The 115,343-nt window shown below is 70.1% G+C and carries 88 protein-coding genes and 5 pseudogenes (1 of these 93 running past the window's edge); 55 read left to right on the top strand and 38 right to left on the bottom strand.

Features of this window, described 5'->3' with window-relative positions; all coding sequences use genetic code 11:
* Positions 1-505 carry the end of a hypothetical protein gene (locus tag ACZ4N5_RS34235; protein WP_467760919.1) on the top strand. Its footprint begins 1,895 nt before the window's first position, so the window shows 505 of its 2,400 coding nt (coding positions 1,896-2,400); its start codon lies off the left edge, out of view; it ends in the stop codon at positions 503-505.
* Here ACZ4N5_RS34235 and ACZ4N5_RS34230 read toward each other — a convergent pair.
* The 4 genes from ACZ4N5_RS34230 to ACZ4N5_RS34215 all read right to left on the bottom strand — a co-directional run bounded on the left by ACZ4N5_RS34230 (position 475) and on the right by ACZ4N5_RS34215 (position 5,157).
* Positions 475-2,904: a right-handed parallel beta-helix repeat-containing protein gene (locus ACZ4N5_RS34230; protein ID WP_467760918.1), complete on the bottom strand. Its 2,430-nt coding sequence runs from the start codon at positions 2,902-2,904 to the stop codon at positions 475-477. The genes ACZ4N5_RS34235 and ACZ4N5_RS34230 overlap by 31 nt on opposite strands.
* Before the next feature lie 172 nt (positions 2,905-3,076).
* A complete protein-coding gene (locus tag ACZ4N5_RS34225; protein ID WP_467760917.1) occupies positions 3,077-3,682 on the bottom strand; it encodes an Rv1733c family protein in 606 nt (201 codons plus the stop codon).
* 185 nt (positions 3,683-3,867) lie between these two features.
* Positions 3,868-4,692: an MOSC domain-containing protein gene (locus ACZ4N5_RS34220; protein ID WP_467760916.1), complete on the bottom strand. Its 825-nt coding sequence runs from the start codon at positions 4,690-4,692 to the stop codon at positions 3,868-3,870.
* 45 nt (positions 4,693-4,737) lie between these two features.
* A complete protein-coding gene (locus ACZ4N5_RS34215) occupies positions 4,738-5,157 on the bottom strand; it encodes a DUF6643 family protein (protein ID WP_467760915.1) in 420 nt (139 codons plus the stop codon).
* Positions 5,158-5,448: 291 nt separating this feature from the next.
* Between ACZ4N5_RS34215 and ACZ4N5_RS34210 the strand changes: the two genes are divergently transcribed.
* Positions 5,449-6,795, top strand: a complete 1,347-nt coding sequence (locus ACZ4N5_RS34210) for a TerD family protein (RefSeq protein ID WP_467760914.1) — start codon at positions 5,449-5,451, stop codon at positions 6,793-6,795.
* Between the two features lie 16 nt (positions 6,796-6,811).
* Here ACZ4N5_RS34210 and ACZ4N5_RS34205 read toward each other — a convergent pair whose 3' ends face one another.
* A complete protein-coding gene (locus ACZ4N5_RS34205; protein WP_467760913.1) occupies positions 6,812-7,987 on the bottom strand; it encodes a glycosyltransferase in 1,176 nt (391 codons plus the stop codon).
* Positions 7,988-8,045: 58 nt separating this feature from the next.
* On the opposite strand from ACZ4N5_RS34205, the gene ACZ4N5_RS34200 reads away from it, so the two are divergent.
* Both ACZ4N5_RS34200 and ACZ4N5_RS34195 read left to right on the top strand, forming a co-directional pair.
* Positions 8,046-8,831 (top strand): glutamate racemase, encoded by a 786-nt coding sequence (locus ACZ4N5_RS34200; RefSeq protein ID WP_467760912.1) that lies wholly within the window; start codon positions 8,046-8,048, stop codon positions 8,829-8,831.
* A 209-nt stretch (positions 8,832-9,040) separates the two neighbouring features.
* Positions 9,041-9,586 (top strand): hypothetical protein, encoded by a 546-nt coding sequence (locus tag ACZ4N5_RS34195; protein ID WP_467760911.1) that lies wholly within the window; start codon positions 9,041-9,043, stop codon positions 9,584-9,586.
* Between the two features lie 45 nt (positions 9,587-9,631).
* Here ACZ4N5_RS34195 and ACZ4N5_RS34190 read toward each other — a convergent pair whose 3' ends face one another.
* Positions 9,632-10,690, bottom strand: coding sequence for an O-antigen ligase family protein (locus ACZ4N5_RS34190; RefSeq protein WP_467760910.1), 1,059 nt, complete (start codon positions 10,688-10,690; stop codon positions 9,632-9,634).
* Between the two features lie 237 nt (positions 10,691-10,927).
* On the opposite strand from ACZ4N5_RS34190, the gene lnt reads away from it, so the two are divergent.
* From lnt to ACZ4N5_RS34170, 4 genes are all read left to right on the top strand, one after another.
* Positions 10,928-12,541, top strand: a complete 1,614-nt coding sequence (lnt, locus tag ACZ4N5_RS34185) for an apolipoprotein N-acyltransferase (protein ID WP_467760909.1) — start codon at positions 10,928-10,930, stop codon at positions 12,539-12,541.
* Positions 12,542-12,593: 52 nt separating this feature from the next.
* On the top strand, positions 12,594-13,067 hold the full coding sequence (locus ACZ4N5_RS34180) for an NUDIX hydrolase (RefSeq protein WP_467760908.1): 474 nt from the start codon (positions 12,594-12,596) through the stop codon (positions 13,065-13,067).
* 60 nt (positions 13,068-13,127) lie between these two features.
* Positions 13,128-13,928 carry a 3-hydroxybutyrate dehydrogenase gene (locus ACZ4N5_RS34175; protein ID WP_467760907.1) on the top strand — a complete coding sequence of 267 codons (801 nt, stop codon included), beginning with the start codon at positions 13,128-13,130 and terminating at the stop codon, positions 13,926-13,928.
* Positions 13,929-14,327: 399 nt separating this feature from the next.
* Positions 14,328-16,253, top strand: a complete 1,926-nt coding sequence (locus tag ACZ4N5_RS34170) for a helix-turn-helix domain-containing protein (RefSeq protein WP_467760906.1) — start codon at positions 14,328-14,330, stop codon at positions 16,251-16,253.
* A 52-nt stretch (positions 16,254-16,305) separates the two neighbouring features.
* On the opposite strand, the gene ACZ4N5_RS34165 is transcribed toward ACZ4N5_RS34170, so the two are convergent.
* Positions 16,306-17,691 carry an MFS transporter gene (locus tag ACZ4N5_RS34165; protein ID WP_467760905.1) on the bottom strand — a complete coding sequence of 462 codons (1,386 nt, stop codon included), beginning with the start codon at positions 17,689-17,691 and terminating at the stop codon, positions 16,306-16,308.
* A gap of 477 nt (positions 17,692-18,168) precedes the next feature.
* On the opposite strand from ACZ4N5_RS34165, the pseudogene ACZ4N5_RS34160 reads away from it, so the two are divergent.
* The 3 genes and pseudogenes from ACZ4N5_RS34160 to ACZ4N5_RS34150 form a co-directional block, all read left to right on the top strand.
* Positions 18,169-18,650, top strand: a pseudogene (locus ACZ4N5_RS34160) (helix-turn-helix domain-containing protein); the annotation flags it as partial.
* A gap of 752 nt (positions 18,651-19,402) precedes the next feature.
* Positions 19,403-20,104 carry an SCO2400 family protein gene (locus ACZ4N5_RS34155; RefSeq protein WP_467760904.1) on the top strand — a complete coding sequence of 234 codons (702 nt, stop codon included), beginning with the start codon at positions 19,403-19,405 and terminating at the stop codon, positions 20,102-20,104.
* Between the two features lie 29 nt (positions 20,105-20,133).
* A complete protein-coding gene (locus ACZ4N5_RS34150) occupies positions 20,134-20,373 on the top strand; it encodes a hypothetical protein (RefSeq protein ID WP_467760948.1) in 240 nt (79 codons plus the stop codon).
* A gap of 168 nt (positions 20,374-20,541) precedes the next feature.
* Here the strand turns inward: ACZ4N5_RS34150 and ACZ4N5_RS34145 are convergent.
* Positions 20,542-20,759, bottom strand: a pseudogene (locus ACZ4N5_RS34145) (IS701 family transposase); the annotation flags it as partial.
* Between the two features lie 201 nt (positions 20,760-20,960).
* On the opposite strand from ACZ4N5_RS34145, the gene ACZ4N5_RS34140 reads away from it, so the two are divergent.
* Positions 20,961-22,073, top strand: a complete 1,113-nt coding sequence (locus ACZ4N5_RS34140) for a catalase family protein (RefSeq protein WP_467760903.1) — start codon at positions 20,961-20,963, stop codon at positions 22,071-22,073.
* Between the two features lie 515 nt (positions 22,074-22,588).
* Positions 22,589-22,870: pseudogene (locus ACZ4N5_RS34135) on the top strand (SpoIIE family protein phosphatase); the annotation flags it as partial.
* Between the two features lie 12 nt (positions 22,871-22,882).
* Here the strand turns inward: ACZ4N5_RS34135 and ACZ4N5_RS34130 are convergent.
* Positions 22,883-23,262: pseudogene (locus tag ACZ4N5_RS34130) on the bottom strand (NAD-dependent epimerase); the annotation flags it as partial.
* A 464-nt stretch (positions 23,263-23,726) separates the two neighbouring features.
* Here ACZ4N5_RS34130 and ACZ4N5_RS34125 point away from each other — a divergent pair.
* From ACZ4N5_RS34125 to ACZ4N5_RS34105, 5 genes are all read left to right on the top strand, one after another.
* Entirely contained in the window at positions 23,727-24,926 is a 1,200-nt protein-coding gene (locus tag ACZ4N5_RS34125; RefSeq protein WP_467760902.1) for an acetyl-CoA C-acyltransferase, read from the top strand.
* A 118-nt stretch (positions 24,927-25,044) separates the two neighbouring features.
* Positions 25,045-25,644, top strand: a complete 600-nt coding sequence (locus tag ACZ4N5_RS34120) for an HAD family hydrolase (protein ID WP_467760901.1) — start codon at positions 25,045-25,047, stop codon at positions 25,642-25,644.
* A gap of 191 nt (positions 25,645-25,835) precedes the next feature.
* A complete protein-coding gene (locus ACZ4N5_RS34115; protein WP_467760900.1) occupies positions 25,836-26,528 on the top strand; it encodes a TetR/AcrR family transcriptional regulator in 693 nt (230 codons plus the stop codon).
* Between the two features lie 232 nt (positions 26,529-26,760).
* Complete coding sequence (locus tag ACZ4N5_RS34110; RefSeq protein WP_467760899.1) at positions 26,761-28,029, top strand: acyl-CoA dehydrogenase family protein; 1,269 nt, start codon at positions 26,761-26,763, stop codon at positions 28,027-28,029.
* Position 28,030: 1 nt separating this feature from the next.
* Complete coding sequence (locus tag ACZ4N5_RS34105; protein ID WP_467760898.1) at positions 28,031-28,813, top strand: SDR family oxidoreductase; 783 nt, start codon at positions 28,031-28,033, stop codon at positions 28,811-28,813.
* A gap of 279 nt (positions 28,814-29,092) precedes the next feature.
* On the opposite strand, the gene ACZ4N5_RS34100 is transcribed toward ACZ4N5_RS34105, so the two are convergent.
* Positions 29,093-29,758, bottom strand: a complete 666-nt coding sequence (locus ACZ4N5_RS34100; protein ID WP_467760897.1) for a TetR/AcrR family transcriptional regulator — start codon at positions 29,756-29,758, stop codon at positions 29,093-29,095.
* Complete coding sequence (locus ACZ4N5_RS34095; protein WP_467760896.1) at positions 29,755-31,050, bottom strand: PucR family transcriptional regulator; 1,296 nt, start codon at positions 31,048-31,050, stop codon at positions 29,755-29,757. The genes ACZ4N5_RS34100 and ACZ4N5_RS34095 overlap by 4 nt, the downstream gene beginning before the upstream one ends.
* Before the next feature lie 188 nt (positions 31,051-31,238).
* On the opposite strand from ACZ4N5_RS34095, the gene ACZ4N5_RS34090 reads away from it, so the two are divergent.
* The 6 genes from ACZ4N5_RS34090 (at position 31,239) to ACZ4N5_RS34065 (ending at position 38,849) form a co-directional block, all read left to right on the top strand.
* Complete coding sequence (locus ACZ4N5_RS34090) at positions 31,239-31,997, top strand: ABC transporter ATP-binding protein (protein ID WP_467760895.1); 759 nt, start codon at positions 31,239-31,241, stop codon at positions 31,995-31,997.
* Complete coding sequence (locus tag ACZ4N5_RS34085) at positions 31,994-32,797, top strand: ABC transporter ATP-binding protein (RefSeq protein WP_467760894.1); 804 nt, start codon at positions 31,994-31,996, stop codon at positions 32,795-32,797. The genes ACZ4N5_RS34090 and ACZ4N5_RS34085 overlap by 4 nt, the downstream gene beginning before the upstream one ends.
* Positions 32,794-33,684, top strand: a complete 891-nt coding sequence (locus tag ACZ4N5_RS34080) for a branched-chain amino acid ABC transporter permease (protein WP_356750111.1) — start codon at positions 32,794-32,796, stop codon at positions 33,682-33,684. The genes ACZ4N5_RS34085 and ACZ4N5_RS34080 overlap by 4 nt, the downstream gene beginning before the upstream one ends.
* Complete coding sequence (locus tag ACZ4N5_RS34075; protein ID WP_467760893.1) at positions 33,681-34,829, top strand: branched-chain amino acid ABC transporter permease; 1,149 nt, start codon at positions 33,681-33,683, stop codon at positions 34,827-34,829. Before ACZ4N5_RS34080 ends, ACZ4N5_RS34075 begins: the two co-directional genes overlap by 4 nt.
* A 5-nt stretch (positions 34,830-34,834) precedes the next feature.
* Positions 34,835-36,112, top strand: coding sequence for an ABC transporter substrate-binding protein (locus tag ACZ4N5_RS34070; RefSeq protein WP_467760892.1), 1,278 nt, complete (start codon positions 34,835-34,837; stop codon positions 36,110-36,112).
* Positions 36,113-36,428: 316 nt separating this feature from the next.
* Positions 36,429-38,849, top strand: coding sequence for a SpoIIE family protein phosphatase (locus ACZ4N5_RS34065; RefSeq protein ID WP_467760891.1), 2,421 nt, complete (start codon positions 36,429-36,431; stop codon positions 38,847-38,849).
* Positions 38,850-38,988: 139 nt separating this feature from the next.
* Here ACZ4N5_RS34065 and ACZ4N5_RS34060 read toward each other — a convergent pair whose 3' ends face one another.
* Together ACZ4N5_RS34060 and ACZ4N5_RS34055 are read right to left on the bottom strand one after the other, a co-directional pair.
* Positions 38,989-40,605, bottom strand: a complete 1,617-nt coding sequence (locus ACZ4N5_RS34060) for a sodium/solute symporter (protein WP_467760890.1) — start codon at positions 40,603-40,605, stop codon at positions 38,989-38,991.
* Positions 40,602-41,099 (bottom strand): DUF485 domain-containing protein, encoded by a 498-nt coding sequence (locus ACZ4N5_RS34055; RefSeq protein ID WP_467760889.1) that lies wholly within the window; start codon positions 41,097-41,099, stop codon positions 40,602-40,604. Before ACZ4N5_RS34055 ends, ACZ4N5_RS34060 begins: the two co-directional genes overlap by 4 nt.
* A gap of 260 nt (positions 41,100-41,359) precedes the next feature.
* Here ACZ4N5_RS34055 and ACZ4N5_RS34050 point away from each other — a divergent pair, with 260 nt between their 5' ends.
* A complete protein-coding gene (locus tag ACZ4N5_RS34050; protein ID WP_467760888.1) occupies positions 41,360-42,367 on the top strand; it encodes an NADP-dependent oxidoreductase in 1,008 nt (335 codons plus the stop codon).
* Between the two features lie 228 nt (positions 42,368-42,595).
* Here the strand turns inward: ACZ4N5_RS34050 and ACZ4N5_RS34045 are convergent, their stop codons facing one another.
* Both ACZ4N5_RS34045 and ACZ4N5_RS34040 read right to left on the bottom strand, forming a co-directional pair.
* Positions 42,596-43,438, bottom strand: coding sequence for a hypothetical protein (locus ACZ4N5_RS34045; RefSeq protein ID WP_467760887.1), 843 nt, complete (start codon positions 43,436-43,438; stop codon positions 42,596-42,598).
* A gap of 86 nt (positions 43,439-43,524) precedes the next feature.
* The gene (locus ACZ4N5_RS34040; protein WP_467760886.1) at positions 43,525-43,926 is read right to left on the bottom strand and encodes a hypothetical protein; all 402 of its coding nucleotides are present in this window, start codon (positions 43,924-43,926) and stop codon (positions 43,525-43,527) included.
* A gap of 382 nt (positions 43,927-44,308) precedes the next feature.
* Here ACZ4N5_RS34040 and ACZ4N5_RS34035 point away from each other — a divergent pair, with 382 nt between their 5' ends.
* The gene (locus tag ACZ4N5_RS34035) at positions 44,309-47,245 is read left to right on the top strand and encodes an AfsR/SARP family transcriptional regulator (protein WP_467760885.1); all 2,937 of its coding nucleotides are present in this window, start codon (positions 44,309-44,311) and stop codon (positions 47,243-47,245) included.
* 333 nt (positions 47,246-47,578) lie between these two features.
* On the opposite strand, the gene ACZ4N5_RS34030 is transcribed toward ACZ4N5_RS34035, so the two are convergent.
* The 3 genes from ACZ4N5_RS34030 to ACZ4N5_RS34020 form a co-directional block, all read right to left on the bottom strand.
* Positions 47,579-47,806 carry a hypothetical protein gene (locus ACZ4N5_RS34030; RefSeq protein ID WP_467760884.1) on the bottom strand — a complete coding sequence of 76 codons (228 nt, stop codon included), beginning with the start codon at positions 47,804-47,806 and terminating at the stop codon, positions 47,579-47,581.
* The gene (locus ACZ4N5_RS34025) at positions 47,803-48,141 is read right to left on the bottom strand and encodes a hypothetical protein (protein ID WP_467760883.1); all 339 of its coding nucleotides are present in this window, start codon (positions 48,139-48,141) and stop codon (positions 47,803-47,805) included. The genes ACZ4N5_RS34030 and ACZ4N5_RS34025 overlap by 4 nt, the downstream gene beginning before the upstream one ends.
* 210 nt (positions 48,142-48,351) lie before the next feature.
* Entirely contained in the window at positions 48,352-50,481 is a 2,130-nt protein-coding gene (locus tag ACZ4N5_RS34020) for a glycoside hydrolase family 6 protein (RefSeq protein WP_467760882.1), read from the bottom strand.
* 752 nt (positions 50,482-51,233) lie between these two features.
* Here ACZ4N5_RS34020 and ACZ4N5_RS34015 point away from each other — a divergent pair.
* The 3 genes from ACZ4N5_RS34015 to ACZ4N5_RS34005 all read left to right on the top strand — a co-directional run bounded on the left by ACZ4N5_RS34015 (position 51,234) and on the right by ACZ4N5_RS34005 (position 57,441).
* Entirely contained in the window at positions 51,234-53,054 is a 1,821-nt protein-coding gene (locus ACZ4N5_RS34015; RefSeq protein ID WP_467760881.1) for a cellulase family glycosylhydrolase, read from the top strand.
* Positions 53,055-53,536: 482 nt separating this feature from the next.
* Positions 53,537-56,584: an AfsR/SARP family transcriptional regulator gene (locus ACZ4N5_RS34010; RefSeq protein ID WP_467760880.1), complete on the top strand. Its 3,048-nt coding sequence runs from the start codon at positions 53,537-53,539 to the stop codon at positions 56,582-56,584.
* Between the two features lie 161 nt (positions 56,585-56,745).
* On the top strand, positions 56,746-57,441 hold the full coding sequence (locus tag ACZ4N5_RS34005) for a DUF4232 domain-containing protein (protein ID WP_467760879.1): 696 nt from the start codon (positions 56,746-56,748) through the stop codon (positions 57,439-57,441).
* 214 nt (positions 57,442-57,655) lie between these two features.
* Here the strand turns inward: ACZ4N5_RS34005 and ACZ4N5_RS34000 are convergent, their stop codons facing one another.
* Positions 57,656-59,314, bottom strand: a complete 1,659-nt coding sequence (locus tag ACZ4N5_RS34000; RefSeq protein ID WP_467760878.1) for a ricin-type beta-trefoil lectin domain protein — start codon at positions 59,312-59,314, stop codon at positions 57,656-57,658.
* Positions 59,315-60,212: 898 nt separating this feature from the next.
* Here ACZ4N5_RS34000 and ACZ4N5_RS33995 point away from each other — a divergent pair.
* Entirely contained in the window at positions 60,213-61,397 is a 1,185-nt protein-coding gene (locus ACZ4N5_RS33995; protein ID WP_467760877.1) for a type III polyketide synthase, read from the top strand.
* A gap of 164 nt (positions 61,398-61,561) precedes the next feature.
* Here ACZ4N5_RS33995 and ACZ4N5_RS33990 read toward each other — a convergent pair whose 3' ends face one another.
* From ACZ4N5_RS33990 to ACZ4N5_RS33975, 4 genes are all read right to left on the bottom strand, one after another.
* A complete protein-coding gene (locus tag ACZ4N5_RS33990) occupies positions 61,562-63,730 on the bottom strand; it encodes an ATP-binding SpoIIE family protein phosphatase (protein WP_467760876.1) in 2,169 nt (722 codons plus the stop codon).
* 377 nt (positions 63,731-64,107) lie between these two features.
* The gene (locus tag ACZ4N5_RS33985) at positions 64,108-64,896 is read right to left on the bottom strand and encodes a leucyl/phenylalanyl-tRNA--protein transferase (RefSeq protein ID WP_467760875.1); all 789 of its coding nucleotides are present in this window, start codon (positions 64,894-64,896) and stop codon (positions 64,108-64,110) included.
* The gene (locus tag ACZ4N5_RS33980; protein ID WP_467760874.1) at positions 64,893-68,168 is read right to left on the bottom strand and encodes an amino acid adenylation domain-containing protein; all 3,276 of its coding nucleotides are present in this window, start codon (positions 68,166-68,168) and stop codon (positions 64,893-64,895) included. The genes ACZ4N5_RS33985 and ACZ4N5_RS33980 overlap by 4 nt, the downstream gene beginning before the upstream one ends.
* A 72-nt stretch (positions 68,169-68,240) precedes the next feature.
* Entirely contained in the window at positions 68,241-71,417 is a 3,177-nt protein-coding gene (locus tag ACZ4N5_RS33975) for a putative bifunctional diguanylate cyclase/phosphodiesterase (protein ID WP_467760873.1), read from the bottom strand.
* Between the two features lie 393 nt (positions 71,418-71,810).
* On the opposite strand from ACZ4N5_RS33975, the gene ACZ4N5_RS33970 reads away from it, so the two are divergent.
* Positions 71,811-72,236, top strand: coding sequence for a hypothetical protein (locus ACZ4N5_RS33970; protein WP_467760872.1), 426 nt, complete (start codon positions 71,811-71,813; stop codon positions 72,234-72,236).
* Between the two features lie 100 nt (positions 72,237-72,336).
* On the opposite strand, the gene ACZ4N5_RS33965 is transcribed toward ACZ4N5_RS33970, so the two are convergent.
* Both ACZ4N5_RS33965 and ACZ4N5_RS33960 read right to left on the bottom strand, forming a co-directional pair.
* Positions 72,337-73,449, bottom strand: coding sequence for an aminotransferase class V-fold PLP-dependent enzyme (locus tag ACZ4N5_RS33965; protein ID WP_467760871.1), 1,113 nt, complete (start codon positions 73,447-73,449; stop codon positions 72,337-72,339).
* Between the two features lie 282 nt (positions 73,450-73,731).
* The gene (locus tag ACZ4N5_RS33960; RefSeq protein WP_467760870.1) at positions 73,732-75,444 is read right to left on the bottom strand and encodes an MFS transporter; all 1,713 of its coding nucleotides are present in this window, start codon (positions 75,442-75,444) and stop codon (positions 73,732-73,734) included.
* Positions 75,445-75,720: 276 nt separating this feature from the next.
* On the opposite strand from ACZ4N5_RS33960, the gene ACZ4N5_RS33955 reads away from it, so the two are divergent.
* Positions 75,721-76,494 carry a TetR/AcrR family transcriptional regulator gene (locus tag ACZ4N5_RS33955; RefSeq protein ID WP_467760869.1) on the top strand — a complete coding sequence of 258 codons (774 nt, stop codon included), beginning with the start codon at positions 75,721-75,723 and terminating at the stop codon, positions 76,492-76,494.
* Positions 76,495-76,633: 139 nt separating this feature from the next.
* Here the strand turns inward: ACZ4N5_RS33955 and ACZ4N5_RS33950 are convergent, their stop codons facing one another.
* A complete protein-coding gene (locus tag ACZ4N5_RS33950) occupies positions 76,634-77,524 on the bottom strand; it encodes a TIGR03943 family putative permease subunit (protein WP_467760868.1) in 891 nt (296 codons plus the stop codon).
* Complete coding sequence (locus ACZ4N5_RS33945; protein ID WP_467760867.1) at positions 77,521-78,540, bottom strand: permease; 1,020 nt, start codon at positions 78,538-78,540, stop codon at positions 77,521-77,523. Before ACZ4N5_RS33945 ends, ACZ4N5_RS33950 begins: the two co-directional genes overlap by 4 nt.
* Before the next feature lie 398 nt (positions 78,541-78,938).
* Between ACZ4N5_RS33945 and ACZ4N5_RS33940 the strand changes: the two genes are divergently transcribed.
* From ACZ4N5_RS33940 to pqqB, 3 genes are all read left to right on the top strand, one after another.
* Positions 78,939-81,908, top strand: coding sequence for a carbohydrate binding domain-containing protein (locus ACZ4N5_RS33940; protein ID WP_467760866.1), 2,970 nt, complete (start codon positions 78,939-78,941; stop codon positions 81,906-81,908).
* A gap of 203 nt (positions 81,909-82,111) precedes the next feature.
* Entirely contained in the window at positions 82,112-82,528 is a 417-nt protein-coding gene (locus tag ACZ4N5_RS33935) for an SseB family protein (RefSeq protein WP_467760865.1), read from the top strand.
* A gap of 165 nt (positions 82,529-82,693) precedes the next feature.
* Complete coding sequence (gene pqqB, locus ACZ4N5_RS33930; RefSeq protein WP_467760864.1) at positions 82,694-83,590, top strand: pyrroloquinoline quinone biosynthesis protein PqqB; 897 nt, start codon at positions 82,694-82,696, stop codon at positions 83,588-83,590.
* 45 nt (positions 83,591-83,635) lie between these two features.
* Here the strand turns inward: pqqB and ACZ4N5_RS33925 are convergent, their stop codons facing one another.
* The 6 genes from ACZ4N5_RS33925 to ACZ4N5_RS33900 form a co-directional block, all read right to left on the bottom strand.
* Positions 83,636-84,028 (bottom strand): MarR family winged helix-turn-helix transcriptional regulator, encoded by a 393-nt coding sequence (locus ACZ4N5_RS33925; protein ID WP_467760863.1) that lies wholly within the window; start codon positions 84,026-84,028, stop codon positions 83,636-83,638.
* A gap of 137 nt (positions 84,029-84,165) precedes the next feature.
* Positions 84,166-84,516, bottom strand: a complete 351-nt coding sequence (locus ACZ4N5_RS33920) for a VOC family protein (RefSeq protein ID WP_467760862.1) — start codon at positions 84,514-84,516, stop codon at positions 84,166-84,168.
* 247 nt (positions 84,517-84,763) lie between these two features.
* Positions 84,764-85,795 (bottom strand): LacI family DNA-binding transcriptional regulator, encoded by a 1,032-nt coding sequence (locus ACZ4N5_RS33915; protein ID WP_467760861.1) that lies wholly within the window; start codon positions 85,793-85,795, stop codon positions 84,764-84,766.
* Positions 85,792-86,697: a carbohydrate ABC transporter permease gene (locus ACZ4N5_RS33910; RefSeq protein WP_467760860.1), complete on the bottom strand. Its 906-nt coding sequence runs from the start codon at positions 86,695-86,697 to the stop codon at positions 85,792-85,794. Before ACZ4N5_RS33910 ends, ACZ4N5_RS33915 begins: the two co-directional genes overlap by 4 nt.
* Positions 86,694-87,617 carry a carbohydrate ABC transporter permease gene (locus tag ACZ4N5_RS33905; RefSeq protein ID WP_467760859.1) on the bottom strand — a complete coding sequence of 308 codons (924 nt, stop codon included), beginning with the start codon at positions 87,615-87,617 and terminating at the stop codon, positions 86,694-86,696. The genes ACZ4N5_RS33910 and ACZ4N5_RS33905 overlap by 4 nt, the downstream gene beginning before the upstream one ends.
* Entirely contained in the window at positions 87,614-88,936 is a 1,323-nt protein-coding gene (locus tag ACZ4N5_RS33900) for an ABC transporter substrate-binding protein (RefSeq protein ID WP_467760858.1), read from the bottom strand. The genes ACZ4N5_RS33905 and ACZ4N5_RS33900 overlap by 4 nt, the downstream gene beginning before the upstream one ends.
* A 310-nt stretch (positions 88,937-89,246) precedes the next feature.
* Here ACZ4N5_RS33900 and ACZ4N5_RS33895 point away from each other — a divergent pair, with 310 nt between their 5' ends.
* The 13 genes from ACZ4N5_RS33895 (at position 89,247) to ACZ4N5_RS33835 (ending at position 103,448) form a co-directional block, all read left to right on the top strand.
* Positions 89,247-91,268 (top strand): beta-galactosidase, encoded by a 2,022-nt coding sequence (locus ACZ4N5_RS33895; protein ID WP_467760857.1) that lies wholly within the window; start codon positions 89,247-89,249, stop codon positions 91,266-91,268.
* Between the two features lie 523 nt (positions 91,269-91,791).
* A complete protein-coding gene (locus ACZ4N5_RS33890) occupies positions 91,792-93,351 on the top strand; it encodes a glycoside hydrolase family 53 protein (protein WP_467760946.1) in 1,560 nt (519 codons plus the stop codon).
* A 144-nt stretch (positions 93,352-93,495) separates the two neighbouring features.
* Entirely contained in the window at positions 93,496-93,783 is a 288-nt protein-coding gene (locus ACZ4N5_RS33885; RefSeq protein ID WP_467760856.1) for an ArsR/SmtB family transcription factor, read from the top strand.
* A gap of 4 nt (positions 93,784-93,787) precedes the next feature.
* Positions 93,788-94,768, top strand: coding sequence for an SMP-30/gluconolactonase/LRE family protein (locus ACZ4N5_RS33880; RefSeq protein WP_467760855.1), 981 nt, complete (start codon positions 93,788-93,790; stop codon positions 94,766-94,768).
* Between the two features lie 203 nt (positions 94,769-94,971).
* Positions 94,972-95,448 (top strand): fluoride efflux transporter CrcB, encoded by a 477-nt coding sequence (gene crcB / locus ACZ4N5_RS33875; protein WP_467760854.1) that lies wholly within the window; start codon positions 94,972-94,974, stop codon positions 95,446-95,448.
* Positions 95,445-95,849, top strand: a complete 405-nt coding sequence (locus ACZ4N5_RS33870) for a DUF190 domain-containing protein (protein ID WP_467760853.1) — start codon at positions 95,445-95,447, stop codon at positions 95,847-95,849. The genes crcB (ACZ4N5_RS33875) and ACZ4N5_RS33870 overlap by 4 nt, the downstream gene beginning before the upstream one ends.
* On the top strand, positions 95,846-96,220 hold the full coding sequence (crcB, locus tag ACZ4N5_RS33865; RefSeq protein ID WP_467760852.1) for a fluoride efflux transporter CrcB: 375 nt from the start codon (positions 95,846-95,848) through the stop codon (positions 96,218-96,220). The genes ACZ4N5_RS33870 and crcB (ACZ4N5_RS33865) overlap by 4 nt, the downstream gene beginning before the upstream one ends.
* An 83-nt stretch (positions 96,221-96,303) precedes the next feature.
* The gene (locus ACZ4N5_RS33860; protein ID WP_261706428.1) at positions 96,304-97,140 is read left to right on the top strand and encodes an undecaprenyl-diphosphate phosphatase; all 837 of its coding nucleotides are present in this window, start codon (positions 96,304-96,306) and stop codon (positions 97,138-97,140) included.
* 232 nt (positions 97,141-97,372) lie between these two features.
* Positions 97,373-98,050: a FadR/GntR family transcriptional regulator gene (locus ACZ4N5_RS33855; protein WP_467760945.1), complete on the top strand. Its 678-nt coding sequence runs from the start codon at positions 97,373-97,375 to the stop codon at positions 98,048-98,050.
* Positions 98,047-99,081 carry an asparaginase gene (locus ACZ4N5_RS33850; protein ID WP_467760851.1) on the top strand — a complete coding sequence of 345 codons (1,035 nt, stop codon included), beginning with the start codon at positions 98,047-98,049 and terminating at the stop codon, positions 99,079-99,081. Before ACZ4N5_RS33855 ends, ACZ4N5_RS33850 begins: the two co-directional genes overlap by 4 nt.
* A gap of 213 nt (positions 99,082-99,294) precedes the next feature.
* Positions 99,295-100,245 (top strand): glutaminase, encoded by a 951-nt coding sequence (locus tag ACZ4N5_RS33845; protein WP_467760850.1) that lies wholly within the window; start codon positions 99,295-99,297, stop codon positions 100,243-100,245.
* 171 nt (positions 100,246-100,416) lie between these two features.
* Complete coding sequence (gene mptB / locus ACZ4N5_RS33840; protein ID WP_467760849.1) at positions 100,417-101,823, top strand: polyprenol phosphomannose-dependent alpha 1,6 mannosyltransferase MptB; 1,407 nt, start codon at positions 100,417-100,419, stop codon at positions 101,821-101,823.
* 173 nt (positions 101,824-101,996) lie between these two features.
* Positions 101,997-103,448, top strand: coding sequence for a glycosyltransferase 87 family protein (locus ACZ4N5_RS33835; RefSeq protein ID WP_467760944.1), 1,452 nt, complete (start codon positions 101,997-101,999; stop codon positions 103,446-103,448).
* Positions 103,449-103,459: 11 nt separating this feature from the next.
* Here ACZ4N5_RS33835 and ACZ4N5_RS33830 read toward each other — a convergent pair.
* Positions 103,460-104,368: pseudogene (locus ACZ4N5_RS33830) on the bottom strand (D-alanyl-D-alanine carboxypeptidase family protein); the annotation flags it as partial.
* A gap of 89 nt (positions 104,369-104,457) precedes the next feature.
* On the bottom strand, positions 104,458-105,633 hold the full coding sequence (rho, locus tag ACZ4N5_RS33825) for a transcription termination factor Rho (protein WP_467760848.1): 1,176 nt from the start codon (positions 105,631-105,633) through the stop codon (positions 104,458-104,460).
* A 747-nt stretch (positions 105,634-106,380) separates the two neighbouring features.
* On the opposite strand from rho, the gene ACZ4N5_RS33820 reads away from it, so the two are divergent.
* The 5 genes from ACZ4N5_RS33820 to ACZ4N5_RS33800 all read left to right on the top strand — a co-directional run bounded on the left by ACZ4N5_RS33820 (position 106,381) and on the right by ACZ4N5_RS33800 (position 111,055).
* Positions 106,381-107,046 (top strand): SDR family NAD(P)-dependent oxidoreductase, encoded by a 666-nt coding sequence (locus ACZ4N5_RS33820; protein WP_467760847.1) that lies wholly within the window; start codon positions 106,381-106,383, stop codon positions 107,044-107,046.
* Positions 107,047-107,227: 181 nt separating this feature from the next.
* Positions 107,228-108,481, top strand: a complete 1,254-nt coding sequence (locus ACZ4N5_RS33815; protein ID WP_467760846.1) for a cytochrome P450 family protein — start codon at positions 107,228-107,230, stop codon at positions 108,479-108,481.
* Positions 108,482-108,678: 197 nt separating this feature from the next.
* On the top strand, positions 108,679-109,425 hold the full coding sequence (locus tag ACZ4N5_RS33810) for a nuclear transport factor 2 family protein (protein WP_467760845.1): 747 nt from the start codon (positions 108,679-108,681) through the stop codon (positions 109,423-109,425).
* Positions 109,422-109,763 carry a YciI family protein gene (locus ACZ4N5_RS33805; RefSeq protein WP_467760844.1) on the top strand — a complete coding sequence of 114 codons (342 nt, stop codon included), beginning with the start codon at positions 109,422-109,424 and terminating at the stop codon, positions 109,761-109,763. The genes ACZ4N5_RS33810 and ACZ4N5_RS33805 overlap by 4 nt, the downstream gene beginning before the upstream one ends.
* Entirely contained in the window at positions 109,760-111,055 is a 1,296-nt protein-coding gene (locus tag ACZ4N5_RS33800; protein WP_467760843.1) for an RNA polymerase sigma factor, read from the top strand. Before ACZ4N5_RS33805 ends, ACZ4N5_RS33800 begins: the two co-directional genes overlap by 4 nt.
* Before the next feature lie 438 nt (positions 111,056-111,493).
* On the opposite strand, the gene ACZ4N5_RS33795 is transcribed toward ACZ4N5_RS33800, so the two are convergent.
* Both ACZ4N5_RS33795 and ACZ4N5_RS33790 read right to left on the bottom strand, forming a co-directional pair.
* The gene (locus ACZ4N5_RS33795) at positions 111,494-111,958 is read right to left on the bottom strand and encodes an ester cyclase (RefSeq protein ID WP_467760842.1); all 465 of its coding nucleotides are present in this window, start codon (positions 111,956-111,958) and stop codon (positions 111,494-111,496) included.
* A 312-nt stretch (positions 111,959-112,270) separates the two neighbouring features.
* The gene (locus tag ACZ4N5_RS33790) at positions 112,271-112,678 is read right to left on the bottom strand and encodes a hypothetical protein (RefSeq protein ID WP_467760841.1); all 408 of its coding nucleotides are present in this window, start codon (positions 112,676-112,678) and stop codon (positions 112,271-112,273) included.
* Positions 112,679-112,975: 297 nt separating this feature from the next.
* Between ACZ4N5_RS33790 and ACZ4N5_RS33785 the strand changes: the two genes are divergently transcribed.
* On the top strand, positions 112,976-114,130 hold the full coding sequence (locus ACZ4N5_RS33785; protein WP_467760840.1) for a GAP family protein: 1,155 nt from the start codon (positions 112,976-112,978) through the stop codon (positions 114,128-114,130).
* Positions 114,131-114,430: 300 nt separating this feature from the next.
* Positions 114,431-114,802, top strand: coding sequence for a hypothetical protein (locus ACZ4N5_RS33780; RefSeq protein WP_381265374.1), 372 nt, complete (start codon positions 114,431-114,433; stop codon positions 114,800-114,802).
* Positions 114,803-114,838: 36 nt separating this feature from the next.
* On the opposite strand, the gene ACZ4N5_RS33775 is transcribed toward ACZ4N5_RS33780, so the two are convergent.
* The gene (locus tag ACZ4N5_RS33775) at positions 114,839-115,003 is read right to left on the bottom strand and encodes a hypothetical protein (RefSeq protein ID WP_467760839.1); all 165 of its coding nucleotides are present in this window, start codon (positions 115,001-115,003) and stop codon (positions 114,839-114,841) included.
* Positions 115,004-115,343 lie beyond the last annotated feature (340 nt).

The following is a 115,343-nucleotide window of genomic DNA, read 5'->3' as shown; positions in this document are numbered from 1 at the left end:
CATGGCCGCCTGGACCCGTGCGACCGGCGGACGGCTCGTGCTCTCCGGGCACTCCCAGGGCAGTGTGCTGGCGGCCGCAGCGGCCTGGCAGCTCAAGCCCTCGGTACGCAAGAGGGTCGCGCTGCTCACTTACGGCTCACCGCTGGAACGCCTGTACGGACGATGGTTCCCGGCCCACTTCGGCCCCGCCGCCCTGGCCTCGCTGCACCGCGAGGTCGCCTGCTGGCGGAATCTGTACCGTCGCACCGACCCGATCGGCGGACCCGTCCGGCTGCCCGGCGACTGCGGTCCCGAGGTCGACCACGAGCCCTTGAAGGACCCGCTCGCCTACGGCCGCACCGAGCGGCAGCCGCTGCCCGCGCCGGTTCTCGGCCACTCCGACTACCAGGCGGACCCGGTCTTCGCCGAGGAGCGGGAACTGCTGCTGGCGCGGCTGCTGCCCGAGGTGCCGGGCCAGCGTCCCCGCGAGGACGCTCAGGGCAGCTCCGGCAGGTCCTCCGAGTAGAGCAGGGTCAGGTCGTCCGTGTTCGGCTCGTCCAGCTGGGCGACCCGGCCCGCGTGCCGCTCCACCATGGCCTCGAACGTCTGACGGGCCGTACGGCCGTTGCCGAACGCCGGCCCCTTCGGGATCGCCGTGAAGTACTTCAGGAGCGCCTCGGCCGCGCCCGGCCCCAGCCGGTACTCGTGCTCCTCGGCCTGCTGCTCCACGATCCGCAGCAGCTCGTCGGGGAGGTAGTCGTTGAAGGTGATGGTCCGTGAGAAGCGGGACGCCACTCCCGGGTTGACCGACAGGAACCGCTCCATCTCGGCGGTGTAGCCGGCGACGATCACCACCACCGCCTCCCGGTGGTCCTCCATCAGCTTCACCAGCGTGTCGATCGCCTCGCGCCCGAAGTCGCGGCCCGAGTCCTCCGGCGACAGCGCGTACGCCTCGTCGATGAAGAGCACGCCGCCGCGCGCCCGGTCGAACGCCTCCTGGGTGCGGATCGCGGTCGACCCGATGTGCTCGCCGACCAGGTCCACCCGGGACACCTCGACCAGATGGCCCTTCTCCAGCACACCCAGTGAGGCCAGGATCTCGCCGTACAGCCGGGCGACGGTCGTCTTGCCGGTGCCGGGGGAGCCGGTGAAGACGAGATGACGGCGGGCGGACGCCGCCTTGAGGCCCGCCTGCTGCCTGCGGCGGCCCACTTCGATCATGTCGGTGAGGGCACGCACCTCGCGCTTGACGTTCTCCAGGCCCACCAGTGTGTCGAGTTCACCGAGGACGATCTTCGACCCGCGGGCCGGCTGCGCGGGCTCCACGCCGGTGACGAGCGGTTCCCGCTCGGTGTTGCGCTGACCGGGGATGGCCCCCAGCAGACTCGCGGACGAACCCGATGTCTCGACCGCCGTCTCGTGCGCCGGGGTGCGCAGTCCGGTGCTCTCGTCGCTCGCGCAGTCCTCGACGACGGGACCCGCGCCGGCCGCCGAGCCCGCGTCTGCGAACTCGTAACCCCCGCGCGCGCAGCGCTCCGTGCGGCATTTGCGCAGGGTCGCCCGGCAGCCGTCGATCACATGGAAGCCGTAGCCCCCGCTGTCCACCACCCGGCAGTTCAGGAAGCTGCCCCGGCCGTCCGCCGAGACATAGAAGCCCGCCTCGGCGGGTGAGGTGACCGTGCAGCGCTCGATGGTCGGATCGGCGCCCTTGGTGACGATCACGCCGGTCTGTGTGCCGTCCACGATGCAGCCGGACAGGTTGCCGCCGCTGCCGTGGTCGCGGAACCAGGCACCCGTCGCGGCGTCGCGGATGCGGCAGTCGTCGAGCTGCGCGGTGGCACCGTCGCTCACCGACACGGCGGTGTTGCGCACCTGCGAGATGTCGCAGTCGACGACATCCGCGCGCGAACCCCGGTCGAGGACGAACAGCGCGTCCGGCACGTCGTGCACGCGGCACGACTCCAGTACGGCGGTCGCGCCGTCGCTCACCCACACCGCGGGGTAGTCGCCCGTACTGTCGAAGATCTCGCACTGGTTGGCGTCCACGCGGGTGCCCGGGTCCCAGACCGAAAGGCCGTTGCGCCCGAACTGCCGCACGGTCGTACGGGTCAGTGTGAGCACCGAGCGCGAGCGCAGATCGACCGCGTTCTCCGGGATGTCGTGGATGCGGCAGTCGGCGAGTGTGAGCACCGCGTCCGTGTCGAGGGTGACGCCGTCCGCGGTCGTACGGTGCACATCGCAGTCGGTGAGATGAGCCGTGGCCCGGCCGGTGATCTGCACCCCGGATCCCTTGACCTCGTACACCTCGCAACCCACGGCTTCCAGCGACGAGTTCTCGCCGGTCGCCGACAGGCCCGCACCGGAAGTGTGGTGCACCCGGCAGCGCTCGAGGCGCGGATGCGCGCCCCCGCGGACCACGACCCCCGACTGGCCGGCCGCGACGACCTCGCACTCCTCGAACACACCACCGCCGCCGTCCAGTACGGCGATACCGACGCCCGCGGGGTTGTCGACCGTGCAACGGCGCACGGTCGGGCGGGCGCCACCGCGCACCTCGATCCCGGCGGCGGAGCGCGTGACGATCCGTATGTCCAGCAGTTCCGGTGTGCCCTCTTCGACGAGCAGCGCGGGCGAGGCCGAGTCCTGGCCCTCCACATGCAGGTCCTGGACCACGGCGGAGGCGCGCACCGTCAACGCCACGCCGTCGATCGGTGCGATGCGCACGGAGCCGGGGGAACCCTCGGGGCCGCGCAGTGTCACCGCGCGCTCCACCACCAGGTTCTCCAGGTAGGTGCCGGGAGCGACGGTCAGCACGTCACCGTCGGCCGCGGCCTCCAGGGCGGCGGCCAGCGATGCGTACTCACCCGTGCGGCGCCGCCACCGCGAGGTTCCGGTGTGCGTCACCTGGACCGTGCCCTGTGCCATGGCGCTGTTGTGCCCCCACCTCGTCGTACGCGGGTCCTGCGAGGTCGTGCTGATGCCCCGTCGGTCGGGATCCCGGTCCCTGCCGGACAGCCTCTCACGACGGTGCCGAACAGTTCGGCCGGTCCACCGTAGCGTGCGCGGGGACGCCCGGTTGACCGGAGCGGGAAGGCCGTCAGCTGCCGGTGTCTGCCTTGCCCCAGTCGGGACCCGCCTTGTCCCATGCCCGGTCCCATCGGGCGTAACGCCGACGGATCATGTGCCACAGGATCAACCGTCTGCCGCCCTCCAGGAGTCCCGCCGACAGCACGGCCGCGCCGAAACCCGCCAGAACGGCGTGCGTGGTCGCGGTGGCACCGTCCAGCGGGCGGCCCACTATTCGGCCGTTCCGGTCGGTCCAGATCGACAAATGGTCTCCTGGGCGGGGGGACTTGAGGGCGGCGACCACCGTGCCGCGCTGCGGGGTGCCGTCCGGCGCCGTCCAGTCGGCCAGGACGCGGCTGTGCGCGTCCCGTCCCGACGGCGTCTCGGGGTCGGGCGACAGCGGGCCCCGGGACAGCTTCCTGACGACGACGGCCGCCACCTGGTGACGGTCCTTGCGCTGGTCCCGCACGGCGTTTTGCAGTGTGTCCTGGACCGAGGCACCCACGGCCGCTCCGACGAGGGGCGCTGCGACGAGGACGAGCAGGAGGGCGGCCAGAGCCAGCCAGGCCTCCACGAGATCTGTCGTACGGCGCAGCGGATTGTGCCGCCAGCGCCAGAGACCGATGATCGCGCCCACCGACCCCCACCCCCTTCCGCGTCCCTCATAACCCGCAGCGGAGCCGTTCACGCGCGAGGCCGGGGAAGAGAGAGCGACATCACCCTCCCTCAGGGCCCTTCATGAACATCTCACGCCGACTCAACGATCCCGCCCGGCGCCGGGGTTCCCGGGGTCCGGTCTCTGGCGGGATGTGATCGCGCGGGCTACGCGAGGACCGTGACGGGGTCGCCGACCCGCAGCGAGCCGCGGGACTCGGGCACCAGGTTCTGTCCGAAGATCAGCTTGCCGGCGAAGCGACGGTGCCGGGCGAGCGTGCGCAGGGGCTCCTTGCCGCGCCGGGCGCTGTCCTGGTCGGTCGTGGTGACGACGCAGCGGCCGCACATCTTGGTGACGCGGAAGGTGACCTCGCCGATGGCGATCCGCGACCAGCCGTCCTCGGCCCAGGCATCGGTGCCGGAGACGACGACGTTCGGCCGGAACCGGTTCATCGGCAACGGGCCCTCCTCGGCGTGGTCGCCCTGCGCGATCAAGGAGTTGAGCGCGTCCAGCGATCCGAGTGTGGTGACGAGCAGCGGATAGCCGTCGGCGAAGCTGACGGTCTCGTCCGGCAGCGCGAAGTCCGGGTCGACGGGCCGGCGGACGGCCGGATCGTCCATGTGGACGAGGCGTACGTCGGTGCCCAGGTACCCGCTGCACCAGTCGTGTGCGGCCGGGTCGGCGAGGACCGCTTCCACCTTGTCGCCGAAGATCTCCACCGTCGTCGTGCCGATCGGCGCGGGCACGGGAACACTCACCGGCTCGCGGTTCTCGGCGGACAGACGAAGGCCGCCGCCCGAGAGTGTCTCGGCGGCGGCCAGCGCCAGACGCGGCTGCTCGCGTTGCGTGACGACCTTTCCCCCGTCGTCGATCAGGACCCAGCGTCGGTCTCCGGCCAGCCCCCAGGGCTCCACCTCGGCCTCCCGGAGTGACTGGCCCCGGAATGCCTTGACCGGATGGACGTGAATCGAGTGCAGTACCGCGTTCCCCATGACCGCCATGGTGCCAGGAAGCACCGACAATCCGGTTCGGAGGTGTCAGTACCCGCGGTACTGCTGATTGTTGTACGGGTCCTGGTAGGGAGCCGGGGCAGGCCGGGGAGCCGCGGGGCGCATCGCCTCGTAGCCCGTGCCCGCCATTGGGCGCGGCTGCTGCGGCTGGGGGCTGGGATAGCCCCGAGGCGCGCCGGCCTGCTGCGGGATGTACGGCGCGGGGGCCTGCTGCAGCGGCGAGGGCTGCTGGGCCTGCTGGTAGCCGTAGGAGGAGGGACCGGCCGGCAGCGCGGGGAGCGCGGACGGCAGCGCCGGGAGGTTGTTGCTGCCCGGGTCGTAGGCGGAAGGGACCCGGATCGGGGCGATCTGAGGGGTACCCCGCTCAGCGACGAGGGAGTCGTAGATCGGGGTGTCCTGGAAGGCGGAGTAGTAACCGCCGCCATAGGTGGAGCGGGGGGAGGTCATGGCACATAAGTTAAGCCCACGATGTGCTGGTTGGGGAGACCGATAAGAGGGTTGTTTTCCGTGTCGGCGGTGACGCGGGATCCCCAATGCGAGCGAACTCGGCAAAAAAGGACGTCAAAGATGGTTGAGATCGTGTAAAGGCCGAGCTTCGGACGGGTTACCGGCGGTTGACCAGGATCTTCTGGTGTGAGCCATGGGAGTCGGCGGACCTGGGGATTAGGTTTGGCGAGAGCGGAGCCGGCGGTCCGTTCGGGACTCGTACCGGCGCGGAGACACGTGATGGGGGCGTACATGTCAATGCCTAAGGGATCGAATGTTCCTGTCCCGACGACCGGACTCCGGGTGGAATTGGGGTGGCGTTCAGGACCGGGGGTGCCCGACGTCGATGCCTCCGCCCTTCTGCTGGTGGCCGGAAAGGTTCGTTCGGACGGGGACTTCGTCTTCTACAACCAGCCGGCACACTCCTCGGGCGCCGTGCGCCACGACGGCAAGCGGAACGACGGCGGCCAGGTGACCGACGTGCTGCTCGTCGATCTCACGCGCGCGGAACCCGTCGTCGAGACCGTGGTCCTGGCCGCCTCCGCGGACGGCGGCTCCTTCGGACGCGTTCCCGGCCTGTACATCCGGGTGCTCGACGCACAGCACGGCACGGAGGTCGCCCGCTTCGACAGCACCGACGCGACCGTGGAGACCGCCTTCGTGCTGGGCGAGTTCTACCGACGTCAGGGCGCCTGGAAGTTCCGTGCCGTCGGACAGGGTTACGGAAGCGGTCTCGAAGGGCTGGCCACCGACTACGGGATCACGGTGGACGAACCGCAGCGTGCGGCGCCCCCGGCCGCGCCCTCGTCTCCCGTCACCCTCGTGCAGGGAGCGCCCCCCGTGGCTCCGCCGGTCACCATGCCGCCGCCGGTCGCCCCGCCCGTGACCATGCCGCCGCCGATGGCCCCGCCCATGACTCCGCCCATGACTCCGCGGCCGCCCGCGGCCCCTCCGGCGCCGGTCCGCCTGTCCAAGGTGACGCTCACCAAGGAGGCTCCCTCCGTCTCGCTCAGCAAACAGGGCGGCACGGCCGGTGCCATGCGCGTGAACCTCAACTGGGAGGTGCGCAAGCAGTTCTCGGGGTGGGGCAGCAAACGCGGCCGGGCCGTCGCCATGCACGCCGACCTCGACCTCGACCTCTGCGCGCTGTACGAGCTGTCCGACGGCCGAAAGGGAGTCGTCCAGGCGCTCGGCAACGCCTTCGGGGCGCTGCACCAGCCGCCGTACATACATCTCGACGGGGACGACCGCACCGGCGCCGTGGCCGGCGGCGAGAACCTCTCCATCAACCTCGATCACAAGCAGAGCTTCCGGCGCATCCTCATCTTCGTGACCATCTACGAAGGCGCGCGGTCCTTCGCCGACCTGCATGCCACGGTCACCCTCCAGCCGCTGAACGGCGCGCCGATCGACTTCTCGCTCGACGAGTGCACGGTCCCCTCCACGGTCTGCGCGCTCGCTCTCATCACCAGCAGCGGCGCCGACCTGGTCGTCCAGCGCGAGGCCCGGTACCTGATCCCCGCGCGCGGGGTGAGTCCGCAGCGCACCGTCGACCACGCCTACGGCTGGGGCATGAACTGGACGCCCGGCAGGAAATGACCGGCCGCCCCGTCCCTCAGTTCTCGTCGAGGGCGGTGTCGGGGCGGGCGTAGGTGCGGCCTTTCCAGGCCGCGCCGCGCCCCCTGTAGTGCTGCACCGCGGAGTCGACGGTCATGAGGAGATAGAGGAACGCGGTGACCGGCAGCAGGGGAGCGAGCGACAGGGGCTGCCGGTAGTAGCGGAGCATCGGCGTGTACGTCGCCGTCATCACCAGCCAGGCGAGCCCTCCGGCCGCCGCCGCCCACGCGTTGCCCGCGGCGAGGCCCACCAGGAGGGCGACCGGCGGCACCAGATACACCACGGCGAGCCCGGCGACCGTTCCGGCGAGCAGCAGCGGGCTGTGCCGCAGTTGGGCGTACGCGCTGCGCGAGACCATGCGCCAGAGATCGCGCAGCCGCGGATACGGACGCACGCTGTCGACCCGCTCGGCCAGGCCCAGCCAGATGTGGCCACCGCCCCGCTTGACGGCACGGGCGAGCGCCACGTCGTCGATGACGGCATGCCGGATCGCGTCCGGGATCCGCGCACGCTCGGCGGTGTCCGCGCGCAGCAGGACGCATCCACCCGCCGCGGCCGCCGTCCGTGAGCCCTTCACGGCGATCCGGCGGAAGGGGTAGAGCTGCGCGAAGAAGTAGACGAACGCCGGCACGACGAGCCGCTCCCACAGGCTCTCCACCCGCAGCCGCGCCATCAGCGAGACAAGGTCGAAGCCACCCGTGCGCGCCGCCGCCACCAACAGGCGCAGACTGTCGGGCGCGTGTGCGATGTCCGCGTCGGTCAGCAGCAGATATTCGGGCTCCCGCGCGCGGGCGAGGCCGATGCCGTGCCGTACCGCCCACAGCTTGCCCGTCCAGCCCGCAGGCGGTTCTCCCGGTGAGCCGACGGTGAGGGGCAGCCCGCCGTGCCGACGCGCCAGCTCGCGCGCCAGCTCTCCCGTACCGTCCGAACTGCCGTCGTCGACGAGGAAGATCTCGGCCCGCCCCGGATAGTCCTGGGCGAGAAGTGAAGGCAGGCTCTCGGGCAGGACGGCGGCCTCGTCCCGGGCAGGCACCACGACGCAGACGAAAGGCCAGTCCGACGGCTCGCGGCGGGCGGGCAACCGTACGTCCGTACGCCAGAAGAAGCCCTGGCCGAGCAGCAGCCACAGCCACGCGGCCAGTGATCCGACAGCGATCCACACCAGGGTGCTCACCTGCCGCAGTCTGCCCCACCGCGGTCGCCCGTAAAGACGGATCGTCTATGGTGACCGGGTGAAGATCGCGCTCATGGACTCCGGAATCGGACTGCTCGCTGCTGCCGCCGCGGTACGTCGACTGCGGCCCGACGCCGATCTCGTCCTCTCCTCGGACCCCGGCAGCATGCCCTGGGGACCCCGCACACCGGAAGACGTCACCGCGCGTGCCCTCGCCGTCGCCGAGGCCGCCGCACTGCACCGGCCCGACGCCCTGATCGTCGCCTGCAACACCGCCTCCGTACGTGCCCTGCCCGCCCTGCGTGCCCGCCTGGAGCCGGCGGTGCCCGTCATCGGCACCGTCCCGGCGATCAAGCCGGCCGCCGCGGGCGGCGGACCCGTGGCGATCTGGGCCACGCCCGCCACCACCGGCAGCCCGTACCAGCGGGGGCTGATCGAGGAGTTCGCCGGCGGAGTGGAGGTCACCGAGGTGGCCTGTCCCGGACTCGCGGACGCCGTGGAGTACGCGGACCAGGCGGCCATCGACGCCGCGATCGCCGCGGCCGCCGCGCGCACCCCCGAGGATGCAAGGGTCGTCGTCCTGGGCTGCACCCATTACGAGTTGGTCGCCGAGCGCATCCGCGCGGCCGTGCAGCGCCCCGGCCGTCCGCCGCTCGTCCTGCACGGTTCCGCCGGGGCGGTCGCCGCCCAGGCGCTGCGCCGGATCGGTCAGCTCCCGGACCCCGCGGCCCCCGCCGATTCGACGGTCACGGTGCTTCTGGGCGGGCGCGAGGGCGTACTGCCCGCGACCGCGCTCACCTATGAGGAAGGCCGCATTCTCTCGGCGGTCAGCCCCGCACGCTGAGCGACGAAGCCCTCCCCCTCGTCACGCCCTGCCTGCCGCTGAAGACGTCCGGCCCGGGACGGCCGGTGGTGAACTTATGCGGACACCCGCCGCCCCTAAGGCACGGTCGGTCACCGTCCGGACGCCCTCGGTGGGACGCTCGTCCACCCGGCCGAGTGACGCTCCGCGACCCGGTGCCCGCGCAACGGAACCTGAGTAGTCTCATGGGTATGAGGGACCACCCCCACGGCGAAACCTCCCCGCATCCGGACGTCTGGACGGGACGCGCGAGGAACCGTGTTCAGTGGCTGCCCGCCATAGGCGGCGTGGCCTGTCTGGCTCTCGGGATCCAGCTGGCCGTCAGTTCCGGCTGGACGTCGGGTACGGCGCCGCTGGTCATGTCCGTCGTCGGATGCATCGCGGCCGGCCTGCTCATCCTCTTCGGCACGCTCGCGTTCGTGCACGTCGCCGTGAGGGTGGACGAGGACTGCCTGGAGGTGCGCTGCGGCCACATAGGGCTGCCGCGGCGCCGCATCCCTCTCTCGACGGTCGTCGGTGCCGACTTCGCGCCCCTGGTCAACCCTCGCCAGTGGGGCGGCTGGGGGTACCGCTGGCGGCCCGAGCAGGGAACGGCCGTCATCGTCCGGCGGGGCGAGGGTGTGGTACTGCGCCTGGGCGACGGTCACACGTTCACGATCACCGTGGACAACGCCGAGGCGGCGGTACGGATCATCCGCGGCCGTCTGCGTCCGGACACGACCGGCGTGGTGCACTGACGACCGGCGTGGGCGTCGCTCACGACTTGAGGTGACCTGTGACCCTCACGACTTCAGGTGACCGTCGGAACGCCGGGCCGGTGACCAGGCGTCGTCCGGTTCCCCCGTGGTCAGTGGTCGTGCGGTCGCGAGCCCGGCGAGCAGTCCCGCACCCGCGGTCACCGTCATGAAGCTCAGCGCGTTGCCGATCGACGCGATGGCCGCCACCGCCGTCAGGGCCGCGCCCGTCGTCAGCGCGATCGGCGTGGTGCGCGGCGACCGCAACAGCGCGTACAGGATCCAGCAGAACGCCGCCGCGAGCAGGGCCACGCCGGTCAGACCCTGTTCGGCGGCCTGCTGCAGCGGCGCGGAGTGCGGTTTGCCGTCGGGCAGCAGTGACTGGGCGACCGTGGGACTGAGCTCCCCGAAACGTCCGGGTCCGGCCCCCAGCTCGGGATTCGCACGGGCCATGCGCAGGGCGTCGTGCCAGAGCAGGATGCGGTGCTCGGTGAGCTGGCCCTCCAGGGACTCGGTCAGTCCGCCCGGCAGCGCGTCCTCGCCGATCGCCCAGGTCGCCCCGGTCACCAGCGCCGCGGCGGCCGCGAGCCCCGTCAGGCCGAGGCCCCGGCGTCGCACACGGGCGGCGGCGAGCGAACACAGGAGAACCCCGGTGCAGGTGACGAATCCGGTGGTGGACCCGAGGAGCGCCGCCGTGACCGCGGTGCCGGCGGCCAGCAGCCGCAGCGCGAGCCGCAGTGCGGGCGGGCGCGCGGCCCAGGCCGCGCAGCACGCGGCGCCGCAGGAGAGGGTCAGCAGGGCGGCCGTGGCACCGGTGTGGCCGAGCTGCAGGCTGATCTGCGGGCCGGGCGTGGCGATCGCGAGACCGAGTCCGGCGAACGCTCCGGCGCAGAGGGCGGCCACCGGCAGGAGTGCCCCGAGGATGCGCCCCGAGGCGTAGCCCGCCGCCACGGCGAGCACCGCCAGCAGCATGCCCTCGGGCCGGCCGTCGTGCGCGGCCGCCGTGATCAGTGACCAGGCGGCACAGGCCGCGAGCACGATCATGCCGGCGACATCAGAGGCGCTGCGTCTTTCGCCCGTGGCCGCCGCGTCAGCCGTGGACGCCATCCCCGTGGAACCCACCCCCGTCGCCCCCCGACTCTGCCGGACCCCGGGCGCCGTCACCGGATCAGGCCGCACGTCAGAGGTTCGGGCACACCGTAACGGGTGGTGCGCCGGTTTGGGGACCCGTTGTGCAGGAACGTTGCGGCAGATCCGCGCGAAGGGGCCTGCCGAGAGGTGTTCCGCCCGGGACCGAGGAGGCCGAGCTGTCGGCGCCCAGCTCAAGCGCCGTACACTCCCCAAGTGACCGCCACCGCAACCACCGTAGACGAGCCGGAACAGCTCGAACCCCAGGCCGTGCCCGCACCGCGCGGGGCTGCCCTGGTGCGTCGCCTCGTTCCGGCCGCCGCCGCGGCGCTCTCCGGAGTGCTGCTGTACGTCAGTTTCCCGCCGCGGACCCTCTGGTGGCTCGCCCTGCCGGCCTTCGCGGTCTTCGCCTGGACCCTGCGCGGTCGCTCCTGGAAGGCCGGTCTCGGCCTCGGTTATCTGTTCGGCCTCGGGTTCCTGCTGCCGCTGCTGGTGTGGACCGGTGTCGAGGTCGGCTCCGGTCCCTGGCTCGCGCTCGTCGCGGTGGAGGCGATCTACGTCGCGCTCGTCGGCGCGGGGATCACGTTCGTCTCCCGGCTGCCCGGGTGGCCGCTCTGGGCCGCGGCCCTCTGGATCGCCGGAGAGGCGGCACGCGCGCGTGCGCCCTTCGGTGGCTTTCCCTGGGGGAAGATCGCGTTCGGACAGGCCGACGGCGTCTTCCTGCCGCTCGCCGCGGTCGGCGGTACTCCGGTGCTCGGCTTCGCGGTCGTGCTGTCCGGCTTCGGGCTGTACGAGATCGAGCGCCTGGCCGTCGAGCGGCGCGGTACCGGCGTCCTGCGCCGCGGCGCGGCCGTGGTGGCGCTGCTCAGTGTCGTCGTCCCGGTCGTCGGAGCGCTCGCCGCGCGGATGCTCGTCAGCGACAAGGCCGAGAAGGGCACGGCGACCGTCGCGCTCATCCAGGGCAACGTCCCGCGCGCGGGACTCGACTTCAACTCCCAGCGGCGCGCCGTCCTCGACCACCATGTGCTGGAGACCGAGCGACTGGCCGCCGAGGTCAAGGCGGGCAAGGCCGCAAAGCCCGACCTGGTGCTGTGGCCGGAGAACTCTTCCGACATCGACCCGTTCGCCAACGCCGACGCGCGCTTCGTGATCGACGAGGCGGCCAAGGCGATCGGTGCCCCCGTCTCGGTCGGCGCGGTCGTCAAGCGGCACGGCAAGCTCTACAACGAGCAGATCCTGTGGGACCCGGAAAAGGGCCCGGTGGACACGTACGACAAGCGCCAGGTCCAGCCGTTCGGCGAGTACCTTCCGCTGCGCCCGTTGCTCGGGGCCATCAACAAGAACTGGACGAGCATGGTGCGCCAGGACTTCAGCCGCGGCACCGAGCCGGGCGTGTTCACCATGAACGGCACCGGGGTCGGCCTCGTCACCTGCTACGAGGCGGCGTTCGACTGGGCAGTGCGCAGCACCGTCACCGATGGCGCCCAGATCATCTCGGTGCCCAGCAACAACGCGACCTTCGACCGCAGCGAGATGACCTACCAGCAGCTCGCCATGTCCCGCATCCGCGCTGTCGAGCACAGCCGCACCGTCACGGTGCCCGTGACGAGCGGTGTCAGCGCCGTGATCATGCCGGACGGGAGGATCACCCAGAAGACCGGGATGTTCGTCGCCGACTCGCTGGTCCAGAAGGTGCCGCTGCGCTCCTCCGAGACCCCGGCCACGAAGCTCGGCGTCATCCCGGAGTTGATCCTGGTGCTGGTCGCGGCGGGTGGCCTCGGCTGGGCGGCGGCGACGGCGGTCCGCTCGCGACGGAACACCGCCGCCTAGGACAGGGTTGGCCCGCGCGGGGTGGCGGAGTCGCGCCGATAGGGTCGGGGGCATGGCTACCCCCGACTTCATCCGCGCGATCCGGGCCTCCGCGGGCCACCAACTCCTCTGGCTTCCCGGGGTGAGTGCCGTGGTCTTCGACGACGAGGGCAGGATTCTGCTCGGGCAGCGTTCGGACAACCACAAGTGGGCGCTCATCTCCGGCATCCCGGAGCCGGGGGAGCAGCCCGCGGCCTGCGCGGTGCGCGAGGTGTACGAGGAGACGGCCGTGCACGTCGAGGTCGAGCGCGTCGTCATGGTCCGGGCCGGGGAACAGGTGACCTTCGCCAACGGCGACATCTGCCAGTTCATGGACACCACGCTGCGATGCCGTGCCGTCGGTGGCGAGGCCCGTGTCAATGACGACGAGTCGCTCCAGGTCGGCTGGTTCGAGGTGGACGCCCTGCCGAAGCTGAACGAGTACGCCCTCGTCCGGATCAAGCAGGCGCTGGTTGACGCACCGACATGGTTCGAGCCTATGACCTGAGTGCGAAGTGTGTGTGCTGACCACATCGGTTGGGGCGTGAGTGCTGCCTAAGGTCGAGGCATGACCGCGCCCAGCGCCCTCCCGGGCTCCCACGCTTCCGCACTCGACCTCGGCGGCCGCACCGCCCTCGTCACCGGCGCCGCGAGCGGCATCGGCCGCTCCTGCGCGCTGCGGCTCGCCGCCGCCGGAGCCAAGGTGAGAGCGGTCGACCGGGATGCCGAAGGCCTGGAAACACTGGCCGAGCAGAGACACGGCCTGGCCGGGACCATCGAGCCGCACGTCCTCGACCTCACCGACCTCGACGCGGCGGAGCAGGCCGCGGCCGGCACCGATGTCCTCGTGAACAACGCGGGGCTGCAAATGGTCCGCCCCATCGAGGAATTCCCGCCCGACGTCTTCCACACGGTGCTGACCGTGATGCTGGAGGCACCGTTCCGGCTCATTCGCGGCGCTTTGCCTCATATGTACGGACAGGGTTGGGGCCGCATCGTGAACATCTCCTCGGTGCACGGGCTGAGAGCCTCGGCGTTCAAGTCGGCGTACGTCGCCGCGAAGCACGGACTCGAGGGCCTCTCGAAGACCGCGGCCCTCGAAGGCGCGCCCCACGGCGTCACCTCGAACTGTGTGAACCCCGCCTATGTGCGTACCGCACTGGTCGAGAAACAACTGGCCGATCAGGCGCGGACACACGGGATTCCGCGAGAGCGCGTTCTGACGGAGATCCTGCTGCGGGACAGCGCGGTCAAGCGGCTCATCGAGCCGGAGGAGGTCGCCGAGGCGGTGGCCTATCTCTGCGGTCCGCAGGCGGCCTTCATGACGGGAACGTCGCTGGCGCTGGACGGGGGTTGGACCGCGCACTGAGCGGAGCTGGAGCTGGACCTGGACCTTGGGCCAGGGCCGGAGCCTGGGCCCAGGCCCACCCGCCTCGCCCCGGGCCCTCGGAGCCGGTCCTCGCCTCCAGCCTTGTCGGAGCCGGCCCCCATCACGAGCCACAACGGAACTGGTCCTTGCCCCGATCCCCGTCGCGCCGAGCCGGCCCCGTCATGAGCCGGCTCGGCGCCAGCACCTGCCCGAGCCGTACCGGACCGACCACGAGCCGTAGTGGACCAGGCCTCGAGCCGTACTGGACCCGAGCCCGAGCCGTACCGGACCCGACCCTGAGCGGTACCGGACCCGGCCCCACCCCAAGTCGTACCGGAGTCGGTCGTGAGTTATCCACAGGGCCGGGGCGCCGCCCAGCGGATGCGCGATCCTGTTGCCATGTCCCGCGATCACCTGCCATCAGCCGAGCGCTCCGCCGACAGCGCGGAGGCGCCGTTCCTGGAACTTCTGGCCAGAGGAGCGACCGCCGACGCCTACGAGCAGCCGGTGCTGCTCGCCCGCGCCGAGGGCCTGCCCGCCGAGCGCGTCGCCGCGCTCGAACAGGCCAAGCTGCTCGCCCTGCGCGTGCGCGCGGAGATAGAAGGACGGCGCCGCCGCGAGGCCGAACTCTCCGCGCTCTTCGAGACCGCGCACGACCTCGCGGGCCTGCGCGACCTCGACGCCGTGCTCCAGGCGATCGTGCAGCGGGCCCGGTCGCTGCTGGGCACCGACATCGCGTATCTCAGCCTGAACGACGCGTCCAAGGGCGACACCTATATGCGTGTCACCGAGGGCTCGGTCGCCGCGCGCTTCCAGCAGCTGCGGCTCGGCATGGGGGAGGGCCTGGGCGGACTCGTCGCACAGACCGCCCGCCCGTACGTCACCGACGACTACTTCAAGGACGCACGTTTCCAGCACACCCGGACCATCGACGCGGGCGTGGAGGACGAGGGGCTCGTCGCGATTCTCGGCGTGCCGTTGATGATCGGGCCCCAGGTCATCGGCGTGCTGTTCGCGGCGGACCGCAGGGCGAGGGTCTTCGAGCGGGAACAGATCGCGCTGCTCGGCTCCTTCGCGGCCCTGGCCGCGGCCGCCATCGACACGGCGAACTCGCTGGCGGAGACCCGCTCCGCCCTGGACCGCCTGGGCCGGGCCAACGAGATCATCCGGGACCGAAGCGGAGTGATCGAGCGCGCCTCGGACGTGCACGACCGGCTGGCCGAACTCGTGCTGCGGGGCGGGGGAGTCCACGACGTGGCCGCCGCGGTGTCCGAAGTCCTGGACGGCACGGTCGAGTTCGCGGAGCCCGGCGGCACACCGGCCACGGCCGTAAAGGCGGCCCGCGCCGACGGCCACGCCGTGCGGCACGGGGACGACTGGATCGCCGCGGTGGCGGCGGGAGGCGAGCTGCTCGGCGCGCTGGTGCTGCGGGGGCATCCGGGCCTCGACCCCGTCGACCAGCGCACACTGGAGCGCGCCGCGATGGTCACGTCGTTGCTCCTGCTCGCCAGACGCTCGGCCTCCGAGGCCGAACAGCGGGTCCGCGGCGAGCTGTTGGACGACCTGCTGGACGCGCGGGACCGTGATCCGAGGCTGCTGAGGGAGCGGGCCGCGCGACTGCACGCCGATCTCGACGGCCCGCATGTGGTGCTGGCGGCCCGACTCGACGTCACCGCCGCCAACGCCGACCAGGAGGCAGGCGCCCGCAGACGGCTGTGGTCGGCGGCGTCGCATCTCGCCACCACCCGCCATGGACTGGCGGCCGCCCGCGACGGCGGCACCGTCCTGCTGCTCCCGCTCGGGCCCGGCGACACAGCGACGGCGCTGGCCCGCCGTACGGCCAAGGAACTCGGCACCGCCGTTCACGAGGCGGTCACGGTCGGCGCCTCCGCATCGGTCGACCGGCTGGCGGCGCACCCCGAAGCGGTGGCCTCGGCATACACCGAGGGGCAGCGCTGCCTGGAAGCGCTGCGCCTGCTCGGCCGGGCCGGCGACGGAGCGGCAGCGGAGGACTTCGGGTTCCTGGGACTGCTGCTCGCCGGGGACCGGGACATCGCCGGGTTCGTCGGACGCACGATCGGCGGAGTCGTCGCCTATGACGAACGGCGCGGCACCGACCTGCTGCGCACCCTCGACGCGTACTTCGCGAGCGGTATGAGCCCGGCGCGCACGAAGGACGCCCTGCATGTGCATGTGAACACCGTGGCGCAGCGGTTGGAGCGGGTGGGCCGCCTGCTCGGGGACGACTGGCAGAGCCCGACGCGCACCCTGGAGATCCAACTCGCCCTGAGACTGCACCGGTTGTCGTCGGACGGGCCGACCTGATCCCCGCACGCGGCATCACCACGGACGGGGATCGGGGAGCGCGGAGCCGTGGTCAGACGGTACGTGCGTCCGCCGGCGCGGCGGGAACGGGCCGCTCGTCGGCCGTGGCCTCGACGTCGGTCAGGTCGCGGTCGCGGGTCTCCTTCGCGAAGCCCACGGCGATCAGGGTGAGGACGACCGCCCCGATCACATAGAGGGAAATGGGAGTTGAGCTGTTGTAGGAGGAGAGCAGTGCCGTCGCGATGAGCGGTGCGGGCGCGCCCGCCGCGACGGAGGCGAACTGGGCGCCGATGGAGGCACCCGAGTAGCGCATCCGGGTCGCGAACATCTCGGAGAAGAAGGCGGCTTGGGGTGCGTACATGGCGCCGTGCAGGATCAGGCCGACGGTGACGGCGACGACCAGGTTCCCGAAGCCGCCGGTGTCGATCAGGGAGAAGAACGGGAACATCCAGAGGCCGATGCCCGCGGCACCGAACAGATAGACGGGGCGGCGGCCGATGCGGTCGGAGAGCGCGCCCCAGGCCGGGATGACGGCGAAGTGCACGGCTGAGGCGATGAGGACGGCGTTGAGCGCGGTCTGCTTGGAGACGCCGGCGGAGGTGGTGGCGTACACGAGGATGAAGGCGGTGATCACGTAGTAGCTGATGTTCTCGGCCATACGGGCGCCCATCGCGACGAGCACGTCACGCCAGTGGTGGCGCAGCACGGAGACCAGCGGAAGCTTCTCCGGCGCGTCGGTCCCGGTCGTCCTGCGGGCCTCCGCCTGCGCCAACGCCTGCTTGAACACGGGCGATTCATCGACAGACAGACGTATCCACAAACCGATGACGACCAGCACCCCGGAGAGCAGGAACGGGATGCGCCAGCCCCAGGAGAGGAACGCGTCGTCCGACTGAGTGGCGGTGAGCAGCGACAGGACTCCGGTCGCCAGGAGTTGGCCCGCGGGTGCTCCGGTCTGCGGCCAAGAGGCCCAGAACCCACGCCGCTTCGCATCGCCGTGCTCGGACACGAGCAGGACGGCGCCGCCCCATTCGCCGCCCAGCGCGAAGCCCTGCACCAGGCGCAGCGTGGTCAGCAGGACGGGGGCCGCCGCGCCGACGGTCGCGTGCGTGGGCAGCAGACCGATCGCGAACGTCGCCCCGCCCATCAGCAGCAGGCTCAGCACCAGCAGCTTCTTGCGGCCGAGCCGGTCTCCGTAGTGCCCGAAGACGAGCGCGCCCAACGGCCGGGCCGCGAACCCGACGGCGTACGTCAGGAAGGACAGCAGCGTGCCGACGAGCGGGTCGGAGTCGGGAAAGAACAGCTTGTTGAAGACCAGGGCGGCGGCCGAGCCGTAGAGGAAGAAGTCGTACCACTCGATGGTGGTGCCGATGAGACTGGCGGCGACGATGCGCTTGAGGTTGGTGGGGGGTGGGGGAGCGGTGGTTCCGGAGGCCATGTGCGCCACTTCCTCGTGTGCGGTGGGGACGGGTACGTGTCGGCACACCGTAGAAACATGCAGGTCAGGAGCACATGTGGCGGGGCAACATAGTTCGAGGCTTGCTTATGCGTGCGGCCACCATGCCGGTTCGCGGACGGGCGGTTCAGGGGCTCGAAGGTGGTCGAAGCAAGTGCTGTCCGAGACGCGTAGCTCGGGGTGATTTGACGGTGCGGTACTGACTCCCGTACTGGTTTGGTGCTGACCAAAAGCCCATGTCATCACCCGTCTTCACCTGTCCCGTGCTGACTTGGTGATGACTACGCTCCGTTGAACTCGGGCATCTGGGGTTGCTCGGCTCAGAGTCGTTGCGTGCCAGGTGTTCTGTCTCGGGAGGTTGTGGACGGGTGAGCCAGGTCTCGGCTGAGGGATCTTGAACAGGTGAGGGCCTCCCGACTCGGTGTGGATTGCGACGTCTACACCAACAGAAAGGCCCGCGTGCCCCACCGCAATGCACCTCTGACCGAGACCGGCCGTCTGCGTCTGGCCCGCTGCGTGGTCGAGGACGGCCGGACCCTGTGCAGGGCCGCCGAACGCTTCCAGGTCTCGCCGACCAGGGCCCAGCGATGGGCGGACCGCTACCGCAAGCTCGGCGCGGCGGGCATGAGCGACCGCTCGTCCAGACCGCATCGCAGCCCGAGCCGGACCCCGACCCGCACCGAGCGGCGGATCATCAAGGTCCGTGTCCTGCGCCGCTGGGGACGGCCCGCATCGCCTACCTGCTGCGATTGAGCCCGTCCACCGTGCACCGGGTCCTGGCCCGCTACAAGCTGGCCCGTCTCACTCATGTCGACCGCGCCACCGGACGGGTGATCCGACGCTACGAACGGTCCGCGCCGGGCGAGTTGGTGCACGTGGACATCGAGAAGCTCGGCAACATCCCCGACGGCGGCGGCCACAAGGCCCTGGGCCGCCAGGCCAGCCGCGTCCCCAACCTCACAGGGCAATCAACCAGGGCGGCCGACGGCGGGGCGACCGAAGCCGAAGGAGCGCCTCTGGCCGGCCAAGCCGCTGGGGCGGGCGACGGCGGGGCTACAGGGCGGCGATGACGTCGGCAGAGGCCATCGGCAGCGAGAACATCGAGAAGTTGTAGGCGATGGCGTTGTCCTGCTCCTCCTACGAGGTGGCGGCGACGCAGTCGGTCAGAGTGATCACCCGGAAGCCGTGCTCGTAAATTCTGGTTGCCCTCCCGCGGTCTGGCAGGTCTCGACGGTGGGAGCAGACTCGGCGGCCGCCGAGACGACCGGCTGTGGTCGCAGTGCGGTTGCTGCTGCCCGTGGGACTCTCCTCAGCCTGACCACCTTGCCCCAGGACATCGCAGAAGCGAAGAAATTGCGCCCAGGGACTTCGAGCCGTGGGAAGTGAGCAGCACTCGGCCCGGATCGAGCCGCAACCGTTCGGCTCGTAGGCCGAGGCTGCCGCGCCGTCCCGGTCATCAACGTCCCTTCCAGCAGAGTTACATACCCCACTTTTCAGCCTGCGGGTGAGCACTCATTCGATGCGCCCCGTTGAACCCAGTAACCGGTGACCCACCTATAGACCGGTAAGTGAGGTTCGTACATGTCAAAGATCGGTCCGAAACAAACCAAGTGGCGTCTCCCCGCCGCTGACTGCTGCCCGGGTTGGGTGCACCTTTGCTCCCGTCAACTCAAGGATTGAGGACGGTCGCTTCATGGACTACTGCATCCCGTGCAGCCGCACGCTCAACGGCGCCGTTACCTGCCCGGAGTGTGGGGCATACGACCCCGGCATGGCACAGCCGAGCGATCGGAGAGGCGGTGCTCCGGCCGTCGAGGCCGCGATGCCGGAGGTCCGCTCGAGTCGGGGACCGAGCTACTCCGGGTCGCCCCTTCCCGGGTCACCGACTGCCTCGCAAGACCTGTCGGCTGACCGGTACGACCGTCCGGCGCGGCTGAAGAAGTATGCCGTCCGGTCTCTTGCCGCAGCCGCCTTCACCCTCCTCGGAGGCCTGGCCACCGCATCGGTGCTTCCCCAGCCGTCGGCCCCACGAGCAGCCTCGATCCCGGAACAGCCGTCCCCCGAAGAGCCCGGGGTCCGCGTTCCCGATTCACAGGCTTCACCGGAGCGTGTGACCACGCACCCGGCCCGAAAGGGCGTCCGGGACCGAAACGGTGACGGGATCCGGCGTCCTCTGCCAACGGCGACTCGCAGCACGTCACCGGTCTCTCGGCCTCCCGCCACCACCAGTGCGCCGCCACCAGTGAAGGCGAAGCCGACCCCTCGAGCCTCCAGCGGCCGTCGCCCCAGCTCGCCCTCGCAGACGGCAACCCCTTCCGCGAGGCCCTCCGCCAGTTCCTCCGCCAGTCCTTCCGTCAGTCCTTCCGGCAGCATCAGCGCCTCTTCTGCCAGTTAGTGGCTCACCGAGCAGCAAAGGGGAAGCCGGTGGCTGAAACACTGGCAGGGCTCCCCAGCACAGAAACCTCCACCTGGTCCGCGCACGGCATCCGCCTGATCGCAGCGGGCTCGCCAGCGCCAACAGAGGCCACAACCACGCACCCGTCTGCCGTCAACGACGTGCGCCACGTGGACCGTGGCCAGGAGTTCAACGGTGGCGATGGCGTCACCCTTACCGGCCCGGGCGTCGGCGACGAGGACGCGAACATCGGCAATTCTGAACGGTGATCGGTTGCCCCAGTGCGCCGTGAAGAGGTGGGTCTCGCGCTTCCAGTGGTCACGGGGTTGCGGCGGCCGCCCAGCGCGCGGCACCAGGTTGGCAGGGCGGCTTGGTGGCAGGGCTTGGTGGCAGGGCTTGGTGGCAGGTGGTGCAGACACCGGTCCAGCACCTCGGAACGTCCCGGAGGGTGTCGAGGACTTGGTAGAGGGTGAGACCGGTCCGGGTGCTTTTGGGGCGAGGCGCTGTTCGGTGAGGAAGACGTGGGCGGCGGTCACGAGGGTGACGTGGTGGTGCCGGCCGGCCAGGATCGGCTCGAAGTGGTCCGGGCCCAGGCCGTGTTGAGTTCGCGGTAGTCGTGCTCGATGCGCCGGCGGACCTTGGCTGGACAGACCAGGTAGTGACTGGACTGCTTGGGGGAGCCGTTCATTTCTGTCCGTCGTCCCTCTGAGCCGCATCCCACGCACTGGGCACCGACGAGTAGCCGGCACCGATGATTCGGTGCTGGGAACGTGCGATCGCCCACAGTTATGTTGTGCGCAATTAAATTGCGTACTAGCGTCTGTGCGCAGTACACACACGAGAGGGGAGCGGCACAATGAATCCTGTTCGCTACGAGGACTACCGGCCCATCGAACGCCCTTCCTACCAGGAGGAGATGGAAGCAGTCATCGCCCAGGTGGCGCGTCGTACTCGCGCCTCGGTCGAGCGCGAGAGCGTCGGCCGTGCTGTCCGCACGGCCCACGGCAAGACCTACGGCCTCCTCAAGGCCACGGTCACGGTTGGTGACAATCCTGGCTGCTACCGGCAGGGAATCTTCGCACGGCCGACCGCGTACGACGCCGTCGTCCGCTACTCGAACGGTTTGGGCCACGACCGCCCCGACCACCAGCTGGGCGCGGCTTGCGGAATGGGCATCAAGCTGTTCGGAGTTGCCGGCCCCTCGCTGCTGGACGACGAACGAGACAGCGGCACCTTCGACCTCAACCTGATCAACAACGATGTCTTCTTCGCGAACACGGCCTACGACTACATGGTGATCGAGGATTTGTTCGCCGAATTGCCCGAGGCCCTCGTGGACCCAGCCCGCCGCAAGACCTGGATGGCGGAGTTCCTGACCCGTAGGCTGACGCTCACCGATCCCGACAGCTGGCTGTGGGACGAACTGCTCGCCATGCTGTCGTTCACCGGTGTCCCGCGCAGGAACCTGCTGTCGTACAGCTACAACAGCATGGGCGCCTTCCGGTACGGCGAACACATCGCCAAGATCCGTACCGTGCCGACCGCCGCGTCCCTGGCCTCCATCACGCAGCAGATCGTGGACGTGCGCGCGGACAATGAGGCATTCCGCCGCACCCTGGTGGCCGAGGCCGCGGAGCGAGACCACTCCTTCGAGCTCCAGGTCCAGCTCAACACCGATCTGGCCCGTATGCAGGTGGACAACACGTCCGTCAAGTGGCCCGAGGACCTGTCCCCCTGGGTGACGGTCGCCCGGGTGGATCTCCCGCGCCAGGCTATCGGCGGGGACGACAACCTGGCGGCCGCCGACGCCACGTCGATCACGCCGTGGCGTTCACGCGAGGAGCACCGGCCCATCGGCGAGATTCAGCGGGTGCGGCAGGAGGTGTACCGGCGCTCGTCCATCGAACGGCACCGCATCAACGGGCAAGAACGGCGCGAACCGGCCGGCAGCGCTGAGCTGCTGGGCTGAGCTGCCTCGGTCGCGCCCGCCGTCGCGCAGGTCAAGTGGGCACGGCACCGCCGTCCACCGCCCGCTGGACACCCAGGGGCGCGGCAGCCAGGTGGTGGCTGGCGGATTGGATGGCCAACAGGTGTGTGGTGCCCCGGAGGCCGGCGGCGACTCCCGTGGCTCGGACCGGTTGAACCCGTGCACGAACCGCTCGTGCCCAGCATCCAGTTCACTCGCCCACAACCTGACGTCAGCAAGGTCCTCATCCATAACCATGCACGTCATCTGCAAGCACCTGCGACTTCAAGACCCTGGGCGTCGACTTCGCAAGGCCGCCTGTCTTTGACCGGATCGGGCCCGGCCAGTCGAGTCTGACCTAACTGGTACGGGACCGGGGGGCGCAGGCGGGTGCTGCGGTGCCCACCGCTGGGTCGCCTGCTGGGGTCGGCGCACGACGTGGCCCGCGAGGCGCGGATTCTGACCGCGCTGGAGGGCGCTGCCGTCTCAACCCCGTGGATGCTCGGGCCGACCGACGGTCTGTGGGCGAGCAGCTCGTCGGCGCCACCTGCCTGTACGCCGTGTACGACCCGGTCTCCCGGCGCCGGTCCGTGGCCCGCGTCGGCCACCCGCCGCCGGTGGTGACCGCTCCGGACCGCTTGCACAGTGGTACCGGTATGCACCCCCGACCCACTGCCCGCTCGGTCGGGATGCTCACGGCCGGGGCGTTCAGGTGGCGGCCGACGGTTTCGGCGATCATGCGGACCGTGACGCCCTCTTCCGACGCGGCGTGCGGTTGGGAGCCGACCGGGGCCCAATAACTGGTCGACCGCTCAGCTCGAATCCGTCCACCTCGGGACTGCGTCGGGGTGATCGGCGAGGTAGTCCTGCACGATCGAGAGGAAGCTCGGGGCGGGCTCCAGACCGAGGGCGGCGGCGCGTGCGTTGTTGAAGACCGCGGGTCACGAGGCCACGATGGCCTCGATGGCAGGATCGGGCGCAACGGTCACCAGGCGAGCGACGGCCTCGTCGGCCACCTGCTGCAGGGTAGCGAGCATCTCGGCGACCGAGACCGTGAGCGCGGGAAGGTGACGGGCAGCCGGCCTTCGAGCCGGCCCGGCCCGACGCCGCGCTCGGCCTCCGCGATGCGCAGGATTCCCCGGACCGTGCGTCGCGGCGAGGCGAGGGCCAGGTGCAGGTCGGGTCGTACCGGGCGGTCCACCGATCCACCGCGCCTCCCCAGTCATGGCCGACCAGGTCGAACGCCGCCCAGCCCAGTTCCTCGGTGATCGCGACCACATCGTCGACGAGAAGGCCGATGCGATAGTCCTCGGGTCGCTGGGGTCGGGCGCCGGGGGGAGTACCCATGCTGCTCGGGTGCCACCTCTTCATACCGACTGGTCGGTAACCTTCAGGTGGGTGGGGTGACTGTCAAGACCTGCCTGCTGTTGAACATGACGCCGAATTCAACTATAACAATCGGAAGGCCGACTCCCTGTCGCTGCTGCGGCCATGACTCACGTCAAAGGCCGCTCGAGGAGACGGTCAATGAGCCATCTCCGCACGACAGTTGGCGTTCGGCGCCCCCCGCCGGCAATCGAGCCCCGCTGGCGGCGCTCGAAATCCCGGCCCCGAAGCTCCCGGACGAACCGGACCAACAGGAAGCAGTGAGGCGACATGAGGGAAGCAGTCATCGTTTCGACGGCACGGACGCCGATCGGAAAGGCTTACCGCGGCGCGTTCAACGACACCCAGGCGCAGGAGCTTGCCGCTCATGCCCTTTCGCACGCGGTGCAACGGGCCGGGCTCGAGGGAGGTGAGGTCGAGGATGTGATCTTCGGCTGCGCCGTGCAGCAGGGGGCCTCTGGTTTCAATGTCGCCCGTCAGGCTGCTCTCCGTGCCGGACTTCCGGACGTCGTGTCGGGGATGACGATCGACCGGCAGTGTTCGTCGGGGCTGATGGCCGTGGCGACGGCCGCCAAGCAGATTGTCACGGACGGCATGCAGGTCGCTGTCGGCGGCGGTGTCGAGTCGATCTCCCTGGTGCAGAACGACCACATGAACACCCACCGCATGACGGATCCCTGGCTGGTCGAGCACAAGCCGAGCATCTACATGCCGATGTTGCAGACGGCGGAGATCGTCGCCGAACGCTACGGCGTGAGCCGGGAACGTCAGGACGAGTTCGCGCTGGTGTCACAGCAGCGCACCGCGGCGGCGCAGGAGGCCGGCCGGTTCGACCGGGAGATCGTCGCGCTCACCAGCACCAAGAAGGTTCTCGACAAGCAGTCCGGGGAGGTGCGGGACGAGGAGTTCACCCTGGCCCGGGACGAGGGCAACCGCGCGTCGACGACACTCGAAGGCCTGGCCGGGTTGGCCCCGGTGCTGCCCGACGGTCGGGTGAGCGCGCGTTCCAGCGTGACGGCGGGCAACTCCTCGCAGTTGTCGGACGGGGCTTCGGCGTCGGTGCTGATGGAGTCGAGGGAGGCCGAACGCCGCGGACTGGAACCGCTCGGTGTCTACCGGGGTATGACCGTTGCCGGATGCGGGCCGGACGAGATGGGCATCGGCCCGGTGTTCGCCATTCCGAAACTGCTGAAGCAGCACAACCTCACCATCGACGACATCGGTCTGTGGGAACTCAACGAGGCGTTCGCCTCCCAGGCGTTGTACTGCCGGGACGAACTGCACATCGATCCGGAGCGGTTCAACGTCGATGGCGGCGCCATCTCGATCGGTCATCCGTACGGAATGACCGGTGCCCGGCTGGTGGGGCATGCCCTCGTGGAGGGGAAGCGCCGGGGTGTTCGGTATGTGGTCATCTCGATGTGTGTCGGCGGCGGAATGGGTGCAGCCGGACTGTTCGAGGTCGTCTGAGGTGCCCATCCCTGCTGGAGAACGTGGCCGCCGCCGCAATGCGCGGCAGCAGGCCGACCGTGAGAGAGACGTGGTTACCGTGTCGAAGTCGGCGGCAAGACCCCGAACCGCGGTCCTGGTGGACTTCGGAGGGGTCATCACCTCCAGTGTGCTGCAGGCTTTCACCGACTTCGGCGCCTCGCTGGGCGGCGACCCGCGCCTGCCGCTCGACCTCCTCGGCCGGGACCAGCGATCACGCACCCTCCTGGCCGATCACGAGTGCGGCCGTATCGACGCAGGGGGCTTCGAGCGGGGATTCGCCGAACGCCTCCGCGTCCACGGCGCAGACGTACCGGCCGAGGGACTCACGGCCCGGATGCAGGCGGGCATGTCGATCGACCAGGACATGCTCGCGCTGCTCGGTGATCTTCGAGCCGTCGGCTGTCCCGTTGCGCTCGTGTCCAATTCGTTCGGTACCGGAACCTACGACGGTGTCGACCTCTCCGCCGTTGCCGATGCGGTCGTGATCTCCGCGGAGGTCGGGATCCGCAAGCCCTCCCGGCGGATCTACGCGATCGCATGTGAACGCCTGGGCATCGACCCCGAAGAGGCAGTCATGGTCGACGATCTGCAGCAGAACCTCGACGGAGCGGCACGGATCGGAATCGGGGGTGTACTGCACACCAGTGCCGCCGACACTCGCCGCCAACTCGCCGAACGCTTCGGGATCACCGCCTGATCGCTGATTCGGCGAGGGTGAGACCCGCACGGCCACCTGCTCGCGTCCTCGGCAGGGCGCCGCCCATGATCAGCGATTTCGATCCTGTGCGCCGCCATGGGCCGTCACTGTCGACACCATTGCGCTGCGCGGCGCCAGGGATCAGTCCCACGTTTGTGACTATGGCGTCGGATTCAAGTACCGTTTCCGGAATGGACACCACTGCGCCCGAGGAGATCGACGGCGAGTACGCACCTCCCGTGGCACCCCTCTCGAACCTTCGCGAGCCGCCTACGACGAAGCGCGGAGCGCGGACACGGGCCGCATTGGTGAAGGCCGCGCGTAAGGTGTTCGAACGGGACGGCTACCTCGACACTCGCCTGACCGACATCACCAAAGAAGCTCAATGTGCGGCGGGATCCTTTTACACCTACTTCGCCAACAAGGAGGAGGTGCTCGCCGCCGTCCTCCTGGAGGCGCAGGAGGACATGATGCACCCCGGCATGGGCCGGGTGCAGGGTACCGACGATCCCTATGCGGTACTCGAGGCGAGCAACCGCGCGTATCTCGAGGCATACAAGCGGAATGCGAAGCTGATGGCCCTTCTTGAGCAGGTCGCACAAGTGGAGCCGGAGTTCCGCGAGTTCCGGAGCCGGCGCGCTGACGCGTTCATCCGCCGCAACGCCCGCGGCATCGCCGACCTGCAGGCGCGGGATGTCGCGGACCGTGGGGTCGATCCGATGATGGCCTCCCGTGCCCTGTCGGGCATGGTCAGCGTCTTGGCCTACAACGCCTTCGTGGTCGGCGAACGGCAAGAAGGGGGTGCACCGGTGGACTTCGAGGAGCTCGTGTCCACAGTCACCCGTCTCTGGGCGAACGCCCTGCGGTTCCCCGGCCACCGCTGACCCCGGCAGCCTGGACGGCCTGGCCCACAGCACCCGGTACTGCCGGGTGCTTCTCATTTCTCGGCTCCCTTTGTCGTCCCCTCCGCGGGAGGAGGGCGGTCTTCTTCGCGCGTCGCCGTGAGCCACGCTGTTGAACTTGACGCCAGATTCAATTATAAAGTTCGACAAGAGCATGGTCACGCCGGCTCTCGGCCGTGCCCCGGCTTCGCACGCCAACCCGTCAGGAGCTCAGATGTCCCTGTTCGAGATACGGGATCGCGCCAAGAAATACCAGGCGGATCTGCTCGAGTTCATGGATGCACACGTCTACCCCGCTGAAGCGGTGTACCACGTGCAGATGCGCGCGTCGGGTGACCCGCACTTCCAGCCGCCGATCATCGAGGAACTCAAGGCGGAGGCGCGAAGGCGCGGACTCTGGAACCTGTTTCACCCGCACCCGGAGTGGGGCCCCGGGCTGACGAACCTCGAGTACGCGCCGCTGGCGGAGATCATGGGGCGCAGTCACATCGCCCCCGAAGCGTGCAACTGCAACGCTCCCGACACCGGGAACATGGAGGTGCTCACGCTGTTCGGCAGCGACGAGCACAAGGAGAAGTATCTCAAGCCCCTGCTCGACGGCACTATGGCCTCGGCCTTCGCGATGACCGAGCCGCGTGTCGCCAGCTCCGACGCCACCAACATCGAGTTGCGGATGGAGCGCGACGGCGACGAGTACGTGCTCAACGGCCGTAAGTGGTTCGCCTCCAATGCCCTGCACCGCAACTGCAAGGTGCTCATCGTCATGGGGAAGACGGACCCCGGCGCTGCTCCGCACAGGCAGCAGTCGATGATGGTCGTCCCCATCGACGCCCCCGGGATCACGGTGATGCGCGGCCTGCCGGTGTTCGGCTACCAGGACCGTGAGGGGCACGCCGAAATCGACTTCGCCGACGTACGGGTGCCGGCCCAGGACCTCCTCAAGGGCGAGGGCGAGGGTTTCGCGATCAGCCAGGCCCGGCTCGGGCCCGGTCGTATCCACCACTGCATGCGGGCCATCGGCGCGGCCGAGCGGGCGCTGGAGCTGATGTGCCGGCGCGCGCAGTCACGGGTGACATTCGGTAGTCCGGTCGCCGAACGGTCCAACATCCAGGACTGGATCGCGGAAGCGCGCATCGACATCGAGATGATCCGGCTGCTCACGCTCAAGGCCGCGTATCTGATGGACACGGTCGGGAACAAGGAAGCGCGCACCGAGATCGCGGCCATCAAGGTGGCCGCCCCGAACATCGCTTTGAAGATCATCGACCGCGCGATCCAGGTGCATGGAGCAGCCGGAGTGACCGAGGACTTCCCGTTGGCGATGATGTACGCGCAGCTGCGGACACTGCGGCTGGCGGACGGTCCCGACGAGGTCCACAAGCGGGCCATCGCCAGGCAGGAACTGCGGCGGTACCGCGACGGGGCCACCACGGCGGCGAGCGGCACGGACATCCCCGGCGGCCACAAGGCAGGGGTGATCTGAAATGGCTGGGCTGGACCTCAGCGGTCGCACCGCCGTCGTCACAGGCGCCTCCCGCGGTATCGGGTTGGCGATCGCCCAGGCCATCGCCGCCGCCGGCGGAAACGTCGTCCTCACCTCCCGGTCCCAGGAGGCGGCGGACGCCGCCGCGGCCCAGGTCGGGGGCACGGCGATCGGCGTCGGTGTGCACGCGGTCGACGAAGTAGCGGCCCGGCACTGTGTCGATCTGACGCTCGAGCGCTTCGGAAGCCTCGACATCCTCGTCAACAACGCGGGGACCAACCCGGCCTTCGGACCCGTCATCGACCAGGACCACGTCCGGTTCGCCAAGACCTTCGACGTGAACGTGTGGGCTCCTGTCCTGTGGACGGGGCTGGCCGTGCGGGCCTGGATGGGCGAGCACGGCGGCGCCGTCGTCAACACCGCCTCGGTCGGCGGCATGACCCTCGAGGCGAACATCGGGTTGTACAACGCGTCGAAGGCCGCACTGATCCACCTCACGAAGCAACTGGCCCTGGAACTCTCGCCCAAGGTTCGCGTCAACGCGGTGGCGCCGGGTGTGGTGCGCACGAAGCTGGCCGAGGCTCTGTGGAAGGACCATGAGCAGGCACTGTCCGCCGCGACGGCACTCGGGCGCATAGGGGAGCCGGCCGACATCGCCTCGGCGGTCGCCTTTCTCGTCTCGGACGCCGCGAGTTGGATCACCGGCGAGACGATGGTGATCGACGGCGGCCAACTCCTTGGTGACGCGCTCCCGTTCAGGCAGGGAGCCGACACCGGTGTCTAGGACCTGGCCGGCCGATCACGCCGCGGACGCAGCGCTGGACAGGCGCCGTCCCTTCCCGGCAACTTGATCGGCCGGACAGGTCCTGGCCCGGACCGCGTCGCGATCGACGCCGAGGCCTACACCCGCGTGGCCGCTGTTGCCCCGAGGCAGCTCCGTGAGGAGGTCATCTGCGTGGAGGCGGCGGGCGAGGTCGATGGTGGCGCTCGGCGTGGGGTGCCCGGGGGTGAGTCGTCGTCGGGCCGGGGCCGGTCCTGTCGCCCCAGCCCGGTGCCGGGCGTTTCAGCCGGGCGGCGCCGAGAGATGGATCAGGATGCCGCACACCTCGTCCACGATCTCGCGGGCTTCCGTTTCGTCCCCGCAGTCACCCAGCTCGCGCGCCGTTCCTCCGATGACGGTGGTCAGCACGCTCACCCTGACCCGGCCGGCGCGTCGCCGCTCGTCGATCTCCAGGAGCCGGGCGTTGCGCCGTACCCATGCGCGGTCCCACTGTCGGCGCAGCGCGTCGAAGCCCGCGGGGCCGTCGTCCTCCACGAGGAGTCTGCCGAGCCTCCGGTTGTCCCAGGCACCCTCCAGGTAGGCCCTGGCTCCCGCCATGAAGAGGGCGGCGGGGTCCTCCACACCGCGGTTGCGCTCGGCGGTCAGTGTGGCCGCGGTTCGACGCTCCTGCTCCTCCCGGAACTCCTCCCACAGGGCGAGATACAGCCCTCGCTTTCCGCCGTAGTGCTGAAAGAGGCTTCCCACCGGGATGCCGCAGCGCGCCGCGATCTCGGTGAGACCGGCGTCGGTGTAACCGCGCTCGGCGAACACCTCCAGCGCGGCGTCGAGCAGCGTGCGCCGGAGGCTTCCGTCCTGCCCGGCGTATTCCTCGGGCTGACCCATGTCCCCCTGCCTGCCCGGCAGCTGACGTGCCGCTTCGGTCCCGTCGGACTCCACCATGCCGCTCATTCGCCTTCCCCGCCTTCCTCGGCCCCGTCGCGGATGGCGAGGGCGACCAGTAGTTCCAGGAGGTCGGCGATCCGGCGCGGATTGCGGCCGGTGCGTTCCTCGATCCGGCGCAACCGGTAGTGCGCCGTGTTGTGGTGCACCCGCAAGCGCTCGGCGGCCAGCCGCAGGTTGAGGTCCGCCTCCGCGAAGGTCCGTATGGTGGCGGCCAGCGTGTCGCCGCGTCTGCGGTCCTCCTCCAGCATCGACCGCACCCGGGGATCGACCAGCTGGCGCGCGAGGTCGTCGGCGCGCAGCGCCAGGTAGTCGAACGGGGACAGCCGTGGCAGTGCTGCCACCCCGCCCCCGCTCGGCACCAGGTCGAGGGCGGCCCGCGCCTCCTGGTAGGCACGGGGCAGTTCACCTGCGCCCTGGGCGACCGTACTGATCCCCATGGAGAGCATGGTTCCGGCCCCCGCGAGCCGCCGCTGCACGGTCTCGAAGTGGGCGCATATGTCCTCTGCGGCCATGCCGGCCCGGACCACGGGCACGGCCACCACCTCGCCGTGGCGCACGACGACCAGCGTTCTGCCGGCCCAGGGCCCGGCGACGCTGATCGACGCGCTGGCGGCATACCCGTTCTCGGCCGAGGTCGGGTCGCCGGTGCGGGTGTCGCCGACGCACACCGCCACGACCGCCATCATCGGTGAGCGCGGTCCGACGCCGTACGCCTGAGCCGCGGCCATCAGCGGACCACGCGTCGGTGCAACCCCGGCCAGGAGCTGGTCCAGGAGATCGCGGCGCTCCCGGTCCGCGTCCGCCACCACGTGCTGCTGGTACTCGACGTAAGCCTGCGCGGCATGGGTGCTGGCGTAGTCGACGTACCGCATCAGCGGGGTGACGAGGGACAGCGCGGCCTGCTGGGCCTCGGCGGACGTGCCCGCGCAGTCCAGCAGCGCGTCCCACAGCACCTGCCGGCCGACCCGGAAGGCACTGATCCAGTCCTCCAGGGCGAACCCGGCACGTGCTCGGCGCATCGCTGCCGCGCGGCTGAAGACCAGGTCCTCGGGGGCCATGTCGCGATCGCCGGCCAGCGCCGCGAGCTGCATCCGGTAGTGCTCGAGCACCTGGTCCCGCACGTCGCCGAAGAACCGTTCGTCCTGCAGTGCGTACGACGGGATCTCCGTGCGCATCACCTCGACGGCGGTCTCCGCCACCTCCTCGACCCGGTCGTGGACGGCGTGCAGGATCCGCCGCCGCTCCCGGCGGAGCGGTTCGGAGAGTCGGGGATTGCCCAGTGCGGGACCGCGCGGCATGGGGCCGATCGTCGCTGCCCTCCTCGTGCTTCGTCAACAGGTTCCACATGAGACATCTCCCGGCACCTGTGCGCGGCGCACAGTTCGGCCACCGAGAAGTTGGGTGCTCACACCCAATGTGCGCCCGCGACGCCCCCACCTACTGTGACGCTCGCCCACCCCCCAGCACGTCGGAAAGGGCGTCACTCATGCTCGCGGTCGAAGACATCACCGTGCGCTTCGGCGGGATCACGGCATTGGACGGTGTCGCTTTCACCGTCGAGCCGGGCACCGCCGTAGGGCTCATCGGGCCGAACGGAGCCGGCAAGACCACCTTGTTCAACTGCCTCACCAGGCGCTGTGCTCCCGACGGGGGAGAGGTGCGGTTCGAGGACGAGGACCTGCTCGCCCTCCCCCCGCACGCAGTGGCCGGGCGCGGCATCGCCCGCACCTTCCAGAACCTGGGCCTGTTCCCGCAGCTCACGGTCCAGGAGAACGTCATGGTCGGCGCCCACAGCCGGGGGCGCACCGGACACCTCGCCGCGGCGCTCCGGCTGCCTCGCGTCCGGCGGGAGGAGAGGGCACTACGTGACCAGGCGGACGACTTGCTACGGCGGCTCGGGCTGGCGGACGTCGCCGACCATCCCGCCTCCGGACTGCCGTTCGGCACGCTCAAACGCGTCGAACTCGCCCGGGCGCTCGCGGTCCGGCCCCGGCTGCTGTTGCTCGACGAACCCGTCAACGGGCTCAGCCACGGCGAGGTGGACCAATTCGCGGATCTGGTCCGCTCGGTGCGGCAGGAGTTCGACCTCACGCTCGTTGTGGTCGAACACCACATGGCCTTCGTGATGGGCCTGTGCGACAAGGTGATCTGCCTCGACTTCGGCCGCAAGATCGCCGAGGGCACGCCGGAGGAGATCCAGCGCGACCCGGCGGTCGTCGAGGCGTACCTGGGGGTGGCCGCGTGAGCGAGCCCACCACCGGCAGCACCGAGGCCGCGGCCGGTGCGGAGCGGGACTTCCTGAAGGTCTCCGACCTGCACGCCGGATACGGCCAGGCCCGCGTGCTGCAGGGCCTCGACTTCTCCGTCGCCCGCGGTGAGGTGTGCGCGATCCTCGGACCCAACGGCGCGGGCAAGACCACGACGCTGCGGGCGCTGTGCGGCATGGTCCGCGGCCGCGGCTCGGTCACCCTGAACGGCACGGAACTGCTGGGCCGCTCGCCCGAGCAGGCCGCCAGGCTCGGCGTGGCGCATGTGCCCGAGGGCCGGGGCACCTTCAACGACCTGACCGTCGAGGAGAACCTGCGCATCGGCGCCCACCTGCGCACCGGCCCGCGGCGGGGCCGCGCCGAGCGTGCGGCCGTGGTGGCCGACCTGGAACGGATCTACGAGTACTTCCCCAAGCTGCGTCAGCGGTCGCGGCAGGCTGCCGGCAGCCTCAGCGGCGGCGAGCAGCAGATGCTCGCCGTCGGCAGGGCGCTGATGCTGCGGCCCTCGCTGCTGCTCCTGGACGAGCCGTCCCTGGGGCTCGCGCCGCTGGTCACCCGCGAGCTGTTCGAGATCGTCCGTGCCGTCAACGAGGAGGAACGCACCACCGTGGTCGTCGTCGAGCAGAACGCCCAGCTCGCGCTGGATATCGCGCACTGGGCCCACGTACTGGAGGCCGGCCGACTGGTGCTGTCCGGACCGGCCGCACAGATTCGCGAGGACGGGCAGGTCGCCGAGGTGTACCTCGGGGTCTCCGTCCTCTCCCGGAAGGCCGGGTGAGCGCCGTGACCGATCTGCTCCAGCAAGTGGTGGAAGGACTGGGCTCCGGCGCCGTGTACGCCAGCCTGGCGCTGGCCCTGGTACTGATCCACCGGTTCACGGGGATCGTCAACTTCGCGCAGGGCGAGCTGGCCATGCTCTCGACGTACGTCGCCTGGCAGCTGGTGGCGTCCGGGATGCCGTACTGGCTGGCACTGCCGGCGACCCTCGCGGTGTCCTTCGCCGGCGGCATGCTGCTCGAGCGGATCGTCATCCGCCCCGTACAGGGCGCGCCCGAGCTGACGGTGGTCATCGTCACGGTCGGCCTGTTCATCTTCGTCAACGCGCTGGCCGGCCTGATCTGGTCGTTCACCGTGAAGGACTTCCCGCAGCCCTTCCCCGACGGCGGACTCGACCTGTCCGGTGTGCGTATGGACTGGTCGACGCTCGGGATCATCGGTGTGGTGGCCGTCGTGATGGGCCTGCTGTACCTGCTGTTCCAGCACACCTCCATCGGCCTGGTGATGCGGGCGGTCGCCTGCAATCCGGCCTCCGCCCGGCTGTCGGGCATCCGGGTGGGTTGGGTGCTGATGCTCGGCTGGGGCCTGGCCGCGACGGTCGGCGCGGTGTCGGGCGTGCTCGTCGCCCCGGTGCTGTTCCTGGAGCCCAACATGATGGGCGGGGTGCTGATCTACGCGTTCGCCGCGGCCACCCTCGGAGGCTTCGACAGCCCGGTCGGCGCGGTCGTCGGCGGCCTGTTCGTGGGTGTCGCCGAGACCCTGACCGGGGCGTACGTGGACGTGATCGGCGCCGATCTGAAGGTGGGCGTCCCCTTGGTGATCATTCTGGCGGTGCTGCTGGTGCGGCCACAGGGCCTCTTCGGGCGGGCGGCGGTGGAGCGCGCATGAGCACCATCACAGCGTCACTCGGCACCGACCGGGTCCGGTGGCTGCGGCCCACGCTCACCGTCCTCGTCGCGGCGGCGGTCGCAGTCGGCGCACCGTTCTACTTCGCCCCCTTCCAGGTCTTCCAGCTGACCATGGTGCTCGTGTACGCCGTGGCGCTGTCCGGCCTGAACCTGCTGGTCGGTTTCGGCGGGCAGATCTCGCTCGGGCACGGCGCGTTCTTCGCGGCGGGCGCCTACACGGCGGCGGTCATGCTCGACCGGTACGACACCGGCCACCTGGCGACGCTGCCGGCCGCGGCCGCCGGATGCTTCCTGCTGGGCCTCGGGTTCGGCGTGCCCGCGCTGCGACTGCGCGGGCTGTACCTGGCCCTGGTCACCCTCTCGTTCGCGGTGTTTCTGCCGCCCCTGCTCAAGCGGCTCGAACCGGTGACGGGCGGCTCCATGGGGCTGACCGTGAACAAGCTGCAGCCGCCGGCGTGGAGCGGGCTGGCCGAGGACCAGTGGATGTACTTCGTCGTCCTAGCCGTCACCGCGGTGGCCCTGCTGCTCGCCCGCAACCTGCTGCGGTCCCGGGTCGGCCGGGCACTGCTGGCCGTGCGGGACAACGAGAGCGCCGCCGAGGTCATGGGCGTGCGGCTGTCGCTGCACAAGACCCTCGCCTTCGCGTGGAGCGCGATGTTCGCGGGTGTCGCCGGGTGTCTGTACACCTGGGTGATCGGCTTCGTCTCGCCCGACTCCTTCGGCTTCGTTCTGTCCATCACACTGCTGGCCGGCCTGGTGGTCGGGGGTCTCGGCTCGCTGTACGGACCCCTGTTGGGGGCGGCGTTCGTGATGTACGTGCCGAGCGTGTCCCAGGACGTCAGCGAGGCGGCGCCGGGAGTCGTGTTCGGACTGCTCATCATCACGGTGATGTTCGTGGCCCCGACGGGACTGGCCGGTCTGCCGACCCGTGTCCTGGGCGCAGTCGCCCGTCGCCCGCCGCGCACCCCCGCCGCCCTCGACCGGACGCCAGAGGCCGAATCCGCGCCCGATGCGGAGCCGGAGTCCCCGGCCCCGTCCGGACCCTCCGAGACCCACACTCCTGCGGACCCCGCAGTTGTCGACGCCGAACCCGTGGGCGCACCGCCCCGCACGGAAAAGGAATGAACCACATGCGCAAGACGACCGCTCTGCGGGCGGCCGCGGCCGCGACCGCCGCCCTGCTCACCGCTACCGCCTGCAGCAGCCAGCGAGGTCAGGACGCCCAGGACACCACCGCCGGTGGCGCGTGCAAGGGCCAGCAGACCACCGGCATCACCGACAAGACCATCAAGCTGGGTGGGATCTACCCGCTGTCGGGACCTGCCTCCGCGTACGGCACGATCAGCAAGGGCGTGGCCGCCTACTTCAGTCACGTCAACGACAAGGGCGGCATAGACGGCCGCAAGGTCGAGTTCGTCGTCCGCGACGACGGCTACCAGCCTCCCAAGGCGGTCGAGGAGGCCCGCAGACTCGTCGAGCAGGAAAAGGTCTTCGCGGTGTTCCAGACCCTGGGCACCCCGTCCACGGCAGCCGTCTGGGACTACCTCAACAAGCAGAAGGTGCCGCAGCCCTTCGTCGCCACGGGTGCCTCCGCCTGGGGCACGGGCGACCAGCACCCGTGGACCATCGGCTGGCAGCCCAACTACGTGGCTGAGGCACGCGTGTACGCCAAGTACCTCAAGGACGCGAGGCCCAAGGCCAAGGTCGCGGTCCTCTACCAGAACGACGACTTCGGCAAGGACCTGCTCGGCGGGTTCAAGAAGGCCGTCGCCGGCAGCGGTGTCAAGGTGGTCGCCGAGGAGAGCTACGAGGTCACCGACCCCTCCGTGTCGGCACAGATGGCGAGCCTCGCACGCTCCAAGTCGGACGTGCTGCTGGATGTCACCACCCCCAAGTTCGGCAGCCAGGCCCTCGCCGCCGACGCCAAGAACACCAAGTGGAACCCGCTGCACATCGTGAACAACGTGGCCTCGTCCGCCGCCGTGCTCAAGCCGGTCGGGTTCAAGAACGTCCAAGGTGTGGTCTCGGCCACCTACTTCAAGGACCCCGCCGACCCGCAATGGGCCGCCGACCCGGAGATGAAGGCGTACAAGGACGCGCTGCACAAGTACGCACCCGACGCCGACCCGGCCAACCAGTTCAACGCCTACGGCTGGGCCGTCGCCTCCAGCCTGCACCAGGCCCTGGACGCGATGAAGTGCCCGACCAGGGAAGGACTGCGGGACGCGGTGCACAGCCTGAAGGACGTGAAGGTGGGCATGCTGCTGCCCGGGGTCACCATGTCCACCGGCCACGGTGACGCCTTCCCGCTGGAGACGATGCAGCTGATGCGGTTCAAGGGCGAGCGGTGGCACCTGTTCGGCGAGCCGGTCGACACCCGCAAGGAGTTCGGCCCGACGGCGAAGTGAGCGAGCGGGGGCGGTCCGCGTCGATGCCCCGACGCCTGGGGACCGCCCTCGCCCCGTCACCCGGAGCCGGAGCCGTGCGTGCCTGCGATCCGACGTCCGCCAGGCACGGCGGCGCCGGACCCGGCCGCCGGCTGTGGCGGAGGTAGTCGCTGTCCGGCGGACGCGAGGAGCCACACCAGGCGCGGTGCCGCAGGCCGCCGACAGCGGACCGACGGGCCTGCCGTGATCCCGCGCGCCGGCCGCGGCTGCGCGCGCGGCCCCACGGGGTTCACTAGGCTTAGGTGTGTCTGCGGGTCAGCCGGCGGTGGAGATGCGGATGACAGAGCTCAGCGCAAGCCACGACGATCCGTTTGCCCCGCGCCTCGCCGCCCTGTCGGTGCTCGACGACCGGGGTGCCGTGGTGGGATGGAGCCGGCGGGCCGAAGAGCTGCTCGGCCATCCGGGCGCAGCCGTGACCGGTCGTCAGGCCTTCGAGGTCCTCGTCGATCCGCGCGATCTGCCGGCCGTCAGGGAGGCCGCCGCGAGTTGCCGGAGAACCGGCGGCTGGTTCGGGGTGCTCAAGGTGCGGCACCGCGACGGACGGTTTGTGGAAATGGGGCTCAGGGCCCAGGCGTTCTCCCGCGCCGACCGGGTCCGGGAGTGGCTTGTCGCCGGGGCACCCGCGGCCGACGTCCTGGACTGGCAAAGGGACCGCGCGATTCTCGACGGGTTGTACCGCCAGTGTCCGATCGGCCTGGTCGTCCACGGTCCCGACCTGAAAGTTCTCCGGGTCAACCGGGCCGTCGAGCGCTTCTCCGGCGTCCCGGCAGCAGATTTTCGAGGTCTGCCGACCGGCTACATGCTCCTTCCCGACGACGCGCGCAAGGCCGTGGACCGTGTGCGTCAGGTGATGGAGACCGGCAGACCGCTGATCTACTCCGAGCAGTTCGCCCGCCTCGAATCGGATCCGGCACGAGAGCGGGTCGCTTTGGTCTCGGCCTTCCGGATGGAAGATCGCTCCGGCCGCGTCCTGGGCGTGGCCGAGATGATCGAGGACATCACCGAGCGCCATCGGGCCCAGCGTCGGCTCGCGCTCCTCGACCAGGCCGGCAGCCGTATCGGAACCACCCTCGACGTGGCGGAGACCGCCCGGGAACTCGCCGAGGTGATGGTGCCGCACCTCGCCGACCACGCGTCGGTGGACCTGCTCGAGTCGGTCACATGCGGTGAGGAACCGGCTCGGGCACTGGCGGGACCCGTGGTTCGAGTGGGGGTCTGCGGCATCGGAACCCAGCAATCCGGCCCGCCCCACGGCCAGGGCTTGCCGGTGGAGTTCGCACCCGACACCCCGCAGTCGAGATGCCTGGCCGAGGGGCGGCCCGTCCTGGAACCGGTTCTGTCGTCCGACTCCGTCTCGACCGAAAGCCGCCAGGACGCCCAGGCCCCGGACCCGGGCGCCCACTCGCTGATCGTGGTACCTCTCGCCGCACGTGGCCTGGTGCTGGGTGTGCTGACCCTGTGGCGGTCGAGCCGCCCCGATCCCTTCGAGGCGGACGACCTCACCCTCGCCCAGGAACTCGGCTCGCGCGCCGCCGTCGCCATCGACAACGCCCGGCGCTTCACCCAGCAGCAACAGACCGCCCTCACCCTGCAGAGCAGCCTTCTGCCCCGGACGGTCCCGGACCAGTCGGCCGTCGAGGTGGCCCTGCGGTACCTGCCGGCCAGCGCGGCCCCGGGCCTGGGCGGCGACTGGTTCGACGTCATTCCGCTGTCCGGGGCTCGGGTCGCGCTCGTCGTCGGCGACGTGGTGGGACGCGGCATCCACGCCGCTGCCACGATGGGCCGGCTGCGCACCGCCGTACACACGCTCGCCAGCCTCGACCTGGAACCGGACGAGGTTCTTTCGCGCCTGGACGACCTGGTCACCTTGCTGGCGGCCGAACAGGAAGCGTTCGGCGAACGGCCCGTGGGCGAGCAGGTCGTCGGCGCCACCTGCCTGTACGCCGTGTACGACCCTGTCTCCCGGCGGTGCTCCGTGGCCCGCGCGCGCCACCCGCCTCCGGTGGTGACCGGTCCGGATGGACACGTGGAGCTGCTCGATCTGCCCGCAGGCCCACCTCTCGGCCTGGGAGGCCTGCCGTTCGAGGCCCGGGAGATCGATCTGGCCGCGGGAAGTCTGCTGTGCCTGTACACCAACGGAATCATCGGCGAACGCAACATCGACGCGGACATCGGCCTGAGCAAGCTGTGCGCAGCGCTCACCCGCCCTGCGGACGAGCTGGAACGGACATGCCAGGCCGTGGTCGACTCGCTCGTGCCCGCACACCCCAGCGACGACATCGTGTTGCTGATCGCTCGCACCCGCATGCTGCCACCGGAGGATGTCGCCTCCTGGCAGCTGACGCTGGAGCCTGCCGGCGCCGCCCGGGCCCGGGCGTTGACCTCGGCCAAGCTGACCGAATGGGGCCTGGAGCACTTGGCGTTCAGCACCGAGTTGATCGCCAGCGAACTGGTCACCAACGCCTACCGGTACGCCAGTGGTCCTGCGACCCTGCGGCTGATCCGTGAACGGTTCCTGGTGTGCGAGGTCAGCGACACCAGCCACACCGCACCACACCTGCGCCGCGCCCGTACCACCGACGAGGGCGGGCGCGGCCTGTTCCTGGTGGCCCAGATGGCCGAACGCTGGGGTACTCGCTACACCCGCGAAGGCAAAACGGTGTGGACCGAGCAACCACTGGCCGGCACGCTCCCCTGACCGTCCCAGGCCATTGCTGTCGACTGACACATCGGCGCGCGTGGAGGCCTACGGCTGGCATGGGGCTCCGTGCAGGGCCCCGGGTGGACCGCGGTGGCGACAGCGAGGCCGCCTGCTCGGTCCGCCCCCGCCACGTCGGTCATTCGGCTGCGGCGAGCAGACGTTCCTCGCTCTCCTCGTACAGCAGCCGGCTCTCCCGGCTGTCAGCGGCGCGGCGCCGGTGGTCCAGACGGCTGCCCAGCCAGCCCGCCAGGTAACCGAACGGGATGGAGACCAGTCCCGTCGACTGCATGGGGAACCAATGGAAGTCGGCGGTCGGGAAGACGGCCGACGGCGTGCCCGAGACGGCCTTGGAGAAGACCATCAGCACCAGCGCGCAGGCCGTGCCGCCATAGAGGGTGGCGAGCAGGCCGGTGCGCGTGAATCCTCTCCAGAACAGGGAGTAGGTCAGCGCGGGAGCCACCGCGGAGGCCCCGATGCAGACGGCCAGAGTGGTCAGCACGCCGACGTCCCAGTTCTGGACCAGGGTGGCGAGCCCGATGGCCACGGTTCCCACGGCCACGCTCGTCCACGCCGCCACCGTCATCTCCGTACGCGGCTCCGCCTGTCCCCGCCGCGCCGCATGGGAGAACAGGTCGTGGGCGAGCGACGAGGCCGCGGCCAGGGTCATCCCCGCGACCGAGGACAGCAGGGTGATGAACACCATTCCCGCCACGGCCGAGTAGAGAATCGTCGCACCCGCGGAGGCGGGAGCCCCGCCGAGCACCTGCGACAGCATGAGCACCGACGTCCTGCCGTGCGGGTCGGCCGCAATGATGGACCGCGATCCCACCAGGGCTGCCGCGCCCGTACCCAAGATGATCACGAGCAGGCAGAAGGTGGTGACCGTGCCGACGGCCCACGACATGGAGCGACGCACGGCCGGCACGTCCTGCGCGGAGAACAGACGCATGGTGATGTGGGGCAGGCAGGCCACGCCGAGGACCACGGTGATCTGGAGACCGACGAAGTCCAGCCGGTCGCCGGCCGAGGTGCCCAGCTGAAGGCCCTGTCGAAGGAAGGCTGGACCCGTGCCGCTGCCGTGCTGGGCGGCCCTGAGCAGGTCTCCGGGGTTCCAGCCGAAGCGGTTCAGGACCAGGGCGGCGACGACGAGGCTGGTGCCGAGCAGGATGACGATCTTGATCATCTGAAGGAGCGCGGTTCCCCGCATTCCGCCGAGCGCCGCGTAAATGATCATCAGGCTTCCGACGATGACGATGCACGCCGTCCTGGCGCCCGCCCCGTGCGGGATGTTCAGGATGAAGGTGAGCAGCGACCCGGCCCCGGAGAGCTGGACAACCAGAAAGGGCAGGGTCGCCGAAAGCGTCACGACGCAGGAAGCGATGCGCACGGCCCGCCCGGGCATGGTGCGGGCCAGGACGTCGCCCATGGTGAACCTGCCGGCGTTGCGCAGAGGTTCGGCCAGCAGGAACATCAGCAGCACCAGAGACAAGGCGGTGCTGACCGTGAGGACATAGCCGTCGTATCCGGCGAGCGCGATGATGCCGCTGGTACTCAGCACCGTGGCCGCGGAGATGTAGTCGCCCGCGATGGCCAGGCCGTTCTTGAACGGGGTGAGCGAAAGGTAGCCGGTGTAGAAGTTCGTCAGGTCGTCGCGGTCAGGTCCCGTCATCACGCACATCAGCAGCGTGACGGTGACCAGGGCGGTGAAGAGGACGAGGACGGTGGCCTGCGACCCGGAGTCGAAGTCCGTCATCTCGCCACCCCCGCGGGCCGGTCGGCCGCCCGCTCCCTGACGACGCGGGCCAACGGGTCCACCGAGCGTTGTGCGCTGCGCTCGTACGAGAAGACCGCCGCGAAGGTGACGACGAGCTGAAGGATCCCCAGGGCTATTCCCAGACTCAGCTCTCCGGTGATCCTGGCCCCCATCAGCTCCGGTGCGTAGCAGGACAGCAGCACGTACACCACGAAGGAGCCGAGTGCTGTGATCGAGGAGACCCGGCGGAGCACGCGGTAGGCCGAGCGAAGGGCTGCCAGATCGGCGCTGTGCCGATGCGTCTCGTGCGCGTACGGTTCCTGCCGGGCGGCTTGCCCGTACCAGTCGTACGGGGCGTCGTCGTATCCGGACGGGGCGGGCTCCTGCCCCGGATCCCGCCCGTACGACTCGTACCGAGGGGCACGGCCGTACGGCTCGGTCCGCGGCTGCGGCCATTCCTGCTGCGGGTACCGCTGGTCATGGGGATATGTCATCGCGTGGCCTTCCGGCTCGGCTCGGTTCCGTGGAGGGCTGGGGGGAGGCGTGGCGGCGCACGATACCGACTGGTTGGTATGCCGAACAGTCTGCGGGGCGTCACGTTTTGGGCTCGACGTGACATCCGGCTGGCGCTGTCGGTCGACGGCCCGCGAACCGTAGGTGCCCGCCGGGTGGGGCGGCTTGTGGCGCATGTCACGGCCAACGGCGTACCTACTGGTCGGTATGGTCAAGGGGAGCCGCAACGACAGGAGGCGCGATGTCCGCGACCAACCGCCAGATCCGTCTGTCAGCCCGCCCTGTGGGCGAGGTGCAACCCGATGACTGGGAGCACTGTGCAGGGCCCGTCGAGGAACCGGGCCCGGGCCGGTTCGCGGGTCGCACACGCGTCATCTCCCTGGACCCGGCGATGCGGGGCTGGCTGGACGACCGTCCGTCCTACCTGCCGCCGGTGGGCATCGGTGAGGTGATGCGCGCCGGATCGGTCATCGAGGTCACCGCCTCCAACCACCCCGACTTCCAGCCGGGTGATCACGCGGTCGGAATGTTCGGCGTCCAGGAGTACGTGGTCTCCGACGGCAAGGGCGCCCTGAAGATCGACACCACCCTCGCCCCGCCCTCGACGTATCTGGGCGCACTGGGTATGCCCGGTATGACCGCCTACTTCGGCCTGCTGGACGTCGGGGCGTTGAAGGACGGCGAGACCGTCGTGGTGTCGGGGGCGGCCGGCGCGGTCGGTACCATCGCGGGTCAGATCGCGAAGGCCAAGGGCTGCCGGGTGGTGGGCATCGCCGGTGGGCCGGAGAAGTGCGCCGTGCTCACCGACGAACTGGGATTCGACGCGGCGATCGACTACCGCGCCGACGACGTCAGGAAGGCGCTGCGCCGGCACGCCCCCGATGGCATCGACGTCTACTTCGACAACGTGGGCGGCGACATCCTCGACGCTGCCCTGACCCGGCTGGCGATGCACGCGCGCGTCGTGGTCTGCGGTGCGATCAGCCAGTACAACAACGCCACCCCGGTCAAGGGCCCCTCGAACTACCTGACACTGCTGGTGCGCCGCGCCCGGATGGAGGGATTCGTCGTCTTCGACTATGCCAAGCGCTATCCGCAGGCCGCGCAGGACATCTCCGCCTGGATCGCCGACGGCCGCATCAAGGTCAAGGAACACGTCGTGAGAGGGAGTGTGGACGACTTCCCCGAGACGCTGCAGATGCTCTTCCGTGGCGAGAACGTCGGCAAGCTCGTCCTGGAGCTGGCATGACGGCCGCCGGGAGCGGGGCCGCGCTTTAAGGGCCTCGTGGATCTCAAGCTGGCTCGAAGGGGGCTGCGGCGCTCACCAGATGGCCGGGATGGGCGACCGGCTGAGCCAGATTCAGCCACGAGAGCCCACCAGAACCAGGACAGGTCACAGGTACAGGTCGAGGTTGAGGGACGGGCGCCGTCCGCCCCTCGGGCCGTGCCGCCGGCGGCTCCCCCCAGCGCGCCGCCTTCAACCGTTCCGGTTCAGGTACTGGAGGAATATGGACACATATCTCCGATCGGCGGCTTGCGAGCAGGGAAATGTTGCCACGGCGGCATCGAGTTCCGAGTGATGGAACTTCCGCCACGTAGGATTCTGAGCGGCCAGCGCTGCCAATCGGTCCTGGGGCAGCACTTGGTCCCCACTCTGAATGTCGGCCATCACGGACGTGTATTCCTTGCGCAGGTCCGTGATGAGCCCGAGACGGGATTGCGCCGGATGGCCGGCCGCCGCCGCACAGGATCTCCACGTCTCAAGTGCCGATCGGTAACGTCTGTCGTGTTGCACCTCACCGTCCACCCGAGCCCACTCGGAGTTCGCCTTCGGGATTCCATATTCCTTTTCGGTCGTACGCTGTGAGCTGTCGACGCATCCGGGAAGGGTCGCATCGTAAGCCTTGAGGGAAGCAGCGGAAAGGGTCTTCTGGTAGTTCTTGGCTGCCGTGGCCTCAGGGGCGAAGTGGGGAAACACCGATATTCCGAACCCGTGCTTGCGCGCGTAGTCGAGGCTCGAAAAGTCTGATGCGTCCTCGACATCGACCACGCTGTGCGCGTCCTTGGGCAGGTACTGGAAGCCGTGCGACTTCATGCATGTGGATGTCAGGGCCTCCGTGCGAGAGGCAACGTCAAGGTCGAATTTCTCCGACTCCGACTGGCCGGAAACACCAGCCAGGATCAGCACGAAACGGCGGGTATTGGCCGTCGCCCGGGCCGTCCGGCCGTCGTCCGACGGGGTATACGCGAACCCCGCCGCGACCATCGCGGCGATGATCACGGCCAGCGCGACCGCAAGGGTCTTGTGTCTGCCCAGCATCGTCCGGGCCTCCTCCTTCGACTGGTGTGCCCTGGTGCGCTCCGAACGGGGCGCACCAGGGCTCCTGTTGCCGGCTCAGGCTCCTGTCACCAGTTGCTCAGGTCGACGCCCACCTGGTCGAAACCCTGGTTGTAGGTGCCGTTGTTGGTGCAGTCGTAGTGCGAGGAGTTCGTTCCGTTGCGCGCGACGATCGAGGACTCGTACCAGTTTGCTCCGCCGTTGCCCCGGAGGCAGTGGGCCATGTCCTTGCCGCCGTCCTGCCCGGATACCCAGACGAGCGACTGCTGATAGCGCTGGTAGCGGCTGTCCCAATTGTTCGCGACGAACTGGTAGTTGCCGGTCCTGCCGAAGTCGTTGTACGAACCGACCGCCGTGACGTTGCTGGTCTTTACTTGCGTCTGCGCCTCAGCGGTTCCCGTGGTGAGGCCGATCGTGGCGCAGCAAACTGCGATTGTCAGTGCGCCGAAGGTCTTCCAGTTGCGAGGCATGGTTGACGAGTGCTCCTTCTGTCGTTTTGCCGATCGGAAGTGGTGCGGCGGTGCGAATGGAGCCGTGCCGTGATGCGCGTGGACTGTGCGGCGGTGCGTGTGCGGCCGCGGCGGAGTTCGCCGGACGGGCCCCCTGCGACGAGCTTCAGGGGGCAACCGGTGCCCCATGAATCGGGGAGATGGCTTCTGCTCCCGGGATACCGGCCCGGACGCTGCCGAGGTACCGGGCGAAAGCACCCTCCGCACTCATTGCCTGCTCAACGTCTTCGGTGAGCCGTGCTGCAGAGACGCTATGGACACAGATCCGTCGGTCGTCCTAGATTCGTCCTAGTACGAGGTCGGCCGGGGGAATCGGCGCTAATCGTCACGTACCAGGGGGAGCATGAAATTCGGCTTACTGGGGCCGTTACACGCCCAGATCGCCGGACGCGCGGTCCCGTTGAACGGGCCGCGGCAGGCCAAGATGCTGGCGGCACTTCTGATCGACGCCAACAACATCGTCGCCATGGAACGGCTCGTCGCCGTGATGTGGGACACGAACGCGCCCGCCACTGCGGTCCGCCAGGTCCAGGACGCTGTCTCCGGGCTGCGCCGCAACCTCGTCGCCTGCGGAACACCCGGCACCCTGATCAGCACGCGGCGCGGCGGCTACGAGATCCACCTGGCTCAAGATCAGCTCGACCTGCTGGAGTTCGACCACCAGCGACACCTCGCCGCACGGCACACGACCCCGTTGGAGACAGCGGTCGCGCTGAGGCGGGCGCTGGCCTGCTGGCGCGGAGACGCCCTGGTCGACACTCCCAGCCAAGTCCTGGAGATCGATGCGGCACGGCTGAACGAGAAACGTGCGGACACGCAGAAGCAGTGCCTGGCCATCGAACTCGACCTGGGGCGTCATCGAGAGGTCATCGACGAGCTGACCGCTCTGCTCCACGAGCACCCCTACGACGAGCAGGTCGCCGAGCACCTGATGGTCGCCCTCTACCGGTGCCGAAGACAAGGCGAGGCGCTGCAGGTGTACGAGCGGCTGCGCCGGACACTGGCCGACGAACTCGGCGTCGACCCCACCCCGCCGCTGCAGGCGCTGCATCAGCGCATCCTGACCGCAGATCCCGCCCTGGCGGCCACGGTCCCGGCAATTGGCCCCTCGTTCACGCCACCGGAGAGCCCTGCCCCGGTGGCCCCCGGGCCGGCGATGATGATGCCGGTGCGTCAACTTCCCCTCGACGTACACGACTTCGTGGGCCGGGCCGAAGCACTGGCCGAGATCACCGGGCTGCTCGACGGGTCGGCGTCGAACCGGGCCCCGGTGGCCGTCATCGTGGGCGGTCCCGGTGTCGGCAAGTCCTGCCTTGTGACGCACGCTGCGCGGCTGGCGAGCGCCGACTTCCCCGACGGCCAGCTCTACCTCAACCTCGCGGGGACATCCGATGAGCCGCGGGACCCGGGGCTGATGCTGGCCGAGGCACTGCGCGCGCTCTCGATCGCCGGCAGCGCGATCCCGAACGGCCTGGCCGAGCGGGCTGCGCTCTACCGGTCGTTGCTGGTGGACCGCCGCATGCTGGTGGTGCTGGACGATGCCGGTCACGCCGATCAGGTGCTGCCCTTGCTGCCCGCGGCCGATGGCTGTGCCGTGTTGATCACCAGCCGCACTCTGCTGACGCAACTTCCCGGCGCTCGGCACATCGACCTGGACGTGCTGAGCCCCGCAGAGGCGCGGGAGTTGTTCACGGGAATTGTCGGGTGGCGGCGGGTCGAGCGGGAACCAGGGGAGGCCGATGCGATCCTCGACTGCTGCGGCAACCTGCCGCTGGCGATCCGCATCGCCAGCGGCAAGCTCACGGGCCGCCCGGCTTGGTCGCTGCGGGTGCTGCGGGAACGGATCGAGGACGAGTCCCGGAGGCTGGCCGAGCTGAGGATCGGGGACCTCAGCGTGCGAGCCAGCGTCGAACTGAGCTTACGGCTGCTGCCGGCCGATGCGGTGCGCGCGCTGAGCCTGCTGGGTCTGCTCGGCGCCCACACCCTGCCCGGCTGGGTGGTCGGCCCGCTGCTCGACCGCTCGGACGCCGAGGAGGTGCTGGACAGCCTCGTCGACGCCAGCCTGGTGCGGCTGACCGCCACCGACCTCCTCGGCGAGCCGCGTTACCGGCTGCACGACCTGATCAGGACCTGTGCCGTGGAGATCGCCGCCCCGCTGCCGACGGAAGACAAGCGGGACGCGATCATCCGGGTGCTGTCCGTCTGGCTTGAGCTGATCGGGCGCGGCACCGATCGGCTGCCGGCGGCCGGGCTGCTGGCAGCCGCGCCCGGTTCGGCACCGCGCCGGTCGCTGCCCGATGCGGTCGTGGACCGGCTGATGGCCGACCCGCTCGGCTGGTTCGACGCGGAACGCGACAACCTGCTCGGCGCGGTGAGACTGGCCGTGGACTGGGGCCTGGACGAGTTGGCCTGGGAGCTGGCGGCCGGCGCGTCGACCTACTACGACCACCGGTGTCTTTATCAGGACTGGCAGCACGGGCACCGGCTCGCGTTGGACGCGGCCGAGGCCGCCGGCAATGCGCGCGGCTCATCGGTGCTGCTACGCGGTCTTGGCCAACTGCACATCTACCAGGATGAGTTCGATCGGGCCGCCCGGGCCCTGGAGTCATCCCTCGGGCTGTGTCAGGACGGTGGGGACAAACGCGGCGAGGCGCTGTCGATGGCCATGCTGGGTACGGTCAGCCGGGTGCAGGGCCGTGACGACGAAGCCCTCGAACGTGTCGAGCACGCGCTGGCCATCGCGGCCGGTGAGGGCGACCGGCACATCGAAGCGCAGCTGTCCTGCTCCATGGCCGTGATGAAGCTCATGCAGGGCAAGCTCGACGAGGCGGAGTTCTGGTTCGACGGGGCGTTGAGCCAGGCCGAGGCGCTGGACGACGGGCATCGCGTGGCCGTGGTGCTGCGGCGGTTCAGCCGGCTGCACGATCGGCGTGGTGATCCGGACGAGGCGCTGCGCTGCCTGTGGCAGGCGTTGGCCACCTTCGAGAATCTGGCCGACGAGCGGTGCGTCGCGTACACGCTGCTGGAAGTCGGCCGCGTGTACGCCGGTCAACGCGACCGGGACCGGGCGAGCCCGGCGTTGGAGCGCGCGGCGGGCCTGTTCCACCGGCACGGCGACCGCCAGGACGAGGCCGCCTGCTGGCAACTGATCGGCGACCTGGACGCCGCCGCCGGCGTTCACCACCTGGCGCACCAGCACCGACGGCGGGCGCTGCAGCTGTGGCAGACGATCGGCGACATCAACCAGACGAAGGCTCCGGCGCGACCATCGTCGCCGTGAGGTGGCCATGTCCCTGATCGGAGGTGTCTGTCCGATCAGTTCACCTCTTGTGACCCTCAAGAGAGCCTCGAATCGTTCGACCGAACCAGCCGAGCCGGTGAGGGCAACCCGAGCCCGCTGACCCAACGGCCAGAGGTTCGCGGTACCGGCCGCCCTATCCCCCTACAAGTGCCCGAAGACCGAGGCGGCTCAGGTCAGCTTCTTCCCCCGGTGGGACGATTTCGTCGCCAGCGTCGGCTCAGCCCCTATGAGGGCTGGGCCGAGTCACTTCCTGCCGAGCCGCCGGCTGCCCCAAGGTCTCTGCAGATCCATTGGCGACGGAGTCGTTCCCGCCTATCGCGGCCCCGACGGTTCGGACGGCCGGTTCGGCGGAGCCTTGGCATTCTTTGCGGCGGCTGCCGCGACGGTTGCCAGGTCTTCGCCCGAGAAGCCGGCGCGGCTCAGCACCGCCAGAGATTTGTTCGTCGCCAGCGTGCACAACGCCAGCTCTGCCGCCTCCTGCTCACCGGCCCCCGCCGCCAGCAACGCCTGCTCCAGCATCGCCCGCAAACCGTCGATCATGGCGCGGACCATCGCCGCTGCCGGTGCTCGCCCTCGGCGGCGCGCTGTGGAGCGGCGCGAATGCCGCCCAGACGATGCGACTGGCGGCCGACGACGTCACGGGGGTCGTCCTCGACGACTGCGGCCATTACCCGGCCGAGGAGCAGCCGGCGCGGTTTGTCGAGATCCTGGAGGACTTCCTCGTGGCCAACCGGTAGCAGGCACGCCACACAGCTGAACTTCGCGAACGACAGGCGGAGCTTCACAAACTCCGCTACGTCGTCGAGCAGGCCTTCGCCCTCCTCCACCAGTTCAAACGCCTCGCCATCCGATGGGAACGACGCCTCGAACTCCACGACGCCTTCGTCTCCCTGGCATGCGGCCTCATCTGCTGGCGACGCCTCAAGAAGGCCCACCCATGATCCTGTTACGAGCTCTATGCGCTGCACGAGGCCGCATCTCCTTGCTGGGGGACGGACACGCGACCCGTGGACACGGCGGCGGCCTGCACGGACGGCGTGAGGGCCGGAGCGTCACCGCCCCGGCCCCCGTCCGTTCCGCCCGCTCTACGGCTCGGTGCCCCAGACAAGGGAGCCCGACACGTACACGGTCACCTTCGCCGCGTCCGCGTAGGCGGTGTTGGCGCCCCGGCTGTAGTCGTCCGACTCGTCGAAGTTCGACCAGTCCGACTTGGCCATGCGCAGCTGCAGATCACCGCTGTCCGCTCCAGCCGCCAGCGAACCGGAGTTGAAGCCCACCTCCAGGTAGTGGTCCGCGCCCGTGCGGCTCGGGGAAACGGCGCTCACCGAAGTCTTCACCGTGGAGCAGCCGAGCTGCGCCCAGTCGCAGAAGGTCTGGTAGCCGGCGGAGGAGGACTCCCCGGTGAACCAGTAGCGGATGGTCACCTTGGACAGGTCGACCGCGCCGGAACCTCCGTTGACCAGCTTGAGACCGGGCTTGACCTGGTTGTCGGCGGTGGAGGAGTCGTTGTTCTTGTACTGCGCCTTGAGACCCGACGACCCTCCTCCCCCGCTCGACGCCTTGGTGGTGGCGGACACTGTCGCGGACGACGCCGAGACGTTGCCGGCCGCGTCCTTGGCCTTGACGGTGTAGCCATAGGTGGTGGAGGCGGCGAGACCGCTGTCGGTGTAGGAGGTTGCGGTGGCGCTGCCGACCTTGGTGCCGTCGCGGTAGACGTCGTATCCCGTGACCGCGGTGTTGTCCGTGGACGCACTCCAGCTCAGGGAGACGCTGTTACTCGTCGTGGAGCTGACCGTGAGGCCGGCGGGAACGGTGGGAGCCTGCGTGTCACCGCCGCCGCCCGATCCGCTCACCGGCGGGTTGGCGTTGGCGAGCAGCTGACGGAACTGGGCGGAGAACCAGTGCCCGGCGAGCGGGGAGTTGGGCAGTGCTCCGGTGAGGTTGTTCCCGTTGCGCGCGTTCCCGGTGTACGTGGGGTCGCACATCTGGTCGAAGCCCTTGCCCTCGTCGTTGGCGACGGCCTGGCTGGCCCCGTCGGACTCGCCCGGAGGCTTGGCCCACACGTAGGCGTCGATTCCGGTGTCGGGTGCGGTCGTCGGGCGCTCGCCGAGACCTGCCCCGCTCTGGTTGCACCAGTTTCCGGCGTGGATGCGCCGGTCGATGCGACCGCCGTCCACGTACGCGTCGACGCTGGTCGTCGGGCCGGGACCGGTCGGCCGGGCCGAACCGCCCCAGCCGTTGCGCGAGGTGTCGACGAGCATGCCGATGCCGGAGTCGAAGCCCTGCGCGACGAGCGCGGTGCGCAGGCCCTGCGCGTAGGAGCTCTCGTCGTCGTACTGGTTCCAGTCGATCCACTTCGACTGGCGCACCGTCTGGCCGTTCACCGTGTCCGTCACCTTCACGTACGGCTCTTTGGTGGCGGAGTAGTTCGCGGTGTTCACGATGAAGCCCGTCACATCGTTCACGGTGGCGCCGTTGGTGGTGGCGGCCTTCTTGAACTCCTGGGCCGCCGGGGTGAGGTTGCTGTCCCAGCCGAGCCAGCCGTGGTGGCCGGCGTCGATGTAGTTGTAGGCGTTGGGCAGCGCCCCGAGCTTGTGGAGGGCGTAACCGACGCCCTTCTCGTAGTTGCCGTTCGCCTTCATGGTGGCGCACTGGGTGGTGGAGCCGGCGGTGCCGCCCGCGTTGGTCACGAGGTTGGGCAGCGAGTCCGGCTCGATGAGGTTGACGATCCGCAGGCTCGCGTAGGCCGGGTCGGCGAGGATCGCCGCGATCGGGTCGATGTAACTGCTCTGGTAGGTGGCCAGGTCGTCGGGACCCAGTTCGCCGTTGGAGGCGAGGGCCGCGCAGTCCCGGCCCGGCAGGTCGTAGATGACCAACTGGACGAGGTTGGCGCCCTGCGCCTTGGCCGCGTCGAGGTGCGCCTTCAGGCCGCGGGCGTCGGCGGTGCCCTGGATCGCGGCCATCCGGTCCAGCCAGACGAAGGTGGGCTGGTCGGAGATGGCCGAACCGCCCGGCTCGGCCGCGGCCTTGGCCGACCAGTCGGGATTCACGTAGGCCTTCGCGCCGACGTAGGGATTGTCGAGTTTGGCGGCCGCCGTCGCGGTCGTCGGAAGGGCGGTGACGGACAGGGCTCCGAGGAGGGCACCGACGGCCAGAGCGGCGGTCCGCTTCGGTCCGCTTCGGCGCACGGTGGAGTCGGGTCTACGGGAAGGCATCGGCCATCTCCTGGGGAGAGCAGGCGGGTACGGTCGGCGTGCGGGGTCGCCGGCGGCCACCCGGTATGCCGCGGCTCGGGCACACCGGACGGAACTCCGCCGGACGGGCGTTGCGTTCAGGCATGACGAAGGTGCGACCGTGTGCGTCGCGCAAGCTGGAGCTGCAGGGCCGCCGGACATGAGCGCGCCGCGGCGTCGTCCGGACGCGGGACCGGCGTTTCCGGCGCGCGTGGACGGTGCCCGGTCACTGATGTGACGGCGGGGACATGGGGGTGATGGTGGGAGCGCTCCCAAGGTGCGGCGTTCGGCCTGTGGATGTCAACACCCGTGCGAAAGATGGGCTACTGACGCTCCGTCACTCAACGACCTCGTGCCGTGGCTCGCTCGCGGGCCGCCCGTGTGCGTGCCAGGTCGCGGCGGGCGCGAAGGCGGAGGAGGCACGGGAAGCGTCCGACGGAGAATCCGGAAGGCGGGGGCATGGCCCCATGGCCGCAGTGGCGCGGGCGTGGCCTGAGCAGAGCGCGCTCATGGTCGACAAGTCCGCGGCGGGACACGATCGCCGCGTGAGGTATTGACGCGAACACGCTTAGTGGCTTCCATGTGCGCAGTCCGGCTTCGACGAGCCGGCCGTCGGGAGCGGGACACTCCTGCCGGTCCGCGGGAGCCGTCATGCCGGACGCCCATCCGCCTGCCCGCCCCCGGAGACGCGCGCCCAAGAATGGGAGCGCTCCCACCCGGAGAGGACCCCCACCATGCGTCACCCACCCCCATTCCGCGTCAGGCGCACCCTGCTCGCGCTCCTCACCGCGGCCCTCGCGGCTCTCGTTCCGATCACGGTGGCGGTGCCCGCGCAGGCGGCCGCCGCCCCCTCGTCCCCGTCGCCCGCGGCAGCCGCGTCCGGCGCCGGATACTGGCACACCGAGGGCCGCCGCATCCTCGACGCGCAGAACCAGCCGGTGCGCATGGCGGGCGTCAACTGGTTCGGGTTCGAGACCTCCAACTACGTTGTGCACGGCCTCTGGTCGCGTGACTACAAGTCGATGGTCGACCAGATGAAGACCCTGGGCTACAACACCATCCGCCTGCCCTACAGCGACGACATCTTCAAGGGCACCCAGCCCAACGGCATCACCTACGCCAACGGTCTGAACTCCGACCTGCAAGGTCTCAACTCGCTCCAGGTGATGGACAAGATCGTCGACTACGCGGGCTCGATCGGTCTCAAGGTCGTACTCGACCGTCATAGGCCCGACTCCTCGGCCCAGTCGGCGCTCTGGTACACCTCCGCCGTCCCCGAGGCGACGTGGATCGCCGACCTCAAGGCCCTGGCGACGCGCTACCAGGGCAACACCGCCGTGATCGGGATCGACCTGCACAACGAGCCGCACGACCCCGCCTGCTGGGGATGCGGCGACACGAGCACCGACTGGCGGCTCGCGGCAGAACGGGCCGGGAACGCGGTCCTGTCCGTCAACCCCAGCCTGCTGATCTTCGTCGAGGGCGTCCAGACGGTGAACGGCCAGAGCACCTGGTGGGGCGGCAATCTCGCCGGGGTCGCGACCGCGCCGGTGCGGCTGAGCGTCGCCAACCGCCTGGTCTACTCGGCCCACGACTACGCCACCAGCGTCGCGCAGCAACCGTGGTTCAGCGACCCGTCGTTCCCGGCGAACATGCCGGCCGTCTGGGACAAGAACTGGGGCTACATCTTCAAGCAGAACATCGCCCCCGTCTGGCTCGGCGAGTTCGGGACCACCTTGCAGTCGACGGTCGACCAGAAGTGGCTCGCGGCCCTCGTCGACTACCTGCGCCCCACGAACACATACGGGGCCGACAGCTTCAACTGGACCTTCTGGTCGTGGAATCCGAACTCCGGCGACACGGGAGGCATCCTCAAGGACGACTGGCAGACCGTGGACACCGTGAAGGACGGCTACCTGGCATCCATCAAGGCACCGGGCTTCACCGGAGGCGGGGGAGGCGGAGATACGACCGCGCCCTCGACACCGACCGGACTGGCCGTGACCGCTACCACCGCGTCGAGTGTGTCCCTGTCCTGGAAAGCCTCCACCGACGACACGGGGGTGACCGGCTACGACGTCTACCGTGGCACGGCCAAGGCGGGTGAGGTCACCGGCACGTCCTTCACCGATACTGGCCTCACTGCGGGGACCCGCTACGACTACACCGTGCGGGCTCGCGACGCGGCGGGCAACACCTCTGCAGCGTCCGCGTCGGTCACCGCGACGACCGCCGGCACCGGGGGCGGCTCCAGCGGATGCAGTGCCGCCTACAAGGTGAGCAGCGACTGGGGCAGTGGCTTCAACGCCGACATCACGGTCACCAACACGGGCTCCTCGACGACCAAGTCGTGGCAGGTCACGTGGGAGTGGCCGGGCAGCCAGACCACCATCTCCGGGATGTGGAACGCGTCCTACAGTCAGGTGGGCAGGACGGTGACCGCGACCAACGCCGACCACAACGGCGCCATCGCGGTCGGCACCTCGACCGGCTTCGGGTTCGGTGCGACGCCGGGTGGCGCCGGTACGCCGGTCCTGAGCTGCCGGGCCGGCTAGGACTGTCTGGCCGAACATGAGTCCCGGCAGTCAAGGACGATGCCCGGCTGAGCGTCATCTCGCCCGGTCTGTCGACCGTACTGGCGGACGTCGAGCGCGCCAGGTTGCGTGGGTCGCTGCCTCATAGGTTCAGCTCCGTGCTGAGGAGGGCGAGGTCATCGACATGGAGATCGCCGACGCGAGTGAGTGACCTGGCCCCCCTCGTCGGCCGTGCGCGTCGCATGCGAGTGGCCGTCCGCCGCGTGAGCCTTGCGCGGACGGACGGCCTGCCGTCGGTCCTCTCCGGGATGGTGTGGCGGATGCCCCTCCTGCGCAGGTACTCCCGGATGGGGCCGTTGCTGTTGGCCCGCCTGGGACGACCCTGCAAGAAGCCGGTCCTGTGGCCGGAGACCGATGCACCTCATCAGTGTCTCTCCGTACCCCCGATATCCTGGGACTTCGTTTCCGCCTCGATTCCCCCCACCTGAAAGTGACCTCACCCTGTGGAGTTCCGGCTGCTCGGTATGGTGTCCGTCGACACCCTCGTGGGGCCGCTGTCCCTGGGCCCGGCCAAACGCCGCAGCCTCCTCGCAGCACTGCTGCTCTCGGTCAACACGCCCGTACCCGTAGCTCGTCTGACGGACTGTCTGTGGGACGACGCACCACCACTGCACGCCCGTAGCGTCATTCAGGGACACATTTCGCAGATACGTGCCCTGCTGGCCCGTGGGGACGCCGCCGACTACGGGGTCGAACTGGCCACACTGGGCGACGCGTACACCCTGCGGTCGCCCGAAACCCTTCTGGATTCATACAGGTTCGAGGAACTCCTCGCACTGGCCAAGGAGCAGCAGGACACGCGCGACGCGATGTCGATGCTCAAGGACGCCCTTTCCTTGTGGCAGGGCCCCGCACTCGCGGGCACGTTCCCCGGCCCGGCGCTCCAGGCCGCCGCGCACTCGCTGGAGGAGTCACGGGTGGCGGCCGTCGAACAACTGGCGCGCGCACACACCACGTTGGGGGAACACGACCAGGCCGCGGCCGTCCTGCGCACGGTAGCGGTCGTCCACCCCATGCGGGAGCCATTGGCGGCCTCCCTGATGACCGCGCTGTACCGGGCCGGACGTCAGTCGGAGGCACTGGACTGGTTCAACCGCACCAGACGGCTGCTCGTCGACGAACTCGGTGTCGACCCCGGGAGCGAACTCGCCCAGGTGCATGCGCTGATCCTGCGGGGCGACCCCCGCCCGCAGGGCGGGCCGGACACTTCGCCGGACTCGGCCGCCGCACCGCCCGGGCGGATACGAGGCGGAGCCGGTCGACAGGCCGCCGAGCCCGGCCGGAACACGACCGCGCCCCGAGCGGCGGAAGACCCGCCGCCGGGACACCCGCCAGAGGGGCACCAAGGCCAGGAACGCCCAGGTTCGGGACATCAGATGCCAGGGCCTCAGGGGCAGGGACGCCAAAGGGCCGGAGACCGGCCGGAGCCGTACGGTCCGCATCCGGCCGGCTCGTCCACCGACCGCGCGTCCGACGGCTTTGCGCTCCCGGCGCCGGAACTCCGTACCGGTGGCGCCGTGCCGACGTCCGCGCGCTCCGGACCTGTCCCCCTCCCCCCGCTGGTCGACCTGTCGTACCCCAAGGATCTGCTGCCGCGGGCACCCCGGGGTTTCCACGGACGGGAGGCCGAACTGGCCGAGCTGACCCGGGTCGCCGCTGCCGAGGCACCCATCTGCCTGGTCACCGGGCTGCCCGGGGTGGGCAAGACCGCGCTCGCCGTGCAGTGGGCCCACCACAACGCCGCCATGTTCCCGGACGGGCTGCTTTTCGCTGATCTGCGCGGATTCAGCGACACCGGCGAAGCCGCACTCACGGAAGTCCTCCGCGAGTTCCTGCCGGCGCTCGGTGTACCCCCGCGCCGTGTGCCCGAATCGGCGTCGGCCGCGGCCGCGCTCTTCCGTTCCCTGACCCAACGGCGACGCCTGCTCGTCATACTCGACAACGTCCGTGACTCCGCCACCGTCCGGGCGCTTCTGCCGAGTGGCGCCGACTGCGTCACCCTGGTCACCAGCAGGCACCGGCTGGACGGTCTCGTCGCTTCCGAGGCGGCCAGCGCCGTCCCCCTGGACAGCCTCGAACCCCAGGACGGCACCGAGCTGTTGGTCGGTGTGCTCGGCAAGGACAGAGTTCTGGCCGAACCGGCGGCGGCGCGCAGACTCACCGAACTGTGCGGCGGACTGCCCCTCGCCCTGCGCGTCACCGCCGCCCGGCTGGCCGGACGCCCGCAACGGACGCTCGCCGAACTCGCCGCCGAACTCGCCGACGAGCAGAGCAGGCTGACCTACCTCGACGTCGACGACACCAGTGTCTCCGCCGCGCTGCGCCTGACCGTGCAGCAACTGTCGCCCGACGCTCTGCATCAGTTCACCCGCCTCGGCCATCATCCCGGTTCGCACTTCGATCCCTTCACCGCCGCGGCACTCGCCGGTACGGCCCCACGCGTCGCCGCCGCGGCGCTTGAGCGCCTCGCCGCCGCCCACCTGGTGACCGAGACGGGGGCCGGGCGGTGGGAACTCCACGACCTGGTACGTCTCTACGCCCGCACCCTTGATCCCGGATCCGGGCATGAGGCCCTCACCGGCGTCCTCGACCACTACATCGCGACCGCGCTCGCCGCCGCCGACACCGCTCAGCCGGGGGGCGAACCCTGCTTCACGCTGCCGGACGGCTTCTGCCGTCCCGTCGCCGTGCGGGACTTCACCGACCGGGCGGCGGCCATGCACTGGCTGGCCACCGAACGCGACGACCTGACCCTGGCCGTCGTCGCGGCTCGTGCCGCTGGTCTCGACGACCGTGCCTGGCGCATCATCCTGCTCCAATGGCCCCAAGTGGTGTGGCGGGTAAGGGACAACTGGGTGCCGTTGCTGAACATCGCGTTGGAATGCGCCCGCGCCCAGTGCGACCCGTACGCTCAATCGCGTGTACTCACCCTGCTCGGCTGGGTGCTGAGCGAGGAAGGCAGGCCGGTCGAGGCCCTCGCTCTGCTGGAACTCTCGCCGCCACTCGCCCGGCAGGCGGGCGACCGGCTCGGCGAGGCGACCGCGTTGATCAATCTCGCCGTCGTCGAAGCCGCGGAGGGTGACATCGAGGCCGCACTGGAGAACTGCGCCCGGGCCGTCGTGCTGGCCCAGGGGGAATCCGACGCGCACACCGAGATGCTCGCGCTCCAGCACCTCGCCCGGATTCAGCTCGTCGCGGGCCGGCCCCGAGAGGCGCTGCGATCGGCCCGTGCGGCCCTCGATCTCGGCCCCGAGCACGAGGAGGCGGCGCGCCGCGCGCTGCTGCTGACCGTCAGCGGTGAGGCACAACTGGCGCTCGGCGCGGACAGCGAGGGGATCCTGCTGCTGGACCGGGCCGCCGAGGAGGCCGAACGCGCCGGTTACGACGAGGGCGCCGTACGGGCCCTGGCGACCCTGCTGCGGGTACGCCCCTGCGCGGGCTACCGCAGACGGTACGAGGAAGCGGTGCGCCGGATCTCCGACGACGACTGACATCTGTGTGCGTACGGTCACACCGTGGACGTCAGCGGTACGCCAGTGCGACATCAGCGTCACGTGAGCGCCGAGCCCAAGACTGATGCATGTCAGCAGTTCAGGGGCGGCACGCCGTATGACCCGGCGTTCGCCGCACGCACTCTCTCGGGGGAACCTTCGTGAGCACCATCCGTAATCGCACCACGTTGCTCGCCGCCACGACCACGGCCATGCTGACCCTGGCCCTCACCGCCTGTGGGCCCGACGGCTCCGGTGTGAAGTCCTCGGGCCAGGAGACCACGAGCTCCGCCGGGGCAGCCTCCTCGACGGCGCCCACGCACAACGCGGGCAGTGCCAAGAACGCCGGCACCGCCGGTGGTTCGGCGGACGCGACCTCGACCGGCTCCGGATCGGGTTCGGCATCGGGATCGGGTACCGGATCAGCTTCTGGCTCCACGCCGGCCTGCACGACCAAGGACGTCGCCATCAGCGCGGCCTACAAGGACGGCCCGCCCTACACGCACATCGTCCTGACGGCCAAGAACACCTCGGGTCACAGCTGCCGGATGAACGGCTTCCCCGAGATCCAGTTCCTGGAAGGGCACCGCGAGAACGTGCCCGCCGTGGCCAAGAGCAAGCCGGCCGCTCCCGTCGTCCTGTCCGCCGGGGCACCCGCCTACGCTGTCGTGAAGCTGTCGGACGGTGGCAAGGACGAGGACACGGAGCCTGTGATCGCCTTCTCCGTGACAGTCCAGGGCGGCAGCGATCCGGCCACCGTCAGGGCCCCTGGCGCCGACGGCATCGCCGTCGACTCCGCGAAGTGGGCCACCGGCTACTGGACTCCCGAACTCCGCAACGGCGCCGACGACTTCTAGGACCTGTCCTGGAGGGAGTGACAGGCCCTGGGCCGGACCGCGGCACGCCGCCCGGTGCGGCAGACGCATGGTGAGCCTTGCCGTGCGGCGGCACGTGGCCGAAGCGGTGGGGTACATCGATGGGCCTCACCGGCTGAGTGCTGACCTTCGATGTACCCGACCTCAGTTCACGCGAAGAGGAGGCTCCTGCCGGGGGCCGTGAGCCTCCTCCCTCTCATGCCAGGGCGAACTTCTGGGCGCCGGAGCTGTTGCAGTCCCAGATCTGGAGACGTGTGCCGTTCGCGGTGGCGCCCGACGGTGAGTCGATGCACCGGCCGCTGGCCGGGTTGGACATCGAGCCATCGGCGTTGGCGACCCAGTTCTGGTAGGCACCGCCGTTGCAGTTGGCCAGCTGGAGCGGTGTGCCGGCCGCGTTGACACCGCCTGCGATGTCCAGGCATTTGCCCAGCGTGCGCAGGGTCTGGCCGCTCCACGTCCACTTCTGGTCGAGCGAGGTCGCCTGCTGGCAGTCCCACAACTGGACGGCGGTGCCGTCACCACCGGTGTCGTCACCCGCCACGTCCACGCACTTGCCGCCCGGTCCGTAGATCGGGGTACCGATGGCGAAGTTCTGGGCGCCGGAGCTGTTGCAGTCCCAGATCTGGAGGCGTGTGCCGTTCGCGGTGGCGCCCGACGGAGAGTCGATGCACCGGCCGCTGGCCGGGTTCCGTAGCGTGCCGTCGGACTGCCGCACCCATGCCTGGTAGCCGCCGCTGTTGCACGTGGCGAGCTGCAACTTCGTACCCGCGGCGCTGTTGCCGCCAGCGATGTCCAGGCATTTGCCGAGGGTCTGGAGGGTCTGGCCGTTCCAGGTCCAGTGCTGGTCCTTGGCCGCCGACTGGCAGTCCCACAGCTGCACTGCGGTGCCGTCGCCGCCGGTGTCGTCACCCGCCACGTCGACACACTTGCCGCCCGGTCCGGTGATCGTCTGGCCGGTCGTCGAACCGCCGCCGCCACCGCCGGAGCCAGGCCCCTTGTTGTAGACGGCCACCGAGTCGACGACCAGCTTTCCGCCGGAGACCGTGGACGCGTTCGGGCCCCCGCCGAAGGCGTCCGGGAATCCGCCGCCCATCGCCAGGTCGTAGATGATGAAGAAGGGGTGGTCGACCGCGTCGGCCCAGGTCGTCGCGTCCACCTGGTTGGCGTTGACGGTGAAGAAGTTGTTGCCGTCGAGGTAGAACCTGATCTGCTCCGGCGACACCGAGCGGTCGATCTCCGCCGCGTAGTCGTGGAAGCCGGTCTGACAGCCGGCACAGGCACGTTCACCCGAGCCGATGCCCGTGGACTCGTTGCACGGCCCGCCCGGGTTCACCCCGCAGTGGAGGGTGCTGAAATCGGAGCTGCGGCCGTTGATGTCCTCCATGATGTCGATCTCGCCGGACTTCGGCCAGGTCACACCGTCGCGCAGTGGCGCGCCGAGCATCCAGAACGCCGGCCAGTAGCCCGCGCCGTTGGCGGTGGTCACGTTGGGCTGCTGGAGGACGGACTCCATACGTACGACTCCGCCGGCCGGGGCGCCGAAGGCCGCCGACTGGGTCTCCACGCGACCGGAGGTCCATCCGCCCCGCGGGTCGGAACCGGAGTGCAGCGCCTGCAGCACCAGATGCCCCTGGCCGTCGTAGTAGACGTTCGAGGTGCTGTTGGTCATGGTCTCGATCTCACCGGTACCGAAATTACTGCCCGGCCCGGTGTCGTACTTCCACAGATTCTGGTCGATGCCGGTGCCGGACGCGCCGTTGAAGTCGTCGCTCCAAGTGAGCGTGAAGCCCGACGGCGTCGGGGGCACCGCCGCTTCGGCGCTCATCGTCCCGGTGACGGTGGCCGCGACCGTCATGACGGCGACGGGAATCAGAGTCAGCGCTCTCTTCCATCCGCGGCGCCGCGGTCTTGCAGAGGGTAATTGCATGGGTCGGACCTCCGGGGGGAAGGCGTGATCGTGGCTGTCCGCTGGGTCACCCTGGTGAGCTCCGTCAACGGTGAGCGGTGAAGGCGCACTTGGGGATCTGGATGACGACGAGCAGGGCGGAGACCGGCGCGCCTGGGCTGCCGTGGACAGTCAGTCCCGCAGCGGGCGGCCGGGTTTCGTCACTTGAACGGCGGACGCACCATCAACGCAGGTGACGGCGTGCGGGTGTTGAGCCGTGTGGAGTTCTGTGCGGGGGCGACGCTATTGGACCGGACCAATGCAGTCAAGGCTCCGTAACGGACCTCGTCCTGGAGGGACGGATCTCCGTGGCTCTGTCCTCGGAGGGCGGTTTCATGCGTCCTTGAGTCGTTCTGTGATCGCCCGATTTTGCGGGGCCGGCAGCTGGGTGCCGCGTCGTGGCGCACCGGGTTGGCAACGACTGCCCGTCCCCGCATCCGGCACTGTTCAGTCCCCGTCTCCGGCGTGGATCCGGGGCCGTCTCCGCGGGACCGTCACGGCGGGCGCCGACACCGGCCCGTCGGCGGTGCGTGCCCGGACCGGGCAACCCCCCCGACTGACGGCGAGTCAGGTAAGGCCTGTGGAACCGCTCCGGGGGCCCTCTGTTTCAGAGGTGTGTGCCGTATCACGCCCTCAAAAGGCCGCCCAAGTTGGGTTAGTCACAGCGGAAATGTCCCTTTCGCGTCCATGCTCGACCTGGACAGCGACTCCCGAAGTGGAGCCCATCGGCATGGGCGCGTATTTCCAAAGCGGCCCATGACACAGCCCTCGTGACGTTCCTCCTTGTTCCCCCGGAAAGGTGCCCCTCATGGCCGCTTACCTCTGTCCTCCTGCCGTGATACACGGCGAGAACGCCGTGGAGACCAGCCAGATCGTGGCGGAGGTGCGCGACCGGCACCCGCATGCGGCGTGGGCGTCGCGGATCGACGGCATCGCGGCCAGTACGGGCATCGAGACCCGGGGGTGGATGCTGCCGCTGGAGACCGCCGTCGCGCCCGGTGACGGCAGCGGCCTGCAGGCCGTCGGCATCGGGGCCGCCCAAGAGGCGCTGGCACGCGACGGGTTCACCCGGCAGGACGTGGACCGCGTGATCGCCGCCCTCGAGGCGATACCCGCGCCGCAGACCGTCCAGGAGCGCACCGCGCCGGCCTGGGAGGCCGTGCAGTCCTACGGGGAGCGTGCGGCGCGCGGGGCCCTGCAGATCGCCGGGCTGGACGCCTCGGACGTCGACTGCCTGATCACCAGTCACTCCACCACCCCGGCGCTGCCCGGTCTGGACATAGCCCTGGCCAACAAGCTTGCGCTCCGCAACGACGTGATGCTGCTGCCGGCCACGCAGTGGGCCTGTGTCGCGGGGACCCGCTCCCTGGCCCTGGCGGCTGATCTCGTGGCCGCGGACCCCGATCGGGTGGTCCTGGTCGTGATCGCGGAGGCGCTGAGCACGACCTACCAGCCGGCGGACGACACCCTCGAGTCCCTGATCGTCCGGTTGTTGTTCGCGGACACCGCGGTCGCCGCGGTGGTCACGGGCCGCCCGAGGCGCGAGTCGGTGCTGCGGCTGGACGCGGCCTGGCACCACACCGTGCCCGACACCCAAGACCTGCACCGCCTGGAAACGCGGGCGGACGGCACCCACTTCGTGATGGACCGGCGCGGGCCGCGCGCCGTGCAGGAGACGGTCGCCGCGATGTGGGAGTGGCTGAGCGGCCGTTACCAGGACGACCCCGACTCCTGGCACCCCGACGTGCTGCTCGCGCACCCCGGCGGGACTCGGGTGCTGGAGTACATGGAGCAGACGATGCCCGACGCGTGGCCGTCCGGGCTGCTGGACTACAGCCGGGACAGCTACACCAGCGGCAACCGCGGAGGCGCGGCCGTGTTCGACATCCTGAGGCGGGCGCACGACGCCGGACAGAAGTCGGGCAGTCGCGCCGTCCTGTACGCGGCGGCACCGGGCCTCACCGCAACCGCCCTGGAAGGGGAGTGGCTGTAGTGCGAGCCCGCGCCACCCGGGGCGGCGAACAGGCCGCCCGCATCACCGGTCACCGGTACCGCTGAGGGCACCGTCCGTACGACGGTGGCGCCGGCTGACGCGCACGCCGCCCCTGCCCTCGCCGCGCCCGCGTACGCCCGGCCGTGCCCCGCCCCGCAGTCGCGTCATCTTGCGACTTCCGCCCAGACCACCTTGCCGGTGTCCGTCCACCGCACCCCCCACCGGGTGGTGAGCCGGTGCACGATGTGCAGGCCACGCCCGCCGTCGTCGAGGAGGCCGCCCCGGCTCAGACGCGGCCTGCCGTTGCCGGTGTCGCCCACCTCGCACAGCAGGCCGTGACCACCACCGGCCCTGATCAGTCGTATCGTGATGGGACCGGTGGCGAAGCGCACCGCGTTCGTGACCAGCTCGCTGACCAGCAGCGGCACGTCGTCCTGAGTGTCGCTCCTGGTGTGCCATTGCCGCAGCAGTGCGGAGACGTGCGCGCGGGCACGTGCGGGCGCGTCGTTGCGAGCGGGTAGCCGCCAGGTAGCTGTGTCCCCCTTGCGGTAGCCGATCATGCGCGCGAGCAGCAGGGTCACGTCGTCGCGCTGGCGCACGGGCGCCAGCGCGGAGACGACGTGCAGTGCGGCCTGCTGCAGGGCATCCCAGGGGTGCACCGTGGACACGGCATCCGCCAGCCTGCTGATGCCGTCGTCGATCGACAGGGCCGGATCCTCCACCAGGCCGTCGGTGTAGAGGGCGAGTAGGGAGCCCGGGGGTGCATCGAACGTGCGCACGTCGAACGGCTCCCGCAGCGCGAACTCGGCGCCCAGGCCGGGGTGAGGGCGGACCGCGAGCAGGCCCGCGTGCCCGTCTGGAAGCACCAGGACCGGAGGGAGGTGGCCCGCGCTGGAGAGCGTCACGTGGCGGCTGACCGGGTCGTAGAGGGCGATGCAGCAGGTGGAGCCGAGGGCGCTGTAGCCGGCCGCCAGCCCGGACTCCGCGTCGTCCAGCAGCGTCACGGTCTCGTCCAGGTGCTCCAGCACCTCGTCGGGTGCCAGCCCCGCGGACAGCAGCGCGCGGGCCTCCATGCTCAGCTGGCCCATGGTTGCCGCGGCTCCCAGGCCGTGCCCCACGACGTCACCGACTACCAGCGCGGTACGGCCGTCCGGCAGCGGAAAGCTGTTCACCCAGTCGCCGCCGACGCCCGCGCTGTCGGGCGTGGCGGGCTGGTAGATGCTGGCGATCTCAATGGTGTGGCCCCCGGTCCGGGGCAGCAGCCGACGCTGCAACGCCAGCACCTGCGTGTGCTCGCGCTGGTGTTGACGGGCCAGGTCGACGTGATGGGCGGTCCTGGCCACCAGTTCCTGCAGGTCGAACAACTCGCTGTCGCGGAAGGGGCGGTCCGACCGCCGCCAGACCTCCGCCAGGCCCAGCACGACGGGTGGCGCGCCGTCCAGGACCAGCGGTACGCACGCCACACTCGCCGACCGGTCACCGGGCACCAGGGCACGGATCACTCGCTGACTGCCGAGTAGCCGCTCGACCGCCTCCCGGTCGGGTATGACGATGGGCTGCGGGGCATCGTCCCGCCGTACCGCCTGCGCCAGAAGGCGACTCGCGTCGCTCGGAAGATCGCCGCCCGGAGTCACGTAACCCTCGGGCCACGCCCGGTCCGGCACCAGGGCTGCCCGCCGTAGTCGGATGCGCCCCTGCCCGTGCTCGGTGACACCCTCGCCGGTCCACACGGCGAAGTCGAGGTCGACGGCGGCCACGTCTCCCCAGGCCAGCAGGGACTCCGCCAGCGATTGCGCGGTCTCGCCGATGTCCAGCGAGGTGCCGATCGCGGTCTCGGCGGCGTACAGGTGCAGCCTCCTGGCCATGGCGATCACGGAGACGGTCAAGCCCTCCTGAGGCGCCGCGGCGGGCAGGATGCTCAGCGAGACCACCAGCTCCGACCCGTCGGCGCGCCGCAGGCGCTGGATCCGGGCGACGTGTGCCTCACCGATCTCCAGGACCTGCCGCAACCGCCGTGTGACCGTCGGTACGTCCCCGACGGGCAGGAGATCGGCGAAAGGACTCCCGGCCAAGGCGTCCAGACCCGCGAATACGGGGGCGTCCAGATTGCTGCGAGTGATTCTCAGATCCCTGTCCAGGCTGATCACGCCGAGAATCTGATCCTGACGGTCGGCTGCCGGGTCGTCGGGTGCGCGTTGGCTGGTGGCGTGGTCGCCCCGCGCGTTCGCAGGACCGGCCGCCGCTGCCGCTCCGCCGCGCGGGATGTAGCGCCCCAGGGCGCTGCTGACCTGGTGAAACGGCGAAGAGGACGAGGGGGAGGGTGTGGAGTCCATGCGGCTCCCTCAGCAATCCCCGGCGCAGCGCCGGGGCTGCACTCGGACCCGTGCGTCGGGGCACCGAGATCCCTGACCGCACACCTCATTGAATAACACCGGGGGTCGCTTCGCCCACACCAGGCCGCGTCGGGTGGGGCCGTGCTCACCACCTTGCCGGGGCGCCCGCCAGGATGCGACGACCGCCGCAGGGCCACCGGCTTCCGCACGTGGGCGCGAGCTGACCGACGCGTACGTCGGGCTCGTCGGCATGAAGTCGTTCAGCGACCGCGCTGGGTCGCACGTCATCAGGGAGCAGGCCGCGTACCCGTGCTGGTTCGGTGCTGAGAGAGAGACTTTCTGACCGGCAACTACGTCGCCGCAAGCATCCAGACCGGTCAGCGCGATCCCGTCGGCTGGGCGAGGCGGCGGACGGGCAAGGTGGCGGTGGGCATCGGGAGGCTGTCGCGCGCGGCGCGGCGCAGGTGTCGCACGTACTGCTCTCGCGGTACGAGAATGGCGCCCAGGCTGCGGACGTGCGGGCTGTCCCGCTGCGCGTCGAGCAGTACGCCGCCGGCCTGTGCGAAGCGCGCCGCGAGGTCGGTCACCGCGACCTTCGAGGCACCGGGACGGTGGAAGAACATCGAGTCCATGCTGAAGACCGATCCGACCTGGACGCCGAAGACGCCGCCGACCAGATTGCCGTCCTCCCACACCTCGACGCTGTGGGCATGACCCAGATCGTGCAGGCGGACCAAGCTTGCGATCAGCTCTTCGGTGATCCAAAGGGGAGTGCGGCCGGCGCGGCATTCGCGGACGACCTGCTCGAACCCCCGGTCCAGGCTGGTCGACCACGGCAGCCGGTTGCGCAGCCGCCGAGCGAGGCTCCGGCTGAGGTGCGGGCCCGAGACGGGCAACACCGGCCTGGGGTCGGGCGACCACCAGGAGACGGCGTAAGGATCGGCCGATTCCTCCCCCACGAGCCGGATGCGGCCCTCTTGGACCTGATCGGCGAAGACCACCTCGTTCAGGGCACGGGTGTACTCGTCGGATGCCGGGAACGGATAGACCCCGGCACGGTATGCCGCCAGAAGGCCGGCGGGACTCAGGTCGGCGCTGAAGGCCACCGGACCGTCGGGCGCCGCTTCCAGCACGTCCAGCGCGTCCCAGTCAGGACACCGGCTCACCACCGTGCCGCTCCCTGGCCTCGGCTCTTCACCGGCCGGACGTTCTCGGCCTGTTGGAGGAAGTCGATCTGACGGTCCATCATCTCCGCGTCCACCGGCGGAATGTCGATCCCGGCTTCCATCAGCGCCCGCTCCGCGTTGCCGCGGGTGAACTCCGGGAAAACGCCCTGGAAGTACATCTCGCTCACCGTGATGTCGGCGCGGGCGCACCGGTCGACGAAGAGCGGGACGAACGGGGTGATCGGGTCGGTGGGGTGGCCGGCCGCGTACTTCACCAGAGCGGCGGTCCACTCGGGGTACGGGATCTCCTGGATCGGGTAACCCCGCAGTCGTAGGCGCTCGCCGAGTGAATCCAGCAGCGTGAACCGGGGGTTGGCGAGGTGGTAGACCTCTCCGCGAGCGGGACGGCGGGTGGAGATGTGCCCGATGGCGCGGGCGAGATGGTCAGCCGGCAGGAAGTCCAGCGGCAGCCGGACGTCGGGACACAGCCCGGTCCGCGCGATGAAGTTGATGAGTGCGGCCATCTCGCTGCTGGGGTTCATCACGCCGGTTCCGCTGCTGCCCGTGATGTCCATCAGGCGGTAGACGGCGACCGGCAGGCCTGCGTCGGACGCCTTCTTCAGCAGCGCCTCGGCGACCCATTTCGTCTCCACGTATCCCACCGACAGATACTCGGGGAAGCGCAGCGGGGTGCTCTCCGTCACCCTGCGCACCCCGGCCGGCCCGAATCCGGCGAGCACCGCCATGCTGGAGGTGAAGTGGACGGGGACGGCCCGGTCGGCGGCGAGGCGGATGATCTCGTATGTTCCGTCGACGTTGGCCGCGCGCAACTCGTGGTACGGGTAGATGAAGTTGACCTGGCCGCCGAAGTGGTAGACGGCGGCGATGGTCGATCCCAGCTCCTCGAACCGGCTTGGGGACAGCCCCAGTCCGGGCTTGCCCAGGTTGCCGACGACCGGCTGGACGCGCTCGCTGGACAGATCGCTCAGGACGTACCGCTGGTGGCTCGCGCGGATCCGCTCCATGCCGTGCTGGTCGTCTGAGGCCCTGACCAGGCAGAGGATCCGTCCCGTCGTCCTGCGCAGCAGCTCGTCGATCATGTGCGCGCCGCAGAAACCCGTCGCCCCGGTGAGGAGGACGTCGCCCGGGCGCCGGGGGTCGGGAGGCGGTGCGCCACGGCCCACGGCCGGAATGCGCCGATCGGCCTCGGCGGCGAAGTCGACGCTCCCGCCGTTCGGGTGGGCCAGCGTGCCGGCACGTGCCTGGCGCACGGACTCGGCGAACGCGGCGAGCGTCGGATTCCGCAGCAGTGAACGGGTCAGGTCGCGGATCTGCGTGATGCTGATGCCGAATACGACGCGGGTCCGGGCGAGCATCTCCATGGCCAGCAGCGAGTTGCCGCCCAACTCGAAGAAGTCGTCGTGCGGACGGACATAGTCCACATCCAGGATCTGGCCCCACAACTGGGCCATTCCCTGCGGTACCGGATGGTTGTCGGCGCCAGTCGTCGGCGCCGCGGTCACGGGTTCCGGTACGGCCCTGCGGTCGAGCTTTCCGCCGGGCGTGACGGGCAGCCGCTCCACCGAGTGGAAGGCTGCCGGGATCATGTAGCCCGGCAGGACCTCGGCGAGTGCCGACCGCAGTCGTGCGCGCAGCACCGCCTCGCCGCCGGCAAGCGGCGAGGCCGGCGTGAAGTACGCGATGAGGTCCCGGTCGCCGCCGGCGCGTGTCCGGGCCACCACCATCGCCTGGCCGATCTCCGGGTGGGAGACGAGCGCGGCCTCGACCTCGGCCGGATCGATCCGGAACCCGCGGATCTTCATCTGGTCGTCGACCCGGCCCAGGACTTCCAGGCTGCCGTCCGAGCGCCGGCGGCCCAGATCCCCGGTGCGATACATCCGGTCCCCCGGCGCCGAGCCGTGCGGGTCGGGCAGGAACTGCTGTGCGGTCAGGGCGGGTTGCCGCCAGATACCGCGCGCCAGCCCCGCGCCGCCGATGTAGATCTCGCCGCGCTCGCCCGGCGGCACCGGGCGCAGTTCGGCGTCGAGCACGTGGACGTGATTCCCCTCCAGGGGCCTGCCGATCGGGGCGACGGCGGTGTCCGGCGCGGTGAGCACTTCCTCGTTCAGGTCGCAGAGCGTGGAGGTGATGGTGGTCTCGGTGAGCCCGTAGGCGTTGACGAGCCGCGCGCCGGGGACCCGGTGCAGAATGGCGCGGCAGTCCTTCGCGGTGACGATCTCGCCGCCGACGATGACGAGCCTCAGCGACGCGAGGTTCTCGTCGTGGTCCAGGACGGAGACGATCCGATGCCAGTAGGCGGGGGTCAGGTCGGCGACGGTGATCCCGTGCTCCGGGAGGCGGTGCAGCAGGTCGGTGGGCGCCCACGTATGTGTTCCCGCGAGGACGAGTGTGGCGCCGCTGATCAGCGTGGCGAAGAGCTGCTCCAGTGATGTGTCGAAGCCGAGCGCCGCGGCGTGCAGCACCCGGTCGCCGGGCGTCAGTTCGTATGCCCGGGCCACCGCGGTGAGGGAGTGGGCCAGCGACCGGTGGGTGATCATCACTCCCTTGGGAGGTCCGGTGGATCCGGAGGTGTAGATCACGTAGGCGAGGTCGTCCGGCCGGGGGCCGGGGGCCGGCCGCGGTCCCTCCGGCGGCGCCTGCGCGGCCGGTTCGTCGGCGTGGACGATCCGGGCCTCGCACCCGGCGAACATCGGGGCGTGCTCGCGGCTCGAGACGATGAGGCGTGAACCGGTCTCCCCGACCAGTCCGGTCATCCGTTGCCGCGGAGTCGCGGGGTCGAGGGGCAGGAACGCGCCGCCGGAGCTCAGCACCGCCAGCAGCGCGACGACCAGCTCGGGCACGCGGTCAAGGCACACGGTGACGACGGACTCCGCCTCGACGCCCGCCTCCTGCAACTCGTGGGCAAGCCGGTCGGCGCGGCAGGTCAGCTCGGCATAGCTGAGCCGACCCTCGTCCGAGAGCACCGCGAGAGCGGACGGCTCACGGCGGGCCCGCTCCCGGACCAGCGCGGGCACGGTGCTCGGCCCGGATCCCGGGGGCCGCCGCTCGGCGCGGACGCTTGCGGGCCGCATGTCGGTCCACAGACGGTCGACGAGGCTGCCGCACCACGCGGCGGACGCCGGTCCGCCGATCCGACGCCACCCGGCCGGAATCCGGCGATCGGTGGGCCAGATCGCGTACTGCTCCTCGTCGTTGCTCAGCACGACGCGCAGCGCAGCCGACTCTACCGACGGACGATCATGTTCCGTCACCTTGGGTCTCCTGCCTCGCGTGGCGTCCTGCGGAGCATGACCTGCGCCCCTCGGGGGAGAGGGCCGCCGCCATCACTGCTTCCCTTCCGTGGGCGCCACAGGCAATCCGGCCAAGCGGCCGAGCGGCGGCGCGAGGACGAGGTGCGCCGTCTCCTCGGCGCTGACCGGCTCGGCGAAGAGGTACCCCTGACCGAACCGGCAGCCCATGGAGATCAGCAGCTCCTGCTGCCGCACGTTCTCCACTCCTTCGGCGATCACCGTGAGGCCGAGGGTGTCCGCGAGATGCGTGATGCCCTCGACCAGGGCGTACTGTTCAGGCGAGCGCCCGAGTTCGTCGACGAACGACTTGTCGATCTTGAGTATCGAGATGGGGAACTCTCGCAGATAGCTCAGCGAGGAGTAGCCCGTTCCGAAATCGTCGATCGCGAAGCGGATCCCGAGGTCGGTGAGCGAACTCATCTCGGTCAGGATGCGTTCGTCGTTGTACATCAGCACGCTTTCGGTCAGTTCCAATACGAGAGACGACGGTTCTATGCCGGAGAGATCCAGGGCGCGCCGGACCACGTTGTAGAAGTCCTCGTCCCGGAACTGACGCGGTGACACATTCACGCTGACGTAAGGTGCGTTGCGGTCGGCCGTCCCGTCGCTTCGCGCGGAGCCCTGCCACCGGACAGCCTCGGCCGCGGCTTGATCAAGTACCCAGGCGCCGAGCGGGACGATCTGCCCGCTCTCCTCGGCCAGTGTGATGAACCGCTCCGGCAGCACCATGCCGCGCGAGGAATGGGGCCAGCGAACGAGCGCCTCGAAGCCGTTGATCTGACCGCTGGTCAGTTCCACGATGGGCTGGTAAAGCACCAGGAACGAAGTCTCGATCGACGAATTGTCCAGGCCCTCCTGCAACTTGGCACGCTCCTCCATGCCGCTCTGCAGGTCCGGGTGGTAGCGGCGCCACTGGCGCTTGCCTGCCGTCTTCGCCGCGTACAGCGCGAGATCGGCGTGTGTCAGCAGTTCGACCGAGTCGATGCTGTCCTCCGTCGTGGCGACGCCGATGCTGGCGTACGTGCTCACCGGTCCCACATGGAGCCGGAACGGCTCGGCGAACACGGTCATCACGTGCTCGGTGAACCGCTCCACGCCCTCCGGCGTGGCGGCGCCCTCCACCAGGAGTGCGAACTCGTCGCCGCCGATGCGCGCGGCGGTGTCGGAGGCACGGACAGTGGTCTGCAGCCGGAGTGACAGCGCGACCAGGAGTTCGTCGCCCACACCGTGGCCGTGTATGTCGTTGACGACCTTGAAGTCGTCCACGTCGAGGAAGAGCACGCCGACCACCGTGCCGTCGCGCTGAGCCTGCACCAGGGCGTGGTTGACCCGGTCCTGGAAGAGCACACGGTTGGCCAGGCCGGTGAGCGAGTCATGGAACGCCTGGTGGGTGAGTTCACGTTCGAGCTTGCGCTGTTCGGTCACGTCCCGCAGGGTGAGGACCAGCCCACCGACGGTCGCCTCCTGGCGCAGGTCGCTCCACCTCACCTCGACCTCGATGGACGACCGGTCGGCGCGGATCATGCGCCAGTGCTCGCGCCTGGTCTGGTACTCGTGGCTCCTTATCCGGCCGAGCGTCTCGACCACCCCGCGGCTGTCCTGAGGCGGCACCAGATCGATGAGGTGGGTGCCCTCCAGGTCCGGAACACCGAGCACCTGGTCCGCGGAGGGGCTCGCGTAACGGACCCGGTCCTCTTCGTCGAGGATCAGGATGACGTCGGAGGCGTTCTGCACCAGTGTGCGGAAGTACATCTCACTGTTGTGCCGGTTGACCACCTCGGCGAGGGCAACCCGCGTCACGGTAAGTGCCGTCTGTGCGGCGAGAGTCGCCAGCGTCCCGCGGAGCATGAGCAGGTCCTGTTCGTCCCCGGCCACGATCAGCAGTCCGATCAGCGGATCGCCCGCGGGGTGATCCTGCGAGGTGAGCGGGCAGACCAGCGCGTGGCCGGTGCGGGTCGGCTCCTCGTCCGGGCCCGTGAGGTGGGAGGCGAGATCGGGCCCCACACCGTCGAGGGTCACCAGGCGGGTCTCGCCGGACGCGGCCAGTTCCCGTACAGCTGCCGTCCGCCGCGCGGACAGAGGCCCGCGTATGCCGCCGTGCACCCCGTTCACCCAGAGCGTGTTGTCCGGCACGGTGAGCAGTGCGGAACGTGGCGGGCCGTGCGGCATCAGCTCCATCACCGCGGAATGGACGGCGGCGGCCACATTCCGCAGATCGCCCGCGCCGCCCAGCGACGACACGGCGTTGCGCAGTACCTTCTCCCGGCTGACCGCCTGCCGGTGGGTCGCCACCACGCCCGCCAGGCGGTAGAGCACGAGGAGGAAGAGCAACGTGGAGAACACCCCGATGACGCCGACGTTGGAACTCTCGCCGCGCACCGCCTCCGTCAGCAGGATGGCCGGCGCGATCAGCGACGCCAGGATGAGCAGGCCCAGCCGGCCCGTGCCGGTCTCGGTGCGCTGTGCCACCGGCTGGGTCAGTGACCGCATGGACGGATCGAGCGCGGCGGCCGCCCAGGCGCCGTACAGGACGACCCAGCCGAGTTCGACGGCGCTACCCGTACGCCACGTCCCGTTCAGCTGTATCAGGCCGTAGAGCACGTCGGCAGTGAGCAGGCCGACGGTGCCCGCGGTGAGCAGCATGAGCGAGCGGCTCTTGCCGCCACGGCCGGCGAGCAGGCGCAGCAGCATCGCCAGGACGAGGATGTCGCCGAGCGGATAGGCGATGGCGAACGCCTTCTGCACCCAGGTGAGACCCGCGACGCGGGCATACGGGTCGATGAGGAAGAGCCACGACAGCAGTGCCAGGCCGACTGTCAGCGTCAGCGCGTCGACGAGGCTCGCGCGGTCGCGCCAACTCGTTCGCCAGTGGACGAAGCCCAGCAGCCCGGCCGCATAGAGCGGATATGCCACGAGATAGAAGCCGTCGGCGATCGACGGAAAGGGCACCTGCTCCCCAGTCTGGATGAGGATGATCTGGGTGGCCTCGCCCGCGGCGAAAGCGAAGTTTCCGGCGGCGAGCAACAGCCAGGGCAGTGGGTGCGCCGGGCGGTTGAGAAGGACACCCAGGATAATGCCGATGACGCCGGTCGCTCCAACGGCGACAAAGATCAGCCGCTGATCCGGAAATATGTAGTAGAACGCCGTCAGCACGATGACGCATGCACTGACGGCGACCATCACGGCCTGGCTTCGCTGTTGCGCGTTCAACCCGATTCACCTCCTGGGAGGGTCAATCGTCGGTCGGACCGAGCTGGGCGAACGGCACCGGGCGACGGCGGAGAAGCCCGTGGGATCGGGCTGACAAAGGAGAATTATCCGGGGCCGGGACTCGGCCCCCATTTCCTGTGAGCAGAATCGCCGGTATACGCGGTTGCCGTGTATACGAGAGTGCCGGTATACGCGGTCTACGGTATGCGGGCTCCTTCTCGCCGAGACATCGACGTGTCTTCCATCCAGCTTACTCAGCTCGCCATTTCCCGCACGTGCACGGCGAGATACCGCGTCGCCTTGCGGGATACGGCGCCATATGTGGAAATGGACGACGCGGTATGGACCGGATCCATCCCGCGACGATCGGCTCCTGATGGAGCATGAAGTCCCATGCTGCTGCTGTGCGCCCGGTACGCCGCCCCGGACTGGACGCTGTACGTCGCGGCGGCGGCAGCGGACTGCATGCCCGGCATGGCCGCGCTCGTCAGGTCCCGCTGGGGCGGAGATCCACCGGGAGGCACGCGGCTGCTGCACACCACATACTTGCTGGAGTGGGCGGTTGTCGGTCACCGTCTGGGCGATGGCGATGGCGATGGCGATGGCGATGGCGATGGCGATGGCGATGGCGATGGCGATGGCGATGGCGATGGCGATGGCGATGGCGATGGCGAGGGCACCGCTGTTGTTCGCGCCGAGTCCCGCGGCACTGGCGGGGATGCCCTTCGTGGCGGGCATGGCCCTCGCGCCGACCCTGATCAGCACGATGAGTCTGATGGGGCCGCCCGGCGTCGGCCTTCCAGCGTCACGTCCCGCTGACGTCCCGTCATGGGCGGACCGTGATACCCGAACGGGGGGGGACCGCCCGGGTCGGCGGTGTCTCGCGGCGTTCGTGGGTCGGCTGGTACGTCCGAAAGGTTCAGCTCCGCAGCGACGACAGCGCGGCGGCCACCCGGTCGCACGCCTCCGGTGGGGTCGAGGCGTGCGGGGAGAACCTGAGTGAGTCGGTGCGCACCGTGGGAGTGACTCCCTCGGCGTGCAACGCCTTCGCGACGACGGAGGGATCGTGGTCCGCCATCGTGAAGGAGAGGATGCCCGCGCGTCGGGCCGGGTCGGCAGGGGAGAGGATGCGGCCGCCCTTCTCCTTGACGACCTCAGTGAGTTCGGCGATCCGCGCGGCGATGGCGGCCTCGAGCGCCGTGACGGTGTGCCGCTCGACGAGGTCCAGCGCGGTCGCGAACGCGGCGGCCGTCACCGGGCTGAGGTTGGTGATCGACCATCGCTGCGCGTCCGCGGCGGGCGGGTGCTCCGTTCCGTCGAAGAGGCCGACGTCCTCGACGCCCGTCCAGCCGGTGAGGACCGGCTCCAGGGACTCCAGCGCGCGATCGGACAGTGCGGCGAAGCCGGTGGCCCAGCCCGCGCGCAGCCATTTCTGACCGCCCGCCACCACCACGTCGGCCGCGTCCCAGGACATCGCGGCCACACCGAACGCCTGGATGGCGTCCACGATCAGCAGCCGGTCCGGTCCGATCGCCTCGCGGAGCGCCGCCAGGTCGACGCGGAATCCGGTGCGGAAGTCCACGGCGCTGACGGACACGGCGACGACATCGTCGGTCAGCGCGGCGCGGACCAGGTCGGGGGTGACTCCGCTGCCGGGCGCCGGATCGAGCCAGCGCGGCGTGGCCCGGCCCAGGTCGGCGGTGCGGCGCCACGGATAGTGGTTGGCGGGGAAGTCGGTGCGCGGTGCGAGGACCACACCCTCCCTGACGCCGAGGGCGGCGTGGAACAGGCCGGTGGACGCGTTCGGGAGCAGCACGGTGTGCCGGCTGTCGGTGCCCGCGAGGCGCGCGGCCGTGTCCCGTGCGACGCCCTCCGCACGCATCAGGCCGTCCACCGTGGTGTGACCGGCGCGGGCGGACTCCTCCATGGCTCGCGCGGTGGCGGCCACGGCGTCCCGTGACGGCGGACCGAACCGTGCGAAGTCGAGGTACCCGGCGGGCGTGTCGAAGTGGGCTGCGTACGACGTGAGCACGGGGCTCGTCCTTCCGGGACGGTGCGGGTCGGGCGGTGTGACGGCGCGTGCGCCAGGTGAGCAGTGCCGTGTGTTCGATGGACCGGCGTCCCGCTTTTCGCCGTCGCGTGCGCGTCCCTGCTCGCTCGCACGGTACGTGCCGCGTGCCGCGCGGACCGGCCCGGGGTGCCTGCCCGAGGGCGCCGGCCCGCATGTGAAAGGGGACGGCCGGGCACCCTTGGAGAGGTGCCCGGCCGTCCCGTTCGCCGACGCCGATACGGATATACCGATGCGGCCGGGGGCTCAGTGCCCGGCGGATTCCTCGGGGCGCGCGTGGCGCGGCAGGAGGAAGGCGAGCAGGAACGTCAGGGCGAGCATGACGGCGACGATCCAGAGCACCGTCTGCATGACGGAGCCGAAACCGCTCCGGAAGGCGGACTGCGCGGTGGCCTGCAGCGCGGCGGGTATCCGGGCGCCGTCCTGGCGCGAGGTCACGGCGGACCGGGTGTCGGTCTCCAGGCGGGCGCAGGACGCCGGGGTCGCGGCGGGATCCTTGGCGACGGCGCGGTCCGAGGTGCAGGTACGCAGGTCGGCCACGATGCGGTCCTGAGCCGCGGGTGCGACGTGCGCTGCCGTCAGCTGTCCCCGCAGGCCGTCCGCGCGGTGGTCGACGGCGGTGGCGATACCGCCGCCCAGCAGACCGAAGAACACGGTGCCGAGGATGGCCACGCCGAAGGCGCCGCCGAGCTGCTGCACCGCGGTCATCGTGCCGGACGCCGAACCCGTCTCGTGCTGCTCGACGCTGGCGAGCACGATGTCGAAGAAGGGTGCCATGAGCAGGCCCATCCCGATGCCGGTGACGAGCAGCGACGGCAGGAGCTGCCAGGGGCCGACGCCGCCGCCCACCGTGTCGAGGGTCAGCCATACGCCGAACACGCCGACCGCCATGACGAGCGCGCCCGCCTGAAGCACGGCCCGTCCGAACTTGGCGACACCCTGAGCCATCCCGAAGCCGACGATCATGCCGCCCGACCAGGGCACCATCACCAGTCCCGCCTTGAGCGGCGCATAGCCGAGGCCGATCTGGGTGTAGAGGTTGAACACCAGCATGAAGCCCTGCATGGCCGAGAAGAAGACCAGCCCGAGGATCATGCCGCCGCTGAAGCCGCGCTTGCGGAAGAGGCTGGGGACGACCAGGGGGTCCCGGCCGGCCTTGCTGCGGCTCGACTCGTACCTGGCGAAGACGACGAAGACGATCACCGAGGCGCCCATCATCACGAACGTCCACACCGGCCAGTCGTACTCACGGCCCTGCACCAGCGGGAAGATGATGAGCAGCGCGGCCAGCGCGACCAGGAGCATGCCGAGGATGTCGAGCCGCGGCTTGCTGTCGGACCGGCCCTTGGGCAGGTAGCGCACGGCCCCGAGGATCGCCGCGGCACCCAGCGGCAGGTTGATCAGGAAGATCATGCGCCAGCCGGTGCCGAAGTAGTCGGCGTCCACGAGCCAGCCCGCCAGGATCGGCCCGCACACCGCGGACAGACCCATGACCGGGCCGAACATGCCGAAGGCCTTCTGCGACTCCTTCGGCGGGAACATCTCCTTGATCATGCCGAGGCCCTGCGGCAGCATCACCGCGCCGAACAGTCCCTGGACGACCCGCGCGCCGATCAGCATCCCGGGTGACGCGGACACCGCGCACAGCAGCGAACCCAGGGTGAAGCCGGCGGCTCCGACCAGGAACATCGTGCGGCGCCCGTGAATGTCCCCGAGCCGCCCTCCGGTGACGAGCCCGACGGCCATCGAGAGGGTGTAGGCGGCGGCGAGCCACTGGAGAGTGGAGGCGCCGCCACCGAGGTCGGCCCGCATGGAGGGACCGGCGATGTTCGTGACGACGGCGTCGAGGAGGTCCATCACCTCGGCCGCGAGGATCACGAACAGCGCAGCCCAGCGCCACCGGTAGGGCGCTGGTGCGTCGATGGGCGTCTCGGCGGACGCGACACCGGTGGTGGACATCGGAACTCCTCGTGAAGAGGCCGCACCAGGGTCACGACCCGCGGGCGCGGTGGGGCGGATGGATGTGACTGCCCGGCCTGCCGTCACGGAGGGAGATACAGGAAACCAGACGCCGGAGAACATCGTTCACCCTAACAGAACAGTGCTCATCAGGAGAACGGCGTTCATTAAGATATAGCGCAACCTGGCGGCGCGGACAAGATATATCGCGTGCTGCCGGAGTGAACGCCGCTCTCCGAGCGAGAACACTGCTCTCCCGGCGCCTAGACTGGCCTCATGAGCGACGCGGCCGCCGGCACCCCCGTACAACCTCCGCCGTCCCCCTGGGAGCGCGAGCGCCCCGTTCGCGCTCGCGTCGCCCCTACGCGCGCACCGCTGACGCGTGAGCGCATCGTCGAGGCCGCGTTCACGGTGCTGGACCGTTCAGGGCTCGACGGGCTGTCGATGCGCCAGGTGGCGGCCGAACTGGGGGTCGCGGTCTCCGCCCTCTACGCCTACGTCACCTCCAAGGACGACCTCCTGGAGCTGATGTACACCCGGCTCTTCGACGGCTTCCCGATGCCCGCACCCGACCCCGAGCGGTGGCTGGAGCAGGTGCGGGAGTACGCCCGCGCCTGGCGGCGGCGCCTGCTGTCCCATCGCGACATGGCCAGGATCTCGATGGCTCATGTCCCCTTCACCGCCGAACTGCTGCCGCACGTCGAGTCGTTGCTCGCCGTCTTCCGCACCGCCGGACTGCCGGACCGGATCGCGGCGGAGGCCGGTGACCTCATCTCCACCTACATCGACGGCTTCGTCCTGGAGGAGGGCATGTGGCAGGACCGGGCCGCCCAGCACACCGGTGACAGTTCCTCCCTGGCCCGCCCCGACTGGCGTGAGATGGCCGACGACATGCAGAACTACTTCGCGTCGCTGCCCGAAGCGGACTTCCCCCACCTGCGCGCCCTGTCCGGGGTGATGGTGACCGACTCCTCCGACGAGAGGTTCGACATCGGTCTGGAGATCATCCTGCGCGGCCTGGCGAGCTATCTGCCGGACCCGGCGGTTTGAGCGAGCACGGCATCTGCCCGGCTCAGGACAGCCGCTGATCCACGGTGGAGCATTCCCGTCCGAGGCGACTCAGCCCTGGACGATGCCCAAAGGTGAGGGGCCGGGGCAGGTCGCCGTGGACCTGCCCCGCAGCTCTCGGCTAGTTGTTCCAGCTCTCGTCGTACGGATCGTGCGGCGTCGGGACCGGCCTCGCCGAACTCACGTCGAGGAACGGGATGATGCCGCCGTTGACCGGGTCCTTCGTGCGCTTGGTGGTGTAGCTGCCGGTGACTTCCAGCCAGGTGTCGGGCCGCAGGACGGGCGGAATGCGCCCGGACAGGCCGATCTTGACCGGCTGGGCGTCGGCGGCACAGCAGTTGAGGGCCATGCGGACGAGATAGGGCGTACCGGCGTGGTCGAGTGCGACGAAGCCGGTGATCCTGACCCGTCGGCCGCCGATGGAGCGGCCGTGGTCGTATGCCGCCCGGCTCGCGTAGTCGACCAGGCCGAGGGGGACCGGGTCGCCTGCGGGCAGCTTGGCGTAGCCGAAGGGCGCCTGCAGCGCCGTACCGGTGCGCATCGCGCTGTAGGAGCCGAGGGCGGGCGGGGCGACCAGGATGAGCGCGAGCAGCGGGAGGACGAGGAGCCACGAGATACGCGGTTCACGATGTCCGTGTCCGTGCCCATGGCCGTCCGCCTGCCCGTCCCCCTCCGCCCGCCCGTGCTCGTCCGAATGCTCGTGTGCGCCCACACCTGCGCTTGCGACCGTGTCCGCGCCCGTGTCAGCGCTCGCGTGCCCATGCTCGATCTCCTCCGCGTGCGCCCGCTCGCCGTCGCGCTCCTCGCCGGGGCGGTCGACGGAGGCCTTTCGGTGCTCGCGTATCTCGTACCAGACCGTGGTGAGGGCCGTGACGATCAGCACCACACCGGCCGCGAGCAGCAGGGGCCGCAACCCGGCCTTGACGTAACGCAGATAGAGGTCCGTGACGCTCGCGTGCAGCACCGCAGCGCCGACGAGGAAGAGCACGGCCGCCTGTGCCTGCCGGTTCACAGCAGCACCGCCCCGATCAGAACGGACATGAGGATCGCGAGAGCGAAGGTGGTGGGTGCGAAGCGCACCGCGAAGCCGCGGCCGAACGTGCCGACCTGCATGGCGAAGAGCTTCAGGTCGATCATCGGTCCGACGACGAGGAACGCCAGCCGGGCGGTGAGTGAGAACTGGGTCAACGAAGAGACCACGAACGCGTCGGCCTCGGAGCAGATCGACAGCAGGACGGCCAGGATCGCGAGGGCCAGGATCGAGACCACCGGATTCCCGGCCGCGGCGTGCAGCCAGCTCGCCGGTACGACGGACTTGAGCGTGGCCGCGGCCATCGCGCCCAGCACCAGGAACCCGCCCGCGTGCATCACGTCGTGGCGCACCGAGCCCCAGAACGCCGCCCCCTTGCCGAGGCCCTCGTGCGCGGGGCGGGCCGGCGGGCGCAGCCAGTCGGTACGGCCGAGGCGCTGCCACAGCCAGCCCATCACGCAGGCCACGAGGAGACTCGCGACGAAGCGGGCCAGAACCATCTCCGGGTTCCGGGGGAAGGCGACGGCGGTGGCGGTCAGCACGATCGGGTTGATCGCCGGGGCGGACAGCAGGAACGCCAGGGCCGCGGCCGGAGTGACGCCGCGTCGCACCAGCGCCCCGGCGACCGGTACGGAGGCGCACTCGCAGCCGGGCAGGATGGCCCCGGCCATCCCGGCGACCGGCACCGCGAGCGCCGGCCGCTTCGGCAGCGCACGGGCGAAGAACGACGGCGGGACGAAGACCGCGATGACCGCGGACAGCAGCACACCGAGTACGAGGAAGGGCAGGGCCTGGACCACCACCGCGACGAACACGGTCATCCAGCTCTGCATCACCGGTGCGGACAGCGCCCCGCGGATGGGTCCCTGCGACGCGATGACCAGCAGCAGGAGCATGGTCAGGGCGAGCGGGGAGTTGAGGTTCCAGCCCTGCCGGCCCCGGCGGTCGTCCTCGTCCTGCCGGTGAACCGGTGGCGGGGCTTCCTTGGTGATGGTCACGCTTGAGCTACCTCCGGTCGGGGAAGGGCGCGGCTGCCGATGCCCCTCCGCCTTGAATACGCCGGTTCGGCCGCGGCTTCTCACCGGGCGTCGGCGGGATTGCCTGCGCCCGGGGGATTCTTGACCTTCGCGGGACCGGGGGCGTCGCATCACGCCCCTCGGCCGTCGTGAGCGGCTGATCCATCTTCCACGGGGCACGTCCGGACGGCGCGGGTGGGTCCCGGTGGGGCCACGGCTACCACCACTCCTCTGTTTTCACCTCGCGTTGCGGTCGTTGTGACATCCCTTTACGTCGCTGTCATGTACCTGTAGCTTCCGGGCCGCAAGGGCTTTCAGGAACTTGCCGGTTCTCCTTGCAAGGCAACTCCCTCTCCCCGGACCCGCATTGGAGACGCCCCATGAGACGCAGACCCCAACGCCCGCCGCTGAGACCGCTGGTGGCGCTCGTCGCGGTGACCGGACTGTTCGGTCTGACCCCGCCGGACGCGGGCTCCGTCCCCATGGAGAGCACGGCCGCCACGTCCGCCACGGCGACCGTCTTCTACTACACGAAGACGAAGAACTGGCCCACCACGTACCTGCACTACGCCCCGGACGGCGGCTCCTGGACCACCGTGCCCGGCGTGCGGATGGAGGCGGCCTGCACGGACTGGGTGAAGGAGACCGTCGACCTCGGCTCGGCTGCCGGGCTGCAGGCCACCTTCAACAACGGAAGCGGCACCTGGGACAACAACGGCGGCAACAACTACGCCTTGGGCACCGGCACCATCACCGTCAAGGACGGTGTGATCGCACACAGCGACCCGTGCGCCGACACCGGCACGGGCAGCGGCAACCAGGCCACCGTCTACTACTCGACCGCCACGTCCGGCTGGACCACCGCCAACATCCACTACGCGCCCACCGGCGCCTCCTGGACGACGGTCCCCGGCGTCGGCATGGAGACCGCCTGCACCGGCTGGTGGAAGAAGACCCTCGACATCGGTACGGCGACCTCGCTCAAGGCGGCCTTCAACAACGGCAACGGCGTCTGGGACAACAACAACGGCGCCGATTACGCGATCGCGTCCGGCACCACGACCGTGAAGGACCGGACGGTCACCACGGGCGCCACGGACCCGTGCGCCGCCGAGGTGCCCGACACCCAGGCGCCGACCACGCCCACCGGGGTCACGGCGACCGCCACCGATACCTCGGTCGTGGTGAGCTGGAACCCGGCGACCGACGACACCGCCGTGACGAAGTATCAGCTCACGTGCACGGGCGGCACGTCGGGAACCGTCGTCACCGACGTCGGCTCGACGGTGTACTCCGACACGGGACTTGAGGAGAAGACCACCTACACCTACACGGTGAAGGCCGTCGACGCGGCCGGAAACACCTCGCCCGCCTCCTCCGCCGCTCCCGTCACGACCGGCGAGAAGGCTCCCGCGCCGGCCTCGGGGACGCCGCTCGGCACCGACCCGCGCAAGGACCCGATCTACTTCGTCCTCACCGCACGCTTCTACGACGGCGACAGCACCAACAACCGCGGCGGCAGCCAGGACGTCAAGTCGGGCAACGCGGCCAACAACGACCCCATGTTCCGCGGCGACTTCAAGGGTCTCGTCGACAAACTCGACTACATCAAGGCGCTCGGATTCTCGGCCGTCTGGATCACCCCGGTCGTCCTCAACCGCTCCGACTACGACTACCACGGCTATCACGGCTACGACTTCTACAAGGTCGACCCCCGCCTGGAGTCGGCCGGAGCCTCCTACCAGGACCTGATCAACGCGGCCCACGCCAAGGGTATGAAGATCTACCAGGACGTGGTCTACAACCACAGCTCCCGCTGGGGAGCGAAGGGCCTGTTCACGCCGACCGTATACGGCGTGCGCGACTCCCAGTGGAGCTGGTACTACGACGAGAAGAACGAGGGCTTCGAGTACGACGGTCTGACCGTCGAGCCCAAGTCGGGGAAGTCGTACTACAACGGCGACCTGTGGTCGACCGCCGAACCCTCCGGCAATACCTGCCTCAACTGGGGCAAGCCCACCGGAGGCAAGAGCGCCGAAGGCTACACCCTGTACAACTGCCAGTGGCCCAGCCCCACTTCGGGCATGTTCCCGAAGGCGTACTACCACCAGTGCTGGATCGGCAACTGGGAGGGCGAGGACTCCCGTTCGTGCTGGCTGCACGAGGACCTCGCCGACTTCAACACCGAGAACGCCACCGTCCAGAACTACTTGATCGGCGCGTACGACAAGTACATCGACATGGGTGTCGACGGATTCCGTGTGGACACCGCCGTCCACATTCCGCGCGTCACCTGGAACCGGCGTTTCCTGCCCGCCATCTACGACCGGGTCACCCAGCGCTTCGGCACGGACGCCGCGAAGAACTTCTTCGTGTTCGGCGAGGTGGGCGCCTTCGTCAACGACAAGTGGAACCGCGGCTCGGTCAACCACTCCGCCCAGTTCTACACCTGGAAGGAACGCAAGGAGTACAGCGCGGACGACGAGACGGCCGCCATCGAGCAGTACAACTACGAGGAGCAGCTCGGCACCGGCAACCAGCCCACCTCCACCAACGCCTTCCTGAGCGGGAACAGCTACCACACACCGGACCGCAGCCAGTTCTCCGGGATGAACATCATCGACATGCGCATGCACATGAACTTCGGTGACGCGCAGAACGCGTACAACAACGGCAAGGACTCCGACGACTCCGTCAACGACGCCACGTACAACGTCGTCTACGTCGACAGTCACGACTACGGCCCGAACAAGTCGAGCACCCGCTACAGCGGCGGCACCGACGCCTGGGCCGAGAACATGGCGCTGATGTGGACCTTCCGCGGCATTCCCACGCTGTACTACGGCTCGGAGATCGAGTTCCAGAAGGGCAAGCAGATCGACTGCGGGCCGACCTGCCCGCTGGCGACCACCGGGCGCGCGTACTACGGCGACCATCTCGCGGGCAGCGTCACGGCCTCCGACTTCGGCAAGGCCGACTCCGCGAGCGGCGAGGTCGCGACGACCCTCGCACAGCCGCTGGTCAAGCACCTTCAGCGGCTCAACCAGATCCGCCGGGCGATCCCGGCCCTGCAGTCGGGCCAGTACTCGACGGACGGCATCACCGGCTCGATGGCCTTCAAGCGCCGCTACACCAGTGGCTCGACCGACAGCTTCGCCCTCGTCACGGTCACCGGCGAAGCGACCTTCACCGGTATCCCGAACGGCACCTACACGGACGCCGTCACCGGTGACGTGAAGACCGTCTCCGGCGGCACGCTGTCGGTGGCCGCGCCCGGAAAGGGAGACCTTCGGGTGTACGTGCTGAACGGTCCCGGCAAGATCGGAACCGACGGGCCCTACCTCAAATAGGCGGCCCGCGGGTGACAGGAGCGGCGATCGCCGTGATCACGCCGGGCGCAAACCGCCCGAGCGGGACACCGTGATCGCTGCTTCCGCACCCGATGGGAGCCAGGATGAATGGCGTGGTGAGCGTTGGGTACGCGACCGTCGATACGCCCGGGAGCGAGACCGGCCCGGGTGGCCGCCCGCCCTCCACTACCCGGGGACCCGCCATGGACACGCCCTTGAACAACCACCACCCCGCCGCACCCGCGGTGACACCCGCCCAGGAGGCCCTGGACACCCTCGCCGAGAACACCGACGACAGCGCGGCCCTGGACACGCTCGCCGGCAGCGACGTACTGGTGCCCGTGCCGGACGACGCCACCGACGCGGACATCGCCGACCCCCATGCCGTCGCGCTGCCCGTCCTGGACCAGCCCGACGGCGGACAGGTGGTTCCGGTGTTCACCTCCGAGCTGGAGCTGGCCGAGCTCCTCCCCACCGTCTCGCGTTATCGGCTCGTACCGCTCGGCGCGCTCGCCTCCCAGTGGCCGTCCGGCGATCTGGCCCTCACGATCGACGCCGCTTCACCGCACGGCCTGACCCTCACCTCCGAGGGCGTACGCACACTGCTGGTGCGGCCGTAAGGCTGAGGGTCGCGCGACGCGGGCCCCGCCCACGGTCCCTCCCCGGGGTCCGTCGGGCCGGCGCGCGGGCGAAGGACGTCCGGAATTGCTCCTCGCCGTGGAGTGGCCCGGCCCGTCCTGAAGGGGAAGATCCCTGAAAGTCCGCCGCGGAGGAGTGGGGTTCCCTTGAGAGTCGTCCTGCTGGGTACCGCCGCCGACGGCGGCTTCCCTCAGTGGAACTGTGCCTGCGCGCTGTGCTCGGCCGCCCGCGACGGAAAACTGCCCGCACGTACTCAGGAGTGCGTCGCCGTCAGCGGCAACTCCCGCGACTGGTGGCTCCTCAACGCCTCGCCCGACGTCCGTACACAGCTGAACGCCACCCCCGCGCTCGCGCCCGGACCCGGGCCCAGGGGCACGCCCGTGCGCGGGGTCCTGCTGACGGACGCCGACGCCGATCACGTCACGGGACTCACCATGCTGCGCGGTGCCCCGGGCCTGAAGGTCTACGCCGCGCCCCCGGTCCTCGCAGCGCTCTCCCCGCTGCGCACCCTGCTCGACCGCTACACCCCGTGGGAATGGGCGGACAGTCTGACCGAGGGCGGATTCGTCCTGGCCGGTGGACTGGTCGTCAGCGCCCACGCGGTCGGTTCCAGGGCCCCCCGGCACATCGCCGGGGCGGACGACGACGACCGCTGGGCGACGGCGTACCGGATCGAGGACCTGGCCAGCGGGGGTGTGCTCGTCTACGCGCCCTGCCTGGGGGAATGGACGCCCGCGCTGGACGACCTGGTCACCGGGGCGACCTGCGTCCTGCTCGACGGCACCTGCTACGCGGCCGAGGTGACGGACCCGGCGGTGCGGACACCCCACGGGCGCACGGCCAAGGAGCACCGTCCGGGCCGTCTTCCGGTCTCCGGCGCGGACGGCAGTCTGGCCGCACTGGCCCGGCACCCTGGTCCGCGCGTGGTCTACACGCACCTCGACAGTACGAACCCGCTGCTCGACCCGGCCACGGAGGCCCGCGCGTCGGTGACCGGGGCCGGCGCCGAAATCCTGCCGGACGGAGCGGAGTTCGTGCTGTAGGGGAGGGGTGCAGCGGAGGGCGGTGGAGGAGAGCCGCCGAGGAGGTCAGTCGTGCAGCATGCGGGCCAGCACGGACCGCTGCAGGGGGAGCACCTCGGCGTGCAGGTCGCGGCCCTTCCGGGTGAGGGCGACCCACACTCCGCGGCGGTCCTCCTGGCAGACGGTGCGTTCCACCAGGCCGTCCTTCTCCAGTCGGCCGATGAGCCGGGACAGCGCGCTCTGGCTCAGATGGACCCGGCCCGCGATGTTCTGCACCCGGCACTGCTCGCCGGGCTCCGTGGCGGTTTCCGAGGCGAGGATGTCCAGGACCTCGAAGTCACTGGCCCCGAGGCCGTGCGGATGCAACGCGCGGTCGATCTCGCACATCGTGCGCGCGTGCACCGAGAGGATGTCCCGCCACTGGTCCTCCAGCCGGGCATCTGGCGTCTTCATTGCCATAACTGAACGGTAACAGAGATCCGGCCACTAATTGAGTGTGCAACTAGTGTGCCTGCATTCAGTCGCCGATCGCCCGCATCCCGTCACCATGGGCCGAGTCCGGTGGCCGTGCGCCTGCTTCCGGCAGCCCGTTCCTGTCAGGTGGTGGGGTCCTGGATCAGCCCGACCTGGTTGCCTTCCGCGTCCTTCACCGACGCGACCAGCCTGCCGTTTCCCACGTCCTGGATTTCCTGCAGCGTCTCGGCGCCGGCGCCGAGCAGGGCCGACAGAGACTCCTTGATGTCGTCGACGTGCCAGAAGGGGACCGGCCCGACCAACCCCTTGGCGTGCCCGTTCGGGTCGAGGCCGACATCCTGGCCCGCGTCCTTGTAACCGACGTAGTACGGCTCGTCCACGTACGGCTCCACTCCCAGCAGCGCGGTGAACAGGGCCTTTGCCTTCGCGATGTCCTTGACGGGGTAGATGATGGTCTTGACTCCGGCGGTCATCTCGACTCCTCCGTGGTGCGCGGCGGCCGTGTCGGCCGGCTGTCGTGCCGCCGGCGTTCCGACGGTCCTTTCACGCTAAGCCGGGGGAGGCGCGTATGGCTTCTCGAATCCTGACCGGCTCGCCGGACCTCCCGGGAGCGGCCCCGGGCCCCGGGGGAGATCCGGTCCCGGGGCCGTTGCGTTTCCGGGGCAGGCCCAGGCCCGGGGCGGCCACTCGGGCGCGCCCCGGCGTGCCGCGGTGCGGCCCTCAGGTGGACTCGCGGCGCACCAGTTCCGTCGGCAGGATCACCGCCGCCGGGTCCTCGCCGCCGATCTGGGCGAGGAGCACCCGGACCATCTCGGAACTGATGCGGTCCCAGGGCTGGCGGATGGTGGTGAGGGCCGGGGTCGCGGCCGTGGCGGCCGGGGAGTCGTCGAAGCCGCCGACCGACACATCCTCCGGGACCCGGCGGCCGGCCTTGCGCAGCGCGGCCAGCACACCCTGGGCCATCAGGTCGGAGGCGACGAACACGGCGTCCATGTCCGGGGCGCGGTCCAGGAGTTGTTCGGCGCCCGCCTCACCGCTGGCGCGGCTGTAGTCGCCGGAGGCGATGAGACGGTCGTCGGCCTCGACGCCCGCCTCGGCGAGCACCTCCCGGTAGCCCGCGAGGCGCTCGACACCGCCGGGGGTGTCCAGCGGGCCGGTGACCATACCGATCCGGCGCCGGCCGAGCGAGAGCAGGTGCGTGACCATGTCCCGGGCGCCGTCCCGGTCGTCGGCGGCCACGTAACTCACCTTGGAACCGAGGCCGATGGGTTTGCCGCACGCGACGAGCGGCACACCCGCCTCGCGCAGTTCCTCGGCGACCGGATCGCCGGAGTGACTGGAGACCAGCAGCACGCCGTCGACATGGCCCGCCGTGATGTACCGGGTGATGCGCCGCCGCTCGTCCTGGGTGCCGGCGAGCATCAGCAGGAGAGGGACGTCGTGCGCGGCGAGCGCCTGGGTGCAGCCGCGCAGCAGGACATTGAAGTTCGGGTCCTCGAAGAACCGCTCCTGGGGCTCGGTCAGCAGGAAGCCGACCGAGTCGGACCGTCCGGTGATCAGCGAACGGGCGTGCCGGTTCACGACGTAGCCCGTCCTGCGGATGGCGGCGTTGACCGCCTCCGCCGAGCTGGGGCTCACATAGTGCCCGCCGTTGAGTACGCGGGACACGGTGCCTCGTGAGACACCGGCCTCGCGCGCGACGTCGTGGATCGTCGGCGGTTTGCGACGGCCCCCCGTATTGCTCATGGTCATGACTTTACGGCTCCGGACAGCAGGTCGAGGCTCCAGAAGCGCTGGATGACCAGGAACAGCGCGACCAGCGGAATGATCGCGAGCAGGGCGCCCGTGATCACCAGGGTGTACAGGGCCGGAGTGTTGGAGCCCTGTTCGAGGAGGGTGAACAGGCCGAGCGTGATCGGGAACTTCTCGTCGTCGCTGAGCATGATGTAGGGGAGCAGGAAGTTGTTCCACACGGCCACGAACTGGAACAGGAACACCGTCACCAGGCCGGGCACCATCATGGGCAGCGCGACCCGCGTGAAGATCCGCCACTCGCCGGCGCCGTCCATCCGCCCGGCCTCGACCACGTCACCGGGGACGGCGGCGGAGGCGTAGATCCGGGCGAGGTACACGCCGTACGGCGAGAGGACCAGGGGCAGGAGCACCGAGGCGTACGAATCCGTCAGGTCCGCCTTGGCGAGGAGCAGGTACTGCGGGATCGCGAGTATCACCGGCGGCATCAGCACGCCCGCCATCAGGACACTGAAGATGGTCTCGCGGCCCCGGAAGCGGTAGATCGCGAGGGCGTAGCCGCTGACCGCCGAGACGGCCGTCGACACCAGGGCGCCGAGCCCGGCGTAGAGCGCGGAGTTGCCCATCCACTTCCAGTAGATGCCGTCGCGGTAGGCGCCGAGTTCCTTGATGTTCTGCGTGAATCCGGTGCCCGGCAGGAAGGTGAACGTCGAGAACAGCTCGCGCCCCGACTTGGTGGCCGCGATCACCACCCAGGCGACGGGCAGCAGACAGTAGAGCGCGCCGAGCAGCAGCGTGAGGGTGGGGACCAGGGCGATCCGGCCGCGCAGTGGCGGTCCCTGGGCGGTGCCGGGCGTCGTGCCGGCGGCCGGCGCGGCCTTGCGGACGGCAAGAGAACTCATCGTGCTTCCTCCTGCTTGGTACGGGAGTTCGCGGCGCGCAGGAAACCGAAGGACAGCACCAGCGTGACCACGGCGATGATCACGGCCTCGGCGGCGGCCGCGTAGATGTCACCGGTGTTGAACGCGTCCCGGTAGACCTTCATCAGCGGACTCCAGGTCGTGGAGACGGAGTTGGTGAGGGGTTTGAGGGTGGTCGGCTCGCTGAAGACCTGGAGCGTGGCGATGATCGAGAAGAAGAAGGTGAGCACCAGGGAGGGCGCCACCATCGGGATCTTGATCCGCAGGGCGGTCTGCAGCGGGGTGGCGCCGTCCAGCTTCGCCGCCTCGAGCACCTCGGCCGGGATGGCCTGGAGCGAGGTGTAGATCACGATCATGTTGAAGCCGGTGCCGCCCCAGACCGCGATGTTCGACAGCGCGAGGAACAGCGGGCCGCCGTCCAGCAGGTTGGGCTGCGGCAGGCCCAGCCTGTCGAGGACGAAGTAGAAGGGGCTGACGTCCGGGAGGTAGAGGAAGCCCCACAGCAGGGCGGCCACGACGCCGGGGATGGCGTACGGCAGGAAGATCGCGAGCCGGGTGAAGGGGGCGAGACGCACCTTCTCCGCGTCGAGCATCAGCGCGAAGAGCAGCGCGAGGCCGAGCATCACCGGCACCACGATGGCGCCGTAGCCCGCCACGCGCAGCGCGCCGTCGACCAGTTCGCTGTCGGTCAGCGCGTCGGTGTAGTTCCTGAGGCCCGCCCAGACTTCCTTGCGGGCACCGGCGCCCAGACCGAGGCCCTTGACCTGGACCTTGTGCAGGCTCAGCCAGAGCGCGTAGCCGATGGGCAGCGCGAAGAAGAGGACGAAGAGGATCGTCGCGGGGAGGAGAAAACCGTACGGGGCCCCCTTGACCCCGTACGGCTTCCGGCGTGCGGAGGTCACTGAGCGACCCCGAAGCCCTGCTTCTTGAGGTCCGCGACGGTGGCGTCCTGCATCGTCTTCAGGGCGGCACCGAAGTCCGACTTGTTCTTGGCGGCCGCGCCGAAGGCGTCGTTGAAGGACGTGTAGGCGACGTTCACGTTCGGGCCCCACGCGGACGGGGCGGTGCTCTTGGCGATCTCCGACGCCTTGGTGTAGAAGTCCGGCTGGTTGGAGAAGAAGGCCGGCGGCTGCGCGAACGCGTCACTGGTCTGTGCGCTCGTGGACGCCGGGTAGATGCCGCTCTCCTTGGCCAGCGCGGCCACCGCCTGCGGGTCCGTGTTCAGCCAGGCGGCGAACTTCGCGGCGGCCGCCTTGTGCGGGGAGTCCGTGGTGACGGCCGTCGAGGAGCCGCCCCAGCTGCCGGTGACGTTCTCACCGGCCGACCACTGCGGCAGCGGGGCCATCGCCCACTTGCCCTTGGTGTCCGGGGCCGCCGTGGTCAGTGTGCCCGGCGCCCACACCGCGCTGACCCAGGCGATCTCCTTGCCCGTGTTCAGCGCCTTGTTCCAGGCCGGCTGGTACATCGGCTGGTTGTCGATCGCGCCCTCCTTGACGAGACCGCCCCAGAAGTCGGCGACCTTTTGGGTGGCCGCGTCGTCGATGCCGACCTTCCACTTGTCGCCGGAGGAGGTCCACCACTTGGCGCCCGCCTGCTGGGCCAGACCGGCGAACTGGCCGGAGTCGTTGGCGGAGAAGGTGGTCAGAGCCTTGTCCGGCGCCTTCTTCTTCAGCGCGCGGGCGGTCTCGGCGAACTGCTCCCAGGTCGTCGGCACCGTCAGGCCGTACTTCTTGAACAGGTCCGTGCGGTAGTAGAACATCATCGGGCCGATGTCCTGCGGGATCGCGTAGACCGCGTCCGTGCCCAGCGTCGTCTGCTGCCAGACGCCGTCGGCGAACTTGGTCCTGGCCTCCTTCGACTCGGCGGCTATGTCGGCGAGCGCGTCATTGCTGACCAGCGTCGGCAGCGCCTGGTACTCGGCCTGGACCAGGTCCGGTGCCTTCTTCGCCTTGTGCGCGGTGAGGATCTTGGTGATGAGCGTGTCGCCCGAGGCCTGCTTCTTCACCTCGACGGTGATCTGCTGCTTCTTCCCCGGCCCCTTGTTCCAGAGGTCGACGACCTTGTCCATGCCCGGCGCCCAGGTCCAGAACGTCAGTGTCGCGGGTCCGGACTGGGATGCGCTCTTGTCGTCGTCCGACGAGCCGCAGGCGGCGAGCGAGGTGGCGCCGAGGACGACGGCGATGGTGCTGGCCACGAGGCGGTTGTGCTTCGTGATGGGCATGGAACGTTCTCCCCTGACCTGGGCCTCCGCCTGTTGCGGAGGCCTGCCCTGTTCTTGCGCGGTTCGCCTTCGTGGCGCGCCGCCCGGCACCGGGAACGCGACCGTGTTCTCGGCCCATCGGGCCTTCACAAAGTCGCCTCTCGACACCGGAGCGCTCCCTTCGGCACACTCGCGGTGCTTCTGTGAGCGTTCACAGTAGAGAAACATCCCGGACACTTGTCAATGGTTGTTGCTGTGCGGTTATGTTGGACTCACGCCGCTGGCGCTGTGTGTGCACGTTCCCAAATGATCGATTACATGGGAGAGATCCATGCCGGAGACCAACCCCAAGGGCCTCACCGGGCTCGCCTTCGGTGGGGACTACAACCCCGAGCAATGGCCGGAAAGCGTCTGGCCCGAGGACGTCCGGCTGATGCGCGAGGCGGGCGTCACGATGGTGAGCGTCGGGATCTTCTCGTGGGCGCTCCTCGAACCGGTTCCGGGCGCCTACGAGTTCGGCTGGCTCGACCGCCTGCTCGACCTGCTGCACGAGAACGGCATACGCGCGGACCTGGGCACCCCGACCGTCGCGCCGCCCGCCTGGTTCTACCGCGAATACCCCGAGGCGCTCCCCGTGGCCGCCGACGGCACCCGCTACGCCTTCGGATCACGCGGCGCCATCTGCCACAGCAACACCGACTACCGCACCGCCGCGGCCTCCATCACAACCCGGCTCGCGACCCGGTACGCCGACCACCCCGCACTCGCCCTGTGGCACGTCCACAACGAGTACGGCGTCCCTGTCTCGGCCTGCTACTGCGATTCCTGCGCCGCGCACTTCCGCCGGTGGCTGACCAGCACCTACGGCACCATCGACGAGCTCAACGAGGCCTGGGGGACCGCCTTCTGGGGCCAGCGCTACGCCGGCTTCGACCAGGTCGACCCGCCGCGCGTGACCCCGACCGTCGGCAATCCGGCGCAGGCGCTGGACTACAGGCGGTTCGCCGACGCGACCATGCGCGAGAACTTCGTGGCCGAGCGCGACATCCTGCACCGCCTCGCGCCCGGCATCCCGGTGACCACCAACTTCATGACCGCCCTCAGCCAGTGCGACTCGGTCGACTACTGGGCCTGGGGCCGCGAGGTCGACCTCGTCACCAACGACCACTACCTGATGACCGACGGCCGCCGTACCCATGTGAACCTCGCGATGGCCGCCGACCTCACCCGATCGGTCGCGGGCGGCGCTCCCTGGCTGCTCCTCGAACACTCCACCTCGGGCGTCAACTGGCAGCCCCGCAACCCTGCCAAGGCGCCCGGACAGATGGCCCGCAACTCCCTCTCCCACGTGGCGCGCGGATCCGAGGGCGCCCTGTTCTTCCAGTGGCGGCAGTCCCGGCGCGGCGCCGAGAAGTTCCACTCCTCGATGCTGCCGCACGCCGGCACCGACTCGCGGGTGTGGCGCGAGGTCGTCGAACTCGGCGCCTCCATCGACTCGTTGGCCTCCGTCAAGGGCACCCGCACGGTCGCCGACGTGGCCGTCCTGTGGGACTGGCAGTCCTGGTGGGCCCAGAACCTCCAGTGGCGCCCCAGCGAGGACCACGACGCACGCGAGCGCGCCGACGCCTTCTACGAAGCCCTCTACGACCGCCACCTCACGGTCGACTTCGCCCACCCGGAAGCCGACTTGTCGGCCTATCCCCTTGTCGTCGTACCCGCCCTCTATCTGATGACCGAGGCCGCGGGGAACAACCTCAGGGAGTACGTCGACGCCGGCGGCACACTGCTCGTCTCGTACTTCTCGGGCATCGTCGACGAGCACGACGCCGTGCACGAGGGCCCCCACCCCGGCGCCCTGCGGGACGTACTCGGCCTGACCGTCGAGGAGTTCTCCCCGCTGCTGCAGGGCGAGCTGGTCCGGATCACCGGGCCCGACGGCTCCGAACTCACCGGCGACGTGTGGACCGAGTTCGTGGTGCCGCGCGGCGCCGAGACCGTCTGGACGTACGCCGACGGGCTCACCGCCGGCCACCCGGCGGTCACCCGGCACCGGAGCGGCGCCGGCTCGGCCTGGTACGTGTCGACGCGCCTCGCGGCCGAGGGGCTGGACGCACTGATCGGCTGGGTGGCCGACGACGCGCGCATCGCGCCGCGCGCCGATCTGCCTCGCGATGTCGAAGTGGTGCGCCGTAGCGGCGAGTCGGGCACCTACGTCTTCGCCGTCAACCACACCTCGTCGGACGCCAAGGTGCCGCTGGACGCGCACGGCACCGAGCTCCTGACCGGCGAACGCGCCGCGGGCCACCTCGCGGTCCCGGCGGGCACCGTGCGGGTCGTACGCCTCGACCGCTGACCCGGGCCGCCGGCTGACCGGGCTGCCGGTCGGCCGGGCGACGACCGCGCGGGGGTCGATGTGCGCGGCCCGGACCATCAACCGGCCTGCGGGTTAGGGACTTGATCGACCCGGCCGCACACCCCGCCGCCCGGGTCGGTGACCAAGCCGACCGCACCACCTGCCGCCGGGTCTGTAGACCCGGCAGATCGAACGTGCCGCCGGGTCCGTCCGTCGACCCGGCAGAGCGAACGTGCCGTCGGGTCTGCTGATACGGCGGCGGCACCGACAGCGTCGGTCGCCAGTCCAGGCGAGTCCAGCGCAACGCGGGCGACCCCCATCCGGGTCACAACCCGGCGACCGCCCCACCCGGACGGGTTCCGTAACCCGCCGGTCAGTCCAACAGCCGTCCGAGTCAAGGGACTCGGCGGCGATCCGACTCCCCTCCGCCCGTGTGAGCCATGAAGCCGCGGGCGGAGGGGGCCACCCCCGGATCCACCGGGGGCACCCTCTCCCCACCACGTCGAAGGGACGACGGACGATGATGTTCCATCCCAGACGCACGCTCAGGGCACTGTTGCTGCCGCTCGCGGCCGGGCTCGCCCTCACCGCCCTCCCCGCGCAGACCGCGCACGCGGCGAGCACCCTGACCAACGCCGGATTCGAGGCCGACGGGGCTGGCGCCGCCGTGCCCAGCGGCTGGTCGGAGTCCGGCACCACCGGCGCCTCGTACGTCGAGGCCGGTGGCCACGGCGGGAGTTACCGCCTCAGCCACTACTCCGCCTCGGCCTACAAGGTGGAGACCTACCAGTACCTCTCCGGGCTGACCAACGGGAACTACAAACTCACCGCGTGGGTGCGCTCGGGCGGCGGACAGAACTCCGCCTACCTCGGGCTGAAGAACTGCGGCGGCACCGAGCAGCGCACTGATCTGCCGGTCTCCGCGAGCGGGTGGATCCACCTGGTCGTGCCCGTCGCCGTGACGAGCAACCAGTGCACGATCAGCGTCTACTCCGACGCCAACGCCGGAAACTGGATCAACGTCGACGACCTGACCTTCACCTCCGGCACCACCGGACTGTCCGTCAAGGGCTCCGACATCTCCTCGCTGGCCAAGAGCGAGGCCTACGGCGGGGTCTACAAGACCAGCTCCGGAACCACCGGCGACGCCCTCGCCATCCTCAAGTCCTCGGGGATGAACTACGCGCGCCTGAAGGTCTGGGTGAACCCGGCCGACGGCTACAACAACAAGGCCCGGGTCCTCGCGATGGCCAAGCGCATCAAGGCGCAGGGCATGAAACTCCTGGTCGACTTCCACTACTCGGACACCTGGGCCGACCCCGGCACCCAGACCAAGCCGGCCGCCTGGGCCGGACACTCGTACAGCCAGCTGAAGACGGACGTCTACAACCACACGTACGACGTCCTGAACGCCCTGAAGGCACAGGGCACCACGGCCGACATGGTGCAGATCGGCAACGAGATCAACGGCGGCATGCTCTGGTCCGAGGGCTCCACGGACAACTTCGCGCAGCTCGCCGGACTGCTCAACTCCGGCTACGACGCCGCCAAGGCAGTCAGCTCCTCCACCGTCGTGGCCCTGCACCTCGCCAAGGGCGGCGATCTCACCGGCACCCGCTGGTGGTTCGACACCGCCCTCACCAACGGCGTGAAGTTCGACGCCATCGGCCTGTCCTACTACGGCTATTGGCACGGCTCGCTCTACGACTTCCAGACCACCCTGGACGACGCGGCCGCCCGCTACAGCAAGCCGGTCTTCGTCGCCGAGACGGCCTACCCCTTCCGTCTGGACAGCGACGACGCGCTCACCAACCAGATCGACACGACCGCCGACCTGGTCTCCGGCTACGCGGCCACGACCACCGGGCAGTCCAACTGGCTGCGGGACGTCATGAACATCGTGGAGGCCGTGCCGAACGGCCGCGGTCTCGGCGTCTTCTACTGGGAGGCCACCTGGACGGCGGTCACCGGCAACGGCTGGGACCCGACCGACGCGACCTCCGGCAACGGATGGGAGAACCAGGCCCTGTTCGGCTTCGACGACAAGGCGCTTCCGGCCATGTCCCTGTTCAGTCACCGCTGAGCGCGGAGGGGCCCGTCCGCCGGTGCGGCCGGGCCCCGTGCCCTTCCGGAGCCGTTGGGCTCCGGCCAGGCTCGTGGAAGGCCGTGCGTGCCGCCCCGGGCTGCGGGACAGTAGCGGGAGACCGCCGCGACGGAGGGGGACGAGATGCTGAAGGGGCCCGTCAACGGGCAACGACTGGACATCCTGGAGTGGTTGCGGAACCCCGCGGTGCACTTCCCGCCGCAGCGCCGCGGCGACCTCGTCGAGGACGGCGTCAGCCCCGAGGCACTCGCCGTCAAACTCGGTGTGAGCCGGGCCGTGGCGCGCACCCATCTCGACCTCCTCACCGGCGTCGGACTGCTGCGCGCCAAGAAGGTGGGGCGGCGGACCTACTACCGCCGCGACGAGTACCGTATCGCCGAGGTCAGCCACTACTTCGAGAAGGGCTGGTAAGCGCGTGGGACAACGGACCGCGGCGGTGGGGCCGACCGCGCTGGTACCCCGGAACGTCCTGCCGCTCGGCGGCCGCGGCCCCGAGGACGTGGTGGCCGACTCCCGGGGCGGGGTGCTGACCGGTCTGGAGGACGGCCGCATCGTACGCGTCGACGGGCTCGGCGACCCCGACCGTACCGGCGTCCGGGTCGTCGCCGAGACGGGTGGCAGACCACTGGGCCTCGAACTCCTGCCGGACAAGGCCCTGTTGGTGTGCGACGCCGAGCGAGGGCTGCTGCGGATCGGACTGGACGACGGGGTTGTCCACGTCCTCGCCGACCGGCTGGCCGGGGTCCCGCTGCGCTTCTGCAGCAACGTGGTCGCCCTCTCGGACGGCACGGTGTACTTCACCGTCTCCAGCCGGAGTTACCCCCTGAAGCAGTGGATCGGCGATCTCGTCGAACACACCGGATCCGGCTGCCTGCTGCGCCTCGCGCCGGGGGAGACGGAACCCGAAGTGCTCCTGGAGGGGCTGCAGTTCGCCAACGGCCTCGCCTCCTCGGCCGACGAGTCGTTCCTCGTCGTCGCGGAGACCGGCGCGTGGCGTCTCGTCCGCTACTGGCTCACCGGGCCGCGGGCGGGCCACGCCGAGACCTTCGTCGACGACCTCCCGGGCCAGCCGGACAATCTCTGGCGCGCCCCCGACGGCCCGATCTGGGTGGCACTGGCGGGCCCCCGCGTCGGTGTCCTGGAACTCCTGCACCGCCGGGGCCCGGCCGTTCGGCGCACCGCGGCACGGCTCGCCGTGCACGCTCCCTTCCGTCCGCCCGGCACCACGGGCGTCCTCGCGGTCGACGACGCGGGCGGTGTCGTGCATCACCTGGAAAGCCGCCGTGCGCGGTTCCGCATGGTCACCAGCGCCTGTGAGGCCGACGGCCGGCTGATCCTCGGAAGCATCTGGGAGCGGGGCCTCGCGGTCTGTGATCTGCCCGGCGCCTCCGACTGAGCCGCCGCGCGAGGCCTTTCGAGGGGCGGCCCGGGTGTGCGCGGCCCGAGCCCCCGGCGTTACCCTGTTCACCGGCCGCGATCTTGCGTCGCGGCGCGGCGGTGGGGCCCGCCGTACCCGAACCGCGGCACGGATGCCGCCAACGGTCCCTGCTTGCGATGCCGTGTGCCCGCACCGGCCCGGCGAGTAGGAGCAGCAGACAGATGACAGTCCCGCACCCTGAGCGCGTCGGCGAATCCGGCACGCCCGTGCGCTCGCCCACGCGGGCGGCTTCCCCCTGGCACGGCCAGGGCCCGGTCGTCGCGGTGGTCGCCCTCGGCGGGGCCATCGGCGCCACGGCCCGCTACGGAGCGGCGCAGCTGTGGCCCACACCGGACGGCGCCTTCCCCTGGACCACGTTCACGGTCAATGTCGTGGGCTGCTTCGTGATCGGCGTCTTCATGGTGCTGATCACCGACGCGTGGAGGGCGCACCGCCTGGTGCGTCCCTTCTTCGGCACCGGAGTTCTCGGCGGCTTCACCACCTTCTCGACGTATGCCGTCGAGATCCGGAAACTGATCGGCACGGGCCACCCGGGCACCGGGCTCGGCTATCTCGCCGCGACCCTGTGCGCGGCGCTCGCGGCGGTGTGGCTCGCAGTGACGGCGACCCGCCGCGCCCTGGCATGGAGGCGGCGATGACAAGACTGACAGGCAGCGCCCTGCGGGTGACGATCTTCATCGGCGAGAACGACACCTGGCACCGCAAGCCGCTCTACGCGGAGATCGTGCACCGCGCCCACGCGGCGGGCCTCGCGGGCGCCAGCGTCTTCCGGGGCATCGAGGGTTTCGGTGCTTCCACCCTCATCCACACCTCGCGGCTGCTCTCGCTGAGCGAGGACCTTCCGGTGGCCGTGATCATCGTGGACACCGAGGAGCGCGTGCGGGCCTTCCTGCCGCAGCTCGACGAACTCGTCACCGAGGGGCTGGTGATCCTCGACGACTGCGAGGTCGTCCGCCACGTGGGACGGGGCGGCATCCCGGAGGGCTCCTCCGACGCCGGCGGCGGCGACCTGCGGGGGAAGGGTGAGAAGTCGTTGTGAACTGGCTGCTGGTGATCGTCGGTGCCGCGGTCGGCGCACCCCTGCGGTACCTCACCGACCGGGCGGTACAGCTGAAGCACGATACGGTCTTCCCCTGGGGCACCCTCGTCGTGAACGTGACAGGGTGCCTGGTTCTCGGTCTGCTGACCGGCGCCGCCTCGGCCGGTCAGGTGTCCGAACACCTGCAACTGCTGATCGGGACCGGTCTGTGCGGGGCGCTGACCACGTACTCGACGTTCTCGTACGAGACCCTGCGGCTGACCGAGACCGGTGCGGGGTTCTACGCTGCCGCCAACGTGATCGTGAGCGTGACGGCGGGCCTCGGCGCGGCGTTCGCCGGGGTCTCGTTTGCGCAAGCTTTGTGGACGTAGATGACGGGCGTCCGCGCGCATAGGTAACACTGTCTCCTGCACCGTCTACAGCACTGTCGACCAACTCCTCAGAACTGGATCCCATGAGCGTCATCAACGTCGGTCAGGCCGTCGTCCTCGGAGTCGTCGAGGGGGTGACCGAATTCCTTCCCGTGTCCTCGACCGGTCACCTCAAGATCACCGAGGGACTGATGAACATCCCCGTCGACGACGACGCCGTCGTCGGCTTCTCCGCGGTCATCCAGGTCGGCGCGATCGCCGCCGTGCTCGTGTACTTCTTCAAGGACATCGTGCGGATCGTCTCCGCCTGGGGACGCGGGCTGCGCAACAAGGACGAGCGGCACAACCACGACTACAAGTTCGCCTGGTGGGTCATCTACGCGACGATCCCGATCGTGGCCGTGGGTCTCGCGGCCAAGCCGCTCATCGAGGGTCCGCTGGCCTCCCTGTGGGTGGTTGCGGGCTCGTTGATCGCGGGCAGTGCCGTGATGTGGGCGGCCGACCAGATGGGCCGCCACAAGCGCGGTGAGGACGACGTCTCGTTCAAGGACGCGATGCTGGTCGGCAGCTCCCAGATCCTCGCCCTGCTCTTCCCCGGCTTCTCGCGCTCCGGCGCCACCATGTCGACGGGCCTCATCCTCGACCTGGACCGCGTCGCCGCCACCCGGCTCTCCTTCTTCCTCGGCATCCCGGCCCTCACCGGCGCGGGCCTGTACGAGCTGAAGGACGCCCTGGGCACCGGAGTGGGCGCCGCTCCGCTGATCGTCGGCACCGTCGTGTCGTTCGTCGTCGCCTACGCCTCGATCGCCTGGCTGCTGAAGTTCGTCGCCAAGCACTCCTTCAACGCCTTCGTGATCTACCGCATCATCATCGGCGTGCTGCTCTTCGGGCTGCTGGGCGCGGGCATCATCGACAGCTGACAGCCGACAGCCCAGGGCGACGGTGCGAGCCGGTCCCAGGGCGTGAACAAGCCGCTCACAGGGGCGCGAAGCCGATCTCCAGGCTTCGCGCCCCTGTGTTCTTCCTCTGTGTTCTTCCTCTGTGTTCTTCCTCGCACCTCGCTTGACATCCCCTTCGGCCGCCCGGAGTATCGCGCCTGTGAACCTGTCAGACAGCCAGACAGGTGGGGCGGTGCCGCGGCGTGTCAGCGCCATGGAAGCGGTGCTCACCCACCTCCGCGAAGCCATCGAGCGAGGCGACTACGCCGTCGGCGACAAGCTCCCCTCCGAGGCGGAGCTCTGCCGCCGTCTGGAGGTCAGCCGCCCGGTGCTGCGCGAGGCGCTGCGGGCCCTCCAGGTGATGGGCCTGACCATGTCCCGCACCGGCAAGGGCACCTTCGTGGTCGCCGACGCGGTCCAGGACCCCACCTTCGGCGACTACGCGGCCGGTGACCTGCTCGAAGTGAGGCGCCATGTCGAGATCCCCGTCGCCGGCTACGCGGCCGTCCGCCGCACCCCGGAGAACCTCGACCACCTCGCCCATCTGCTCGACCGGATGGAGCGGGAGACCGACACCACGGCGTGGGTCGCCATGGACACGATCTTCCACATCGCCATCGCCGAGGCCTCCCAGAACCCCGTCTTCCGCCGCGTCATCGAGGAGATCCGGGATGCGCTGGCCCGTCAGTCGGCCTTCCTGAACGACCTCGGCGGCCGCCGCGAGCAGTCGAACCGGGAACACCGGGCGATCGTCGAAGCACTCGTCGACGGCAGTGAACAGGACGCGGTCGAGGCCATGGCCCATCACCTCGAACGGGTGGACACCGCACTCACCTCCATCGTGCGCCCCGAGCGCACGGACACCTCCACGAAAGGCGGACCCGACGCGTGAACCCGACCCTGACGTACGGCAGTCCGCTCGCCGCGGCGGCCCCCGTGATCCGCGAACCCCTGCACGCGCCCGTCGCCCACCTCGTACGCGGCGGCGTGATAGAGGGCATCCACTACGGTTCGGTCGTCGTCCTGGGCGCCGACGGCGCCGTGGAACTCCGGATCGGCGACATCGAGGCGGCCTTCTACCCGCGCTCGGCACTCAAGCCCGTACAGGCCGTGGCGATGCTGCGCGCCGGGCTCCCGCTGGACGGCGAGCTGCTCGCGCTCACCGCGGCCAGCCACTCCGGCGAGGAACGGCATCTCCTGGGCACCCGGCGCATCCTGGAGACGGCCGGGCTGTCCGAGGAGCGGCTGCGCAACATCCCCGACCTGCCCTTCGACCCGGTCGTCCGGGAGACCTGGATACGCGACGGCCGGCTGCCCTCGCGGCTCGCCCAGAACTGCTCCGGCAAGCACGCGGCCATGCTGTACACCGCCCGCCTCAACGACTGGTCGCTCGACGACTACCTCGACCCGGCCCACCCGCTCCAGCGGGCGATCGCGGACACCGTCGAGGACCTCACCGGACAGGCCGTCGCCCAGGTCACCGTCGACGGCTGCGGCGCGCCGCTGTTCTCCGTCTCGCTGCACGGCCTGGCCCGCGCCGCCGTCCGGATCGCCACCGCCGCGCCGGGCACCCCCGAGGCCCGGGTGGCCGACGCGATGCGCGAGCACGCCGAGATGGCCTCCGGGTCCGGGCGTGACGTCGCCGCTCTGATGCGGGCGGTGCCTGGGCTGCTCGCCAAGGACGGTTTCGAGGGCGTGCAGGTCGCGGCGCTGCCCGACGGCCGCGCCGTCGCCGTGAAGATCGCCGACGGCGCCGACCGGGCGCGCGTCCCGGTGGCCGCCGCGGCCCTGGCCCGGGCCGGGGTCGACCCGGCCGCCCTCGCCGAGTTCGCGGGCGCGCCCCTCCTGGGCGGCGGCGCGGTGGTCGGCAGCGTCCGGCCCGTCAGCGCCCTCGATGCGCTCGACCGGCCCGCGTACGCCTGACGCGCGGCGGAAGCCCTCGCGACCGGCCGCGATGACGCCCGACTTGTGCCGGCGAGGGGTCAGCCGGCGCCGAGCGGCTCGACGGCCCGCAGCCGGCGGAACCCAGGACGGCGGCGGCCGGGAAACCCACGGCCACGACGAGGGCCGGAAGCAAGGGCGAGGGCCCCGGGCACCGTCCGAATCGATGAGCCGCGGGACCGGGCGGGCGGCACAATGGCGATCATGCCCGCGAATTCGTCGTATCCGTCCTCCCTGACCTTCCAGCCGGTCCTGGAGCGCATCGCCACCGAGATCGCGCAGACCCCGGGACGCGGGCGGCCCGCCGACTACATCCCGGCGCTTGCCGCCTGCGATCCCCGCCGCTTCGGCATGGCCGTCGCGGAGCTCGACGGCACGGTGTACGGCGTGGGGGACTGGCGGCAGCCGTTCTCCACGCAGTCCATCACCAAGGTCTTCACGCTCGCCCTCGACCTGGCCCGCGAGGGCGACGCGCTGTGGGAGCACGTCGGGCGGGAGCCCTCCGGCAACCCGTTCAACTCCCTGGTCCAGCTGGAATACGAGAACGGCATCCCGCGCAACCCGTTCATCAACGCGGGAGCCCTCGTCGTCACGGACCGGCTGCAGACCCGGACCGGTGACGCGGCCGGCACCCTGCTGGAGTTCCTGCGGGCCGAGAGCGGCAACGCGCAGCTCGGCTTCGACAAGGACATCGCCGCCTCCGAGACCGCGAGCGGCGACCGCAACGCGGCACTCGCCCACTTCATGGCGTCGTACGGCAACATCGACAACCCGGTGCCGGTCCTGCTCGACCAGTACTTCCTCCAGTGCTCGATCGCCGCGTCCTGCGCCGACCTCGCCCTCGCCACCGGATTCCTGGCCCGGCACGGCATCCGTGCCGACGGCGGCCGGCTGCTCCCCATGAGCCAGGCCAAACAGATCAACGCGATCATGCTGACGTGCGGGACGTACGACGCGGCGGGCGACTTCGCCTACCGGGTCGGGCTGCCGGGCAAGAGCGGGGTGGGCGGCGGCATCATCGCCGTGGTGCCGGGCCGCTGCACCCTGTGCGTCTGGAGCCCGGGTCTCGACGAACGCGGCAACTCGGTGGCGGGCGTGGCAGCCCTGGACCGCTTCACGACCCTGACCGGTCTGTCGGTTTTCTAGGGCAGGTTCGTACCGATCGCGGGGCCCGTCCCGGTGGTGCGGCCCTCGCCGCTGACCCGACACCCCCGGATTTGCCGTCCACCACACGGCGGTCACGCGCCGGACCCCGTCAGGAGAGCACCGCGTCGCCTTCCGGCCACCCGGCGTTGACACGCTTGCGGAGTGTTGGCCGTGGCTTTCCCCGTCGATCTCCGCCGCTGCCAGGCTCTGGGCCTGGTCGGTACCGCCTTCCTCGCGCTGGGCGGCGAGACCGCGGGGGCCCTGCCCGCGCGCGACCTCCTCGCCCCCGAGTCGGGGCGGGCCGTACTGGGCCTGGTCGGGGTGTACTTCGGCGTCGTTCTGCTGATAGCCGCGTGGGCGCTGCTCGGTACCGTCGTACGGGGGCCCGAACCGCCCACTCCGCGTTCCCTGCTGCTCGTTCTGGCCACCTGGGCGGCGCCGCTGCTGCTCGCACCGCCGCTGTTCAGCCGGGACGTCTACAGCTATCTCGCGCAGGGCGCCATGGTCGATGCCCATATAGACGTGTACGCGCACGGACCCGCGCAGCTCGGCGGCCCGCTCGCCGACGAGGTGGCGCCCGTGTGGCAGCAGACGACGACGCCGTACGGCCCGGTCTTCCTCGCCGTCGCCCGGGGCCTGTCGGCGCTGACCCGCGGGGAGATACCCGCCGGACTCTTCGGTATGCGCATGGTCGCCCTGCTCGGCGTCGCCCTGATGGCGGCGGCCCTGCCCCGCCTCGCCCGGCACAGCGGCGCCGATCCGGCCGCCGCCCTGTGGCTGGGCGCGCTCAATCCCCTGGTGCTGCTGCACCTGGTGGCCGGCGCGCACAACGACGCCATCATGCTCGGTCTGCTCGGTGTCGGCCTGGTGGCCGCGCGCGGCCGATGGCCCGTGGTGGGTATCGTCCTGGTCACCCTTGCCGCACTCGTCAAGGCGCCCGCCGCGCTCGGCCTGGTCGCGGTGATCGCGCTGCGCGGGCGCGGGCAGGGGCGCCGGGGGATCGTGCGGGCCACCGTGACGACCGTGGTGGTCGCGGTCGCGACGACGGTCGCGGCCACGGCCGTGGCCGGTACGGGCTACGGCTGGATAGCCGCGCTGAAGACCCCTGTCTCGCCGCACAACTGGTCACCCACCAGCGTCCTCGGACGCGCCACCGGCGCCCTGCTCCAGAAGCTCGGCAGCGGACTCGCGCCGCTCGCGATGCCCGCCTGGCATGCTGCCGGACTCTTGGCGACGGTGGGCCTGCTGCTCTTCATATGGCTGCGGCTGCGGCCCCACCCGGTCTACGCGCTCGGCCTGAGCCTGGCCGCGGTGGCCGTGTTCGGTCCGGCCATCCGGCCCTGGTACGCGCTGTGGGGGTTGTTCCTCATCGCGGCGGCGGCCCCCACGGGTTCGGTGCGGAGCCGGGTCGCCGCCGCCAGCGCGGTGCTCGCCCTCGCCGTGCTGCCGAGCGGTTCGCCGGCGGACGCAGGACAGGTGATCCTCGCCGTCTCCGGGGGCGTGCTCGCCCTCGTCGTGCTCTGGCAGGCCCACCAGGCGGCGCAGCCGCCGGCACCGGGACTGGAGCGGACGGCATGACGGGAGACATGAGGGGCGGGACGGGCGGCCCGAGCGGGACGACGGAGACGGGTGCTACGAGCGCGACGAGCGCGACGAGGGGGACGAGGGGGACGAGGGGGACGACGGGAGTGAAGGTACCGAGCGGCAGACAGGGCACCAGCGGAAGGCAGGGTCACGGCGGCACGGCGGAGCTGCTGAGCACCGATCGCCGGCGGCTCCTCCTCGTCCTCGGACTGGTCGTCGTCGTCGGCGTGTTCACGGCCACGGTGCCGCTCCTGCGTGACTGGTTCGACCTGCGCGTGTACTACGGGGCGGTCGACACCTGGGTCCACCACGGCGGCAGCATCTACGACTACCGGGTGCCGGGTACGACGTACGGCTTCACCTATCCGCCGTTCGCGGCCCTCGGCATGCTGCCGATGGCACTGGTCGGGCTGAGTACGGCGATCGCCGTCGGGCTGCTGCTCAACCTCGCCGCCCTGACCTGCGTGGTGGGCATCCTGGTCGGGCCCGCGCTGCGCCGCTACGGCTGGTTCGGCTTCGCCCTGACGGCCTGTCTGCTGGCGCTGCTCGAACCGGTCCGCGACACCTTCAGCTTCGGCCAGGTGAACCTGGTGCTCCTCGCTCTCGTGCTGAGCGACGCCTGGCTGCTGTCCAGTGGCCGCGGCCGCTGGGCCGGCGTCGGCATCGGCCTGGCCGCGGCGATCAAGCTCACCCCGGCACTGTTCATCGCGCTGCTGCTGCTCGGCCGCCGCTGGCGCGCCGCCGGTGTCGCCACGGCCGTCGCCCTGGCGGCAACCGCGCTGGCGGCCTGGGCGGCGCCGGAGGCCTCGCGCTTCTACTGGACCGACGCGCTGTGGGACACGAGTCGCATCGGGCGCCTGGCCTACGTCTCCAACCAGTCGTTGCAGGGTGTGCTGGCCCGGCTCGTGGCGCCGGCGGAACCGAGCAGGGCCCTGTGGGCGACGCTGGCCCTGCTGATCCTGTGCGTCTGGGCGTGGCGGACCTCGCGTGCCCTGGCCGACGACGACTGGACCGCCGCCTTCGCCCTCACCGGGCTCGCAGCCTGTCTCGTCAGCCCGATCACCTGGGTGCACCATCTCGTCTGGCTGCTGCCGTCCTTCGCCGTGCTGCTGCACCGGCGCCGGCTGCGGGTCGCGGCGGCCCTGTACGTGGTGCTGTGCAGCAGCGTGGTGTGGCTGTGGTTCGACGACGCGTCGGGCCTCGACGGTTTCCTCGGCAGCAACACCTATGCGTGGATCACGCTCGGGCTGCTGCTGTGGCTGCCCGTCGGTCAGCCGCGGTTGGCCCGGCCCGCCTTGAGCCGCAGGGCGAGAGCGACGCCCGCGGCACCCAGCGCGGCGGCGCCCGCGATCTCGGCCGCGTCGGACCAGCCGAGACCCGCGTCGTCCGGGGACGCGGCGGCCACGGGCCGTGCGCCGGTCACGGGCGGAGCGGTGGCCGCGGGCCGTGCGGCGCGACCGGGCCGCGCGGCGGGCCTGGCCGGCGCGGAGGGACCGGCGGCCGGGACGGCACGTGTGTCGAGCAGCGTGCCCACCGGATCGACCCGGCCGTCCGCCTCGAAGCCCCAGTCGAGCAGCGAGCGCGCCTCCTCGTACACGGTCAGCCCGCCTCCCGCCTGAGGGTTCATCACCGTGACGACGAGGGTGCGCGTGCCGTGCTTGGCGGCGGCGACCAGGGTGTTGCCCGCGTTCGTGGTGTAGCCGTTCTTGACACCGATCAGACCCGGGTACGGTTCCACCCCGTTCGCGCCGGTGAGCAGCCGGTTGGTGTTCTGGATCCCGTACGAGGAGCCGCCGTCGCCGGGGAACATCGCCTCGGCGGTGGAGCAGTACCGCGCGAAGTCCGGGTTGCGCAGCCCGGCCCGTCCGAACACCGCCAGGTCGTACGCCGACGAGACCTGTCCGGGTGTGTCGTAGCCGTCGGGCGAGACGACGTGGGTGTCACGGGCGCCGAGGGAGCGGGCCTTGGCCTGCATCTGTGCGGCGGTGCTCGTCCAGCCGCCGTTCATCGAGGCGAGCACGTGCACGGCGTCGTTGCCGGAGTTGAGGAAGACACCGCGCCACAGGTCCGCCACGCGGTAGGTGATTCCCTCGGCCACGCCGACCATGCTGCTGCCCGCGCCGATGCCCTCCAGCTCCTGCTCCTTGACGGTGTGCCGGGTGCTGCCGGGCAGCGTCGGGAGGACGGTGAGGGCGAACAGGGTCTTGAGGGTGCTGGCGGGCGGCAGCCTGCGGTGGGCGTTGTGCGCGGCGAGCACGTCGCCGGTGCGGGCGTCGGCCACCACCCAGGACAGCGCGGAGATGTCCTCGGGGACCTCGGGCGCCCCGGCCCGGGGCCGTACCTGCGTCCCTGGTTCATACAGCGACGAGGGTGGCGACGCGGCGGGCTGCGGCGCCCCGGGGCCCGCGTCGGTGAGTGCGGCGGCCGGGCTCTGCGCGGCGGCCAGCACACCGACGGCGCAGACGGCGGAGCAGGAGAGGGCGGCCCGCGTGACCGCGGAGCGAGAAGCGGCGGTACGGAATGAGAATCCGATGGTCATACCGCAAACGTAGGAACGGACTCGCGACACGCCGGGGTGGCCGGGCCGAGTGGCGGCGTCGAGCACCCGGATGCCGCAGACGCGGGGGGTCAGGAGGGCAGGGTGGGCTGAACCTGGCGCAGGAAGGCGGCGTTGTCCGGGGTGGCGCGCAGCCGCTCCAGGAGTGTTTCCAGGCCGGCCTGCCCGTCCCGCGTCCGCAGGGCGCGGCGCAGTCCTCGTGCGGCGGTCAACTCAGTTGTGGACAGCAGGAGTTCCTCGCGGCGGGTGCCGGAGGGGGTGATGTCGACCGCGGGGAAGACACGCCGGGCGGCAAGGTTCCGGTCGAGCCGGAGCTCCATGTTGCCGGTGCCCTTGAGCTCTTCGAAGAAGAAGTCGTCGGCACGGGAACCGGTCTCCACCAGGGCGGTGGCGAGGATGGTGAGCGAGCCGCCCTCCTCGGCGAGGCGCGCCGCGCCGAACAGCCGCTTGGGGCCCTGGAGTGCCGCTGCGTCGACACCGCCGCTGAGGGTGCGCCCGCCGGCGGCGGCCGCGTTGTTGTGCGCCCGGCACAGCCGGGTGAGGGAGTCGAGCAGGATCACGACGTCCTGGCCCGCCTCGACGAGCCGCTTGGCCCGTTCGATGACGAGTTCGGCGAGCGCGATGTGCTGCTTCGGCGTCTGGTCGAAGGTGGAGGCGAAGACCTCGCCGCGTACGGAGCGCCGCATGTCGGTGACCTCCTCGGGCCGCTCGTCGAGCAGCACCACCATCAGATGGCATTCGGGGTGGTTGCCGGCCACGGCGGCGGCGATCTGCTGGAGCAGCACCGTCTTGCCGGTCTTGGGCGGGGCGACGATCAGACCGCGCTGGCCCTTGCCGACCGGCGAGACCAGGTCGACGACGCGTCCGGTCAGTCCGCTCGCCGGGTGCTCCAGCCGGAGCCGGTCACGCGGGTGCAGCGGGGTGAGGTCGCCGAAGTGCCGGCGGCGGCGCAGTTCTTCGGGCGTACGGCCGTTGATCCGCTCGACCTCGGTGAGGATCCGGGGGCCGCCGCGCACACCTTCCACGGTGTCGCCCTTGCGCAGTCCGTGACGGCGGATCAGGGCGGGGGAGAGCTGGAGGTCGGTGGGCGAGGGCAGGCAGTTCGCGGAGCGCAGGTGCCCCTTCCCGTTGCCGTCGATGTCGAGGACACCGGTGGCGACCTGGGCTTGGGGCCGCTGCTGTACAGGGGGGCGTTCGAGTGTGGTGGTCATGGGATGTCCTCTCACGGACGGGAATGCATGTGGCATGCGCAAGGAAGGGGGAGGGGCCGCGAACGGAGGGCGCGGGGCGCGCCTCGGTGCGGCGGGAACATCACCTCGGGTACGACGGGAGCGATCCCTGGCCGTACTCGGGAGGTGTGCCGAGAAGCTGGTCCGCCGGTCGGAATCGACAGCGTCGCAGCGGGAGAAAGGAACTGGCACCGGCGCCTGAAAGAAGCGGCGTACACGAGTGCTGATGGAAGAGTACCACCGATGGGGCTCGTCAGGCCGTGATCCACGTCTCAGCCGTGCGAATCGCTCGGTGGCACCGTCGCCGCAGGTGGGCGTCGCGCCGCGGTGCGCGGTCCGGCCGCCGCCCAAGTGGTCGTGCCGCAGCGGAAGTTCGCCGCCCCGCCCTCCGCTGGTCCGGGGGCATTGAACCCGAGGGGTGGGGGCCGGTGGGAAGGATCCCGGATCGGCGGGCGGCACGGGCCGATCCGGTGCCGCCGAGCACGAGCCTTGGGTGAAACGGTCCGCGATGCCGCCCCGGCCGAAGACCGCCGGGGCGTACCGGCGAGTCGCACTGGCGGGTCCGCGCACCGGGTGTGGGTAGCCGCGCTCTGATTGTGCGGCACCCCGCGCTCTGGTTGTGCGGCACCCCTGCTTCTGGGGACGAGGCGTCCGTGCTCCGGGCGTGCGGTATCGGTTCGCCGTCGGCGCACCTACCCTGAACTGACCGCCTTCCTGGCAGCTCGCCGGTTCCTTCGACCCGATCGGATCACCGAGGTGAGGACCATGACCACGATCGCCATCATCGGAGCCGGCCCCGGCCTCGGCGCCGCCGTCGCCCGGCGGTTCGGCCGCGAGGGCTTCGACGTCGCGCTCGTCTCGCGCAACCAGGAGCGGCTGGACGGCCTCGCCGCCGAGCTCGCCGACGCCGGAGTCTCAGCACGCGGTTTCGCCGCCGACGTACGCGACCCGAAGGCCCTCGCGGCCGCCTTGGACGCCGTGTCCGGAGCCCTGAGCCCGATCGAGGTGCTCCAGTACAGCCCGGTCCCGCACCCGGACTTCATGCGGCCGGTGCTGGAGACCCGCCCCGAAGACGTCATCGGTCCGATCGAGCTCTCCGTCTACGGGCCGGTCGCCGCCGTGCGGCAGGTACTCCCCGGGATGCGCTCGCTCGGCCGCGGCACTGTTCTGCTCGTCAACGGCGGCAGCGCGGTGATCCCGGACGTCGACCGGGCGGGCACCTCGATCGCGTTCGCCGCCGAGAGCGCGTACGGCCATCTGCTGCACGAGACCCTCGGCGGCGACGGCATCCACGTGGGACAGCTCATCATTCCCGGCGAGATCATCCCCGGGCACCCGAGGAAGGACCCGGACGCGCTCGCGGAGACCCTGTGGGCCATGCACCGGGACCGGCACGGATTCCGGCACTTCGCCGACGACCTCGACAGCTGACACTCCCTCACGGCATGCGGTGCCGAGGGGACACGACGTCCGCACGGGCGTCGAGAACATCAGGTGACAGCCGTTCGCCGAGTTGCTGCGCACGCCGCTCTGAGCAGGCACAATCGATCGTCGTACGGTGCCCGAAGATGTCGTACGACCGCCAACTCGGCCCAGCAGCAAGGAGAACACGGTGGACACCTCGCCCGGCACGCCGCACCGCATGGACCCCGCGGGCGGCTGCCCGCACGCCGACAACGAGCGGATGCTCGCGCGAGGCGCCGTCGCGACGGTGGTACTGCCCGGTGCGGTGGAAGGGGCGGCGGTGCTGGGACACGAGGCGTTGAAGGAGTTCCTCGCGCACCCGGACGTCGCCAAGGGGGCCCAGCACTTCACGGCCCTGCGCGAGGGGAACATAGCCGCCGGCTGGCCGCTGCTGACCTTCGCCACCGTGCAGGGGATGACGACCGCCGACGGTGACGACCACCGGCGGCTGCGATCCCTGGTCAGCAAGGCGTTCACCGTGCGACGGGTCGAGCAACTGCGCCCCCGCATCGAGGAGTTGACCTCCGGACTGCTCGACGGCCTGCACGCGGCGGCGGAGGACGGCGGGGGAGTGGCCGACCTGCGCCGACACTTCGCGCTCCCGCTGCCGATGGGCGTCATCGGTGAACTCCTCGGTGTCGAGGCCGAGTACCTCGACCGGCTCCACCATCTGTCGAACCAGGTCGTCGCCACCGACATCGGCCCGGAGCAGGCCGTCGCCGCGAACCGCGAACTGGTCGCCGTGCTCAGCGCCGTCGCCGCCGCGCGCGCGGAGAGCCCCGGCGACGACCTCACCAGCGCGCTGATCGCCGCCCGGGACGAGGAGGGCGACCGGCTCAGCCAGCAGGAACTCATCGGCACCCTGGTGCTCATGATCATCGCCGGGCACGAGACCACACTGAACCTGATCACCAACGCCGTACGGGCGTTGTGCGGGCACCGGGACCAGCTGGAGTCGGTCCAGAAGGGCGAGTCGAGCTGGGCGGACGTCGTCGAGGAGACCCTGCGCTGGGACGCGCCCGTCAGCTACTTCCCGTTCCGCTACCCGGTACGGGACCTGACGGTCGACGGGACCGTCATTCCCCGGGGCACGCCCGTCCTCGCCGGTTACTCGGCCGCGGGCCGCGACCGGGCCGCGCACGGTCCGGACGCCGACCGCTTCGACATCACCCGTTCCGGGCGGCCCGGCGCCGTCCGGCACATCTCCCTCGGGCACGGCGCCCACTACTGCCTCGGCGCCCCCCTCGCCCGGATGGAGGCCACCATCGCCCTGGAGCGGCTCTTCACCCGCTTCCCCGACCTCGACCTCGCCGTGTCCGAGGCGGAGCTCACCCGGCACGCCAGCTTCGTGGGCAACAGCGTCCGGGCCCTTCCCGTGCGGCCGGGGGCCGCGCGCCTCTGACGCCGCGCCCACCGGCCGGTACGAAGACGCGCCCGGCCCGGGACTCGCATCCCGGCCCGGCGCGTGCCCGAATCCGGTGACAGGGACCCGCCGCACGTGCCCTCCCCGCGAACAAAAAGAATCACCGGTGCCTGTCGATTCACCGCGGCGCCGTTCGTCGGTGGGGTGTAGGAAGCTCATGAGTACCGGGAGGAACCATGAAGTACATGCTGCTGGTCTGCGGCGACGACACTGCTGACGCCTCCGGCATGGCGCCCGTCGAACCCTGGGTCGAGGAGCTGGGCGCCGAGCGCGGCGTACGGCTGCACGGCCACCGGCTCCGGCTGCCCGCCGAGGCGGTCACCGTCCGGGTGCGTGACGGCGAAGTGCTGCGCACCGACGGGCCGTTCGCCGAGACGAAGGAGTACGTCGCCGGCTTCGACATCCTCGACTGCGCCGATATGGAGGAGGCCGTCGAGGCCGCCGCGAAGCACCCGGTCGCCACCATCGGCGCGATGGAGGTCCGCGCGTTCTGGGACGACGAGGACGCCGAGGGCGAGATCCGACGCCTTGACGCGGAGCTCACCGAGGCCGCCCGCGAGCGTGACATCGAGCGGGCGATGGCCTGCTACGCCCCTGACGTCGAGGTGTTCCACCCCGTGAGCGGCCTGGAACAGAGCGGCGCCGACGCCCTGCGCAAGGCAGAGGAACAGTGGTTTTCGACGCTCGCGGGACCCGCCGACCGCGAGGTGCTCGACTTCCGTCTGCGTATCGACGAGAGCGTCGCCTTCAGCCATGCCCTGGTGCGTCTGCGCGCCCCGCTCGTCGACGGCGGAACACTGGACACCACCGCACGCGTCACCACGGGCTACCGCGCGGCCGGCGACCGCTGGCAGATCGTCCACCAGCACACGTCGGTGCCGTCGGCCACCGACATTTCGGGGACCGGGGAGCTCCGGTCGTGAAGTACGCCCTGTTCATCTGCACGGCTGTCGGTGGCGAGGAGCTCAGTCCCGAGGAGATCGCCGACGACCCCCGGTTCACCTCGTACATCCAAGAGGTGCGCGACCGCGACATCGTGAAGGGCGGCGCCCGGCTGCGGCCGGCCACCGACGCCACCACCGTCCGGGTGCAGGGCGACGAAGTCCTGCTCAGCGACGGACCGTTCGTCGAATCGAAGGAGTACGTCGCGGGCATCGACATCATCGAGGTCGCCGACCTCGACGAGGCCATCGCGCTCGCGTCCCGGCATCCGGCGGCGCTGGGCGGCGGTTCGGTGGAGGTGCGGCCGCTCTGGGAGTGAACGACGACATCGAGGAGGCGGTAGCCGCCGCGTTCCGCGAGGAGTGGGGCCAGGTCGTCGCCACCCTGATCCGGGTGACCGGCGACTGGGACCTCGCCGAGGAGTGCGCGCAGGACGCCTTCACCCAGGCGCTCGACCGGTGGCGGCGCGACGGAGTACCGCGCCGCCCCGGCGCCTGGCTGACCACGACCGCGCGCAACCGCGCCCTGGACGTACTGCGCCGGGAGGCGGTCGGTGCGCAGAAGCTGCGGGAGGTGGCGGTGTCGACGCGCGACGAGGAGCCGTACAACCTGTACGGCTCGTACGACCCGTACAGCCCGTACGACCCCGACGACCCGGACTTCGACGACGGGAGCGGGGTCCGCGACGACCGGCTGCGGCTGATCTTCACCTGCTGCCACCCGGCGCTGCCCATCGAGGCCCAGGTGGCGCTCACCCTGCGCACCCTGGCCGGGCTGACCACGCCCGAGATCGCGCGCGCCTTCCTCGTCCCCGAGGCCACGATGGCGCAGCGGCTGGTGCGCGCCAAACGGAAGATCCGCAACGCGGGCATCCCGTACCGCGTACCGCCCGCGCACCTCCTGCCCGAACGGACCACGGGCGTCCTCGGTGTCCTCTACCTGCTCTTCAACGAGGGGTACGCGGCCACGGCCGGCGCCGATCTGGTCCGCACGAACCTCTCCGTCGAGGCGATCCGCCTCGCCCGCGTCCTGGCCCGCCTGATGCCCGACGAACCCGAAGTCCTCGGTCTGCTGGCGCTGTTGCTGCTGCACGACGCGCGCCGCGGAACGCGCGTCGACGCCGAGGGTGACCTGGTGACCCTGGAGGACCAGGACCGTACGGCCTGGGACAGGTCCGAGGCCGAGGAGGGCGCCGCACTGCTGGAGACCGCCCTGCGCCGGGGGCGCCCCGGCCCGTACCAGATCCAGGCCGCGATCGCCGCCTGCCACACCACCGCCGCCACGGCCGCGGAGACCGACTGGGCCGACATCGCGGCCCTCTACGGCGAGCTCCGGCGCTTCGTGCCCTCCGCCGTGGTCCGGCTCAACCGAGCGGTCGCCGTGGGCATGTCCGAAGGTCCCGACGCCGGGCTCGCGCTGGTCGCCGAACTGGAGGAGGAGGGCGAGCTGGACACGTACCACCTGCTGCCCGCCACCCGCGCGGACCTGCTGCGCCGCGCCGGACGCATGCCGGAGGCCGCCGAGGCGTACGAAAGGACCCTCGAACTGGTGGAGAACGCGGCCGAACGGAGGTTCCTGGAGAAGCGGCTCGCGGAGTGCAGATCGGCGTAGGGGCCCTTCGCCGGCGGTGCGCCGTCTCTTGGCGCGCGTCGACGGCAGATCGTCCAGGACGGCCTCCGGGTCGCCAGTACCTGTGCCCGGGAGGAACACCACCAGGTCGTGGTCGCTGTAGGCGGTGCTGACGATCTCGTCCCGTCCGTGGCTGTGCACGGTGACTCTCCGGCCGCCCGTACGAGAAGCCGATGCACGACGATCGGCGCGGTGATCACGCCCCCAGTCTGCCCCGGCTCGTTCACGGTGCGAGTCGGCCGTGGTGGTCAAGGAGCTGGACAGCATCTCTCGCAGAGAACCGTCGCGACTTCATCTGCTCCGCTTCGCCGGCCGCGCGGTGGTGCAGCCGGCGATGGCGCTGTCTCCTCGGCCGTCGCCGATCCACGAAGACGCTGCGGTGATGCCTCGCCGCAGCGGTCCACTGCCCTGGCTTCGACGCTACGTCTGCGATGGGACCAACCCCAGTTGGGTCAGGATGCCGAGTTCGTCGGTCCGGCCCCACCGCTCGACGATGTGTCCGCCCCGGACCCGGAAGATGTTGGTTCCGCGCAAGGTCAAGGGGCGGCCTTCGGCCGGGGCCGGCACCCCGAGCAGTTCACCGCGTTGCGTCCCACTGGCCGTGAAGTGCTCGACGACCAGGTCGCCCTCGGCAATCATCAGGTTCACCTCGCTGCGCCAGTCGGGACATGCCTTTCGGAACAGCGCGCCGGCCGCGCGGATGCCTTCACGGTCGCCAGGCGCGTCGAACGGAGGGTCGTGGTCGACGAAGTCCTCGGCAAGGTACTTGTCGACCGCGCCGAGGTCGCCCTTGGTGAACAGCGCGTCGATGAACGCGCGCACGATGTCTTTGTTCTTGGCGAGGGTGTTTTCCGAGGGGGTCATGGCCTCAGTCTCGACGTCCATAACCTGATACAAACCGGGCACTCCGTCTGTTCACCCAGCTGGATCGCGATGACCCGCTGCCGGGTCTCTTGAAGCCTCCGCCGCTGTCGCCTGCGGCAGCGGATCACCGTACTCCCGGCAGTACCGCCGAGCCGTCCCGTCGGTCCCACGCGCGCGCGGTGACCAGCTAAATCAGTCAGGGGTCGATGCGTTGCCTGACGCCCGTGAGTGCCTGCGGTTCACCGTTGTTGCCTGCTCGACCGGGCGCGACTGGGGCACGACGCCTTGTGATCCGTAGCGCTGGTGCGAGTAGTCCATGGCCGAGCCAGGCCCCTACCGCCTCGCCCACCGCCGCAGCTTCCCGACGGCGCGCGCCTTGTGAAGTCGGCTCGCCGAGATTTCGTTCGGGCTCGTCATGAACGCTGTGACGGGGGTCCATCGCTTGCGTCCCCTGGGCGTCGTCCATCTGACCGCCGGGAGGTCTGTGACCCCGGTGATGCTTTCGCGGGCGATCGCCCGCGTGCGCAGGTATCCACGGACCACCAGCGTCCCGTGCTCGCACCTCACACCGAGGCGATACCCCCTGACGGCAATCACCGCGAACCCGATCAGGGCTGGGCAAGCCATCAGTCGCGGAAGGGTGTCGCCGGCCTGCGCCAGATACGCGATGGCCACAACCGCCGGGATGACCCCGAGAGCGCTGTTCGCGACACGGTTCACCCCCCACGGCAACAGCTCCATGACGCTCCTCATCTGCACCAACGGCGGGTCGGCGAGCCTACATGCAGCGAACCATGCTCGGACAACAGCACTATTTGGGAAGCCACGAGAACGTCAGGACACAACTCGTAGAGATCCCCCCACCATCGACGCCCTTGGTTGTCCCAGATCCCATCTGGCACGAGAGTGGCACGGCGGACAGCACCAGTCGATGACCCATATGGACGGCGGCGCAAGAGCTTCCCGGAGGTGTGCGCTCGGTACTGTCCTGAGAAGGCACTCCGCAGCGCTCTGGGATGAGGTTGAGAAGGGGAGCCCGTGCTGATCCAGGCAATTGGAGCCGCGTTGCCGACGGCACTCGCGGTCGCCCTCAGCCCCTTCCTTCTGATCGGGATCGTGCTGATCCTGGCCGGCCGACACGGCCGACGCAACGGCCTGCTGTTCACGGTCGGGTGGATCGCCGGGCTCGGGATCGCGGCAACGCTCGTTGTGTTCGTGTTCGGTGGAGCCGACAACCCCGAAAGCCCCTCGTCAGCGATCGCAGACGGGGGGCGGGTGCTCGCCGGAGTGGTTCTCATCGTGCTGGGGGTGCGCACTTGGTGGCAGCGTCCGGGTGTCGACAGCGAGACCGAGACGCCACGCTGGATGGCGTCACTCGATGACGTCTCGGCCCTGCGGACGCTGGTCCTCGGTGCGCTGCTGTCGGGTGCCAACCCGAAGAACCTCGTTCTGACGGCCTCGGCGGCCACGTCGATCGTCGAAACGGGGGCTCACGATGGCGATCTGACTGTGGCCGTCACCGTCTTCGTTCTCGTCGGATCCTGCACCGTGCTGGGTGCCGTCATCATCCATCTGCTCGGCGGACAGCGTGCGGCTTCGTTCCTGGACAGTGTCAGGCAATTCATGATCAGCAACAGCGCCGTGATCACCGCGATCGTGCTCCTCCTTCTGGGCGCCGGCATCCTGGGCGACGGACTCGCGGGACTTGGTCGGCGAGTCCGACGCCTAGCCGCGCTTGTGGCACGGGCTTGGCACGGCTGGGATCACACGAAAGGGCCAGTTCGAGAGGATCAAGCCATTGAACTGGCCCTTAGCCATGTGCCCCCCGGCAGGATTCGAACCTGCGATACCCGATTTAGGAATTCGATCCCGCCCCTGGGTGGCCGCCGTACAGCTCGTGCGTGGGTGCCATTGCCGGGTGCTGACCATGGTGGCTGTCCGTGGCCGTTGATGTCAGCGTTGGGTGTCAGCGTTGGGTGTAGCGAAACAGCTGCGGCATGGGACAGACCTCCCATGGCCCATCCGGCTGGTCGGCCCAGCGCCACCAGACGTGTTGGTCGGCGCACTTCCACAGTGACCGACAGGTCCGCCGGCCATCGGCCTCCCGCTCGGAGAGCACGAGGCCACCAGACCTCATGGGCTGGCTGCACTCAGGGCAGACCGGAACGTCGTCGCTCATACGACGCACCTTAGCGACGCGACTGCTTCGTCCCGAAGCAACTTGGGCGGGGGCGCTGCCTTGGGACGGTGTGGCTGTGAGCTGCTGGGATGGTCCGTGGGTGTGCGTGGGCGTCCGCCGGTGTTCGTCGGCGTTGTCACGCAGTTGGACACTCATGGGGGGTCTGGCGTAGTCGTGGTTCCGGGCCGATCTGGGCTCCCAAGGGGGTCTGCCCCGCCACGCAGCGAGCCAGGTGGCGGAAGGTCCTCACCCGAGACCCGCGTTATCCGTCCACATCCTCCCGAGACAGCGCGACCAGCGGGCAGGATGGCCTCATGACAAAACTGTCCGTACGGTCGATCCGTCGTGCCTCCTCTGGTTCAGTGCTGTCGTTGTGGTCACAGGACTCCGTGTTGTCGATCGGCTCAGTGGGATCGGTACTGTCCGTGGGGTCTGTCGGTTCGGCCTTGTCAGTCGGCTCGATCGGAAGTGCCCTGTCGGTCGGCTCGATCGGTTCCTCCCTGTCGCTGATCTCAACCGGGTCGTGGCTGAGTACAGGATCGTTGTTTTCCGCGCAGTCGCGGTGGTCGGTGCTGTCCTGGCGTTCCTCTCGCGGTTTCCTGGCCGCGGGAGCGGTAGGGGCAGCGACTGGAGGCGCCCTGTTGTTGGCCCAGATGCTGTACAAGGCCGAGACCGGCACCGAATAGCCTTGATCAGGTTGAGAGGATATTTCGCTCGGCGTTTCAGAACGGAATGAGTGCTTGGTCCCGTGATGCAGGGTCGCGCCGGAAGATGGTGGCCTCGCCGGCGAGGCGGCGGGTCATCAGATCGGTCATCGCGGAGTGGGTCACGGCTTCGGAGCGGGCGGGCAGGATCTCGTAGTCGCAGGCCGGGCGACGGTGATGCACGAGTGGGCCCAAGGTCCGCTCGATGGCCCAACGCCATGGAATGGCGACGAAATCCGCGGGTACCGGTCCAGACAACAAACGACCCCCGGGTCCATGACCTGGGTTCGTGTTGGAGTGGGTGACGAGAATCGAACTCGCGCTCTCAGCTTGGGAAGCTGCGGGCATTCGAGGCTCGCTTGTCCGCTGACCTGGCGAACGTCCTGGGCGTTGTCCCCTCGGCCTCGGCAGCTTTCACCGTGCTTCCCTGAGGTTCCCCCGCTGCGCGGGAGTGGCTGACTAGCAGGTCAGGGCGGGTTGACATGTTTTCAGGTTCACTGGTTCGGCCGCTGCCTGGTCGGCG

It is taken from the genome of Streptomyces sp. NPDC026500 (assembly GCF_055567635.1).
The sequence above is the reverse complement of the archived record's forward strand: the minus strand, read 5'-3'. Positions and strand labels throughout refer to the sequence as shown.

Coding starts and splice junctions, on each gene's coding strand:
- ACZ4N5_RS34230 (WP_467760918.1), bottom strand. CDS start 2,904: ATGGCACAGGGCACGGTCCAGGTGACGCACACCGGAACCTCGCGGTGG.
- ACZ4N5_RS34220 (WP_467760916.1), bottom strand. CDS start 4,692: ATGGGGAACGCGGTACTGCACTCGATTCACGTCCATCCGGTCAAGGCA.
- ACZ4N5_RS34215 (WP_467760915.1), bottom strand. CDS start 5,157: ATGACCTCCCCCCGCTCCACCTATGGCGGCGGTTACTACTCCGCCTTC.
- ACZ4N5_RS34210 (WP_467760914.1), top strand. CDS start 5,449: ATGTCAATGCCTAAGGGATCGAATGTTCCTGTCCCGACGACCGGACTC.
- ACZ4N5_RS34195 (WP_467760911.1), top strand. CDS start 9,041: ATGAGGGACCACCCCCACGGCGAAACCTCCCCGCATCCGGACGTCTGG.
- ACZ4N5_RS34190 (WP_467760910.1), bottom strand. CDS start 10,690: ATGGCGTCCACGGCTGACGCGGCGGCCACGGGCGAAAGACGCAGCGCC.
- ACZ4N5_RS34180 (WP_467760908.1), top strand. CDS start 12,594: ATGGCTACCCCCGACTTCATCCGCGCGATCCGGGCCTCCGCGGGCCAC.
- ACZ4N5_RS34175 (WP_467760907.1), top strand. CDS start 13,128: ATGACCGCGCCCAGCGCCCTCCCGGGCTCCCACGCTTCCGCACTCGAC.
- ACZ4N5_RS34170 (WP_467760906.1), top strand. CDS start 14,328: ATGTCCCGCGATCACCTGCCATCAGCCGAGCGCTCCGCCGACAGCGCG.
- ACZ4N5_RS34165 (WP_467760905.1), bottom strand. CDS start 17,691: ATGGCCTCCGGAACCACCGCTCCCCCACCCCCCACCAACCTCAAGCGC.
- ACZ4N5_RS34155 (WP_467760904.1), top strand. CDS start 19,403: ATGGACTACTGCATCCCGTGCAGCCGCACGCTCAACGGCGCCGTTACC.
- ACZ4N5_RS34140 (WP_467760903.1), top strand. CDS start 20,961: ATGAATCCTGTTCGCTACGAGGACTACCGGCCCATCGAACGCCCTTCC.
- ACZ4N5_RS34125 (WP_467760902.1), top strand. CDS start 23,727: ATGAGGGAAGCAGTCATCGTTTCGACGGCACGGACGCCGATCGGAAAG.
- ACZ4N5_RS34115 (WP_467760900.1), top strand. CDS start 25,836: ATGGACACCACTGCGCCCGAGGAGATCGACGGCGAGTACGCACCTCCC.
- ACZ4N5_RS34110 (WP_467760899.1), top strand. CDS start 26,761: ATGTCCCTGTTCGAGATACGGGATCGCGCCAAGAAATACCAGGCGGAT.
- ACZ4N5_RS34105 (WP_467760898.1), top strand. CDS start 28,031: ATGGCTGGGCTGGACCTCAGCGGTCGCACCGCCGTCGTCACAGGCGCC.
- ACZ4N5_RS34100 (WP_467760897.1), bottom strand. CDS start 29,758: ATGAGCGGCATGGTGGAGTCCGACGGGACCGAAGCGGCACGTCAGCTG.
- ACZ4N5_RS34095 (WP_467760896.1), bottom strand. CDS start 31,050: ATGCCGCGCGGTCCCGCACTGGGCAATCCCCGACTCTCCGAACCGCTC.
- ACZ4N5_RS34090 (WP_467760895.1), top strand. CDS start 31,239: ATGCTCGCGGTCGAAGACATCACCGTGCGCTTCGGCGGGATCACGGCA.
- ACZ4N5_RS34075 (WP_467760893.1), top strand. CDS start 33,681: ATGAGCACCATCACAGCGTCACTCGGCACCGACCGGGTCCGGTGGCTG.
- ACZ4N5_RS34070 (WP_467760892.1), top strand. CDS start 34,835: ATGCGCAAGACGACCGCTCTGCGGGCGGCCGCGGCCGCGACCGCCGCC.
- ACZ4N5_RS34065 (WP_467760891.1), top strand. CDS start 36,429: ATGACAGAGCTCAGCGCAAGCCACGACGATCCGTTTGCCCCGCGCCTC.
- ACZ4N5_RS34060 (WP_467760890.1), bottom strand. CDS start 40,605: ATGACGGACTTCGACTCCGGGTCGCAGGCCACCGTCCTCGTCCTCTTC.
- ACZ4N5_RS34055 (WP_467760889.1), bottom strand. CDS start 41,099: ATGACATATCCCCATGACCAGCGGTACCCGCAGCAGGAATGGCCGCAG.
- ACZ4N5_RS34050 (WP_467760888.1), top strand. CDS start 41,360: ATGTCCGCGACCAACCGCCAGATCCGTCTGTCAGCCCGCCCTGTGGGC.
- ACZ4N5_RS34045 (WP_467760887.1), bottom strand. CDS start 43,438: ATGCTGGGCAGACACAAGACCCTTGCGGTCGCGCTGGCCGTGATCATC.
- ACZ4N5_RS34040 (WP_467760886.1), bottom strand. CDS start 43,926: ATGCCTCGCAACTGGAAGACCTTCGGCGCACTGACAATCGCAGTTTGC.
- ACZ4N5_RS34035 (WP_467760885.1), top strand. CDS start 44,309: ATGAAATTCGGCTTACTGGGGCCGTTACACGCCCAGATCGCCGGACGC.
- ACZ4N5_RS34030 (WP_467760884.1), bottom strand. CDS start 47,806: ATGATCGACGGTTTGCGGGCGATGCTGGAGCAGGCGTTGCTGGCGGCG.
- ACZ4N5_RS34020 (WP_467760882.1), bottom strand. CDS start 50,481: ATGCCTTCCCGTAGACCCGACTCCACCGTGCGCCGAAGCGGACCGAAG.
- ACZ4N5_RS34015 (WP_467760881.1), top strand. CDS start 51,234: ATGCGTCACCCACCCCCATTCCGCGTCAGGCGCACCCTGCTCGCGCTC.
- ACZ4N5_RS34000 (WP_467760878.1), bottom strand. CDS start 59,314: ATGACGGTCGCGGCCACCGTCACCGGGACGATGAGCGCCGAAGCGGCG.
- ACZ4N5_RS33995 (WP_467760877.1), top strand. CDS start 60,213: ATGGCCGCTTACCTCTGTCCTCCTGCCGTGATACACGGCGAGAACGCC.
- ACZ4N5_RS33990 (WP_467760876.1), bottom strand. CDS start 63,730: ATGGACTCCACACCCTCCCCCTCGTCCTCTTCGCCGTTTCACCAGGTC.
- ACZ4N5_RS33970 (WP_467760872.1), top strand. CDS start 71,811: ATGCTGCTGCTGTGCGCCCGGTACGCCGCCCCGGACTGGACGCTGTAC.
- ACZ4N5_RS33960 (WP_467760870.1), bottom strand. CDS start 75,444: ATGTCCACCACCGGTGTCGCGTCCGCCGAGACGCCCATCGACGCACCA.
- ACZ4N5_RS33955 (WP_467760869.1), top strand. CDS start 75,721: ATGAGCGACGCGGCCGCCGGCACCCCCGTACAACCTCCGCCGTCCCCC.
- ACZ4N5_RS33940 (WP_467760866.1), top strand. CDS start 78,939: ATGAGACGCAGACCCCAACGCCCGCCGCTGAGACCGCTGGTGGCGCTC.
- ACZ4N5_RS33935 (WP_467760865.1), top strand. CDS start 82,112: ATGGACACGCCCTTGAACAACCACCACCCCGCCGCACCCGCGGTGACA.
- ACZ4N5_RS33925 (WP_467760863.1), bottom strand. CDS start 84,028: ATGGCAATGAAGACGCCAGATGCCCGGCTGGAGGACCAGTGGCGGGAC.
- ACZ4N5_RS33920 (WP_467760862.1), bottom strand. CDS start 84,516: ATGACCGCCGGAGTCAAGACCATCATCTACCCCGTCAAGGACATCGCG.
- ACZ4N5_RS33915 (WP_467760861.1), bottom strand. CDS start 85,795: ATGACCATGAGCAATACGGGGGGCCGTCGCAAACCGCCGACGATCCAC.
- ACZ4N5_RS33910 (WP_467760860.1), bottom strand. CDS start 86,697: ATGAGTTCTCTTGCCGTCCGCAAGGCCGCGCCGGCCGCCGGCACGACG.
- ACZ4N5_RS33900 (WP_467760858.1), bottom strand. CDS start 88,936: ATGCCCATCACGAAGCACAACCGCCTCGTGGCCAGCACCATCGCCGTC.
- ACZ4N5_RS33895 (WP_467760857.1), top strand. CDS start 89,247: ATGCCGGAGACCAACCCCAAGGGCCTCACCGGGCTCGCCTTCGGTGGG.
- ACZ4N5_RS33890 (WP_467760946.1), top strand. CDS start 91,792: ATGTTCCATCCCAGACGCACGCTCAGGGCACTGTTGCTGCCGCTCGCG.
- ACZ4N5_RS33885 (WP_467760856.1), top strand. CDS start 93,496: ATGCTGAAGGGGCCCGTCAACGGGCAACGACTGGACATCCTGGAGTGG.
- crcB (WP_467760854.1), top strand. CDS start 94,972: ATGACAGTCCCGCACCCTGAGCGCGTCGGCGAATCCGGCACGCCCGTG.
- ACZ4N5_RS33870 (WP_467760853.1), top strand. CDS start 95,445: ATGACAAGACTGACAGGCAGCGCCCTGCGGGTGACGATCTTCATCGGC.
- ACZ4N5_RS33860 (WP_261706428.1), top strand. CDS start 96,304: ATGAGCGTCATCAACGTCGGTCAGGCCGTCGTCCTCGGAGTCGTCGAG.
- ACZ4N5_RS33855 (WP_467760945.1), top strand. CDS start 97,373: ATGGAAGCGGTGCTCACCCACCTCCGCGAAGCCATCGAGCGAGGCGAC.
- ACZ4N5_RS33845 (WP_467760850.1), top strand. CDS start 99,295: ATGGCGATCATGCCCGCGAATTCGTCGTATCCGTCCTCCCTGACCTTC.
- rho (WP_467760848.1), bottom strand. CDS start 105,633: ATGCCACATGCATTCCCGTCCGTGAGAGGACATCCCATGACCACCACA.
- ACZ4N5_RS33820 (WP_467760847.1), top strand. CDS start 106,381: ATGACCACGATCGCCATCATCGGAGCCGGCCCCGGCCTCGGCGCCGCC.
- ACZ4N5_RS33810 (WP_467760845.1), top strand. CDS start 108,679: ATGAAGTACATGCTGCTGGTCTGCGGCGACGACACTGCTGACGCCTCC.
- ACZ4N5_RS33795 (WP_467760842.1), bottom strand. CDS start 111,958: ATGGACGTCGAGACTGAGGCCATGACCCCCTCGGAAAACACCCTCGCC.
- ACZ4N5_RS33790 (WP_467760841.1), bottom strand. CDS start 112,678: ATGGAGCTGTTGCCGTGGGGGGTGAACCGTGTCGCGAACAGCGCTCTC.
- ACZ4N5_RS33780 (WP_381265374.1), top strand. CDS start 114,431: ATGACAAAACTGTCCGTACGGTCGATCCGTCGTGCCTCCTCTGGTTCA.